General features: G+C 43.7%; 102 protein-coding genes, 6 tRNA genes and 4 pseudogenes (2 of these 112 running past the window's edge). 50 read left to right on the top strand and 62 right to left on the bottom strand.

Going from position 1 to position 115343, the window contains the following annotated elements:
* Positions 1–613 carry the 3' portion of a chorismate synthase gene (gene aroC, locus DWB79_RS05955; protein ID WP_016523136.1) on the top strand. It extends 503 nt beyond the left edge of the window, so the window shows 613 of its 1116 coding nt (coding positions 504–1116); the start codon falls outside the window, past its left edge; it ends in the stop codon at positions 611–613.
* Positions 614–683: 70 nt separating this feature from the next.
* Here aroC and DWB79_RS05950 read toward each other — a convergent pair.
* Positions 684–755, bottom strand: a tRNA-Val gene (locus DWB79_RS05950).
* 337 nt (positions 756–1092) lie between these two features.
* Between DWB79_RS05950 and sufC the strand changes: the two genes are divergently transcribed.
* Genes sufC through DWB79_RS05925 form a run of 5 tightly spaced genes read left to right on the top strand, consistent with a single transcriptional unit; the run spans position 1093 to position 6589 of the window.
* The gene (sufC, locus tag DWB79_RS05945; protein ID WP_016523135.1) at positions 1093–1824 is read left to right on the top strand and encodes a Fe-S cluster assembly ATPase SufC; all 732 of its coding nucleotides are present in this window, start codon (positions 1093–1095) and stop codon (positions 1822–1824) included.
* Between the two features lie 8 nt (positions 1825–1832).
* Complete coding sequence (gene sufB / locus DWB79_RS05940) at positions 1833–3281, top strand: Fe-S cluster assembly protein SufB (RefSeq protein ID WP_016523134.1); 1449 nt, start codon at positions 1833–1835, stop codon at positions 3279–3281.
* Complete coding sequence (gene sufD / locus DWB79_RS05935; protein WP_016523133.1) at positions 3281–4606, top strand: Fe-S cluster assembly protein SufD; 1326 nt, start codon at positions 3281–3283, stop codon at positions 4604–4606. The genes sufB and sufD overlap by 1 nt, the downstream gene beginning before the upstream one ends.
* On the top strand, positions 4599–5795 hold the full coding sequence (locus tag DWB79_RS05930; RefSeq protein ID WP_016523132.1) for a SufS family cysteine desulfurase: 1197 nt from the start codon (positions 4599–4601) through the stop codon (positions 5793–5795). Before sufD ends, DWB79_RS05930 begins: the two co-directional genes overlap by 8 nt.
* 8 nt (positions 5796–5803) lie before the next feature.
* Positions 5804–6589, top strand: coding sequence for a TIGR00282 family metallophosphoesterase (locus DWB79_RS05925; protein WP_016523131.1), 786 nt, complete (start codon positions 5804–5806; stop codon positions 6587–6589).
* A 183-nt stretch (positions 6590–6772) separates the two neighbouring features.
* Here DWB79_RS05925 and trxA read toward each other — a convergent pair whose 3' ends face one another.
* The 3 genes from trxA to DWB79_RS05910 form a co-directional block, all read right to left on the bottom strand.
* Positions 6773–7078: a thioredoxin gene (gene trxA / locus DWB79_RS05920; protein WP_016523130.1), complete on the bottom strand. Its 306-nt coding sequence runs from the start codon at positions 7076–7078 to the stop codon at positions 6773–6775.
* A 172-nt stretch (positions 7079–7250) separates the two neighbouring features.
* A complete protein-coding gene (locus tag DWB79_RS05915; protein ID WP_016523129.1) occupies positions 7251–9143 on the bottom strand; it encodes a hypothetical protein in 1893 nt (630 codons plus the stop codon).
* Positions 9144–9262: 119 nt separating this feature from the next.
* Positions 9263–10072 carry a class I SAM-dependent methyltransferase gene (locus tag DWB79_RS05910; protein WP_016523128.1) on the bottom strand — a complete coding sequence of 270 codons (810 nt, stop codon included), beginning with the start codon at positions 10070–10072 and terminating at the stop codon, positions 9263–9265.
* Positions 10073–10276: 204 nt separating this feature from the next.
* On the opposite strand from DWB79_RS05910, the gene glpK reads away from it, so the two are divergent.
* The 8 genes and pseudogenes from glpK to DWB79_RS05870 all read left to right on the top strand — a co-directional run bounded on the left by glpK (position 10277) and on the right by DWB79_RS05870 (position 18745).
* A complete protein-coding gene (gene glpK / locus DWB79_RS05905; RefSeq protein ID WP_016523127.1) occupies positions 10277–11770 on the top strand; it encodes a glycerol kinase GlpK in 1494 nt (497 codons plus the stop codon).
* A gap of 3 nt (positions 11771–11773) precedes the next feature.
* Entirely contained in the window at positions 11774–13327 is a 1554-nt protein-coding gene (locus DWB79_RS05900; RefSeq protein WP_016523126.1) for an NAD(P)/FAD-dependent oxidoreductase, read from the top strand.
* A 51-nt stretch (positions 13328–13378) separates the two neighbouring features.
* Positions 13379–14626, top strand: a complete 1248-nt coding sequence (locus DWB79_RS05895; protein WP_016523125.1) for an NAD(P)/FAD-dependent oxidoreductase — start codon at positions 13379–13381, stop codon at positions 14624–14626.
* A gap of 117 nt (positions 14627–14743) precedes the next feature.
* On the top strand, positions 14744–15325 hold the full coding sequence (locus DWB79_RS05890; protein ID WP_016523124.1) for an SAP domain-containing protein: 582 nt from the start codon (positions 14744–14746) through the stop codon (positions 15323–15325).
* Positions 15326–15411: 86 nt separating this feature from the next.
* Positions 15412–15711, top strand: a pseudogene (locus DWB79_RS12180) (tyrosine-type recombinase/integrase); the annotation flags it as partial.
* Between the two features lie 323 nt (positions 15712–16034).
* Positions 16035–16811 carry a hypothetical protein gene (locus DWB79_RS05880; RefSeq protein ID WP_016523123.1) on the top strand — a complete coding sequence of 259 codons (777 nt, stop codon included), beginning with the start codon at positions 16035–16037 and terminating at the stop codon, positions 16809–16811.
* A 131-nt stretch (positions 16812–16942) separates the two neighbouring features.
* The gene (locus DWB79_RS05875; RefSeq protein WP_016523122.1) at positions 16943–17968 is read left to right on the top strand and encodes a DUF4365 domain-containing protein; all 1026 of its coding nucleotides are present in this window, start codon (positions 16943–16945) and stop codon (positions 17966–17968) included.
* Positions 17969–18160: 192 nt separating this feature from the next.
* Complete coding sequence (locus tag DWB79_RS05870; protein WP_016523121.1) at positions 18161–18745, top strand: RipA family octameric membrane protein; 585 nt, start codon at positions 18161–18163, stop codon at positions 18743–18745.
* A gap of 285 nt (positions 18746–19030) precedes the next feature.
* On the opposite strand, the gene DWB79_RS05865 is transcribed toward DWB79_RS05870, so the two are convergent.
* Positions 19031–19375, bottom strand: coding sequence for a winged helix-turn-helix transcriptional regulator (locus tag DWB79_RS05865; RefSeq protein WP_016523120.1), 345 nt, complete (start codon positions 19373–19375; stop codon positions 19031–19033).
* A 132-nt stretch (positions 19376–19507) separates the two neighbouring features.
* On the opposite strand from DWB79_RS05865, the gene DWB79_RS05860 reads away from it, so the two are divergent.
* Positions 19508–19897, top strand: coding sequence for a nuclear transport factor 2 family protein (locus DWB79_RS05860; RefSeq protein ID WP_016523119.1), 390 nt, complete (start codon positions 19508–19510; stop codon positions 19895–19897).
* Between the two features lie 67 nt (positions 19898–19964).
* Here DWB79_RS05860 and recO read toward each other — a convergent pair whose 3' ends face one another.
* The 9 genes from recO to DWB79_RS05820 all read right to left on the bottom strand — a co-directional run bounded on the left by recO (position 19965) and on the right by DWB79_RS05820 (position 26229).
* A complete protein-coding gene (gene recO / locus DWB79_RS05855) occupies positions 19965–20753 on the bottom strand; it encodes a DNA repair protein RecO (protein WP_040859089.1) in 789 nt (262 codons plus the stop codon).
* A 123-nt stretch (positions 20754–20876) separates the two neighbouring features.
* Positions 20877–22298, bottom strand: a complete 1422-nt coding sequence (gene asnS, locus DWB79_RS05850) for an asparagine--tRNA ligase (RefSeq protein WP_016523117.1) — start codon at positions 22296–22298, stop codon at positions 20877–20879.
* A gap of 15 nt (positions 22299–22313) precedes the next feature.
* Entirely contained in the window at positions 22314–22844 is a 531-nt protein-coding gene (locus tag DWB79_RS05845) for an adenine phosphoribosyltransferase (protein WP_016523116.1), read from the bottom strand.
* Positions 22845–23128: 284 nt separating this feature from the next.
* Positions 23129–23470 carry an ISAs1 family transposase gene (locus tag DWB79_RS12055; RefSeq protein WP_252722503.1) on the bottom strand — a complete coding sequence of 114 codons (342 nt, stop codon included), beginning with the start codon at positions 23468–23470 and terminating at the stop codon, positions 23129–23131.
* Complete coding sequence (locus DWB79_RS12050; RefSeq protein ID WP_051125817.1) at positions 23445–23960, bottom strand: ISAs1 family transposase; 516 nt, start codon at positions 23958–23960, stop codon at positions 23445–23447. Before DWB79_RS12050 ends, DWB79_RS12055 begins: the two co-directional genes overlap by 26 nt.
* A gap of 251 nt (positions 23961–24211) precedes the next feature.
* Positions 24212–24376, bottom strand: a complete 165-nt coding sequence (locus tag DWB79_RS05835; protein WP_252722506.1) for a transposase family protein — start codon at positions 24374–24376, stop codon at positions 24212–24214.
* A 60-nt stretch (positions 24377–24436) separates the two neighbouring features.
* Complete coding sequence (locus DWB79_RS05830; RefSeq protein WP_016523113.1) at positions 24437–24688, bottom strand: hypothetical protein; 252 nt, start codon at positions 24686–24688, stop codon at positions 24437–24439.
* Between the two features lie 67 nt (positions 24689–24755).
* The gene (locus DWB79_RS05825) at positions 24756–25580 is read right to left on the bottom strand and encodes a hypothetical protein (RefSeq protein ID WP_016523112.1); all 825 of its coding nucleotides are present in this window, start codon (positions 25578–25580) and stop codon (positions 24756–24758) included.
* Between the two features lie 223 nt (positions 25581–25803).
* Positions 25804–26229: a hypothetical protein gene (locus tag DWB79_RS05820; protein ID WP_016523111.1), complete on the bottom strand. Its 426-nt coding sequence runs from the start codon at positions 26227–26229 to the stop codon at positions 25804–25806.
* Positions 26230–26457: 228 nt separating this feature from the next.
* Here DWB79_RS05820 and murD point away from each other — a divergent pair, with 228 nt between their 5' ends.
* Together murD and DWB79_RS05810 are read left to right on the top strand one after the other, a co-directional pair.
* Positions 26458–27891 (top strand): UDP-N-acetylmuramoyl-L-alanine--D-glutamate ligase, encoded by a 1434-nt coding sequence (murD, locus tag DWB79_RS05815; protein ID WP_016523110.1) that lies wholly within the window; start codon positions 26458–26460, stop codon positions 27889–27891.
* A gap of 385 nt (positions 27892–28276) precedes the next feature.
* On the top strand, positions 28277–28915 hold the full coding sequence (locus tag DWB79_RS05810; RefSeq protein WP_016523108.1) for a hypothetical protein: 639 nt from the start codon (positions 28277–28279) through the stop codon (positions 28913–28915).
* Between the two features lie 133 nt (positions 28916–29048).
* Here DWB79_RS05810 and DWB79_RS05805 read toward each other — a convergent pair whose 3' ends face one another.
* The 4 genes from DWB79_RS05805 to arcA form a co-directional block, all read right to left on the bottom strand.
* Entirely contained in the window at positions 29049–30470 is a 1422-nt protein-coding gene (locus tag DWB79_RS05805; protein ID WP_016523107.1) for a YfcC family protein, read from the bottom strand.
* A gap of 158 nt (positions 30471–30628) precedes the next feature.
* Positions 30629–31573 carry a carbamate kinase gene (gene arcC / locus DWB79_RS05800; protein ID WP_016523106.1) on the bottom strand — a complete coding sequence of 315 codons (945 nt, stop codon included), beginning with the start codon at positions 31571–31573 and terminating at the stop codon, positions 30629–30631.
* A gap of 19 nt (positions 31574–31592) precedes the next feature.
* Positions 31593–32585, bottom strand: coding sequence for an ornithine carbamoyltransferase (gene argF / locus DWB79_RS05795; protein WP_016523105.1), 993 nt, complete (start codon positions 32583–32585; stop codon positions 31593–31595).
* Positions 32586–32725: 140 nt separating this feature from the next.
* Positions 32726–33952, bottom strand: coding sequence for an arginine deiminase (arcA, locus tag DWB79_RS05790; protein ID WP_016523104.1), 1227 nt, complete (start codon positions 33950–33952; stop codon positions 32726–32728).
* A gap of 349 nt (positions 33953–34301) precedes the next feature.
* Here arcA and argS point away from each other — a divergent pair, with 349 nt between their 5' ends.
* The 4 genes and pseudogenes from argS to lepA all read left to right on the top strand — a co-directional run bounded on the left by argS (position 34302) and on the right by lepA (position 40007).
* On the top strand, positions 34302–36065 hold the full coding sequence (gene argS / locus DWB79_RS05785) for an arginine--tRNA ligase (protein ID WP_016523103.1): 1764 nt from the start codon (positions 34302–34304) through the stop codon (positions 36063–36065).
* 124 nt (positions 36066–36189) lie between these two features.
* Complete coding sequence (locus DWB79_RS05780) at positions 36190–37182, top strand: DUF58 domain-containing protein (RefSeq protein ID WP_016523102.1); 993 nt, start codon at positions 36190–36192, stop codon at positions 37180–37182.
* Positions 37179–38126, top strand: a complete 948-nt coding sequence (locus DWB79_RS05775) for a hypothetical protein (protein ID WP_016523101.1) — start codon at positions 37179–37181, stop codon at positions 38124–38126. Before DWB79_RS05780 ends, DWB79_RS05775 begins: the two co-directional genes overlap by 4 nt.
* A gap of 76 nt (positions 38127–38202) precedes the next feature.
* Positions 38203–40007 (top strand): annotated as a pseudogene (lepA, locus tag DWB79_RS05770) (translation elongation factor 4).
* 10 nt (positions 40008–40017) lie between these two features.
* Here lepA and DWB79_RS05765 read toward each other — a convergent pair.
* Positions 40018–40692 (bottom strand): B3/B4 domain-containing protein, encoded by a 675-nt coding sequence (locus DWB79_RS05765; RefSeq protein WP_016523098.1) that lies wholly within the window; start codon positions 40690–40692, stop codon positions 40018–40020.
* Between the two features lie 200 nt (positions 40693–40892).
* Between DWB79_RS05765 and DWB79_RS05760 the strand changes: the two genes are divergently transcribed.
* The 3 genes from DWB79_RS05760 to DWB79_RS05750 all read left to right on the top strand — a co-directional run bounded on the left by DWB79_RS05760 (position 40893) and on the right by DWB79_RS05750 (position 44617).
* Complete coding sequence (locus DWB79_RS05760; protein WP_016523097.1) at positions 40893–42836, top strand: beta-N-acetylhexosaminidase; 1944 nt, start codon at positions 40893–40895, stop codon at positions 42834–42836.
* Positions 42837–43010: 174 nt separating this feature from the next.
* The gene (locus DWB79_RS05755; RefSeq protein ID WP_016523096.1) at positions 43011–43940 is read left to right on the top strand and encodes an alpha/beta hydrolase; all 930 of its coding nucleotides are present in this window, start codon (positions 43011–43013) and stop codon (positions 43938–43940) included.
* 65 nt (positions 43941–44005) lie between these two features.
* Positions 44006–44617 (top strand): CPBP family intramembrane glutamic endopeptidase, encoded by a 612-nt coding sequence (locus DWB79_RS05750; protein ID WP_016523095.1) that lies wholly within the window; start codon positions 44006–44008, stop codon positions 44615–44617.
* Positions 44618–44683: 66 nt separating this feature from the next.
* On the opposite strand, the gene DWB79_RS05745 is transcribed toward DWB79_RS05750, so the two are convergent.
* Positions 44684–45502, bottom strand: coding sequence for a hypothetical protein (locus DWB79_RS05745; RefSeq protein ID WP_016523094.1), 819 nt, complete (start codon positions 45500–45502; stop codon positions 44684–44686).
* A 65-nt stretch (positions 45503–45567) separates the two neighbouring features.
* On the opposite strand from DWB79_RS05745, the gene DWB79_RS05740 reads away from it, so the two are divergent.
* Both DWB79_RS05740 and DWB79_RS05735 read left to right on the top strand, forming a co-directional pair.
* A complete protein-coding gene (locus DWB79_RS05740; RefSeq protein WP_016523093.1) occupies positions 45568–46287 on the top strand; it encodes a class I SAM-dependent methyltransferase in 720 nt (239 codons plus the stop codon).
* A gap of 66 nt (positions 46288–46353) precedes the next feature.
* Positions 46354–47175 (top strand): glycoside hydrolase family 191 protein, encoded by an 822-nt coding sequence (locus DWB79_RS05735; RefSeq protein ID WP_016523092.1) that lies wholly within the window; start codon positions 46354–46356, stop codon positions 47173–47175.
* A 198-nt stretch (positions 47176–47373) separates the two neighbouring features.
* Here DWB79_RS05735 and DWB79_RS05730 read toward each other — a convergent pair whose 3' ends face one another.
* The 6 genes from DWB79_RS05730 to DWB79_RS05705 form a co-directional block, all read right to left on the bottom strand.
* Positions 47374–48819 (bottom strand): ABC transporter ATP-binding protein, encoded by a 1446-nt coding sequence (locus DWB79_RS05730; protein WP_016523091.1) that lies wholly within the window; start codon positions 48817–48819, stop codon positions 47374–47376.
* Positions 48816–49496: an energy-coupling factor transporter transmembrane component T family protein gene (locus DWB79_RS05725; protein WP_040859086.1), complete on the bottom strand. Its 681-nt coding sequence runs from the start codon at positions 49494–49496 to the stop codon at positions 48816–48818. The genes DWB79_RS05730 and DWB79_RS05725 overlap by 4 nt, the downstream gene beginning before the upstream one ends.
* Positions 49496–50074: an MptD family putative ECF transporter S component gene (locus DWB79_RS05720; RefSeq protein ID WP_016523089.1), complete on the bottom strand. Its 579-nt coding sequence runs from the start codon at positions 50072–50074 to the stop codon at positions 49496–49498. The genes DWB79_RS05725 and DWB79_RS05720 overlap by 1 nt, the downstream gene beginning before the upstream one ends.
* Positions 50075–50334: 260 nt before the next feature.
* Positions 50335–50973 carry a TetR/AcrR family transcriptional regulator gene (locus tag DWB79_RS05715; protein WP_016523088.1) on the bottom strand — a complete coding sequence of 213 codons (639 nt, stop codon included), beginning with the start codon at positions 50971–50973 and terminating at the stop codon, positions 50335–50337.
* A gap of 161 nt (positions 50974–51134) precedes the next feature.
* Positions 51135–54011 (bottom strand): DEAD/DEAH box helicase, encoded by a 2877-nt coding sequence (locus DWB79_RS05710; RefSeq protein WP_016523087.1) that lies wholly within the window; start codon positions 54009–54011, stop codon positions 51135–51137.
* Positions 54012–54319: 308 nt separating this feature from the next.
* Positions 54320–55741, bottom strand: coding sequence for an alpha-L-fucosidase (locus tag DWB79_RS05705; protein ID WP_016523086.1), 1422 nt, complete (start codon positions 55739–55741; stop codon positions 54320–54322).
* A gap of 220 nt (positions 55742–55961) precedes the next feature.
* Between DWB79_RS05705 and DWB79_RS05700 the strand changes: the two genes are divergently transcribed.
* From DWB79_RS05700 to DWB79_RS05680, 5 genes are all read left to right on the top strand, one after another.
* Positions 55962–56876, top strand: a complete 915-nt coding sequence (locus DWB79_RS05700) for an ABC transporter permease (RefSeq protein WP_016523085.1) — start codon at positions 55962–55964, stop codon at positions 56874–56876.
* The gene (locus DWB79_RS05695) at positions 56870–57799 is read left to right on the top strand and encodes a carbohydrate ABC transporter permease (protein WP_016523084.1); all 930 of its coding nucleotides are present in this window, start codon (positions 56870–56872) and stop codon (positions 57797–57799) included. Before DWB79_RS05700 ends, DWB79_RS05695 begins: the two co-directional genes overlap by 7 nt.
* 71 nt (positions 57800–57870) lie before the next feature.
* Positions 57871–59556, top strand: coding sequence for an ABC transporter substrate-binding protein (locus DWB79_RS05690; RefSeq protein WP_016523083.1), 1686 nt, complete (start codon positions 57871–57873; stop codon positions 59554–59556).
* A 273-nt stretch (positions 59557–59829) separates the two neighbouring features.
* Positions 59830–60498, top strand: a complete 669-nt coding sequence (locus DWB79_RS05685) for a class I SAM-dependent methyltransferase (RefSeq protein ID WP_016523082.1) — start codon at positions 59830–59832, stop codon at positions 60496–60498.
* A 471-nt stretch (positions 60499–60969) separates the two neighbouring features.
* A complete protein-coding gene (locus DWB79_RS05680) occupies positions 60970–62322 on the top strand; it encodes a helix-turn-helix domain-containing protein (RefSeq protein WP_016523081.1) in 1353 nt (450 codons plus the stop codon).
* An 87-nt stretch (positions 62323–62409) separates the two neighbouring features.
* On the opposite strand, the gene DWB79_RS05675 is transcribed toward DWB79_RS05680, so the two are convergent.
* Entirely contained in the window at positions 62410–64005 is a 1596-nt protein-coding gene (locus DWB79_RS05675; RefSeq protein ID WP_016523080.1) for a UDP-N-acetylmuramoyl-L-alanyl-D-glutamate--2,6-diaminopimelate ligase, read from the bottom strand.
* 254 nt (positions 64006–64259) lie between these two features.
* On the opposite strand from DWB79_RS05675, the gene DWB79_RS05670 reads away from it, so the two are divergent.
* On the top strand, positions 64260–64679 hold the full coding sequence (locus DWB79_RS05670) for a hypothetical protein (RefSeq protein ID WP_016523079.1): 420 nt from the start codon (positions 64260–64262) through the stop codon (positions 64677–64679).
* A gap of 138 nt (positions 64680–64817) precedes the next feature.
* Here DWB79_RS05670 and clpX read toward each other — a convergent pair whose 3' ends face one another.
* The 11 genes and pseudogenes from clpX to DWB79_RS05620 form a co-directional block, all read right to left on the bottom strand.
* A complete protein-coding gene (gene clpX, locus DWB79_RS05665) occupies positions 64818–66062 on the bottom strand; it encodes an ATP-dependent Clp protease ATP-binding subunit ClpX (protein ID WP_016523078.1) in 1245 nt (414 codons plus the stop codon).
* A complete protein-coding gene (clpP, locus tag DWB79_RS05660) occupies positions 66055–66660 on the bottom strand; it encodes an ATP-dependent Clp endopeptidase proteolytic subunit ClpP (protein ID WP_016523077.1) in 606 nt (201 codons plus the stop codon). Before clpP ends, clpX begins: the two co-directional genes overlap by 8 nt.
* On the bottom strand, positions 66641–68032 hold the full coding sequence (gene tig / locus DWB79_RS05655) for a trigger factor (protein ID WP_016523076.1): 1392 nt from the start codon (positions 68030–68032) through the stop codon (positions 66641–66643). The genes clpP and tig overlap by 20 nt, the downstream gene beginning before the upstream one ends.
* 331 nt (positions 68033–68363) lie before the next feature.
* Positions 68364–68435: transfer RNA gene (locus tag DWB79_RS05650), tRNA-Gly, on the bottom strand.
* 35 nt (positions 68436–68470) lie between these two features.
* Positions 68471–68550: transfer RNA gene (locus tag DWB79_RS05645), tRNA-Leu, on the bottom strand.
* Between the two features lie 84 nt (positions 68551–68634).
* A tRNA-Lys gene (locus DWB79_RS05640) sits at positions 68635–68707 on the bottom strand.
* Between the two features lie 600 nt (positions 68708–69307).
* The gene (locus DWB79_RS05635) at positions 69308–70522 is read right to left on the bottom strand and encodes an SUMF1/EgtB/PvdO family nonheme iron enzyme (protein ID WP_051125842.1); all 1215 of its coding nucleotides are present in this window, start codon (positions 70520–70522) and stop codon (positions 69308–69310) included.
* Positions 70523–70615: 93 nt separating this feature from the next.
* Positions 70616–71386: pseudogene (locus DWB79_RS12045) on the bottom strand (Ig-like domain-containing protein); the annotation flags it as partial.
* Positions 71387–71657: 271 nt separating this feature from the next.
* Positions 71658–71990: a hypothetical protein gene (locus DWB79_RS05630; RefSeq protein WP_206181061.1), complete on the bottom strand. Its 333-nt coding sequence runs from the start codon at positions 71988–71990 to the stop codon at positions 71658–71660.
* A gap of 119 nt (positions 71991–72109) precedes the next feature.
* Entirely contained in the window at positions 72110–72523 is a 414-nt protein-coding gene (locus tag DWB79_RS05625) for a hemerythrin domain-containing protein (RefSeq protein ID WP_016523074.1), read from the bottom strand.
* 135 nt (positions 72524–72658) lie between these two features.
* A complete protein-coding gene (locus DWB79_RS05620; protein ID WP_016523073.1) occupies positions 72659–73237 on the bottom strand; it encodes a hypothetical protein in 579 nt (192 codons plus the stop codon).
* A gap of 24 nt (positions 73238–73261) precedes the next feature.
* On the opposite strand from DWB79_RS05620, the gene DWB79_RS05615 reads away from it, so the two are divergent.
* A complete protein-coding gene (locus DWB79_RS05615) occupies positions 73262–74032 on the top strand; it encodes a metallophosphoesterase family protein (protein ID WP_016523072.1) in 771 nt (256 codons plus the stop codon).
* Positions 74033–74083: 51 nt separating this feature from the next.
* Here the strand turns inward: DWB79_RS05615 and nth are convergent, their stop codons facing one another.
* On the bottom strand, positions 74084–74725 hold the full coding sequence (nth, locus tag DWB79_RS05610; protein ID WP_040859471.1) for an endonuclease III: 642 nt from the start codon (positions 74723–74725) through the stop codon (positions 74084–74086).
* 164 nt (positions 74726–74889) lie between these two features.
* Between nth and DWB79_RS05605 the strand changes: the two genes are divergently transcribed.
* Positions 74890–75657 carry a DUF1295 domain-containing protein gene (locus DWB79_RS05605; RefSeq protein WP_016523070.1) on the top strand — a complete coding sequence of 256 codons (768 nt, stop codon included), beginning with the start codon at positions 74890–74892 and terminating at the stop codon, positions 75655–75657.
* On the opposite strand, the gene DWB79_RS05600 is transcribed toward DWB79_RS05605, so the two are convergent.
* The 3 genes from DWB79_RS05600 to DWB79_RS05590 all read right to left on the bottom strand — a co-directional run bounded on the left by DWB79_RS05600 (position 75638) and on the right by DWB79_RS05590 (position 78783).
* Positions 75638–77221: an NAD-dependent epimerase/dehydratase family protein gene (locus tag DWB79_RS05600; protein WP_016523069.1), complete on the bottom strand. Its 1584-nt coding sequence runs from the start codon at positions 77219–77221 to the stop codon at positions 75638–75640. The genes DWB79_RS05605 and DWB79_RS05600 overlap by 20 nt on opposite strands.
* The gene (locus DWB79_RS05595) at positions 77218–78561 is read right to left on the bottom strand and encodes an MATE family efflux transporter (RefSeq protein WP_016523068.1); all 1344 of its coding nucleotides are present in this window, start codon (positions 78559–78561) and stop codon (positions 77218–77220) included. The genes DWB79_RS05600 and DWB79_RS05595 overlap by 4 nt, the downstream gene beginning before the upstream one ends.
* A gap of 148 nt (positions 78562–78709) precedes the next feature.
* Positions 78710–78783, bottom strand: a tRNA-Arg gene (locus tag DWB79_RS05590).
* A 759-nt stretch (positions 78784–79542) separates the two neighbouring features.
* Here DWB79_RS05590 and murC point away from each other — a divergent pair.
* Genes murC through DWB79_RS05570 form a run of 4 tightly spaced genes read left to right on the top strand, consistent with a single transcriptional unit; the run spans position 79543 to position 83349 of the window.
* Positions 79543–80994, top strand: coding sequence for a UDP-N-acetylmuramate--L-alanine ligase (gene murC / locus DWB79_RS05585; RefSeq protein WP_040859469.1), 1452 nt, complete (start codon positions 79543–79545; stop codon positions 80992–80994).
* Positions 80991–81857: a YicC/YloC family endoribonuclease gene (locus DWB79_RS05580; RefSeq protein WP_016523066.1), complete on the top strand. Its 867-nt coding sequence runs from the start codon at positions 80991–80993 to the stop codon at positions 81855–81857. The genes murC and DWB79_RS05580 overlap by 4 nt, the downstream gene beginning before the upstream one ends.
* A gap of 27 nt (positions 81858–81884) precedes the next feature.
* Entirely contained in the window at positions 81885–82460 is a 576-nt protein-coding gene (gene cmk / locus DWB79_RS05575; RefSeq protein ID WP_016523065.1) for a (d)CMP kinase, read from the top strand.
* A gap of 55 nt (positions 82461–82515) precedes the next feature.
* Positions 82516–83349, top strand: coding sequence for an HhH-GPD family protein (locus DWB79_RS05570; protein ID WP_016523064.1), 834 nt, complete (start codon positions 82516–82518; stop codon positions 83347–83349).
* Positions 83350–83549: 200 nt separating this feature from the next.
* Here DWB79_RS05570 and DWB79_RS05565 read toward each other — a convergent pair whose 3' ends face one another.
* Together DWB79_RS05565 and secA are read right to left on the bottom strand one after the other, a co-directional pair.
* Positions 83550–84266 (bottom strand): putative ABC transporter permease, encoded by a 717-nt coding sequence (locus DWB79_RS05565; protein ID WP_016523063.1) that lies wholly within the window; start codon positions 84264–84266, stop codon positions 83550–83552.
* Between the two features lie 183 nt (positions 84267–84449).
* Entirely contained in the window at positions 84450–87197 is a 2748-nt protein-coding gene (gene secA / locus DWB79_RS05560) for a preprotein translocase subunit SecA (protein ID WP_016523062.1), read from the bottom strand.
* Positions 87198–87415: 218 nt separating this feature from the next.
* Here secA and DWB79_RS05555 point away from each other — a divergent pair.
* The 6 genes from DWB79_RS05555 to DWB79_RS05530 all read left to right on the top strand — a co-directional run bounded on the left by DWB79_RS05555 (position 87416) and on the right by DWB79_RS05530 (position 90073).
* Positions 87416–87489, top strand: a tRNA-Arg gene (locus tag DWB79_RS05555).
* Between the two features lie 20 nt (positions 87490–87509).
* Positions 87510–87758: a hypothetical protein gene (locus DWB79_RS05550; protein WP_016523061.1), complete on the top strand. Its 249-nt coding sequence runs from the start codon at positions 87510–87512 to the stop codon at positions 87756–87758.
* A gap of 88 nt (positions 87759–87846) precedes the next feature.
* The gene (rplM, locus tag DWB79_RS05545; protein ID WP_016523060.1) at positions 87847–88275 is read left to right on the top strand and encodes a 50S ribosomal protein L13; all 429 of its coding nucleotides are present in this window, start codon (positions 87847–87849) and stop codon (positions 88273–88275) included.
* Positions 88276–88292: 17 nt separating this feature from the next.
* The gene (rpsI, locus tag DWB79_RS05540; RefSeq protein WP_016523059.1) at positions 88293–88682 is read left to right on the top strand and encodes a 30S ribosomal protein S9; all 390 of its coding nucleotides are present in this window, start codon (positions 88293–88295) and stop codon (positions 88680–88682) included.
* A complete protein-coding gene (locus tag DWB79_RS05535) occupies positions 88636–89298 on the top strand; it encodes a regulatory protein RecX (RefSeq protein ID WP_016523058.1) in 663 nt (220 codons plus the stop codon). Before rpsI ends, DWB79_RS05535 begins: the two co-directional genes overlap by 47 nt.
* Before the next feature lie 16 nt (positions 89299–89314).
* Positions 89315–90073: a TPM domain-containing protein gene (locus tag DWB79_RS05530; RefSeq protein WP_016523057.1), complete on the top strand. Its 759-nt coding sequence runs from the start codon at positions 89315–89317 to the stop codon at positions 90071–90073.
* 238 nt (positions 90074–90311) lie between these two features.
* On the opposite strand, the gene DWB79_RS05525 is transcribed toward DWB79_RS05530, so the two are convergent.
* From DWB79_RS05525 to DWB79_RS05480, 11 genes and pseudogenes are all read right to left on the bottom strand, one after another.
* Complete coding sequence (locus DWB79_RS05525; RefSeq protein ID WP_016523056.1) at positions 90312–90599, bottom strand: PG0541 family transporter-associated protein; 288 nt, start codon at positions 90597–90599, stop codon at positions 90312–90314.
* A gap of 158 nt (positions 90600–90757) precedes the next feature.
* On the bottom strand, positions 90758–92104 hold the full coding sequence (locus DWB79_RS12040; protein ID WP_252722502.1) for an efflux RND transporter permease subunit: 1347 nt from the start codon (positions 92102–92104) through the stop codon (positions 90758–90760).
* The gene (locus tag DWB79_RS12035) at positions 92028–93908 is read right to left on the bottom strand and encodes an efflux RND transporter permease subunit (protein ID WP_016523054.1); all 1881 of its coding nucleotides are present in this window, start codon (positions 93906–93908) and stop codon (positions 92028–92030) included. Before DWB79_RS12035 ends, DWB79_RS12040 begins: the two co-directional genes overlap by 77 nt.
* Before the next feature lie 8 nt (positions 93909–93916).
* The gene (locus tag DWB79_RS05515; RefSeq protein WP_016523053.1) at positions 93917–94663 is read right to left on the bottom strand and encodes an efflux RND transporter periplasmic adaptor subunit; all 747 of its coding nucleotides are present in this window, start codon (positions 94661–94663) and stop codon (positions 93917–93919) included.
* A gap of 15 nt (positions 94664–94678) precedes the next feature.
* Positions 94679–94897 (bottom strand): hypothetical protein, encoded by a 219-nt coding sequence (locus DWB79_RS05510; protein WP_016523052.1) that lies wholly within the window; start codon positions 94895–94897, stop codon positions 94679–94681.
* Between the two features lie 57 nt (positions 94898–94954).
* Positions 94955–96259: a TolC family protein gene (locus DWB79_RS05505; RefSeq protein ID WP_016523051.1), complete on the bottom strand. Its 1305-nt coding sequence runs from the start codon at positions 96257–96259 to the stop codon at positions 94955–94957.
* A gap of 233 nt (positions 96260–96492) precedes the next feature.
* Entirely contained in the window at positions 96493–96648 is a 156-nt protein-coding gene (locus DWB79_RS05500) for a hypothetical protein (RefSeq protein WP_156831506.1), read from the bottom strand.
* 680 nt (positions 96649–97328) lie between these two features.
* Entirely contained in the window at positions 97329–99239 is a 1911-nt protein-coding gene (locus tag DWB79_RS05495; RefSeq protein WP_040859467.1) for an ABC transporter ATP-binding protein, read from the bottom strand.
* A 1-nt stretch (position 99240) separates the two neighbouring features.
* The gene (locus DWB79_RS05490; RefSeq protein WP_016523049.1) at positions 99241–101124 is read right to left on the bottom strand and encodes an ABC transporter ATP-binding protein; all 1884 of its coding nucleotides are present in this window, start codon (positions 101122–101124) and stop codon (positions 99241–99243) included.
* Between the two features lie 69 nt (positions 101125–101193).
* Positions 101194–101796, bottom strand: coding sequence for an MptD family putative ECF transporter S component (locus tag DWB79_RS05485; protein ID WP_016523048.1), 603 nt, complete (start codon positions 101794–101796; stop codon positions 101194–101196).
* Positions 101797–101958: 162 nt separating this feature from the next.
* Positions 101959–102204: pseudogene (locus DWB79_RS05480) on the bottom strand (energy-coupling factor transporter transmembrane protein EcfT); the annotation flags it as partial.
* Between the two features lie 61 nt (positions 102205–102265).
* Between DWB79_RS05480 and DWB79_RS05475 the strand changes: the two are divergent.
* Both DWB79_RS05475 and DWB79_RS05470 read left to right on the top strand, forming a co-directional pair.
* The gene (locus tag DWB79_RS05475; protein WP_016523046.1) at positions 102266–102544 is read left to right on the top strand and encodes a hypothetical protein; all 279 of its coding nucleotides are present in this window, start codon (positions 102266–102268) and stop codon (positions 102542–102544) included.
* A 22-nt stretch (positions 102545–102566) separates the two neighbouring features.
* Complete coding sequence (locus tag DWB79_RS05470) at positions 102567–102875, top strand: hypothetical protein (RefSeq protein ID WP_156831505.1); 309 nt, start codon at positions 102567–102569, stop codon at positions 102873–102875.
* Positions 102876–103129: 254 nt separating this feature from the next.
* Here DWB79_RS05470 and DWB79_RS05465 read toward each other — a convergent pair whose 3' ends face one another.
* From DWB79_RS05465 to DWB79_RS05455, 3 genes are read right to left on the bottom strand one after another with little or no spacing between them, the layout of a single operon-like run.
* Complete coding sequence (locus DWB79_RS05465; protein ID WP_016523045.1) at positions 103130–103726, bottom strand: MptD family putative ECF transporter S component; 597 nt, start codon at positions 103724–103726, stop codon at positions 103130–103132.
* A gap of 4 nt (positions 103727–103730) precedes the next feature.
* The gene (locus tag DWB79_RS05460) at positions 103731–105206 is read right to left on the bottom strand and encodes an ABC transporter ATP-binding protein (protein WP_016523044.1); all 1476 of its coding nucleotides are present in this window, start codon (positions 105204–105206) and stop codon (positions 103731–103733) included.
* Positions 105207–105222: 16 nt separating this feature from the next.
* Positions 105223–105942 carry an energy-coupling factor transporter transmembrane component T gene (locus DWB79_RS05455; protein WP_016523043.1) on the bottom strand — a complete coding sequence of 240 codons (720 nt, stop codon included), beginning with the start codon at positions 105940–105942 and terminating at the stop codon, positions 105223–105225.
* Positions 105943–106421: 479 nt separating this feature from the next.
* On the opposite strand from DWB79_RS05455, the gene DWB79_RS05450 reads away from it, so the two are divergent.
* From DWB79_RS05450 to DWB79_RS05435, 4 genes are all read left to right on the top strand, one after another.
* Positions 106422–107156, top strand: coding sequence for a DUF6994 family protein (locus DWB79_RS05450; RefSeq protein WP_016523041.1), 735 nt, complete (start codon positions 106422–106424; stop codon positions 107154–107156).
* Positions 107157–107193: 37 nt separating this feature from the next.
* Positions 107194–108141 (top strand): helix-turn-helix domain-containing protein, encoded by a 948-nt coding sequence (locus tag DWB79_RS05445; protein ID WP_016523040.1) that lies wholly within the window; start codon positions 107194–107196, stop codon positions 108139–108141.
* A gap of 275 nt (positions 108142–108416) precedes the next feature.
* Entirely contained in the window at positions 108417–110162 is a 1746-nt protein-coding gene (locus DWB79_RS05440; RefSeq protein WP_016523039.1) for an ABC transporter ATP-binding protein, read from the top strand.
* Entirely contained in the window at positions 110156–111910 is a 1755-nt protein-coding gene (locus DWB79_RS05435; RefSeq protein ID WP_016523038.1) for an ABC transporter ATP-binding protein, read from the top strand. Before DWB79_RS05440 ends, DWB79_RS05435 begins: the two co-directional genes overlap by 7 nt.
* 95 nt (positions 111911–112005) lie before the next feature.
* On the opposite strand, the gene DWB79_RS05430 is transcribed toward DWB79_RS05435, so the two are convergent.
* From DWB79_RS05430 to DWB79_RS05415, 4 genes are all read right to left on the bottom strand, one after another.
* Positions 112006–112608, bottom strand: coding sequence for an MptD family putative ECF transporter S component (locus DWB79_RS05430; protein WP_016523037.1), 603 nt, complete (start codon positions 112606–112608; stop codon positions 112006–112008).
* A 172-nt stretch (positions 112609–112780) separates the two neighbouring features.
* Positions 112781–113491 carry an energy-coupling factor transporter transmembrane component T family protein gene (locus tag DWB79_RS05425; RefSeq protein WP_016523036.1) on the bottom strand — a complete coding sequence of 237 codons (711 nt, stop codon included), beginning with the start codon at positions 113489–113491 and terminating at the stop codon, positions 112781–112783.
* 1 nt (position 113492) lies between these two features.
* Complete coding sequence (locus DWB79_RS05420; RefSeq protein ID WP_016523035.1) at positions 113493–114968, bottom strand: ABC transporter ATP-binding protein; 1476 nt, start codon at positions 114966–114968, stop codon at positions 113493–113495.
* Positions 114956–115343, bottom strand: partial view of an ABC transporter ATP-binding protein gene (locus DWB79_RS05415; RefSeq protein ID WP_016523034.1) — the 3' end only. 1337 nt of this gene lie beyond the right edge of the window; 388 of the gene's 1725 nt are visible here — the last part of the coding sequence; its start codon lies beyond the right edge, outside the window; its stop codon occupies positions 114956–114958. The genes DWB79_RS05420 and DWB79_RS05415 overlap by 13 nt, the downstream gene beginning before the upstream one ends.

The following is a 115343-nucleotide window of genomic DNA, read 5'->3' as shown; positions in this document are numbered from 1 at the left end:
ATCCGCTGCCGGAGAAAACCGCCCGCAGCATGGCACCAGCCTCCCGATCACTATCCAAACCTCAGCAATAGAAATTGCAGGCATCCCCTGCGCCCCGATCTCTGCAACGGATGAACTCCCTTCGGAAATAAACAGTAAACTCGCTTCGATTAAGCAAGCAGGCGATTCTGCCGGTGCTATTGTGCAATGTATGGTACGGAATGTTCCCGCCGGTCTCGGCGAACCGGTCTTTGATAAGCTTGAAGCGGAACTCGCAAAGGCGGTGCTTTCCATCGGCAGCGTTAAGGGTATTGCATTCGGTGCAGGCTTTCAGCTGGCGCGTATGTCCGGTTCGGAGGCAAACGCTGTCGATAAAAATCATCACGGGGGAATTAGCGGCGGCATCTCCGACGGAAAAGACATTGTGTTTCAGGCAGTCATAAAACCGGTGCCTTCAATCGCTCAAGAACAGATAATGGAAACCGCAAGCGGAGATCGCATAACCCATGCTATTACGGGGCGGCATGATGTCTGCCTCTACCGGCGGGTTATGCCTGTTATCGAAGCAATGACTGCCATTGTGCTTGCGGATATGATGCTTCGGCAGGGCGCAGCGCAAATCTTAAAAGTTTAATTAAATCGACATCGGATTGTAGCAACACTGAATTGTAGTATTATTATAGTAAATAATGAGAAAGATAAAATGGACGATACTGGGTTTGAACCAGTGACTTCTACCGTGTGAAGGTAGCACTCTACCACTGAGTTAATCGTCCTTTACGAAACAACGGAGCGAATGTAGCATATTTTCGGGGTTTAGGCAAGCGTTTAAAATATTCCTGATTCGGTTGCCCTTTCCTATCAATGTGCCCACATAATGCTCGTTTCTTGCGAACTCTTGTAACGTATTTTGCATCTTGTTATAATACTCCACTAACATTTCACACAGAGGAGTGTACAATAAAAGCCGTACAAATGGTACGTCTTTTATTTACCCAAGTTTGCGGTGCGCAAACTTGTATATTGTATGCACGTTCTCACTTTGTTTCGAACGTGCTTAAAAAGTCAATCGAAAGTTGATACTTTCTTCTTGACTTTTTATAGGAGTTGCACATGGAACCGCTATTACATATAGAAAATTTACATCTGTCGGTGAATGAAAAGCCGATTTTGCATAATTTAAACCTGACCGTCAATGCGGGAGAAATACATGTCGTGATGGGGCCGAATGGCGCCGGAAAATCCACGCTTGCTGCTGCGATTGTCGGTAATCCCGTCTTTCAAGTTGACCAAGGCTCGATTTTTTTTGAAGGAGAATTGATCAACGATTTGCCTGTTTTTGAGCGAGCGCGGAAAGGTATCTTTCTTTCCTTCCAAAATCCCGAAGAAATCCCCGGCTTAAAGGTCGAAGAATTTCTTCGCGCGTCAAAGGAAGCCGTCGCCGGTAAAAAAATACCGGCGCTCACCTTCCACAAGGAGCTGCTTCGGCTGATGGAATCACTCAGTATCAATCCCGAGTATGCAGACCGCAGTTTGAACGTCGGCTTCTCCGGCGGCGAAAAGAAAAAGAACGAAATATTACAGCTCGCCGTGCTCCAACCCAAGCTCGCTATTCTGGACGAAACGGATTCAGGGCTGGATATCGATGCCACCAGAATTGTATTTGAGGGCGTTGCAAAACTGAAAACGCCGGACATGGGTATTTTAATTATCACTCACCACAGCAAGGTACTCGACTATCTTAAACCCGATCATGTACATGTCTTGATTAACGGTTCGCTGGCAAAAAGTGGCGGTATCGAGTTGGTTGAGCATATTCAAAAATATGGCTACGCAGGGATGTAGGAGCGGCTATGAGTAATGATTTTAGAGATTCCCGCTCGCCCCTGTTTCAAACGCGGAAGCGCACCTTCGTTTCCGATATTGAGCGGGGCATTTACGATATAAAGGACAAAATCGATTATCAGTATTCCACCGGTATGGGGCTGAATGAAGATGTGGTGCGGAAGATTTCTGCCCGCAAGCTGGAACCCAAGTGGATGCTCGACCTAAGGCTGCAATCTTTGCAGTATTTTTTTGAACGGCCGATGCCGGACTGGGGCGCGGATATTTCCGACCTCAATATCCAAGATATTATCCATTATATAGTTTCGGATGAAAAGCCGATGGCGACCGACTGGGATCAGGTACCGGAGGAGATTAAGCAGACTTTCGACCGGCTCGGTATTCCCAAGGCGGAGCAAACCTCGCTGGCGGGCGTCGGCGCGCAGTATGATTCCGAAGTGGTGTATCACAGCCTGCAGAAAAACCTTGCAGACCAAGGGGTTGTGTACCTTGATATGGAATCGGCGGTGCTGCAATACGGTGATCTTGTCCGCGAGCATTTTATGAAGCTGATAAAGCCGAACGATCATAAGTTTGCGGCGCTGCACGGTGCGGTATGGTCGGGCGGCTCGTTTGTGTATGTACCCAAGGGCGTCAAGGTCGAACTCCCGCTGCAATCCTATTTCAGACTGAATGCGAACCAGTCAGGGCAGTTTGAACACACGCTGATTATCGTCGATGAGGGCGCCTATCTGCACTTTATCGAAGGATGCAGCGCACCTAAGTATTATAAAAATGCGCTCCACGCAGGCGCCGTCGAGCTGTATGTCGGCAAAAAGGCGACTATGCGCTATTCCACAATCGAAAACTGGTCGCGGAACCTCTACAACCTGAATACCAAGCGGGCAATCGTAGAAGAAGACGGCGCTATCGAATGGGTGTCCGGTTCGTTCGGATCGCGTGTTACCATGCTCTATCCTATGAGTATTTTGAAAGGCGACCGCTCGCGCTCCGAGTTTACCGGCGTTACCTTCGCTTCCGCGGGGCAGTGTCTCGACACCGGTACTAAAACCGTCCATATCGGAAAGAACACCGTGTCCGAAATGCACTCGCGCTCGATTGCGAAAAACGGCGGCGAATCAAACTACCGCGGTTTGCTGGTTATCGGTAAGGATGCAACCGGCGCAAAGGCGCTCGCCGAATGCGAATCCCTGATGCTGGATAACGAGTCCCGCACCGACACCATCCCGATTATCGAAAACCATACCGACGATGCCGACATCGGACACGAAGCGAAGATCGGACGCATCAGCGATTCGATGATTCTGTACCTAATGCAGCGCGGCCTCGACGAAGCGACGGCTAAATCCTTGATTATCAAAGGCTTTGTCGAACCGATCTCCAAAGAGCTTCCGCTCGAATATGCCGTCGAGCTGAATAACCTTATTTCCATTGAGCTGGAGGGGACGATAGGCTGATGAGAAACGACAACTATTTTAAACGGCTCGATTATCATATACAGGATGTACCGACGGCTCCTTTTTCCGGTATTTTTTTTCATACGGAATCTAAAACCGCGCAGTATCTGCCGATTGAAGACTTCCTCAAAACATGCAGTGCGGAGCAGGTTGCAAAAATATTCAACACCGAAAAGTCTCCACGCGAAAAAAACTGCGGACTGGGAAAGCGTTTTACCGATGAGGTGCAGGCAAAGCGGAACAGCGGCTTTTATCTCAAAATTGAAGCTGATAAAGCTGAATACGATAGGATCGCCGCTGATACTGCTGCTCATGCAGCTTCGGGCAATAGTGATAGCTGTAAAACTGTGAGTGCAAGCTCCGGCGCTAATCACGCTAAGAACAGACCCGAAGCGATGCAGGATTTTTTCGTGCGCTTCACCGTTGACGCGGCTCATTCCGTGTTGTTTGACCGGAGCTATATCGATATAGCGGATAACGCTGCGGCGCGGCTCATCCTGTACTTCGATACCGATGAAAAGACCCCGGCGCTGCAATCATATCGGAACGGACTCATCAGTATTCATGTTGGGAAACAGGCTACAGTCGAGATTATCAAGATTCAAAACTTTGCAGACACCGCGCTCAATTTTGAAACGGTGCGGATGGATGTCGGCGAAAGAGCACGGGTAACCGTTCACGACATACAGCTCGGTTCGCAAAAAAGCGGCATCTCCTATTCTTCCTATATGCAGGAAGATTGGGCGGAAGTGTATATCTTCCCGCTGTACTTTGTCGATAAAACGCGCCGGATGGATCTTGAACATAATCTGATTATCAACGGCAAGAGTACGCTGTCGGAGATAAAAGCCCGCGGCGCGCTCAAAAACGAGGCGCATAAGGTTTTCCGCGGCAATATTTTCTTGAATAAGGGCTGCTCCGCCTCCGTCGCCCGCTTTGCGGATAATAGTATCATGCTTGATAAAAATGCCGTCGGTACGAGCATCCCGACCATCTTCTGCGATGAGGATGACGTTATCGGGGAGCATGCCGCGAGCTTTGCCGCCATCGATAAAGAAAAACTCTACTATTTAATGAGCCGCGGCTTCGACGAACTCAGCGCAAAAAAACTGATTATCGACGCTGCCTTCCGCCCCGTCTTTAACAGTATTCCTGATGAGGCAATACGGAACCGGCTGAACGCAGAATTTGATGCACGCCTATCAACGCAGATTCAACCTCAAGCGGATAAAACAGCCGCATCCAAAATCGGAACAGCAACATCCGGCACCGAAACAGCGGCGTCAGACAGTGCCCAAGGCAAAATGGGGGCGACACATGTATAAGCAATACTTCCCGTTACTGCAAAATCGGAATATTCACTATTTGGATGCTGCCGCAACTGCGCAGCGTCCGCAGGCAGTGCTCGACGGCGTACAGGCGTACTACACCCGCAGCAACGGAAACGCAGGGCGCGGCTCCCATACCCTTGCGATGGAATCCTCCGCACTGATTGAAGCTGCCCGCACTGCGGTAAGCGGTTTTATCGGCGCCGACGATTCCGGCGAGGTCATTTTTACCAAGAATGCGACCGAATCGCTCAATATTATTGCATACTGTTACGGATTAGAGCAGCTCCATGCCGGCGATGAAATAATCATTTCAATTGCCAACCATCACGCAAACCTTATTCCGTGGCAGTTCGTTGCACGGAAAACCGGCGCCGCGTTGCGGTATGTCTACCTCGATGAGCACGGCAACTTCGACATGGCGGGTTTTAAAGCCCTGCTCGGCAGCCGCACCAAAATTGTAGCGGTAACCGCCGCCGTAAACACTACCGGCGTTGTCTTTCCGGTACGGGAAATCATCACGGAGGCGCATAAGCACGGCGCCGTCGCCGTTATCGATGCAGCACAGTCCATTGCGCATTTTCCGCATGATGTTGCGGCATGGGATTGCGACTTTCTCGCGTTTTCGGGACACAAGCTCTATGCGGAGTTCGGCGCCGGAGTGCTGTATGCCAAGCGCACACTTATCGAAAAAATGCCGCCCTTCCTTTACGGCGGCAGCATGATTGAATTCGTCGGCGAACAAACCAGCGAGTTTAAAGCGGACGGTGCGAAGTACGAAGGCGGCACCTTAGATACCGCTGCGATTCATTCTTTACAGTTGAGTATCGACTTTTTGAAAAAGCTCGGGCTTGAAGAATTGCATAGCTATGTGGAAGGATTGCACCGCTCACTCTTAACCGCCTTAAAAAGCCTCGACTTTGTAGAAGCGTACTATACGGATGCACAGCGGCGGGTACCAACCGTCGCCTTTAACGTCAAAGACGTCCATTCGCACGACACTGCGTATATTCTGGATGAGCAAGGCGTTATGGTCAGAAGCGGACACCACTGCACGCAGCCGCTAATGGACTACATGGGCATCAACTCCTGCTGCCGCGCAAGCCTCGGCATCTACAACACGCAGGAAGACATCGACGCCCTCGCCGCCGCCCTCAAAAAAGTGTACGAAATCTTTAAGCGGTAGATTGCATAATGGGTGATGAACTGACTCTTTTTTTCGGCGGAGATATCTGCGGAACACTCGGCGTCGATATTGCAGTACGAGTGATACCGGAGCTGATTAAAGCTGAAAAACTTGATTTTATAATCGTAAACGGAGAAAATGCGGCGAAAGGCTCCGGCATAGAATTGGAACAAGCCGCGCGGTTATTTGCTGCCGGAGTTGATGTTATTACCGGCGGGAATCACAGTATGGAGCGGTTTGACTTGCGAGCCGGTTTCGGACAGGAACCACGGATACTGCGCCCTGCAAACTACCCGCTTGCGCCGGGCAGCGGTATCATCACCGTGCGTAAACCGCAGGGGACGTTGACGGTACTGAATATCCAAGGAAGAGAAAACATGCGCCCAATCGATTGTCCCTTCCAAACGGCTGACCGTTTATTAACGGAACAGGCTGACGGCATAGTTATGGTTGATTTTCATGCGGAATCGGTACAGGAAAAAGAGGCGCTCGCGTATTATCTTGACGGGCGTGTTTCCTGTGTATTCGGCTCTCATACCCATACGCAAACCGCCGATGAACGTATCCTCACAGGAGGTACCGGCTACATTACCGATGCAGGTATGATAGGAGCATTCCATTCAATCATCGGCAGCTCTATTGAGGCTGCTGTAGCTCGAAGCCTCACCCTTACCCCGCAAACCTTCAACATACCGGAAACCGGAGAAGCGCTATTCTGCGGCATTATTGCAAGGATATCATTGGAAACAAAAAAAACGCTTTCGTTAAAACGGGTATATAAGGCGGGAATCTAAAGACCGGCAGTTCGGCAGGACAAAACTGCTCGACCGGTCGGCATGTTCTAAAATATTTTCTTATTCGTGCGAGGGTCTAATATACCCATCGTTTCTCGGCAACACTCTGCGTCTGGGGTGTTGATTGATGTGGAGAGGAAAATACCCCGACTTTGCATCGGGGTATGGTGATTGCCTGCTTGGTTAGAGCAATGCCAGTATCTTGGCTTTATCAATAAATCCGAGAGAGCGTTTAACTTCTTTTCCCTTTTTGAAAAGGATGAGCGTCGGAATACTGGTAACACCGAATCTTACTGCAAGGTCTTGCTGTTCGTCTACATTGACCTTCGCAAGAACGGCTTTTCCATTAACTTCCTTTTCTGCTTCTTCAAAAACGGGACCAAGCATCTTACAAGGCCCGCACCACGGCGCCCAAAAATCTACCAATGCCGTTTCAGCATCATTGATTGTCTTATCAAAATTTTCCTGATTTAAGTGTAGTATAGCCATACCAATTTCCTCCATAAAATTCGAAACACGTTGTTTGCCGGCTAGCCGGTAATTATCTATTCAGATATTGTTAAGATACAAAAAAAGAACGCTATCGAATAGAGGATATGCATTTTTTTCCTGTTTAGGTAAATTCAACTACTGAAACGACATCAGACTTATGCATTTCTCATTACACAGAATGTAACACAAGCCATAAAATATAGTATTCCGTATAAAGCCTTAATGCTCCTTTATTTTTTACTTTTGCCAAACCGGGCGTACTGACAATTGCATCTGCCAGATTGCGAATACGATCGGAAGTTAATTTTAAGAAAGATTGCGTCCTGTGCGCTATCTTTACTTGATCTCTGATGAAGGAGTTAACATCCTCAGTATTTTGCTTTCTAATTACCGGATCGATGATCGTATTCCACAGATCGAGCTGTTCAATAATACAATCCTGTAGACTTTTATTTGCAGGAATAAATTCAGCCTGCAGTTCGCTCGCAATTTCCCGCGGTGAAACTTTTTTATTAGTGGTTCCCGGTTGCTGCGGCAAAGATCCGGTCTTAGAATTTCCTGTCCGAGTGGTATGACGCGACTTCCTTGGACGCATAAAGAAAGCAATAATAGAAGATATAATAGGAATCGTATACCAAAAAGGCAACAGAATTTTTGCATCCGTTAAAAGCTCTTGCCTATTCATCATAAATAAATCGGTATAGGATAATAACCGGTCACGGGAAAATATTCTCCGAATTTCCGCAGCTTGATGTTCCGTAATACGTTTATCGGCTGAAAGCATTGGAATAAACGGGGCGCCTAGTAAGGCATACAATATCGGTACGTATTCCGCACATAAGGTTTTGAGTAATTGGTTAAATGCCGAATCGGTGTGCATTGCTTCGGTTTGTTCAAAGCGTATCAGCTGTTGATACCATTTCTTTAAGCAAACATCTCGCAATTTTTTTCGGTTATCGTTTACCAGCGAGATAATCAACGGTACCGTTTTATCCAGCATGATGTAGTATCGCTCCCCATCGGGAGTTTTAAAACTGAGAAGATCAGGTAAATTACTATCACCGTCCGAACTGGTTTTTCCCCGTATATATTCTTCAAGATCCTCTTGACTATATTGCCCAAGCAGCGGCACTCCGCGAGAATCTTTAAAATTAACAATGGCAGCCTTATTAAAATAATATGGAGGTTTTTGGAGCGCCAAATCAAGATTCTTTAATGCAGTTTCCCGTTGAAGTGCTTGCTGTGTTTTATTCCGGTAATAGTTATTTAGGTATTCAATAATAAAGATAGCTTGCAAAATGGTGATTTCATCACTCAGTTTTTCAGTTTTCTTTGAAAATTCCTGTTTTACAACCGAGCAAAGATAGCTCCAATACAAATATACATCGCCTGATTTTTTCAATGTATACATGGCTTCGGAAGAATGGGCTTGAATCGTAAGAATAAATTTTCTAATTGAATACTCTTTTCCGGGGTTGGCCGTTATCAACTTCTTTTGAATAAAATCCCGTAATTCATCCTTCTGAAAGAAGAACCGTAATTTTGCAATCGCAAGATCAAGCATCTGATCGGTAGAAAAATTTCCCGGAAAGATAAGCGGAGGAGTGTCATCCGGGAACATAAGTTGATACAGAAAGGTATCGTTTTCTACTTCCGGCTGCAGTTCGGTGAAATCGGTATTGATCCTAATATAACGAAGAAAGCGTTTGGAAAAATTCTGGGGTATTGCACTGGCAAGCGGAAAAGGCAATTCCGGCTTTTCACGAATCGTCTCATATTGACGGGCTACCTTATCGAGGAAATAGAATGGAACAAAGACAACTTTACCCTTCCGTTTATCGTCAATGAGCTCTACTTTTCCTTCCGACTCAAGAGCTTCCAGTTCCGTTAACAATCTTGTTTCCGATATATCAATGAAAGAAGCAACATCCGGCTTTTCGGCTATATTTCTTTGAGCATACTTTCGTAAATAATCGGTTAATTCACTAATCCCAACAAATGGACTATTAAAACGCAGAGCATAAGTGCGCAAAATATCCGGGAGTCTTACACTAACAGCCATTTGCTTCTTATTATCTCATACTTTTTCTAATTGAACAAGAGGAAAGCTAAAGTTTATGGGCACCCCTAAAATGGCAAATTTATCGGCTTATTCTATAAGGAAATAATTACCGTATTCGCTCAATTCAATTTTAACTGCAAAATAATAGTTCTGCCACCATCATCGCACACTTTCATCGCGATACGGGTATACAGTTTTAATTTACGTTTCAGCATCTTGCGCGCGGTGGTATAAAAAGTCCGCTGCTCTATCAGCTCCATACCGCATTTTTGCGCAAAGGCAGAACCGTTATCAACATAAAAATACATCTGCGCCGACGTATTGCCTGTTTTTTGTACATATTTATTGGCATATTTTATACCGATTGCATTTGTCGCATCAAAAATTAATTCACCCTTCGGGAAGAACTCCTTAATCGCCGATAAAAAAGCCAGCACTTTTTCTTCGCGGAAATACTGAAAGACGCCGGATACAATCAGCAAAGACGGAATAGAAGTGTCAACACCATCCGTCCACTCCAGCTTAAAAATATCTGCATCGATCAGCGTTTCGTTTTCTCTTGTATTCAAAATATTTTTACGCAATGCTATTACTTCGGGTAAGTCAATTTCGTAAAACGGAGCTTTGATTTCAGGTAATCTAAACGCGGCAGTTTCCAATCCGGCTCCAAGATTAATGATATTACATTTTTCATGCTTGGCATAAAAATTTTTTATCATCTCGTCAAAATTATAATAGCGAGCCACCGAAGCCAGCATCGTATATTCGGACGACGATTTCCAAATCCGCTCAAATGTTCCTGCCGGAATTTTTGATTCCAACGACAAAGCTGTTTCATCATAAAAATATTCAGGAAAATGTTTAGACGCATAAATTCGCGCAGCCATCGGTATCAGCATTGTATCAGCTACGCCGTTAAATTCGTTCATAACAACCTCCATTCAGACTTGTACAGGAAATGCTAAAAAATCTAAAACCTTTGTTTTAACACTCCGAACGATCCATTCCTGTCTACTACATATACAAATTAAATTAAGGCTTTAAGTCAAGAGGGGGCAACATTTTTATCCGGTAAGGCTGGTATGCAACCTTGAACTTGCATAATTACCGAAACCGACTTATAGTATTATAGTATGAAAAAGTATATTTTATCATTCGATCAGGGAACAACCAGTTCCCGTGCTATTTTATTTGATAAAGCCGGTATGATTATCGCTACTGCACAACAGGAATTCACCCAGATTTTCCCCAAGTCCGGATGGGTGGAACACGATGCCATGGAAATTTGGGGAACACAGAGCGGTGTTGCCCGGCAAGTATTGGAAGAAACCGGAACGCGCCCCGATGAGGTTGCGGCAATCGGGATTACCAACCAGCGCGAAACCACCGTCGTGTGGGATAAGAATACCGGAAAGCCCGTGTACAATGCGATTGTGTGGCAATGCCGCCGTACCGCTTCCATCTGCGATGAACTTAAAACAAAGGGATGGACGGATACGATACGGAAAAAGACAGGCCTGATTGTCGACGCCTATTTTTCCGGCACGAAAATAAAATGGATACTCGATAATGTAGCGGGAGCACGCGAGCGGGCGGAACGGGGCGAGCTGTTATTCGGGAATATCGACACGTGGCTCATCTGGAATTTAACCCGCGGCAAGGTACACGTTACCGACTACAGCAATGCATCCCGCACCATGCTGTTCAATATCAACACCCTGCAATGGGATGATGAAATTCTGACGGAACTGAATATTCCGCGTTCGATGCTGCCGGAGGTAAAACCGTCGAGCTGCGTGTACGGCAAAACCGATGAACGCACCTTCGGCGGCGCTGATATCCCCATTGCAGGAGCTGCGGGAGATCAGCAGGCGGCGCTGTTCGGACAGGCGTGCTTTGAAGCGGGCATGGCGAAAAACACTTACGGTACCGGCTGCTTTATGCTGATGAACACCGGCACTGCGCCGATTATCTCGCAGAACGGACTGTTAACGACAATCGCATGGGGCATCGGGGACACGGTAACTTACGCGCTTGAAGGAAGCATCTTCGTAGCGGGAGCTGCCGTACAATGGCTGCGGGATCAACTCCGGCTGGTGTACGACGCTGCAGAAACGGAGTATTACGCAGAGCGGGTAGAAGATACCAACGGCGTATACGTTGTGCCCGCCTTTACCGGCCTCGGCGCTCCGTATTGGGATATGTATGCGCGGGGTGCGATTGTGGGTTTAAGCCGCGGTACCAAGCGTGAACACATTGTCCGCGCCACCCTTGAGTCGATTGCATACGGGACACGGGATGTCCTTTCCGCAATGGAAAAAGATTCCGGCATCACGCTCAAGGCGCTGAAAGTAGATGGAGGCGCGGCGGTCAATAATTTTTTGATGCAGTTCCAAGCCGATATTTTGAATGTACCGGTACATCGCCCTCAGGTGCTGGAAACAACCGCGCTTGGCGCCGCATACTTGGCGGGACTGGCAGTCGGCTTTTGGAAAGATATGGAAGAAATTAAACGCAACTGGGCAGTAGACCGCGTATTTAATGCTCAAATGGATGAAGCGGCGCGGACACAGCGCTATGCCGGTTGGCAAAAGGCGATAACACGCGCCATGGATTGGGAAGACTAACTCATGTATGATGTGATTATAATCGGAGGGGGTGTTGTCGGGTGTGCTATTGCGCGGGAACTGTCGCAGTACCGGCTGAGCGTTGCATTGCTCGAAAAGCATTCGGAGATTTGCGAAGGTTCCTCCAAGGCAAACAGCGCTATCGTGCACGGAGGCTTTGATGCAAAACCGGGCACATTAAAAGCCCGCCTCAATGTACGCGGAAACGAGTTGATCCGCCGCCTTGCGCCGCAGCTTCAGTTTCATTTTAAACAGATAGGTTCGTTGGTTGTCGCCTTTTCAGATGAAGATATGGAAGCAATCAAAATGCTCTATGAACGGGGCATTGCAAACGGCGTGCCGGAGCTTGAGATTTGGAATCGGGAAAAGACCTTAGCGGAAGAGCCGAACCTTTCCTCCGAAACGAAGGGGGCGCTGTTTTGCGGGACTGCCGGTATCGTGTGTCCCTTTGGAATGACGTATGCCTTTATCGAAAATGCGGTAGAAAACGGCGTTGAGCTGATATGCGATGCCGCGGTAACCGGCATACAAAAAATAGATGAGGATATTCAACACGCGCCAACACAGGATACCGCCGTTCACGCTGTAACTGCACAAACGTCGGCGCAAGAACATACCTTTTCCGTAACGACATCGCAGGGAGTTTTTACTACGCGATATGTTATCAACGCCGCAGGACTGTACGCGGATAAGATTGCCGCGATGATCGGCGATTACGATTACACTATCAATCCTCGCAAAGGTGAGTACCGTGTGTTGGATAAGGTATGCGGCGATCTGGTACATCACGTTATCTTTCAGGCGCCGACCAAAATGGGCAAGGGCGTTCTGGTAACCCCTACCTATGATAACAACCTTTTGGCAGGGCCGACGGCACAGGACGTTGACGACCGCGAGGATACTTCGACAACGCTTACCGGTCTGAACAAGATTGATAGTTCCGCAAAAAAATCGGTACCGGCGCTCGACTTCCGAAAAACCATCCGCACTTTTACCGGCGTGCGCGCCCGTCCGAGTACCGGCGACTTTATGATCTACGCTTCAAAGCATGCAAAGGGATTTATCCACGCCGGAGGCATCGAATCTCCCGGATTGAGCTCGGCGCCGGCAATTGCAGAATACGTTGCGGAGCTTTTGCAGTATGCAGGAGCGGAGCTAATAAAAAAACCGCACGTTGTTAGTGCACGGAAGGGTATCCGTCAGTTTTCTGCCCTTTCCAACGAAGAGCGGGCGACCCTGATTGCGGAAAATCCGCTCTACGGACGGATTATCTGCCGCTGCGAAACGGTAACGGAGGCGGAAATCGTTGAAGCGATCCGCCTTCCTGCCGGAGCGCGTACCGTTGACGGTGTTAAGCGGCGGGTACGTCCCGGAACCGGACGCTGTCAAGGAGGCTTTTGTACGCCGCGCGTTTTGGAAATCCTCAGCAGGGAATTACAGCTGCCGATGGAAGACATCGCCAAATCGGACAGGGGTACGGAGATCGTATTGGGAAGGTTAAAGAACACCGCAGAGAGTGAAATCCGCAGTGATAATTCCCCAAAGCATTCAAGATAACCTGTTCAGAAACGGAAGGTTCCGAACAGGTTGATTAAACGGAAAAAGAACATGATGAAATATGATGTTGTAGTGATCGGGGGCGGCCCCGCAGGTTTGGCAGCAGCCCTCGCCGCGCGGGAAACCGGCGTAAAAAAAATTCTGATTATCGAACGCGACCGTGAATTGGGCGGCATCCTCAATCAATGTATCCACGCCGGCTTCGGCTTGCATGAATTTAAAGAAGAACTGACCGGGCCGGAATATGCGCAGCGTTTTATTATGCAGACTGCGCAAACGGATATTCAGATAATGCTGAATACAATGGTACTCGATATTTCGCCGGAGCGGCTTATCACTGCGGCAGGGACGGACGGGCTTAAAACCATACAGGCCGGAGCCGTTGTGCTTGCGATGGGTTGCCGCGAACGCACTGCGGGCGCGATTGCCGTAAAAGGGTACCGTCCGGCGGGTGTATATACTGCGGGCATGGCGCAGCGGATGATGAACATGGAAGGCTGCCGCATGGGGCACGAGGTTGTCATTTACGGCTCCGGCGACATCGGATTGATTATGGCGCGGCGCATGACGCTCGAAGGTGCAAAGGTAAAAGCTGTCGTAGAGATTATGCCGTTTTCGAGCGGGCTCAACCGGAATATTGCCCAATGTTTGGAGGACTACGGTATCCCGCTTTTGTTAAGTCATAATATCAGCTTTATCCACGGAAAGAATCGGCTGGAAGGGGTTACCGTTTCGCAAATCAATTCGCACTTTAACGAAATCGAGGGCACGCAAACATATTATCCCTGCGACACGCTGCTCCTTTCGGTAGGTCTGATCCCCGAAAACGAACTTTCGGTAAAAGCCGGTGTCACACTCGACCCGATTACCAACGGGCCAATGGTTGACAGCGCGATGCAAACAGAGATACCGGGAATATTCGCCTGCGGTAATGTGCTGCATGTACACGACATCGTCGATTTTGTAACACGGGAAAGCAGAATCGCCGGTAAACACGCAGGGCTATACGCGCTCGGTGCGCTGACCGATTCGGCTTCCGTTCCCTGTACGCCCGGCAAAGGTATCCGCTATGTGATGCCGCGCAAGGTGTTGACGCAAATGTCCGACGGAGTGAATCTCTTTATGCGGGTGGATGCCATCTACCAAAACTCAATCGTATCGGTAAAATCGGGAAACACGGTGCTTGCAACAAAACGGATTGCCCGCATGATTCCCTCCGAAATGATCAACATACCGTTGACCGCCGAAAAGATACGTTCCTTGACGGAACCGATCACCGCAGAAGTTACAGCGCAGTAATGGAGTGTTAGTCGGACGCGATGCGCACAGAAATCAGGATATCAGTATTGATGATAGTATGATAACCGTTAATGCATATAGTCATACAATAATCACGCCACATAAGCAAAAGACTCTATGACAATACAAGAATTCGAGAATAAATATTGGTACATGAGTGAACTCAAAGCATTAGCAAAATCGCTTGAAATTCCTTTTGATTTAAAAATACGAAAGGATCAGCTTGAAAAGATGATTATTCATTTTTTGGAAACCGGAACAGTAAATAAAAAGAATAGTTATCGGAGAAAAAGCCGGAATAGAGACATATTGAATAGTCATACTTATGTTGAAAATTTTAGCAACAAAAAAGCAACATGGGAATTCATACATAGTGAGATGGATAAACGGATGCCGGGATTACAACCGAAATCAGGGGCAAAATATTGGCTTAATCGATGGATTGAAAATAAACTGTCCCATGGTGAAAAAATAACGTATAATGATGTCATTTGTGAATATATTCGGCTAAACAAAACAGAAGAAAAGCTACCCCAAATTCCATCCTGTAAATTTAATAACTTTATAAGTGATTATCTGGCAAATGAAAAAAATGCAACAAGAGAAGATGCTTTAGACGCATGGAATAAGCTAAAAGCTATGAAGGTCAAAAAAGATTATATAACGTGGAAAAAGAATAAACATATCTCCGACGCATAAATAAACATATAAAGAAAATGTAATCTTCCCTCTTCCCTTGCGAAAAAAAATATCCTAATGCCGGTAAAACTTAGAGATGACTGTGAGTGTTTCCTCAAGAACGTCGATGGCAGAATAAAGAGACAGGTGTGCAGGGGCGGCATCATATCGATCCTTCGATTATTCAACGCACCTTGCACGAAGCTGTTTTATGATCGAGAATTCCAAAACCAATCGGCTACCATATGTTCCGCTATTCATTTGCAACACATCTACTGGAATTTGGTTACGATATCCGTACTATCCAAGAACTTCTCGGTCACAGCGATGTTTCAACCACTATGGTTTACACCCATGTCCTCAACCGCAGCGGTCAAGGCGTTCAAAGCCCTATCGACCGAATGTGATTTGTTTTAGCTTGTTTAGTGAAGATAGGCCTAATCTGGTTGTTGATAATTTGTTCCGATTGATATTATGGAAGAAAGATGAAGCTGCTTGGAGAGGTGTCAGTTTAGATTGAAAATGCGTAGTTTTTATGATATTATGAGGAAAGGTCGAAAGGGTGTTGAACGGATGCTGCGCGCCCGTTCAACGGAGCGGCGGACGCCTTCGGCGCCTAGAAGAGAAAGAAAAATTTTGTTCATACTGAGAAAAAATAAAATTCTAGTAAAGACAAAAAACGATAGTTATTTTGTCCGTTACCGCGAAAATAATAAGGAGATAAATGAAGATGAAGGTAAAAAAATCTTATAAACTAAATACAATTGTTTTTGCTTTGATATTAATTATTGTAAGTGCGATCTTATTATATATTACCTATAATTATATACAGGATCCAATTGCTATTGAGATATGCAAATCAATTGCTTATTCTATAATTACGGCTGCTTTGTTCACAATTATAATAAGTATTTTTGAAAGAAATCATTTTGAGGAAACATTACGGACTTTGCTTGAGAAAAATCTTCCTTTTTTGGATAGACTTGAAAAAAAAGGATTAGAAGGTTTTGAATCAGGGTTTCCACTAAAAAACGATACTTATGAAGAGAATTTTATCGAAAGCGAAACCGTTACAGTAGTAATGAATGACGGTAAAAGATTTTTTGCTAATAATGTTGAATTATTCAGAAAAAGATTTAATCAAAGTTATAAAACGACAAGATTTATTTTATTGGACCCCGATGCGGCGGACTCAATTTCTGTGTTAACAAGGAAAAATGATCATGAAGGAGATTATTACATAAATAAAATTAATGATTTTATTAAGGAACTGAAGAAAGAGTCTATAAATAGGTATCATAAATTAGAAATTTACACACAAAATTTATATACAACTATGGCTGTTATTTTAATGGATGATTATGCAATGATAAGTTTATACAGAATATCACCGGGACAAGACGAGGTTCCCCATTTAGTATTTAAAAAGAACGAATATGATAATTGTGACTATGAAAAAATAAGAAAGGATGTCGAAAGATTATTGAAATATGGAAAAATTCGATAATCTAAAAAGTGTTATGAATAACTATAGTTTTTCATAACAAAAAAAAACGTCTAATACCCGCTTCAACCTGACATTGCTATGCAATCCAGATTAAGTGGATGTTAGACCGGCGCCTTTGACAGGAGAAAATAATGCCAAAATTAAAAAAAACTTCAATTACAGCAAAAAAGGGTATTAATTTCTTAAAAGGAATAGTTGAAGATAATGGCTCAATTTTTCATAAAATTGAACAAGAAAATGATTTTGGAATTGACTGTATTATTGAGTTTTTCAAAGATGAAGAACCAATAAATATTAGCATTGCCTTTCAAATTAAGTCTGGATCTTCTTATATAAATAAAAAAAATAGAACCGCAAACATACCTGTTGAAAATCATTACGAGTACTGGTCTAAGTACTCATTGCCTGTTTATGGTTTAGTATATAATGTTGAAAAAAAAGAGGCTTATTGGATTAATATCAAGGAATATCTAAAATTAAATCCTACTCATAAAAATATTGCATTTAGTATTAATAGAAGTAATACATTATTAGAAGAAAATTATCAGGACTTATTTTTCCCGTTAATGATTGGAAAAACACCAAAACTAACAGCCACTGATAGTATAAGCTTTTTTCAATCAAATTATGTTGATGAACATTTTATTGGAATGTGCTCGTTATTTAGGAATTATATAAATAATAAAGAAACTTGGGACAACTTTATTGATTATTTAAAGAATAAATCTATAGAGTTCATTTCTGATCAACTAATCTATTATATTGCACATATTCCATGGCATGGTGATATTTTTTATGTTGGAGAAAAGATCTTACCTACAACTTCTGAATACGCAAAATTACAAATTTCAGAATTTGATGAAGAAATGACAGTTAAGTTGTTATCACTTATTGATGAAGATACTGGAATAATAAGAGGTAGTCTTGGTGAATCTATTGAAGCAATAATAAGTTGTATAAAAAATAAATCAGATATATTGAAAAGTATAATTAGTAATACCAAGCATACCGAAATGATTAGATATTTTGCTTCTATGATCTTAATCTACTATGATAAAACGGAAGTATGTTTCCTTAGAAAATATAAAGACATTGAAATAATAAATACAATAATTGAGTTTGTCGAAAAGTTTGGAGAGTTTGATTTCTATATGTAGAAATTCGGTCTAACACCCGCTTCAACCTGACATTGCAGACGGAGCCGCAAATGCGGTTTAAAACAATGTTAAATTCTCCCGCCTAAAAGCGGGCAAGAGAAAATATTTATTCAGATAATATGCATATTGATGTAATTAAAATTATAAGTATTAGTTTGTAAATATTGTTATTATATCGAGAGGAGTAAAAATATGGACAATGAAAAACAATATCATTTATTAATCAAAGCGAGAAATTTTCATTATGATAATTTCAATAAATGGATGACTTTTTTTTATGTTGCAGTTGGGGCGATTTTTGTTGGATACTACAGCATTGTGGAAAAAACAGAATTAAATTTCGAAAAAATAATAATTCTATCTATCGGATTACTTGTGTCTATATTCTGGTATTGGTCATGTAAAGGATATTACTACTGGATTACCAATTTCATACAATTAATTCAATTATATGAGGAAAAGATGCCTCCGATGAATCGTGTGTATTTTTGTATGGTAAATAAAGCGAGTAACAATAACTATTGTAACCCAGTATCAGGTGCAAATATTTCAACATCGAAAATAACATTATTATTTTCTTTTATTGTGACATTTTCATGGAGCTTATTATTAACTAATAAAATAATACACATTAATAAACTAAATATAATCTGGGGTAAAATTAGCATTCTATTTTATTGTATTTCTTTTGTTATAACCTATATAATATTAGTATTAATACCTTACTTGTTCTTGCAAAGTGATATATCAAATTATCCAGAATTAAAAAACAGATAACCTAACACCCGCTTTAACCTGACATTGCTATGGAAATTGCTTATGGCGCCTCGCCCCTTGAGCAGCTCCGCTTTTTTATGCAACTTTCGCGCCAACTTGCCGCCGCTATATGCGACGGCAAAGCCACAAATGCAGGTTAAGCGAATATCAGGTTGACAACCAAGGCCACTTATAAACAATTATCAAAAGACCTATCTGCGGGAATTTGATATTTCAACCTTCTATAGATTGAAAATGATTCCATAAATAGATTTCACTATAAAAAATAATATATCGAGAAAAATTCTACTCGCTTTTTCCTTTTTGTATTTTATTTAATTCGGCGATATAATTCAAACCAAAAATCTCAATCTCGTCTAATACTTTTCGAAACTGAGTTCCCAATTTACTCAAAGAGTATTCAACATGAGGCGGAACTTCGGCAAAGACTTTGCGGTCGATTAGTTTATCTTTTTCAAGCTGACGGAGCTGTCTTGTTAAAACAGTTCGAGTTGTTGTGGGCATTAATCTTTCGAGTTCATTAAACCTTTTTGTGCCCGTACTCAGATGATACAAAATTATAATCGCCCATTTTCCTTGCAATACTCTTTGAGTAGTAGCGAAGGGACACTTATCATACATCGACATCATGAAAAATCCTTCATCAGTATTATTTTTGATACTATGTATTATAAATGTTCGTACTTACAAAATCAAGACTAAAGACTATAATGATACTTAAAGAAGTGAGAACCACTTCTAAATATTTACTGGAGGAATGTTATGAAACATGAAGTAATGAAGGTCTTTGATGCTTATCGAGATGCACTGGAAAAGGGCGATTTTGCGGGAGCTTTTGCAACAATGGCCGACACTGTTGTATGGCACATGGGAGGCGAAAGTTCGCTTTCAGGTACGATCATAGGGAAACAAGCATTGGGTGAGCGTTTAGGAGAATTTGCAAAAAGGAGCGGCAGTACATTTAAAGTTATTACCAATTGGGCTGCGAGTAACGAGTGTTTTGTTGCTGCAAGTGTTGTTTCCCTAGCGGAGAGAGGTGCGGATAAGCTAAATGATCCTGGTATCGATTTATTCAAAATAGAAAATGGCAAGATACAAGAAGTATGGACTTTTGCCGAACAACAATCGGCAGAAGACAAATTCTGGGGCTAAGATAGCGGTTTTCTGTGTTATAGATCATACATCATAGCGCACCGGCAAATCAAGCGAGTGTTTATGATTACACATACCCCATCTGAAAGGTTTTGAGCGGTGCCCCTGCCATCTTTTCGGTTAAGAAGAAGAGGAACCGCTTGAGCTCCCCATAGGCGGCGGGGCTGAGCGGCAAGTGCCGTGAATAGCCGGGAGCTTTTTCCGTTACGGCATACAGATACCTGAAAGCCTCTGCTGAAAGCGGAAACGTATGGGCATCGAACCGGCGGCAGGAACTGCAAAAGCACTCATCCTCTGCGGGACTATACACAGCGCAGCACGTTTCCGCCGGGGATGACGCAGCGTTCGCTGGAATTTCAGCGTCGGCTGCAATCTCGATGCCGCACGTGCCGCAGTGGAATATATCGGGGGCAACGCCTGCGGTCTGCAATAGCCGCCATAAAAAGCGCAGGAGCCCCCGCTCGCATCCTTCATCGTCGGACACGCACAGCCCATCCAAAAAAGCGTTTACCAGCTGCCAGTTCACCGTGCCGCAGGTCTTTATCGTGATTTCGCTGCACACAGCAGCGCACCAGCTGCGGGCTAAACTTTCGCGCAGCTCCATCCGGTAGGCGCTCACTGAAAAATCGGTAATTTTGTTTGAATTTTTTATCGGGTTTGAATAGAGCCAGACCTGCCCGCTCTGATAGGTAGAAACCATCCCCCGCAGTTTACTCCGTGCGCCGCCGAACAGGGTTGCCGGTACAATGGTACACCCGTGCTCCTGCGGCACAAGGAGCGACACGTTCCGATGGTCGCTGCTAAAAGAAGAAACCGACAGCACAAGCGCCTCGGTATTCCAAGAACGGTTACTCATACTGCCGGTTTTATGGTCGGAGCGTGTAAGTACGGTACATACAAACGCATCATGTACCGGTACGCTGCATACCGGTACATCCTGTATAAATACGCTGCGTTGCGGTACAACACGCTGCCGGGGTTAAAATTCCGCAGATTTCGGTGTCCGCGGATACGGAATAACATCGCGGATATTCGCCATACCGGTAACATAGAGGAGCAGCCGGTCAAATCCAAGCCCAAATCCCGAATGCGGTACGGTTCCGTAGCGGCGCAAATCCAAATACCACCAGTAGTTTTTGGCATCAAGGCCGAGATCGGTCATACGGGTTTCCAGCGCGGCAAGGTTGTCTTCCCGTTCGGAACCGCCGATAATCTCGCCGAGTCCCGGCACCAGCACATCCATCGCCCGTACCGTTTTACCGTCATCGTTTTGCTTCATATAGAAGGCTTTTATTTCCTTGGGATAATCCGTTACGATAACGGGGCCTTTAAAAACCTGCTCGGTTAAATATTTTTCGTGCTCGCTTTGAAGATCACAACCCCAGAACGGTTTAAACTCAAACTCGGAAGCGTGCTTTTCAAGTTCTTTCACCGCATCGGTATAGGTGATGCGGGTAAACTTAGACTCGACCACGTGTTCCAGCGTTTCGATAAGCCCCGGTTTAATCTGTGCGTTAAAAAATTCAAGGTCAGCTCTGCAATGAGTTAACGCCCATTTAAGGAGATAGACAACAAATTTCTCCGCTAAATCCATGTTGTCCTCAAGCCGGAAAAACGACATCTCCGGTTCTATCATCCAAAATTCGGAGAGGTGCCGCGTCGTATTTGAGTTTTCCGCGCGGAAGGTCGGGCCAAAGGTATAGACCCGTGAAAGCGCCGTTGCATACGTTTCTATTTCCAGCTGACCGGAAACCGTCAGATAGGCCTCCCGCTCAAAGAAATCCTGTTTGTAATCAACCGCGAAGGTGGCAGGATCAACTTTATCTTTTAAGGCTTTGCGGACAATCTCCTGCATATTGAGCGTGGTTACCTGAAACATCTCGCCGGCGCCTTCACAATCGGAGGCGGTAATCAGCGGCGTATGCACATATTGAAAACCGTGCTCTTGAAAGAAGTTATGCACAGCAAAAGCCATTTGATTCCGCACACGGGCAACTGCTCCAAATGTATTGGTACGGGCGCGTAAGTGAGCTATGTCGCGTAAAAACTCAAACGTATGCCGTTTTTTTTGCAGCGGATAGGTTTCGCCGGAAGCCTCGCCGTACACAAAAATCGTTTTTGCAGCAACCTCTACGGCCTGTCCCGATGCGGGAGATTCAATCAATGCACCGACCGCTTTAATTGAAGCGCCGGTCGTAATCCTGCTTAATTTTTCTTCGGTTTGCGCATCAATCCCCTTATCTCGGTCAAAGGTGAGCTGAATCGAGGCAAAGCAGGAACCGTCGTTTACCTGAATAAAAATGAGGTTTTTTGTTTCGCGTTTGGTACGCACCCATCCGTAGACGGCAACCTCCTGCCCGTCCGGTTTTTGTGTCAGTATATCTTTAATTAAAGTAATCATTTTAAAATCTTATCCCTATTCGCTGTCGTATTCGATCAGTGTTTTAATCGGTAAATCACCGATAATCTTGTCATAGTGCAAAAACGGCAATCCGATAACACCGCAAAAACCGACCACCTCGGCACCGCCCTGATTCAACATTTTCCGCGCCGCATTCAGCGTGCCGCCGGTTGCAATCAAGTCGTCGAGCAGCAATATCCGCTGGCCTTTTTGTATATCGGAGGTGTGCACTTCGATCGTTGCTTGCCCGTATTCGAGGTCATAAGAACAGGAATAGGTTTCACCCGGCAGCTTTCCCTTCTTTCTGATAAGAATCAACGGAATACCGAGCCTATCAGCAAAGGGAGCCGCAAAAATAAAACCGCGCGATTCGATCGCTGCAACCGCATCGATTTTTTCATCCTTATAAAAGCCCGTAAGCTTATCCAAACAATAGTGAAACGCTTCAGGATTTATCAGAAGCCCCGTAATATCATAAAACAAAATTCCCTTCTTAGGAAAATCCGGAATCTTGCGGACGGCACTATCTATCAATGTATCTTTCATATTAACATTTTAACTTTACAGGGTATAATAGTCAAGGTAAGCAGAACAGGGATTCCGCATTATAACGAGAGCAATACTCTATCGAGGCAATCTTCTCGTTTGTTGCATAGGTGCTGCTTATGGAGAAGCGCTATTACAATAAGCCGCCCAGATGGTACGGCTTATTGTAATGCCGAGTTTGCCATTTGGCAAACATCGTCTATTGATTGCACTTTTTCATTTCATTGCAAAAGTGCGGCAATTCGCCAATCCTCGCCTTTTAATAAAGGCTGCGGTTGTCGAATTTATAGGAGCATTTTCTTTGCTTTTACGATATCCGAAAAATCAACCTGTTTGAGTATATTCAAGACAATTTTTCGTAAGACGCTTAAGTTTGCTGCCGCATTGTCTTTCCGCACAAGACAATAATCCTCATCGAGAATTGCATCGAGAACCCAATGCAGGTTATTTTCTATCCCCCAATGAGCCCTCATCGCAAATGCTGCCTTGTGCACATCTGTCAGTGAGGTCAAAAAATATCTTTGTTCAACGGATTTCTTCCCAGTCTTCTTTACCGTTCTTTCGCACACGAGCATTCCAACGCCATTGAGATTCTTCCATTCATCTTTTTGAAGAAAGCCAATCAATATTCCCGCAAAGATAACAGGTGCGTTTTTCAATTCGTCCGTGTCCAATTTCAAGGCTATATTCTCCACGCTGAATATTGTAATACTGACAATAAGCGTCATCACAAGGGTGCTCAAAAAACTCTTTTACATCCCGATGGATCGATTGCTGATTTCCTTTCAGAGAAATGACATACTCCGCTTCCTTTTCTGCTATTTTCTCAACGATTTTTTTCTGGCAACCCATCGCATCTATAGTAATAATCATCCCTTTTAAGTCTAACAGATCCAGAAGTTCAGGAATGGCGGTGATTTCATTTGATTTTTCTTCTGTTTTCACCTGCCCAAAACACACACCCAGAGAGTACGCCCTGAGCCGAAACAACATGAGCAGCTTTATGCGGTTTTTTATCTTCGCCTGTCGGTGCATATTCAGAGCGCCGGATGGTTTTCCCATCAATCGCCAATACTTCATTTTGTGCAATATGCTTGCCGAATGTCTCTCGTGCATATTCTATGAATACTTTTTCAAGCTGCTTTGCATCAATTCTTGCAAGTACGCGCAGAATCGTGTCGCTGCTGGGGATGCCATTTTTCAGTTTCAGATATTTTTTGAGGGTTTGTTCGCTTAATGTCGCATAAAATTGTATTTGTTCCTTAAAATTCAGCAGCCGAATAAAATATACATTTTAGAGGATGCTGAATTAGTACGCGATAGCGTACCTATAATCTGTGATGTTTACCGAAAGGCAAACTCATCGGTTAACGAGGCAGACTTATTGCGGCTGCCGAAGTTATACCTTCTATACTTTTATACCCGCACAATACTCCCACAAACACAAGCATTAATATATCGACGAGATTGTGTTTCTTGCATCTTTCGATTCTTTCGTCTTTAATGTTCTCAAATGATTCTTGTAATGTCATTGTTCCACCCCAAGAACATTTTACCATCTTTTATACCGTGTGAGCTACTGTTTTTTGACACTATTTATAATGCGGAATCCCTGGTAAGCAGAACCACGCAATTGCATCGGAATAGCGAGTATAGCTTATTTTCCCATTGCTATTGTATTCCGAAAGACTTGCAAACTCCATCCATTTTCCGACTGTTTCGCCGTCAATTTCTATTTTGATATATTCTTTATCATCTGCATTTAACGGGTATGACATTAAAGCGATAATGAACAGCAGCAGCACAAGTTTGCTCAAATGAAACAGTTTCATTTGAGCAATCATAGCAACTTCTCCTTATTTATTTTAGCGGCGGGTGTATTATCTACCGGCCATGCACAGCAATCTATTTCTAATATTTATTCGGAAAGACTTCCTTACCGACTTGCCATAAATATCTGTCAATTTCTTTCCAATTATATTTTTGTAATTTGTAAAATGCTTTGAATTGAGATAGTATCTCATAAAATTTGCCATAATTTTTTAAATCTTTGTTTTCAAATTCAGAAAAATGATCTATTTGTTTTAAATAAATCAAAACTTTTTCTACATAACGATCAAAAATAGGATATGCTTTATCAAAATGATGGCTGCAATATTTTGTCGCAAATGAATAAAATTTTTTCTTTTCTCCTTTTATATGGATTATAGCAATATCATTTATTAAATCGATATCTCCACGTTCAAGTCTTTTATCTATTTGTAATGAAACAATATGCTGCGCCATGTCTGTCGGAGAGAAAATATTTGTACTGTAAAAAATATTTAAAGTGCATACTTTTATTAGCACATCGTCCAGTTCTCGATTTTGCGGATAAGTTTTATGAAATAATTTATCTAAACTGCTTTCTTGTAATACATATTTCTCTAATGATTTCCATTGGTTCAAATATTTTGTAATTTCAGATTCCGTAGGGAATGGTATTTTTCTCTTTTGACTAATAGCTCCTATTTTTCTTACATAAGATTTTCCGATTTTTTTAGACACCAATTTATTTTTTAAACAAAAGCTGCATATACCTTTTTCCTTCCATATTTTATTTTCTGAATACAAAATTCTGGTAATATTGTTTATTTGCTGCCTTGGAAAAATCTTACATTGCTCCGACAAACAATCATCGCACACGGAAGAATATTTTTCTAAAAAATTCATTACTACATCAGCACGTTTCATCATTTTGTCAATTCCTTATCTGAGAAATATTTTCCAAACAATATTCGATCATCTCAAATTGTAAATGTCTTTTATTACGACTCTTGCGCATGTGCATCCGTTCTTAAAGCCAAAAACCTTAAATGTTTTCCACACAAATACTGCACCATAGTATATGAGTTTAAGGCGATTCCACACTCTTCTACAAGCGTATGATAATACGAATATTGCAGTATGGTATATACGTCTAAGGCGTTTCCGCACTCTTCGACAAACGTATGATAGTCTCGGGGCGACAAACGGATAGAAAAGGGCGAGGCATAGTATGAACCCTAGTTTTTTCATCAAATACTCCAGTAAAAGGCAGATATGTCAATACTGTCTTTCCGGAAGCCGTAAAGCTTCCATCAGATTTTATAGTACCGGTGCAGTTGGACTGTGCGCTGGTTAGCACTTGGAACCAACCGGTCAAATTGCCTTTAGTATCAATGGTGAACTCCCAAGCGCCCAGTCCTGAATCTTCTTCTCCTATCCCTGCATAAGTACCGGTATATGATATACCGCCACTACCACCACCTCCGCCGGCAGGATTGGAACAAGCCAAAACAGCAAGCATCATAGCGCTTGCCATGCTGAATACTACAATCGCAGTAATCGTTTTCTTGAGTTTCATATATATCCTCCTTCTGATGTTATTCCCTTGCTACGTTTCTATAACGAATAAGCGATTAAAAAGCTATACCATATAAAAACAATACAAGAGACAGTTCAAATGAAACCTTTCTTCCATACCCCCCCCCCTTCAAAAGTCAAGAACGCTTTTCCAAAAAATAAGCTTGGCAGGTGCGAACCAAAGAAGTGCATTCTTTTCTAAACGCTTTTTTTTTGATACTATTGCCGAATGATGATACGGAATTTGAACGATATTGCAGGTCTTTCGGTAACGATTATGGGCCTCGGATTAAACGGCGGAGGGCTTGCTTCTGCGCGTTTTTTTGCAGAGAATGGCGCAAAAGAGGTTATCGTAACCGACATGAAAACCGAGGAGGAGCTTGCCCCCTCCGTTGCAGAGCTGCGGCACTATCCTAATGTGCGTTTTGCGCTCGGCGGCCATAACATTGAAGATTTCCGTACCGCTGATATGGTAATTAAAAATCCCGGCGTAAAATCGGAAGGAAATCCATACCTCGCCGCTGCGCAGTGCATCGAAACCGATATCTCGATTTTTTTACAACTGAGTTCCGCACCGATACTCGCCGTAACCGGCAGTAAAGGAAAATCCTCAACCGTCAGTGCGCTGCACTACGGACTGCAGCAATGCGGCATACGGACATTCCTCGGCGGCAACATCACGGTAAGTCCGCTCACCTTCTTAACTGAAACAAACTCCGATACTCCGGTTGTGCTGGAGCTTTCCAGCTGGCAGCTCGGCGACCTTGCGCAAAGTCCGCAGTTAAAACCTAAAATAGCAATTATTACCCACATTATGCCCGATCATCAAAACTGGTACGGTTCGATGGAACGCTATGTAGCCGACAAAAAAATTATCTATCGTAATCAGGATAAAACCGATTACACCATTTGCAATTATGACGACGACTGGGGAAAGATTTTTGCACAGGAAACTGCCGGACAGGTTTTTTGGTACAGCGCACATCCGCTGCCGCCATATCTGCTCGGTGCATGGATAGCTCCCGATGGATCCGCACGGATACGGTTAAAACCGGATGATGACCAACTGTTGCTGCCTTCACGGATCGCAGTTCCCGGCACAGCGCTCAAGCAAAATGTTATGGCAGCCTCGCTTGCTCTTGCGTTATACGGCGCCGATCTGCTGCAGATCCCTGCCGTTATGAAAAACTACGGCGGAATTCCCCACCGGCTCGAATTTTTTTACGAAACGGAGCAATTCAAATTTTATAATGATTCCGCAGCAACGATTCCCGAAGCGGCAGCAGCAGCCGTGAATGCTTTTGAAAAACCGGTTATCCTTATCACCGGCGGCACCGACAAAAAACTCGACTTTACTACGCTTGCACCGGAGCTTAAAAAGGCAAAAGCAATATTTTTACTTGCAGGGACGGGTACCGATAAATTAACACCGCTGCTGCAAGCTCAGCACACTCCGTATTTCGGCTCCTTTCAAGACCTTTCTACATTGCTTGAGGCAGTCCGCAGAGAATACGAACCGACACAGCAAAATACGACTGCTGCAGAACAAGAAATCGTCGTATTTTCTCCCGGCGCTACGAGCTTCGGTATGTTTAAAAACGAGTTCGACCGCGGCCTCCACTTTAAAGAAGCCGTACGACAATGCTGGCCTTCAGGGTTTTGATTAGGGCAACCGCATTACAAATATTTTTAGCGGTTGCCTTCCTTCTGTGCGAAATTTTGCTTAAAATTTCGCACATTTTTCCAGCAAATGGGTAAACGCATCAGGCAGAGTAGATAAAAATCGCGGAAAAATTGAGACTGGGAGACCATTTGAACCATCTTCAACTGTTGTACATCCATGTACATCAGTTGAAGGCGAGTTTTGCGTGTGCGCAAAACATCGCTACTGTATGAAACCACTGCCATCCTTGGCAGGTCTGGTTGAATAGTCTCAATTTTTCCGCGGGGGTGGTAAAAAAATGCCTGATGCGTTTTACCCTGACAACCCTGGAATTTTGATTGACATACCATTTAGCTCCTTATACAATCATAGAAAGGAGTTTTATATGAAAAAAATAGGATTAGGTATTTGTATCGGGTTGTGTTGTTTAAGTTTAACGGGTTGTATCGACATCGTACAGCATATTACCCGTAAAAGTGATGGGACGGATCAGAATACCATCAGCCTTACTATTGCAAAAGCGATGCTGGAGATGGCGGCGAGTATGCAGGGTAATTCCTCCGTCAATTACGATGAGCTTTTTACCGAATTCAACGCATCGGATATGAAAGAATACGAACAATTCGGTGCAAAAATAACAAAAATAAACGATCAGGTTAATGTCGGATACCTTATCGACATGAATATCAACTACAAAGATAAAGACATACTTAAAGCCATCAATGCCGAGGATATTGACTTTATACCGAAATATACAAAAAAGAAAATGACCATTTACGTCGGTTCGCTGCAGGACGATGATTCTTCACAAACCGGTAATGAAATGGCTCAATTATTTTTAGCAACCAGTAAATATCGGTTGCTCATAAGCAAATCCTGTATGCCGTCTATTAGTAAAGTTATTCTTAAAGAGTCAAAAAAATCTACGGAAATAAGTTATCTTGATTTATACGATGAATATCTGATTGAGATACCGATTATGCGTCTTTTAAAAAACAAGATTACGGTAGAAATTCATCAATAGTGGCAGGTAAAACGAAAAAAACAGCCTATTAACCCGCTTGGGTTAATAGGCTGTTTTCGTTAAATTAATAGGTGCAGAAAAACCGAAATTTTTAAGCACCAATACATCAGGCTTTTACGCCTAAAGATTATTTTTAAAGAACCATCATTCCTACAGTCAGAACGATAAGGTTGACCACAAACAGCACGGCAAGTACTTTACCGACGAACTTGAGCCATGTGCTGTATTGGATACGAGCACTCGCAAGACCGCCCATAACAACACCACTCGTGGGGGTAAAGAGGTTCAGAATACCGGATGCTGCGGAGAAAATCATAACCATAACAGCGGGGTTATAACCTAAGTTCTGCGCAAGCGGTCCCATAATCGGCATGGATACGGTTGCCAAACCGGAGGTTGACGGGATAACAAAGGAGAGCAATGCATACAGGATGTATGAAAGCGGTGCAAATGCAAATGCCGGCAGACCTTCCAATGCTTGTGACGCATGTTCAAGAACATACTTATCCAAACCGGTTTCACCCATCAATACGGAAGCGCCGCGTGCAACAGCGATAACGAGAACAACGCTCATAATATCCTTTGCGCCTTCCATAAATGCGGAAACAATTTCGTTTTCAGTAAATTTATTGATAAACGCAATGATCAAACCGATGATAAAGAACCACATACCAAGTTCGCCAAACCACCATTCACCGATTGCAGCGCCTGTTAAGAATGACGACCAGCCTTCGAATATGGTAACATTGAATTTATCCCACGGAATAACGGAAATAATCATCACGAAGAAACCGAATGCGAAGACACCCATCGTAAACTTCATTTTTCCGGTATAAGTAACTTCAACATCTGTGTCTTTCTTTGCAAATTCCGCATTCATAATCTCTTGTTCTTGTAAAGACAGGATCGTAGAACCCTTATCTCTCTTTACTTTCTTTGCATAAGACATGACAAATGCACACGCAATGATAAGAGAAGAAAGCCAAAGAACAATACCCAATGCAATAACAATACCGTTATTTACACTGCTCTGAATACCAAGTTCTTCAAAACTCTTGTTAACACTGTCAATAGCGATACCGGTCGCAAAGGGGTTTACCGTTGAACCGAGAACGCCAACGCCTGCACCGAGCAATACCGTAGCGGCACCGACCACCGAATCAAAACCGGCGGCAACCATCGTTGCAGCAAGCAATCCGTAGAACGCAACCGTCTCTTCAGCCATACCATACGTAGTACCGCCGATTGAGAACAATGTCATCAGGATCGGAATAAGGATAAGTTCATTGCCCTTTAATTTTTTTACAAGGTGCGTAATACCTGCGTTAAGAGCGCCGGTTTTTGTTACAATGCCCAAGAAACCGCCGAGAACCAATACGAAGAAACAAACGTCAAGCGCATTGGCAAATCCGTTGTAGGACGCCATAACGATTGTTCCGAGCGTCGCATTTTGTACATCGGGGATAATCCATGTGATTACTGCCAACACGAGCAGAATAATGTACAAGATAGAGAATGCAGAGAGAGAAGACCTCTTTTTTTTATCTTTTCCCATTTTTTTCCTCCAATTTATTTAAAAACCGGTTTGCATGATATATACAATCTTTATACGATGCAAGTTCCAGTTAAAAGACAACGTCCTTCCAACCGGAATACCGGAAATAACCGGAAGCGCTGCGGTAAATAGCGTGTATTTATCCGCAGCACCGTAGATTAGTTAGCGGTAATAACCGTACTGTTACCGCCTTTCAGCGCATTGCCAGCATTTGCCAGCGAGGTAATAACCGCTTGTCCGTCTTTGTAGTTGCGAACAAACTGTAAACATGCTTCTACTTTGGGGAGCATACTACCCTTTGCAAAATGCCCTTCGGCAATGTATTTTTCTGCCTCGGCAATGTTCAGTTTGCTTAAAGCCTGCTGATTGGGTTTGTTGAAATTGATACAAACCTGCTCAACCGCCGTTAAAATGACCAATTTATCGGCCTTAACATCTGCAGCGAGCTTTGCACAGGATTTATCTTTGTCGATAACCGCATCAACGCCGTGTAACCCGTCTGCTTTCTGCAGTACCGGAATACCGCCGCCTCCGACAGTAATAACGATATGCCCTGCAGCAACTAATTCTTCGATAACGGGACGTTCGATAATTGCAACCGGCTGCGGTGACGGAACAACGCGGCGGTAGCCCCTACCTGCATCTTCAACAAATGTCTGATCCGGTTTTTCAGCCTTAATTTTATCAGCCTGTTCTTTTGTATAGAACATACCGATGGGCTTACTGGGATTTGTGAACGCGGGGTCATCTTCCGATACCAAAACCTGCGTGATAACGCATACAACTTCGCGCTTGACATTCCGGCGTTTCAGTTCGTCGCCGATTGCCTGCTGCAGATGATAGCCGATGTAACCTTGACTCATGGCGCCACATTCAGCAAACGGCATAGCGGGCGTACCTGCGGTTCCGTTCGCTGCATAGTCCATTGCCAAGTTGATCATACCAACCTGAGGACCGTTACCGTGTCCGATAACGATTTCATAGCCGCTTTCTGCCAATGCGACAATCGATTTTGCCGTTTCTTTTACTAAAGCAAGCTGCTCCTGCGGATTGTTTCCCAGTGCATTTCCGCCAAGCGCTACAACAATTCTTTCTTTCTTCATATTCGTAGTAACGCTCGCTTTATTTTAAGGTTGCATACATAACCGCTTTAATAGTATGCATGCGGTTTTCGGCCTGATCGAATACCTTTGACTGTACCGATTCAAAGACTTCGTTGGTTACTTCCATTTCGGGAATACCGAATTTCTCGTTCACTTCGCGTCCGACTTTCGTATTCAGATCGTGGAACGAGGGCAAGCAGTGCAGGAAGATTGCGTTGTGGTTGGCAAGAGCCATCATCTTCTTGTTCACCTGATATTTGCTCAACAGCTTAATGCGGGATTCCCATACGCTGTCGGGCTCGCCCATCGATACCCAAATGTCGGTATACAATACGTCTGCATCTTTGCAGCCTTTTTCTACATCATCGGTAAGCGTGATGGTTGCGCCGGTTTCTTTTGCAATTGCTTCAGCGGTTTTTACCAAATCGGCGGAGGGGAACAAGTCCTTGGGGCCGCATGCGGTAAAGTGCATACCCATCTTTGCACATACGACCATCAATGAATTAGCAACATTGTTGCGTGCATCGCCGACAAAGGTCAGCTTGATGCCTTTTAAATGACCGAAGTGCTCTTCAACGGTGAGTACGTCTGCAAGCATCTGAGTGGGATGGAATTCATTGGTTAAGCCGTTCCAAACCGGAACGCCGGAATGTTTTGCCAGTTTTTCAACGATTTCTTGGCTAAATCCGCGATATTCGATACCATCATACATACGACCTAAAACCCGTGCGGTATCTTCGATGCTTTCTTTATGCCCCATCTGAGAGCTGACCGGATCAAGGAAGGTTGAACCCATACCTAAATCCATTGCGGCAACTTCAAAAGAACAGCGTGTGCGCGTTGAGGTTTTTTCAAACAGTAATACGATGTTTTTTCCTTTTAAGTGATCGTGCGGGGTATGTGTCATCTTCAATTTTTTTAATTCTTTTGAAAGATCCAACAAATACCTGATTTCTGCTGAGCTGAAATCCAACAACTTTAAGAAGCTGCGTCCTAAAAGATTCACACCCATAAAAACTCCTTGCTATTGTTATAGCGCTTAAAATTCATACCCGCTTATATGCAGGCAATAATAAAATTTGCCGATGCCGCTTTCCTTATTATTCAAGTTAATTAAAAAAACAGCATCGGCACTATAAAGCAATGTATGATTTAGTTGTCGCGTACGAGCGGCATACTCATACAGCGGGGACCGCCGCGTCCGCGTGAAAGCTCAGCGCTCGGCATCGTCAAAACTTTCAGTCCATGCTTCGCGAGAAGCTCATTGGTAACATCGTTTCTTTCGTATACAACGATTGTTCCGGGGCTGATACACAGTGTGTTTGAACCGTCGTTCCACTGCTCGCGTGCTGCCGCAATCCTGTCGCCGCCTGCACACTGAATAAGCTCTGCATGGCCGGTACCGGTGTACTGAGCAAGCGTTTTTTCGAGCGTTGTATCATTTTGTACAATCTTCAACTCGCCTTTCGAAGCACCTTTGGTGATGGTGAATACGCGGAGCGGGCCAAGAATACCGGGGTGGATGGTAAATTTATCGTGATCGATTTGAGTAAATACCGTATCCAAGTGCATAAATGCGCGGCTTACCGGAATATCAAACGCAAGGATTGTTTCAATCTTCGAATCGCTGTTAAAGAAAATCTTTTTTGCAATAACGTCGATAGCATTTGCACTGGTGCGCTGAGAAATACCGATAGCCAAAACTTTTTCATTTATATTGAGGATATCACCGCCTTCAATGTGGGGCGGATCATAGCGATCATAGAACTTGGGTACTTTACCGGCATAATCGGGATGGTGATTAAAAATGTATTCGGCATAGATTGTTTCGCGGTTACGAGTAACAGAGAACATTCTATTCAAGCTTACACCGTTTCCAATCGTAGCAAAAGGATCGCGGGTAAAATACAGGTTAGGCATAGGATTGACAACCATTGACGAATCGGAATCGGCAACGAAGTCTACCAATGAGGCATTACCCTTGATATTAAGTTCTTTAATATCAATACCTTCCATCGTTTTTAAAATCAATTGTTTATTATCTTTGATGTTGTTCAGCAGCTCGCGGATACTTTCCTTGTGTTTTTCGGAATAAACATCGCTTTCGTTGATAAACTGCTCAATAAATTGAGTTCTAATTTCCGGTTTTTTAATTGCTTCTGCGGCAAGGTCTTCGAGGTACAGAACTTCGGCTCCGTTATCCCTCAAAATCTTGGCAAAGGCGTCGTGTTCTGCCTGAGCGACTTTAAGGAACGGAATGTCGTCAAACAGCAGTTCGCCTAAGGTGTCGGGAGTTAAGTGAAGTAGTTCGGCACCAGGCCTATGAAGCAATACTTTACGCAGTGTTTTAATTTCACTGGTAACACTCAATACGGACATATAAGCCTCCTATAACTTATAGTGCAGGATGCGGTAACCATACCGCCAAAAGGCTGCTTCGCGTAAAAAAACACTATCAGCCGTGTCTCCCTGCAAAAGATAGGAATAATTATAACACAGTTTTTTTTAAATGCAAGCAAAATTTATAATAAAATTAGAGTAAATTCATCAATTTATAATTTCATAATCAATTCATAATTATAAATACTCTCTTGCACTAAGCCACGGAATTTTCTATACTGAAAAGAGCCTCTTACAATTAGTCGTTCCGGAGGTTTTTCCTAAATCAGAAACAAAAAGGCATCTCTAAAAACGAAAGCTTTTAGCGGTTCCTATAAGTGAGGTAATTATGAACGATATACGGTTATTATGGAAAGAAAGTATTGCACGCGCACTCACATCGATGCAGCCTGAAGGAGCTGATGCCGTTACTGCAGAACGGGTTGCAATGGAAACCCCACCCGATCCGAATCTAGGAGATTTAGGTTTTCCACTTTTCAGTTTTGCAAAGACGTTACGCTCCGCCCCTGCTAAAATCGCAACAGAACTGTTACCTAAGCTACAAGCCGATCCTGCCCTCAAAGGGAAAGGAGAAGTGAAAGCGGTGGGGCCGTATATCAATGTCTTTTTACCTAAGGGTGAAACGGCTGCTCAGATTCTCAACGCCATTATTAACGGGAATGAAAACTACGGAAAAACAACTACCCTTGCCGGTAAGAAAATCATGGTCGAGTTTTCAAGCCCCAATACCAATAAACCGCTGCACCTCGGACACCTGCGCAATGACGCTATCGGAGAAAGCCTTTCCCGTATTCTCCAGTTCAGCGGAGCGGACGTCTACAAAACGAACATCATCAATGACCGCGGCGTACACATCTGTAAATCGATGCTTGCATATAAACTCTTCGGAAACGGTATCGATCCCGTAAAAGAAGGTATAAAGCCGGATAAGTTCGTCGGCGATATGTATGTTCAGTTCCACAAATACAGCAAAGATCATCCCGAAGCCGAAGATGAAGCGCAGGAAATGCTGCGAAAATGGGAAGCAGGCGATCCTGAAACGATGCAGCTGTGGAAGACGATGAACGGCTGGGCACTGCAGGGTATTCAACAAACATATAACCGCACGGGTGTTTCATTCGATAAGCTTTTCTTTGAAAGCGATGTGTTCCGCAAAGGACGCGCCGAAATTATGGAAGGCTTAAAAAAAGGTATCTTCTATAAAGACGAAGACGGTTCCATTTGGGTTGACCTTAAAGCGCTCGGATTTGAAAAGAAACTGTTACTGCGTGGAGACGGAACGTCGGTATACATCACACAGGATATCGGACTTGCGATAACCCGTCATGGCGAGTGGCCGTTTGACAAGCTTATCTACGTCGTAGGTAACGAACAAATTTACCATTTTAAAGTGCTTTTCTATATTATGAAGCTGCTCGGCTATGACTGGTATACCGGTTTGTATCACCTCGCTTATGGTATGGTAAATTTGCCGGAAGGCAAAATGAAGAGCCGTGAAGGCACGGTTGTCGATGCGGACGATCTTATTACAGAACTCAAGAACAGCGCGTTAAAGGAGATTGCCTCCAAGGGACGTGAGGACGCAGTAGGAAATCCTGAAGAAGTCGCAGAAAAAGTTGCATTAGGTGCATTGCACTACTTCTTGCTCCAAGTAGATACGATAAAAGATATGCTGTTCAATGCTTCCGAGTCTCTTTCATTCAACGGGAATACGGGTCCCTATATCCAATATATGGGTGCACGTATTTCTTCTATTTTACGTAAGGCCGATACGGAAGAAGGCAAAAAAGCCAAGTCAGGTGTTTGCAAACCGGAATTGCTCAGTTCCGATATAGAATGGGAATTACTGAAAAAACTGGAAGAATTCCCCGCTCAAGTGGATAAAGCAGCCGCTCAGTATGCACCGATGTTCATAACAAGCTATCTTTATGACCTCTGCAAGCTGTTCAGCCGCTTCTACCATGACTGCCCCATCCTCGGTGCAGAAAATGCCGATGTCGCAGCGACCCGGCTTGCACTTGCAAAAGCAGTATACATCGTACTGAAAAATGCAACAGGACTTGTGATTGTTCCTTTCCTTGAGGTTATGTAAGCGGTCAGAGGCTTAAAACAACTGTCAAAACCTCTAAAAACGCTTGTTTTTAGAGGTTTTCTGTATATTCTGTATATAAGAAAGTTTTTAAACGTAACAGTTTTTAGGAACTTTCCTTAGATTTATGTGCGAGAATCGGACGTCTGCACAGGCATTCACAAAGCAGCGGTCGATTCCGGATACGAGGCAGATGAAAACCGGTTATTTAGCGGAACGGTCAAAACAGTTACAGCTGGCGGCGCTCTCCATCGCGCAGGGAATGCAAGCCGGAAGCTTCCGTAGTCATTTCCGTGGCAGAGGCATTGAGTTTGATTCGCTGCGGGAATACGAAGCGGGGGATGATATCCGCAGTATCGACTGGAACTTGATGGCACGGAGCGGCAAAACCTTTGTGAAACTGTACCGTGAAGAACGCGACCTGCGGCTTTTTTTGATTGTCGACGTTTCTGCTTCGATGGAAGCAGGCTGTACCGTTAATGCACCGCAAGAAAAAGCTTTGGAAGCAGCCGCGCTGATCACCTTTGCAGCAGAACACTTACATAGCTATACGGGACTTCTCGCTTTTGACGGAAAGGTTGCGCGGGTATTCCAGCTCCGACGCGGCAGAGAACCAAGCTTGCATATACTAAGCGCTCTGGAACGGCTTGCCGTTTCGGGCAGCAAAAGCAAAGGAACCGCTTTAGCCCCTGCGCTTGAAGCGGCGGGAAAACTGCTGCGACAACGGGCGCTCATTATTATTCTATCCGATTTTAAAGTAGAAAATTTTGAAAAAGAGTTGGGACTATTGGCACGCCGCCATGACGTTGCCGCAATCCGCATCACCGCTCCTTATGATGAAGCGCTGCCCGCCGCAGGGATATTGCGCTTTACCGACCCCGAAACGGGACTGGAGCGGCTCTTGCCGACCAATTCGCATCAGTTCCGGCAGGATCGTATCCGCCGTATAACCGAAGATACCCAACAATGGGAAAACACCTGTATACGCTGCGGAGCATACCCGCTCGTGCTACCGTACGACGGCAATACAGTAAAGCTCTTGAATCAATTTTTTTTGACCGGCAAATACGGCATTCAGCCCTTTAGCCGATACCGGCCTCAGGCGGATACGACATTATGAACGGCGTACTCATCCCTCAGCGTATCTTTGTCGGCGATACGGCACAGTTCCTTTTTCCGCTGTCTGAAAAAGAATACAAAACTTTAACCGCTCGTGGCTTTACCGTTGACATACCTATTCCGCTCAAAAACCTGACGCAAAGCGACGTAATGACAATCAACGAAATCAGGATTGTTTCACGGGAATCAGGGTACTATCTCGCTATTACATTCGTCCCATGGGAAACAGGCGAAATTGAGTTTCCTGCTCTTACTTTCTTACAATTATATAGTAAACTTCCGGCAATCTCCGTTTCTTCACTTTTGGGAACCGGTGAACGGGTAAGCCTCCAGCCGCCGAAGCCGCCGCTGTTGCCGCCGGGAACCGACTTTCTATTATATGGCGCAGCGATTGTAGGCGTCGGTCTGCTTGTAGTGTTAGGTACCGGAGTATGGCTGCTGTTTAGGAAGCTGCGTAGACGAACACTTGGAACGGCGAAACACCGGCTTGCCGCACTGCGTAAGCAGCTAAAACGGCTCTATAAAGCAGCACGGAAAATTCAAAAACACTTACCGTCGCCTGTTGCAGCCTCAAGTCTTACAAATGAAATCTCAAAAAATACGAAAACCGCCATAGAAAGCTGGTATGCGAACATTGACCGCTGCCTCCGCGAATATATACAGGCTTTGTATATGGACAACACCATTGAAGCCTCAACAAAGGATGAAGCATATTTTTTAAGTGCGACATACACGGAGTTGACGGAAACTCTTACAGAACTATTTGCACCCAAGCGGAACATTGCCGATCTATTTTGCATCTTTTATGCTATGCTGGAACAACAGCGCTTTGCGAGTACCGCCTCTGATCTAATCCGCAACTATACTGCCGTGTCGCAAGATATGCTTAAACAAGTCCCGCGTATTGCCGAAAAAGCAGAAGCTGAATACGCCCTACTCACCTAAATAATTCATAATCAATTCATAATTATAAATACACACTCTGGACAGCCGCCCGTATTTCCAATAGTATAGAGAACCTATGTATTCAATCGACCATATCCGCAATTTTTGTATTGTTGCTCATATCGATCATGGGAAGTCAACACTTGCCGACCGTCTTATAGAAAAAGCCAAGGTTATCGACGAACGCTATTATCGGGCGCAGATGACCGACAACATGGATATTGAACGGGAACGAGGCATCACCATTAAAAGCCAAGCTGTTACCATTCCCTACCGCGCCGCCGACGGACAGGATTATCTTTTAAACTTTGTTGATACCCCCGGGCACGTAGACTTTACCTATGAGGTTTCCCGCGCCATTGCGTCCTGTGAAGGTGCAATATTGATTGTGGATGCGACGCAGGGGGTGGAATCTCAGACGCTTTCCAATATGTACCTTGCGCTTGAGCATAACCTCGAAATTCTGCCGGTAATCAATAAGATCGACCTACCGGCGGCGGATATTCCGGCGGTGTCTGCTCAGATAGATCACGATTTAGGGCTTGATTCCGATATTGCCGTTGCGGTTTCGGCAAAAACCGGCAAAAATATCGATGCACTTTTTGAAGCCATCGTAAAGCACTTTCCGCCGCCAACCGGTTCCGCAGAAGCCCCCTTGCAGGCGCTCATCTTTGACTGCCACTATGACGCATACCGCGGCGTCATCATACACCTGCGGGTGTTTGAGGGGACGGTAACGCCCGGCATGACCATCCGCTTTATGCACAGCAATGCGGAATACCGTGTAGAAGAAACCGGTGTTTTTATCCTCGACCTTGTGCAGCGGGATTCCCTGCGCGCAGGAGAGGTCGGCTATATCATTGCCGGTATTAAAACCGTCTCCGATGTGCAAGTCGGCGACACGCTCACCGATGCAGCCCGTCCCTGTGCGGAACCCCGTGCCGGATTCAAAACGGTTAAGCCCGTGGTGTTCTCCTCCGTATATCCCGTCGATACCAACGACTACGAGCAGCTGCGCGATGCCTTTGACAAACTCAAGCTCAATGACGCAAGCCTCACCTACGAAAAAGATTCTTCGGTGGCGCTTGGACACGGGTTCCGCTGCGGCTTTTTGGGGCTGCTCCATCTGGAGATTGTACAGGAACGGCTGGAACGGGAATTCGACCAAGCGGTTATCTTTACGGCGCCGTCTGTGCGGTACCGTCTCCATCTACGGAGCGGCGAAACCATGATCTGCGACAACCCGGCAGAATATCCCGACGAGGGGAAAATCGCTTCCGCGGATGAGCCGTATATCAAAGCGAATATCATCACCCCAACGGAATACCTCGGCAATATCATCTCCCTCTGCATCGAAAAACGGGGCGTGCAAACCAATATGAATTACCTCGACCAAAAACGGGTAGAAGTTACCTACGAAATGCCGCTTGCGGAAGTGCTGTTTGAGTTTTACGATCGGCTCAAAAGCATCAGCCGCGGCTATGCGTCGTTTGAGTATGAAGTAATCGAAATGCGCCCGACGGAGCTGGTGAAAATCGATATTTTGCTGAACGGCAAGCCGGTGGATGCCCTTGCGCGCTTTCGTATAAGCCGAATGCGTACAACAAGGCGCGCCACGTGTGCGAGCAGTTAAAGGAAGAAATTACACGCCAGCAGTTCAAAATCGCCATTCAGGGGGCAATCGGCAGCCAAGTTATCGCACGAGAAACCGTTAATCCGGTGCGCAAGGACGTATTGGCAAAGTGCTACGGCGGCGACATCACCCGCAAACGGAAACTCCTTGAAAAGCAGAAAGAGGGAAAAAAGCGCATGAAGATGGTCGGCGATGTCGAGCTGCCGCAATCAGCCTTCCTTTCGGTGCTTAAAACCAAGAGCGAATAACAGTTGAGCGCTACCCCTCGATAACTTGTATTTCAAACTCCAACTGGGGCATACACTCCGCTAAATCGCTTTGAATCCGCTTGAGCGCTTCTACACGTATTTCAACAGAGGTATTGGCATTCCCTTGAATAATAAAGATTGCGTTTTTTGTTCCGTCATCAAATTTATAATTTTCACCATCGCGGACACCAAGCCATGCGATAATGCCTTTAGGGTCGCGGTATACGTAATCGGTTTCGGCAACGTGCTTCTCCGTCGATGAAATTGGAAGGAAAACTCCCGCTTCTTTATTGACGGTAAACGTTATCTGCCCGTCTATTTTATCAAGGTCATGTCCGCCAATCGCTAAAAGCGAATGTAATGACTCGACATTATAGATATCGATAACACTATTGATGTGCGGCATAGAACCGCGGCGCTGAATATTCCGAATAAATGCGGGAACGGTCGGCGGATACTTTTTGATACTGCGCCCGACACTTTGCAGCAAATCCGCATACCCTTGAGTAATCGGATTATTCAAAACCTCATCAACATCACACTGCAATGCCCAATCTTCCATCTTTTTTTGTTTTTTTAAGAATGACTCGGATAATTTCGCATGCGGGTCTATATTTTTCGCAACACCAATTACAACGCTTGTAATCCCAAGCGCAACGATACTTTTATCGATAATACATTTCATAGCAGCCTGCCTCCAGATTTTTATATTGAGTGTAGTGGGTTGATTATACCTTCGTTAGTAAATTTTTTAAAGCCTACCTTTTGTGCGAAATTTACGCTACCATTTCTTTATATCTGTGATATAATGACATTTACTATTTAGAAACTCTAAAACCTAAAATTTTTAGAGGGTTTCTTTAATTATTTTTGGTGGATAAAATAATGTGTACGGCAATAAAACCATTGAAACCTTTAAAACTCGATCTATCCGATCTTGACGAGAAAATGACACTCGCAGTTGCAGAACTGCGAAAAAGTCATCCGCTCAGAATTAGTGAAGACGGTATCCCCGTTACATTCAAAAAAGTGAAGGGATCTGAAATTTCCGCAACATTTAGGAACGGCGTATGCGAAATTGAAACGGACTCTGCGCCGCACTTTTATTTTGCGCTGTCGATGTTACTGCTTAAAAGTCAAACAATTGAAGATTCTCTGCTCTACTCAAGGCGGGATGCCCAGCGTTTATTGGAATTCCGCATGGATCATGTTTTTACAAAAAACGGCTTAATGCTCGATCTTTCCCGTAATGCTGTTGCACATATCGATATGCTAAAGCAATTCATTCGCGAAATGGCCTTTATGGGACATTCGTGGTTTATGCTGTATATGGAAGATGTGTACGAAGTCGAAGGCGCTCCCTATTTCGGTGCATTACGCGGACGATACTCTATAAAAGATTTGCAGGAAGTTGATCGCTATGCACAGATTTTCGGCGTACAGTTGGTACCGTGTGTCCAGACACTTGCCCACATGGATCAATATTTTATGTGGGAAGATATAGAATACAAGTATAAAGATATCGATAATATCTTTAACATCGGTAATGCTGAAGTACGGGTTATGCTTACCCGGATGATTGCGTCGTTACGGAAAGCATTTTCTTCGGATATTATCCATATCGGAATGGACGAAGCCCATAATCTGGGGCGCGGGCGTTATTTGGACGAAAACGGACTCAAAAAAAAGAGGGATATTATGCAGGAGCATCTTGCTTTTATGAAAACCCTCTGCACGACATACGGCTTTAAACCTATCGTGTGGGATGATATGTTCTTTGGACGCTATTCCAATAACAAAGAGGATGTTGAGCCGGTTATCCCCAATCAGGTAGGATTGATGTATTGGGATTACTATAGCTGCATAACCAACCATTACCGCAACCACCTTCAAGCATGCCGAGCGCTTACGAAAAAGACTCTGTTTGCCGGCGGAGCATGGCGCTGGATGGGATATATACCGCATCATAAAAGAACGCTCGAAGCAACACTTGCTGCTATTGAAGCTTGCCGAAAGGAAAAAATCAAAGAAGTCATCGTTACTTCATGGAGTGATGACGGCAGCGAAGCGCCGCTCTACACCTGTATGTTCGGATTGGTGCTTTTTGCCTACCTTGATTACCATGCTAAATATCAAGAAGCGGAATTTGCGCAGTATCTAAAACTCTATACCGGTATGGGGCTTGACGAATGGATGCGGCAGGGCGAGCCGGATTTGTTTGAAGGAACAACCGGTAACAACTATGATATAACGCCGTCGAAGTACCTGTTATATCAAGACCCGCTCGGTTTAAAATTTCTGTATTACATACGGACGTTGACAACCGATATGGATGCCGTCTATAAGAAACTCGAACAAGCCTTTACTGAAGACGCAGCAAATACGGATAATCCCTTGCAACGCAGCATTGCCGAATTTTATGCACTGATGATGAAGACGCTTTACTATAAGTGGCGGCTTCCCTTGGATATTTGGGAGGCATATAAGGAATCGGATAAAAGAGCATTGCAGGTATTAATCGAAAAGAAGATAAAGCCGCTCAAAACGGCGCTCGCCGAAACGGCGAAGGCACGGCGGCGGGTATGGATGGAAGAATGCCGCGGGTTCGGTTCAGAGGTGTTGGATCACCGCTTCGGCGCAATGCTGATGCGGCTTGAAGTTACACAGGAAGTACTGACCGATTACATACAAGGTAAAATTACGCAAATTGATGAGCTTGAAGAAGAACGGCTCGACCCATGCCCCGGATCGGATAAAATACTTGAACCGCAAGCGGTGCGCTACAACCGCGCCCTACGCATTATGACCGCCTGCCGAGAAACGTGGTAAGGTAAAAAGGAGTGTAAAATAAAAGCCGTACAAATGGCACGGCTTTTATTTACTCAAGTTTGCGGTGTGCAAACTTGTATATCATAAGCACGTTCTCACTTCGTTGCGAACGTGCGTAAAAAGTCAATCGAAAGTTGATACTTTCTTCTTGACTTTTTATGGGAGACAAAGACGATGCAAACTGTATTTCAGACAATGAGCGACGGCGCTTCCCTCGCCGTTTATACATGGCTTCCGGAACAACAACCGAAAGCTGTGCTGCATATCGTGCATGGAATGGCGGAACACGCTCTCCGGTATGATGATTTTGCAAAGTCGGCATGTAAAAGAGGCTTTGCGGTAGTTGCCTCCGACCACCGCGGTCACGGAAAGACCGGTTTAAAAAGCGGCTTAATGGGGTACCTTGCCGACGGAGATGGATTCAGACGTGTTGTCGAAGATCAAAAAGGAATCAATGCGGAAATACAAAAACAGTACCCTGCGCTTCCGGTTGTCATCGTCGGGCATTCATTCGGTTCCTTTGTAACACAGGAATACATCGAACGGTACGGTACAACGGTAAAAGCGGCAGTTCTCATCGGTTCGGCAGGCCCCAACCCAAGCGTATCCGTTGCCTCGCTGCTAGCAAGCCTTAACTGCGCATTTAAAGGGAGAAAATCCGTCGCCAAGTTTATGAATGCATTGGTGTTCGGCTCGTATAACAACAAAATCAAAAATCCGCACACAGCCTTTGATTGGCTTTCGAGGGATGAAAGCGAAGTAAAAAAATATATCGATGATGAATACTGCGGATTTGTCTGTACCGCAGGCTTTTTTCAGGATTTTATACGCGGGCTTAAAAGACTGCATACGCAGGAGGCTTTAAAAGGTATACCGGCTAATCTCCCTGTTTTAATTACCGCCGGTTCGGAAGATCCCGTTTCAAACGGAGGCAAAACGCTAAAAAACCTTTACCGTATCTATCAGAACATCGGAATGCAGGACGTAACGTTAAAACTATACGAGAACGGCCGGCACGAAATTTTGAATGAAACAAATAAAGAGGAAGTAAAAGCCGATATCTTGGGATGGATAGAGAATAGAGCATCGCTCAAAACTCGATGAGATTTTTAGAGGTTCGCGATAGGCGGTAACCTAATTTTAAGAAAAAATAACGATAAAATAACGGGATGAAATGGAACGGCTTTAATAAAAACGATGCACTCCTCTTTATCGAATTTGCAGCGGTGTTTGCTTTTTTACTGGTGCCTCCGTTGTTTTCAGCGGTACCGTTTACCCTTCCGCCCAAGCCGGCCGGACTATATACGCAGTGTGTATTCTGCTTTTATACGGTGTGTGCAGCCGCCTATGAAGAAATACTATATCGGCTCTATACTCCGAATCGGCTGCACCGCATTTACAACGATTATATTAAACCGCGGCTGCAAAAAAATCCGCCCGCAGCGAAATGCTGCTCGGAAAACGCCGTAGATTTGCCGCAGTCGTCTGGAGCGCATCAGCAATGCCGATATAAAAAATCCGCTGCATTTCACACTACTGCAGCTTTTGAGTTGCTCCTCACCGAATTTCCCGCCATCCTCCTCTTCACATTGGCGCACCGTTACCTCGGATTTTCTTCCATGCTCTTCGCTGCCGGAGCAGGCATAGTATTCCGCGCTGCTTATCTCAAGCTCAAACGGGTATTTCATCCGGCGGTAAGTATCGCGCTGGTAGCTGTAGTCCACGGTCTTTGGAATATCGGGGTGTATTATTATCTGTGGGGAAACAGCATTGCAGCTTAACTTTCTGCCGTAGATTTATTCCTTACAATCACCCCGTATCTGTTATCTGTATAACTGCAAATTGGATTATAAGCCTGCTTCATCCTTTAACAGAGCCAGCACTTCTGCAGGATTTTTAAACAATTCATAGCCTTCTTTTGATAGTGTACATTCCGCCCAATCGGGGAATGAACCTGATAAAACCATTGTGTCAGTATTGCTGTAAACGTATATCCGTATCGTTTCTGATTTGCCATTATCCCAAACGGTATAGCGGTACAGCAGCTGCTTTCCTTCATGTACGCTTCTTTCCGATACAAACCTTCCAGAAAACTGATGCCCCTTTATATCATCAGCATAGTCTTCCAGTATTTCACCGAACAATTCTTCAACCGATGGAATGCGCGCTGAAGCAGCCAGAAAACCTTTTGCATCGTAGACAAAAATATTTTTCCTACTATTTTTATACCGAGAAATTGCTTTTTTTAACGAAGCCGGCTGCGACAGTATCTTGTAAGCTTCTCCAAACAGCTCCCATGCGAACACCTCCGGCATATCATCGTCTTTTGGGGTATTGGGTATGTATGCTGTTTTTCTATCGGTATAGATAAGAAGACGTATAGCGGTAGATGAATTATCGAACATTTCATACCGGTATGCTATTTTAGCATTCTTCGGTGCTTGCGTAAAAGCTGCATTATCGGCAGCCACCGCTATACTTTCCATCAACAGGGCATTAAACGCTGCACGATCTTTGTCTCTTTTTAGTTCACATACTAGCGTATCATTTGCGTCGTACACTCTAATGGCAGATATATCTTCTTTACTGTTATCCACAGCAAAAGCCAATACAGCGCACAGTAAAAAAGCTGCATAAAAAAATAGACGTTTCGTTATTTTGATCATACCGTTCTCCCATAGTATATTATATTGATATAGTATACCATAATCACAGCGATGGAGAAAAGCGAATGAATGTATACGATTTGATTGCAGAGCATTACAGCGAACTCTTCCCGCTTGAGGCGGAAAAGCTTGATTTTATCCGGCACCTTTGTCCATTGCCGGGCAGATTGTGTGATGCAGGCTGCGCAACCGGCGACCTTGCGGTGGGTTTGTACAAAGAAGGATACAGCGTATACGGGCTCGACTTAAATGCAAAGATGATTGGAATCGCAAAAGAGAAAGCTTCGGGTATTCGCACATCCGGAGAATTAGCATTTCATCAAGCGGACATCGCCGATATTCTGCAATTCGGTATATGTAACGGCGTACTGTGTTTCGGCAATACGCTCCCGCATCTACCTGATGAAACGGCACTCCGCCGTTTTTTCAGCGCTGTGTATCAGTCTTTACAAGCGCACGGTATTTTTATTGTTGAAGTCCTCAATTACGACCGCATCCTTGCTGAGAAAAAAATGGACTTTAAAGATAAAGAAACGGACGCCTTTATTTTTAAGCGACGTTATGATTTTTTACCGGACGAAAATATCAAGTTTACCATAGAGTTTATCGACAAGCAGCGCAATACCGTAGGTTCGGACTTTACGGTGTTACATCCGTTACAGCGCAAAACACTGTTAACTTTATTTGAACAGGCAGGATTTCAATCCGTTGCCTCTTATTCGGATTACAGCTTTACCGAAAGCTGTGCAGAAGATTATGCCGTAGTGTACACAGCAAAGAAATAATCAGAATAATTCCGTATCATCATTTTGATAATGATAATTTCGTAATTCTCAATATAAGGTTTGTTTATGAGAAATCAAAAGCTCACTTGCTTGTTTGTAATTTTTTTCGCGATTATCGCGGTAAATGGTATATCCGCAGAAAGCACCAAAGATTATAAAGTGCTGATAGGCATGGATCATAAAAAAGTGATGCAGCTTAAAGAAATTAAAACGCTGGTAATTGATGCGGAGTTTTTTTCTCAAGAAGATATCGCGCAGCTTCACAAAAACGGAAACGTTCACATATTTTCTTATTTAAACATCGGCTCTATCGAAACATTCCGCGATGACTATGCCGCATTTGCGGATATCGCTTTAGGACACTACGAAAATTGGGACGAAGAAGAATGGGTAAATGTTGCAGATAAAAGATGGCAAAAAAGGATAAAACACAAAGCGCAGCTTTTGTCTCAAAAAGGCATAGACGGTTTTTTTCTTGATAACGCTGACGTTTATTATCATTATCACACACCCGAAATATATCAGGGACTCATGGCTCTCTTACGCGAAATACATACGGAGAATAAACCCATTATCATTAACGGCGGAGATACGTTTATCACCGAAGCGATGCAGCAAAATTCCATTAAAGGAATGGTACACGGGGTCAATCAAGAAAGCGTATTTACCGAAATACATTTTAAGAATAATACGTTTGGAGCAAAACCGGTAGAAGACAGAGCATATTTTATGGAATATCTGGCTCAATGTAAAACGTATGGACTCACCGTCTATTTACTCGAATACGGCGCAACGAAAAAACTGACAAAAGAAATAAAAGTGTATTGCGAGCGCAACGGATTTATCTACGACATATCCTATTCAGTAGAGCTGGATAAGCTGTTTTGAATTTAAGGGGGCTTCGATCCGTGAACTTGGTGAGATATAACATTGCATAAAATTTTTCCGATGATGCATAAGGTGATTACAGCTATTACACTGAGACATCTCTAAAAACTCGGTTAGATTTGCTTCACATCCTTCGGAATAGACATGTCCAGACAACAAAATATATACTTAGTTATAACCAAAAGAAAATGCCCACTTTTAAAAAACCGGGCTAGTGAGAAATTCCCGAATTTCTCTTTCATTTCCGTTTACCGGAATTTTCTTGTATGCGTTTTCACCGAGCAGGAGGGCGGTGTTGCAGACTTTGAATAAGAGTTCCAAGTCGTGGGTGATGATGAGCACAGGAACTTCTTGAGCGCAGTGTAAGATGAGCTTTGCGATTTCGTCCATACGCTTGTAGTCGAGACCGCTGGTCGGTTCGTCTAAGATGATGATGCGCCTGCCGCTCAAAAATGCCGTTGCAAGAGCGAGCCGCTGCTTTTGTCCGCCTGAAAGTTCCTGCGGATGGTCAAGCCTTTTTTCCCAAAGGTCAATTATGTGCAGGTACTCAGCCGCTTGTTGCAAATAGGATTCATCCTTCCGTTTTGAAGAAGGGATAAGCTCGTTTTCTACCGTGTCAAAAAAAATCTGATAGTCAACATCCTGCATCATATAATATGCGGTCTTTAAGCGCTGCCGCTGCCGCTTACCGTAACCGATATGCCCCTTGCAAGACAAAAGCCCGCCTAAGACTTTGCCAAGCGTAGTCTTTCCTATACCGTTTTTTCCGATAACGGCGGTAATCTCTCCTGTGTGTACATCAAACGAAAGATTTTTGATAAGTTCCTGCCTGCCGATAGAAACGCTCAAGTCCTCGATATGCGTAACCGCTTGTTTCGGGACCGAAGGGTTTTCGCAGACAAGACTGTCATACCGTATTGCCCTCAGTCCGTACCGCCTGCAATCCTCTGTTGTCAATTCACCCTTCAAAAAGATTTTTTCGATAGTGCCGTCCTTCATGTAAATGAGCCTATCGTACAATTCATTTAAGAAAAATAAACGGTGCTCGGCAATGATAATCGTTTTTCCCATCGCCTTTAAATCCCGTATCATCGCTTGAAACTGCACAATACCTTCATAGTCGAGATTGGAAGAAGGCTCATCGAAAAACAGCAGCTTTGTGTCATAGATGAGTGTGGAAGCGATGGCAACCTTTTGTTTTTGCCCGCCTGAAAGCTCTGAAAGTTTTGCGCCTTTAAGCGATTCTATCTGCATCGTTTGAAAAGCAGCATCGGTTTTTTCGCACAGGGTTTGAAAATCCATACCGAGGTTTTCTCCGGCAAAGGCAACCTCTTCCTCTGCAATGGTAGCAAAAAACTGATCACTCGGATTTTGAAACACATTGCCGATGTACTTTGCCAATTCGCCCTTTTTATAATCCAAAATGTTCTTCCCTAAAATGCGCACCTCACCATCAAGTATTCCGCCGTAATGATAGGGAATTAAGCCGTTTAATATCCGCGTTAAGGTAGTCTTCCCGCAGCCGGAAAGTCCTGTAAGCACAACAAGCTCGCCTTCTTCAATATTTAAATCAATGGCGTGGAGCGTGGGGTTTTCATCATTTTCATACGTAAAATTTTTTATCCGCGCTTCTATTATGCTCATACGGACATCCATACTAAAAATACAGCCGCCGATAAACCCAGCGTATCGTACCAGCCGAAGCGCACCGGTTTATAACTCGTCTTTTTTCCTTCGTACTCAATCCCCTTTGCGATTATCGATGAGGTCAAGGTTTCACTTACATGAAGGCATTTATAAATGAGGGGAATAAGATAGAGTTCAAACGAGCGAAGAGGATGTAACAGGCTCAAACGCAAACCCCGAACCTTCATGCCGTTTCTTATTTCTTTTAGCCGCGCCGTCATCTCGTCCAAAAAGCGTAAGGCGGTAACCAGTCCTATCGAAAGAGATTGCGGCGCTTTTACCGCACGCAATGCGCTCATAATTTTTAAGGGACTGGTTAAAATCAATATCCTTCCGATGTTAAAGATAGGATAGAGCCTTAAAAATAAAGCAATCAAGCCTATCAATGCTCCGGTTGTCATTCCCAAATCGATATATGCCAAGAGCTTTATCAGCAAAAATAAACCGATATAGACTACAGCCCTTTTTATGCCTTCCGAGTATGAAAATAAAATCAAAAAGAGAAAGCTCATACCGAGCAGCACATAATACATCGTTTGATCGACAAGAAACACCAAGAATGACGTGAGCAGTATGAGAATAAAAAGCGTTATCGGATTCATTGACCATCCTTGAGTGTTTCTTGCCGGCTTCATTATAATACGCTCTTTTTACTGCTCTTTTCAAAGAACTTTTTGTTGATATAAGTACCGAATAAACCTGCCAAAGATTCCAAGATGATATTGCACGCTACCGCTATTGCGATGGCTTTTCCCGTGTAAAATTGAATCATCCACTGAGCCTGTTCATTTGAAATAGACGGAGCGAACTTCGTAATTCCTTCCGCACCTAATACTTTGACAAATATAATCGGGTGCATTGCGACGACAAACATTGCAGCCGAAAAAGCGATTGAAACTTTTACATTGCTTGAATAATCGCCGATGATGATTTCGGCAAGCGCTGCCGAAACCAAACAAATCGGTATCATTATCCAATAGCCCATAAGGGTATATAACAATCCGTAGATAACCCAAAACAAAACCGCCGTCCAGCGATGCTTTATTTTTTTAGCCGTTATCACAAAAACAGGACCGACTGCAAAAGCGGCAAATCCTGCGGAAGCGTATAAGGCTATGGCTCCCAGTGTTCCCGTCAGCATCGAAATTGCCATTCCGATTGCGAACCCAATAACTGTCAACACAGCTATTTGCACGATGTCTTTTAGTTTCATAAAAACCTCCATATTTCAGGGGAAGGGACACACCCCCGTTCAGAGCGGTGGTTTTTCCCTTCCCCTATAACCCTATTCTTTTTCCGCGCACTGCCAAAGGGTGCTCCCTTTGGAAACCCCAACCAATGCCCCCGACGCAGAGCTTCGGAGTATGTTACTCGCATAAGTATATTTTCAATTATAACATTGTTATATTTAAATCTAAAAAAATTCACTTTCCTCATTCATAATTATAAATGAGTTTTAATTCATAATTACAATTAAACCGTGCGCATTTTTTTCCAGCCTTCATTAAAGAAGTCCGCAATTAAATAGGCGTTGCGTTCGGCTTCTTCTTTTGTTTCACAATGAACGGCAACTTCCGATAGCGCATACAGGTACGCATGGTTCAGTAAGTGAATGCCTTTTTTGGTGATTACTTGGGCTGCTTTCTTTTTTCCGTGAATCATCTCTAAGATTTTCAGGTGATTTTCATCTTCTTTTTCTATTATTTCATCTAAAAAATGCTCATGTTTTGTTCCATAAGAACAAAACGCCAAGAGCTCGAAAATATCTTTGTTATCAAAAAAATAGGACACCATACCAATGGCTCCCTTTAGTTTTAAATCAAGGATGGATTCGATTGTTTGTTTTGTGATTACCGTTTCTTTTTTGTACATTGTAAAGCTTTGTCGTTTGATTAAGCTATAATGGTATTCAACATCGGTAATAACCGGCTGCACCAATTCGGAAAAAAGAGCTTCTTTGTCTTCAAAATGACCGTAAAAAGCTCCAGTCGTAACGCCTGCCTGCGCACAGATTTCCCGCAGATTGGCTTTTTCAAAGCCCTTTTCTTTGAAAATCTTTTTCCCGCATTCCAGTATTTTCTTATGTGTAAAGTCGAAATCTCCGTTTGCCATTATGTAAACCTATTAAATATAACTTAGTTATATTTAATAGGTTTTTTAGTTTTTTGTCAATGAGGATGGGAATTTAATTATTGTTTTCATCTTATAAAATGTACTCTTACTAGTTTTTAAACAATCTTTTATAAAAAGCTTATTATTTTATTCTCCATCCATTATTCGCTTCCAATTACCAATAGGTCTTTGATCTTACCTGTATTTTTAATAAACGATGTTGCAGCCGAAAGTATAGTACCAATTTTATCTGGAATCTCAGCAGACTTGCTAATGGCAGGCTGTACAATATAAACTTTTACCTGTAAAACTTTTGAACTTTGCAATATTTCTTTTAAGGTTTTAAATTCTCCTCTTACAAATTTATCATTGTTAGCACTCAACACTCTATCATTAATTTTCTTAAGCAGCATTGCTTTAGATCTAACCCATATAGAGCTTTTTATAGCCTGCTGAGTTACTTCATATACATCATTAACTGATGAATTGTATGCTCGACCTTTCTTTGCTTTGCAATGATACATCTCCACATATACAAAATTACTTTTTTCTTCAACAGTAATAAAATCCGCAATCTCACCCGTTCCATGATCAAATATAATATGCGAAAATTTTGATTTTTCTTCTAAATATTTTTTAAGTCCGTCTTGAATGGAAATCATCCCATCAATCCCAATTCCACACTCCAAGCTTGTGTTAACCTTCATATCAGCCCATTTCAATGCACAAATACAGCTCGGGTCATATTTTTCCAATTCCAGACTACCTTTTAATACTTCTTGTCCGCAATAAACTGTATCATCGGCCGTCTTGAACGAAAGAGGATTATTAGAAAAATACTCAGCCAATGAACATTCTTCTTTTCCATTTTTGCAAATGAATTCTTCCTTTTCTGAATTATATTTTCCCGTCAAATCACAAGTTAGAACTTCAGTTACACCAAATAACTGAACTTCAAATTTAATATTATTTTTCTTTACCTCTATAATTTTAAATATAACATCTGTAATTAATGCTTTCTCATCTAAATTTTCTCTATATACTATAGTACAAGGTGATATAAATGCTTTACTATTAAAAAAACAAAACAGTATATCTCTTTCATATTCTATAATTCTAACAGGTATTGGCAATTTATCATAATTTGTATTTGTTTTTACTCTTAATTTATTATTAGAAATTTTTACCCCGAAAAAATCACACCATTTAATATATTCAGGAATAGTTACATAGGAACTACTCCAAAATTTTGACCCACTACTATAACCAATAGTACTTTCTAAACTATCTTTTTTAACCTTACAAAATGCATGCCCTGCAGATAACATTTTACCTGTTGTTTCATCAATTGATGCAGCTGTATTTGAGCCAGCATAAATTCTATAGGATTCTCCACTTTCCGAATACCTATTCTGCATTCCAGTGTTAAAAAACTCATAATCAGAAAAATCTGCCAGTACTCTATTCATTTCATCTCGCGGAATCTTATCGTAATGTTCTGCAAAAGATGCTACTATTGATTCATATACCACTTCTGTTTTATTCTGTGAATATATAAAAAGCAGATTCGTATTTGGTTGATAGTGAACAATATACAATCCAAACTCATTATTGAATACACAATCTCCATCTAGCCATAATGGTTTACTACTTATCTTTGAAATTCCAACAATTGAATTGGTTCCTTCGCTTCTATAGACATTCTCCCCAATTTGTAGATTTTCTGGAAAAGCTCCATGTATATTGAAATTTGAAACTTTATAAACTTTTGCATGACAATTAGGTTTAATGCTATTCAACGGTATTATTTCTTCTTGATCTTCAGGTTTTGTGAACTGACTAAGCATCTCACTAACTTCCAAATCTCCTTCGATTTTTTCTTCTGACATAGTGATTATCATATCTTGCCATGCAGCATCACTTGCATATAATTTATGATTTTCAATTTTTAGATTATCGTCATTCATTGCTATAAACTTTGCAGTTCCAATTCTTTCAGCATTAGTTCTTGCAAAACGACCTATGAATTGTAAAGTACTAGCAAGAGATTTATGCGGTTCATGTATAGCAGCAATTTTCAAATTAGGGAAATCAAAACCTTCTCCCAACATATCTACACAAATAATACCGTCAAGTTCTTTTCTTCTAAGTAAATCTATAGTCTTTTCTACCCTCCTTATAGGCATTGTACTATCAATACGTTTCAATTTTAATTTTGTAAGTTCTTTATATAGGTCTTCTAAATCTCTTGCCTTATTTTTTGTATCTGTTCTGACCATTAAAAAATGTTCATATCCACTTTCCCTGTCATTAAATAAAATTCTTTCTGCCTCCAAAGCAATCCGCTTATCCTTTTCTGGTCCTTCTTCTACCGGATTGAATAATATTTCACCAAAAATACCGTCTTTATAGGCTCTTGATAGAGGATAGTTATAAACAGTTTTCCCTTTTATTTCTTTTTTGTCCAATCTAAAAGGAGTTGCTGTAACTAATAAAAATGGAATATTAATCATGTTTTTTACTATTCGTTGCCACGTTGGAGCAGGAACATGATGTGCTTCATCAATAATGACATAATCAAAAGTAGTTCGAATTTGTTCTTCAGAAATCGAAGCCGCTACTTGAGGGGTAGCTATTATTACATCTGCTCCCAATATATTCGATTCATCATTTTTATCATACAAATGCTTAGCTTCGTATATACAGGGTGTTTTTGTTTCTTTTGATAAAACACCAATATATTTTAAAGTGTGTAAATTTTCATAATCATTTGCAATTTGACTTCTTACCATACTACTAGGAGTTACAATTAATACTTTATTCTTTTTCAAAAGGTATGGCATCATCATAATAACAGTTGTTTTCCCTGACCCTGTTGGCATAACAATAACTGCTGCCCCTTTTGAATCCAATGTTGAATAAGAAGCAACAGCATATATTGCCCCAATTTGGGCATTTCTTAACCCTGTTTTATTCCCAATTGCGATCGGAAATCTTAATTCATCATATAAATCGCCAAAATAGCTAATAAAAATCACCTCCTTAATTCACTTTTATTATATCACAAAAAACTCTTTTTTTATAGTTTTACTAAATAAAAAGCCAGTTGTTCCATATAGCTCAGCAATTTTAAATATTATTACACATTTGTCCAAGATAAAGTAAGACGTATTAAAAGTCTGTATTCAATCAATGAACTTGGAGAGGTATAACATTGCATAAAGATTTTTCCATTAAAAATACGATTCGGCTGTTATTGATGTATCAGAAAAAATTCTTTTTGATACACTGCCTGTTGAAAAATCGAATTTATTATAAGGATGGAATAATAAAAAGGAAGCGCGATTTACTCGGCTTTTTCCAAGGTCAGCACCATGCTGTCAGGGATGAGTTCCCCGCGGCAGTGGGGTGCCCCAACGGTGGAAAGCTCCAGTGTGCATATACGGCGGTTTTGCGGTAAGCGGTAGCAGGAGCTGATAAGACCGCATGTTTTTCCCTTGCGAAGCGAAAAATACAGCCGTGTATCGTCATCTTCAAAGCAGAGCTTTATATCTTCTTTTAGAGGAGCGACACACTTCCAGCCCAACAGAAAGACCGTTTGGGTAGATTCAGGTGGAACAGCCAATCTCCAGCGTTTTCCCGTTATAATCGGCCGCAGGGTATAGTATTCACCGCCCGTATAGCGAAAGAGGTTTGTACAAACGGTCAACCGGAAAGAACCGTCTTTTTCTGCTTGAATAGGGGGAACATGAAACGCTGCGGTTTGACCTTCATCCCTACCGAAACTGTGCGCGGGCGGAAGAGGGGTTTCGCGTAAATTGCGGCCGATCCCCTCTAAGACTTCTTTTTCAAAAGGAATAACCTTACCGGTATTATCCGGCCCGATATTCAGAAGGTAGTTACCGCCGCCGGATACGACACGGCGTAAACTTCCGGTTAATTCGGCAATTTTTTCATCAATGCTGCCGCGTTCCTGCCAGCTTTTATACCCCCATGTTTCTTTATAAATAGAAGCCGGTGTTTGCCATGGGATGTTTAATTCGTATTCATTCACCGGCAATTCGGGCATTGCATTATCAGGGAGTGTAGCAAAGTCGCCCATATCGTTCCATATACGCCCGTTAATCATAATGTGTTTTTGAAGTGAATGCACAAGCGCATACATATCTTGTGATTGTTCGGCAGTCGGGTATCCCATATCGAGCCATAATTCGCAAATCTCGCCGTAGTTTGTCAGCAGTTCGGTTAACTGAGCACAGTTATATTCATGGTGTTTTGGCGAAATATGGTCGGAATTATGAGCGCTTATCGGAAGAGCATCAGGGCAATGCCAGTCGATGAGTGAAAAATATACTCCGAACGCAAGCCCTTCTTTTTTACAAGCCGCACTGAGTTCGGCAACGATATCCCGCTTACAAGCCGCATTCATACTATTATAAGATGTAGTTTTTGTATTAAAAAGACAAAAGCCGTCATGATGCTTCGAGGTAACCACTACATAACGCATTCCGGCAGCTTTGGCGAGGCGAACAATCGCTTCCGCATTGAAATCGGGTATGAGAAATTCATGCAGTAAAGCTTCATAGTCGGCTTGCGGCAGCTCCCCGTGCGAAAGTATTTGTTCACAATACCCCCTTCTGACGGGCTGTCCCTTCCAGCAGCCTCCCGCAAGCGAGTAGAGGCCGAAGTGGATAAACATACCGAATTGCAGGTTTTGCCACCTCTGTATTGTCTGTAATTGATGTTCCGTATATAAACTTGTTTTCATATATCCTCCGAACAGCGTCGGGGTATTCAAACCCTCCACACGAATAACGGTACGTCTGTGCAACTATTGTACTTGATATGCCGGCAAAATAAAGGGGTATTTCGATGATGTTCAAAAAATGACCTTTTTTACATAAAATACCTCTTTTTTTTATATCAGCATACCTGATTTTTAAATATCAACACTTTCAAATCGGAAAAACCGATGTAATACTATATATATGTTAAGTAAAAACGCGAAACGTCAAATATGTGCGCATTGGCAGTTTTATGTCATTATTGCCTTACCGATGCTGTATTTTATCATATTTAAGTACGTGCCGATGTACGGTATCCTGCTTGCGTTCAAAAAATACCGTATTTCGAAAGGTATTTGGGGAAGTCCGTGGGTAGGTTTGGCGCAGTTTGTCAAATTCTTCAGTAATCCTTCTGCACTGCAGATTATGTGGAATACATTCATCCTGAGTATGTATGCGCTGTTTGCTTCAATTCCTATTGCGGTCATTATGGCGCTTGCCTTGAACGAAACGCAAAATAAGCTCTGGCGTAAATCCGTTCAAATGGTAACGTATGCGCCGTATTTTATTTCGACGGTGGTTATGGTCTCAATTTTAATGCAGTTTATGGATCCTGCGTTGGGACTGTTCAATGTGATACGGGCGGAATTCGGGCTTGAGCCCTTAAATTTTATGGGGGAGCCGAAACTTTTCCGGCATATCTATGTATGGTCGGCCTTGTGGCAGAATACCGGTTATAATGCCATTATTTATCTTGCAGCGCTTACCTCCGTCGACCCCGGATTATATGAAGCCGCGCGTGTAGACGGCGTAAATAAATTTCAGAAAATTTGGTATATCGATTTACCCTGTATCAGAAACACGATCGTTATCATGTTTATTTTGAACATGGGCTTTGTTATGAGCTTAGGTTTTGAAAAGGCGTTTTTGATGCAAAATCCGCTCAACCTTGAAACCGCCGAAATCATGTCGACATACGTGTATAAGATGGGGTTGGTCAATAACGATTTCAGCTATTCGACCGCTATCGGCGTTATCAATTCTATTATCAACGTAGCGCTTATTCTGCTCTTCAATTATCTTGCAAAGCTGCGACAAAAGGACGGCGGGTTATGGTAAAAACTCAGCATTTTATATGGAAGAAACAACAATCGTCGAAAATTCGGGAAACGCCTTTTGATAATTTATTCAACGGGATCAATAATGTCTTTTTAGCGCTCTGCTTTATCATCGTTTTGTATCCGCTATTGTATATTATTGCCTGTTCTTTAAGCGACCCTAAGGCGGTGATTGAGCATCGGGTTACGCTCTTTCCGGTCAATTTCGATTTAACGGCATATAAGGCGGTTTTTGCAAACAAAGATATCGGACTGGGATACCTCAACTCCATCATCTATGTAGCGCTCGGAACTTTTATTAGCGTGTCTCTTTCGATGCTGCTGGCATATCCGCTTTCGCGCAAAGAATTTTATGGAAGAAAATTCGTAACTAAGTTTATTATGGCGACGATGCTCTTTTCCGGCGGACTGATACCGCTGTATTTTGTCGTAAAAGGGATCGGACTTTACAATACCCGCTGGGCGCTTGTGCTCCCCAATGCGGTCAATGTTTGGAACGTTATCATCGCGCGCACGTTTTTGCAGGAAACCATCACCAATGAGCTGTATGATGCGGCGCAAATAGACGGATGTTCCGATCTGCGCTTCTTCTTTACCGTGGTGCTTCCGTTGTCGGGAGCTATTATCGCGGTCCTGTCGCTCTTTTATGCGGTGGTGCTTTGGAACAGCTATTTTGACGCCTTAGTGTTCTTGCAGGATAAAAAGCTCTATCCGCTGCAGATTGTGCTGCGCAATATTTTAATCGTGAATAAAACGAACCCGACTATGCTGTCTGATGTAAGCGCTGCCGTCCGTGTACAGGGACTTGCGGAAACCGTTAAGTATGCGCTTATCGTGGTGGCCAGTCTGCCGCTGTTGGTTATCTATCCGTTTGTACAAAAATATTTTGTAAAAGGTGTGATGATCGGCTCCGTAAAGGGCTAAAAATAGTGAAAATCAGGCTATAAGCCGATTTTAGATATCGATATTAGATATCAAACTAGATAGGAGGGAATATGAAAAAGATTATCAGTGTTGTGTGTGTTGCAGCGCTCGCTGCCTGTCTGTTTGCGATGGGCGGAGAAGAGCAATCTGCGGCGGCGGCAAAGGTAAAGTACACCCCTAAGGGAACGTACCCCATCGTTACCGAGCCTATTACCGTGAATATCATGGTAGCTCAGCCGCCTTGCGTTGAGGACTTTAACACAAACGAATTTTCCAAATTTATGGAAAAAAAGACCGGCGTTAAAGTAAACTGGATTATGGTGCCGGAGCAAGCGGCATCGGAAAAATTACCGCTTACGCTTGCAGGCGGCGATTTGCCTGACGCTTTTCTCGGTATGGGGATCGGTTTTAAAGAAGAAACTACCTACGGTGCCGAAGAAAAATTGTTTATGCCGCTCAATAAATTCTACTCTGACGGTACCTTGCCTAATTTAACCAAGGCTTTAGAAGATTTTCCGGGAGCAATGGGCTTTATGACTATGACCGACGGCAACATCTACTCGCTGCCTCGTCTGGAAGTATGCTATCATTGTACGAATGCCGCGAAGATGTTTGTGTACAAACCCTTCCTCGATAAGCTCGGTCTTAAAGTGCCGGAAACCATCGACGAATTCTATAAAACGCTCGTTGCCATCCGCGATAACGATCCCAACGGTAACGGTAAAAAAGATGAAATCCCGCTTGCCGGTTCCATTATCGGCTGGAATGATCAGGTTGAACGCTTTATCATCAACTCGTTTATCTACTGCGATCTTGATACCAATATCTCTGCGGGAGCGGAAGGGAATACCGGTTATTTGATGAATGGCAAAAAAATCGATACTGCAGTGAATAAGCCCGCCTACCGCGAAGCATTGAAATTTATCAATAAGCTCTATAAAGAAGGGCTTATTTATAACGGTTCCTTTACGCAAGATTCAAGTCAGCTGACACAGCTGGTAGAAAGTTCCGCACAACCGGTAGTCGGTTTTGTCGCCGGCGGCTGGAGAGGTCAATTCTCATCATTAAGCGGCGAACGTTTCCTGCACTTCCAAGCTATTGCGCCGTTAAAGGGGCCGAAGGGCGTACGCGAAGCGGTAAACTTTTTATCCGTACCGGGAACCGGCGCGCTTGTACTTTCATCAAAAACGCCGTATGCCGAGGCAATTCTCCGCTACTTTGACTATATGTACAGCACCGAAGGTACGCTCAAGCAGAAATACGGTAATGAAGGAGACGCATGGGCATGGGCTTCCGCCTCTGACGTCGGCTTAGACGGTAAAAAGGCAATTTGGAAGCAGCTGAAAGCGTGGAACGATAAAGACCCGCAGAATGTAACCTTCATTCAAGGACAGACGATCGCGGAAACTTCGGCGTTCCGGCTCGGACAGGCTGTTGACGTCAGCGGCGACTACTACGCACCGAAAAACCTTGAAAAAGTCCTTTACGACGAAACCCATAACCTGTACAAGCCGTATGCGGATGTTAAAAAAGAAGTTCCACCGCTAAAGTACACATCCGAAGAAATTGAAAAATTCTCCACGATTAAGCAGGAACTTGCCAACTATATCCGCCAGAGCGCCGTTAAATTTATGGTCGGCACTATGGATATCAACAGCGATACGGAATGGAACAACTATCTAAAGAATTTGGATAAGCTCCAGCTCCCCGCCGTTTTGGCGAATATGCAGGGGGCGTATAATCGACAATACAAGTAAACTTTTGAAAATATACAACGCATCTGCGTTGTCGCTACGCCGAAATAAATGCTCGACGTACAACAAGTACGCCTCCGCTTTATTTCGGCTAGGCTCCTAGCATCTGCGATGTCTATTTTCAAAAGCGCTGGAAAGGCAGAAGCGGCACGGATGCCGCTGGTTCCAAGCAGAAGCAAGTTTGCTCCTGCAAACTTGTAGCCCAAGAATGTGCAAGGACGCACATTCTTGAGCGAGGACGGGCGTGGTTCTATGCAGCTGCAAGGTGGTATATATATGGTAGAACATAAAGCATGGGATTGGGAGAAAATAGAAACGGATATATGGTGCCGGCCGGCAGAAATTGCGTATTATTTGTCGGAGCGATGGAAGCAAAAGGGGTATTCGCATTTTCTTGATCTGGGTTGCGGATTGGGGCGGCATTCGCTGTTTTTTGCAAGGAAAGGTTTTACCGTTCAGTCAATCGATTTATCGGAGAGTGCTGTTGAGGGGCTGCGTGCAACCGCTGCGGAACAAAATTTACCGATTACCGCTCAATGCGGCGATATGAGCGCTTTGCCGTATCAGGATGATGCATTCGATTGCCTTCTTGCATACCATGTGATTTCTCATACGGATACTGCCGGTATTAAAAAAATACTTTCCGAGATAAGGCGGGTCGTAAAAAACGGCGGCGAAGTGTATCTTACGCTGTGCTCAAAAAATGCGTGGAGCTATAAGGAGGCAGGATTTCCCGTTGTTGATGAAAATACCGTCATTAAAGTTGAAGACGGGCCGGAAAACGGTATTCCTCACTTTTTTACCGATGCGGAAACCATTCCGGCGCTTTTGCAGGACATACATATTATCAGTATGCAGCACACGCAAGATGTTATCATTAATGGGAAGCCCTACGGTTCTTGGCATTTCTTTATATTGGGGAAAAACCGGAAACCTCGTTTTTAGCGATGCCCTATAGCTTCAGTTTTTTAGGAGCATCCTAACCTAACAGGGCAACCGCATTATAAAATATTTTCAGAGGTTGTCCTCCTTCTGTACGAAATTTTACTTAAAATTTCGTACATTTTTCCAACAGACAGGTAAATGCATCAGGCAGAGTAGATAAAAATCGCGGAAAAGTTGAGACTGTGAGACCATTTGAACCGCGAAGAGGTTCAACTCTGGTCGAATAGTCTCAACTTTTCCGCGGGGTTGTTAAAAAAACGGTCTGATGCGTTTACCTTGCCTAAACTAATCTAAATTTTTGCATTTTTACTCTAAACATGGTATACTTTTTTTATTGTGCCGATTCGATCGCTACGCCGAAACATACAGAAAATTTCCGCTTCCCGTTCTTTATTTGCACTATGCTGTGTTGCCTGTGTCGTAATAGCTGTTACTGAATGCAGATTTTTCCGCCGTGCAATAAAAAAACAAATGGATACTTGTAAAAACACTTTGATTAAAACGGCCGACACCCTGCATTTAACAATGAGTGAAATACAGCGGTTCTCTTATATGCTGATGATCAATACCGATGTACAAGCCTTTGTAATGCAGAATACGATTGCACAAGGTTCCGCCGATATACAAATACTTATCAATGCACAACGTCAGCTATCCTATGTCAAATCAGTACATCCGGCAATCGATTCGCTGTATCTTTATTCTAAAAAAAGCGACTATTTACTAGAAGCGGACAATGCTTTTTTCGATATAGATGCCATGTATGCAGCTCTTTTTACATTCCAAGATTTAAACAGCAGGCAATGGCGGGAATACTATCTACGGCCTGTGTATGTCAATGCATGGATGCCCGAATCTTCGGTAGTTTCTAAAGGAATACGGAGAAAGGTTCTTGTATTTGAACAAACCTTTCCTTTGCAAAATACTGCGGCAAATGCGGGAAAGCTCATAATACTTTTAAAAACAAGCTATTTTGAAGGGCTTTTTTCCACTCTTCCGGCTTTTACCAAAGCCGTCTTTTGGCTTATCGACAGCAAAGGTAAGCCGCTGCTTATCCGTCCGGAAGGGGCAGTAAAAGAAACTGAACCTGTACAATCTGAAATACAAACAATACTATCGGCCTTGCCAAAATCGATACAAAACGCAAACGAAAGAAACGAGCCGATAATCATCACGCAACAGCGTATACACGGCAAATCTTATTTTCTCTTTGCTCAACCGATACGAGGTACCGATACTATCCTCCTTGTAAGCATTCCGCGATTTACATTTGTTCAGCACATATTAACCGGACGTTTTGCCGTATCCGCCATGTTTATAATTTGTCTCTTATCTTATATCGGATATACAGCTGTATTATTGCTCCGCTTACCGCGAAAAAGTTCTTCGCAGCCTCCTCTTTGCTCATTTCAGGAATCTCAACCCGAAGCAATCAACGACAACAAACATACGGTACCGGCAGATATATGTCAAGAAAAAGATATAACCCTTATAAATCATATTGCCGAATATATAGAACAATCTTATGCAAATCCGCTTTTAAATCTTTCTCAAATGGCACAGGATTTCGGTATGACGGAGAATTTTCTATACTATTTCTTTCGTACCAGAATGCAAAAAAGTTTTGCTCAATATTTGGAAGATAAACGGCTCGAAAAAGCTCAAGCGCTGATTGAGGAGAACACGAAGGAATCGCTTACCGTTTTGGCGGAACGCTGCGGTTATGCAAATATACAAACGTTCCGCCGTGCTTTTAAAAAGCGATACGGACTTACGCCTTCGGAATTTAAACGCCAAGTATTTGCAAAAAAACCGACACAGTGATTATAGGGCTTCTGTAAAAGCTCCAGTCAACAGAAAAATTATTCTGTACAAGAAGTGAATACTATCACGCAGCAAAATAATGACTTATTAAAAACTCCGCAACTCCCGCAGGGCATTGTGCGCTTCGGTGTACTCATTATATGGTACGGCGCCGTTTTTCCCGATAATCGAATTTTCGTGTCCCTTTCCAAGCAACAATACCGCATCATTCGGTTGCGCAAGAGAAAATGCTTTACGGACGGCAGTCGGCCGGTCGGGAATAATAAACAGCTCTTCGCCGCGCTTCTTGTTAGGACAGCCGGCGGCAATCATCTCCAAAAGCTCGACAGGGTCTTCGCCGCGGGGGTCTTCATCGGTGAGGATGATCGTATCGCAGTATTCTCCGGCAATTCTTCCCTGTTCCGGCCTCTTAACGGTATCGCGCTCTCCGCCCGAACCGAATACGGCAATGATGCGACCGCCTTTCGCTTTAACACGATCACGGACAGACGGCATAATCGCTTGGAATGATGAGGGCGTATGCGCATAGTCGATAAGCACCTCAAAGCCCTGCCCCGCTTCAACACGGCACATCCTCCCCCTTACCGGCATAAGTCGATTGAGCAACGGCACGAGCATATCAAACGACAGTCCTGTTAAGTTATGAACGGCAATAAGCGTGGCAAGGATATTGTACACATTAAAAAAGCCGGTTACCGGAGCAGCGGCCTCATACGTTTTCTGCACACCGTCCAACGATGCGTGAATTGTAAAGGTTAAACCGTTCTCCCCTTCATGAATGTTATCAGCCGATAAGCCGCCTGCAAAGTTTGAGAACGAAACAGCCGCAGCAGCGCCGATATGTTTCTGCACGGAAAATCCGAATACGGGGTACTTTGTCGCCTGTGCAAAATAAGCGGCAGACGGGTCTTCAAGATTGACAATGCCGAAGGCCGCAACCGTTCCGTTTTTTTTCTTATGATCATGGGTATCTAATGACCGAAATAAATTCGCTTTATCATAGCGGTATTGTTCAAAGGTGCCGTGAAATTCCAAATGTTCCTGCGTAACATTCATAAATACGCCTGCATCAAAATGCACATGCAATAGCCGTGCCGTTCGGGGAGAAAGCCCGTGAGAAGATGCTTCCACGACTGCATATTCGCAGCCGTTATCCCGCATACGGGCAAGCCGTTCCTGTACTGTAACCGATTCAGGTGTAGTCTGATGCGCCGGATTGGCAACAGGTTCATCTCCAAAGGAAAAAGATACGGTCGAAGAAAACCCTGCCTTTTTTCCGGCAAGTCGCAGCAGCTGCCAGATAAAATTGACGGTGCTGGTTTTTCCTTCCGTACCGGTTACTCCGATTGTTACCAAGTCTTTGGAAGGTTCGTCAAAGAAAACGGCTGCAGCAGCAGCCATTGCGGCACGGACGTCCGGCACTTGAACATAACAAATATGCTCTTGATATAATGGAAGTGTTTTTTCATGAATAACCGCAACGGCGCCCTTCGCAATAGCCGCATCGATAAACTTTGAACCGTCAGTATGCACGCCGGGCAAGGCAAAAAAAGCGGCGCCTATCCGTACCTCACGCGAATCATACGAAAGCGAATACACCGTAACATCAGCCCCGTGTACTGCTATCGGCTCTATAGAAAAAAGACATTGAAGAATTGACTTTGCATAGTGGTTATTACACATAGGATCCTCTAAAAACCTCAGTCTTTAGAGGTTTTCCTTAGATTTTATTGCGGGAAGTATAAACGGTAGGACATAATCCGACAAGAGGGAGAAGTAATTCATAAATCATTTGAAATCCGAATTGAGTAAACAATTTCCACAATTTTCAATTACGAATACCGTAAAAATCTGACGCTATCCGCCGATATTATACAGGACATCTTTAAAAATAGAAGTTTTAGGATGTCTCTTACAGAAGATACTTGGAGGTTCTTATGAGACGAAGTATGGGTATCACCATCTTACAAATTGCACTTGTTTTTTTCTTACTGGTCAGCGGAGTAACGGGGCTTATGCAATCCAGCGCCGGTAATCTAAACCCAGTAGTTACCTTTCTTACGCAGTTGGTAAAAAGCTCAACAATAAGCACAATCATCATCATCGCGATTGCCGTATGTGAACTTATCGCCGGTTTTTTCCTGCTGATGGGGCTATTTACGCTCTCCCCTCAAATTTTAAATGTAATCTTAATTATTTTTATCGTTTTATGGATCATCAATATTATTTTGATTGATTTTATCGGAACATTTAACAGCGGCATACATGGTGTGCACGGTTTACTAACCTACCTGCAGCAGCTGTCAGCTCACCTGATGGTACTGGGCGCTCTTATCTGCGTACAATATCGTAACTAATTTTTTAAACTAAAACAGTACGGATACGAAAAGAGCCGGGATTAACGGTTAATCTTCAACCCGTTTAATGCACCGGCTCTTTTTTATGGCATTTGATGTTATCTAAAAAATCAACTAACTAAAATACAATTCGACAACCTATGCTGTTTTTTCCGAAATCAGCTTTAACTCAGGCTTCTCCGTTTCTTCAATAACCTTCTTTGTGATATGCAAGGCCTTTTGACCTTTCATTGACGGAGCCTCGAACATCGCATCTAGCATCAGTTTTTCTACGATAGAGCGAAGCCCTCGTGCACCGGTATTTTGATCCAGTGCTTGCTGAGAAATAGCGTCAAGGGCGGCATCATCAAATGTCAATTTAACATTGTCGAGCTTAAACGATTCTTGGAACTGTTTGATAATGGCATTTTTCGGTTCAACAAGTATACGGCGCAAGTCTTCGAGCTTTAAATCGCTGAGCGAAACACTGATGGGAAGGCGCCCGATCAATTCGGGGATAATACCGAATTTTACCAAATCATCAGGGATCAGTTTGTCGTACAACTCTTGCAAATCTTTTTCTTTTGCAGACCGTACATCTGCCCCGAATCCCATCGGATTTTCCGCAACCCGTGTCTGAATAATCGTATCAAGTCCGACAAAAGCGCCACCGCAGATAAACAGGATATTAGACGTATCGATCTTCAGCATATCTTGATTCGGATGTTTACGCCCTCCCTGCGGAGGCACCGAAGCGACCGTTCCTTCAACAATTTTTAACAGAGCCTGCTGAACGCCTTCGCCCGAAACATCACGGGTAATCGAAACGTTTTCGCTTTTCCGCGCAATTTTATCAATTTCGTCAATAAAAATGATACCGCGTTCCGCACGGGCAATATCGCCATCGGCATTCTGGATAAGTTTTAAAAGGATATTTTCAACGTCCTCTCCGACATATCCCGCTTCGGTTAAAGTAGTTGCATCGGCAATGGCGAAAGGAACCTTCATCTTTTGTGCAAGCGTCCGTGCTAACAGCGTTTTTCCCGAACCGGTCGGACCTATCAGTAAGACATTCGATTTTTCAATAATAACAGCATTCCGGTCTGTCGGTGGATGCATAATCCGCTTGTAATGATTATAGACGGCAACCGATAAAACTCGTTTCGCTTTCTCTTGCCCGATAACATATTCATCAAGGTAGGTTTTTAGCTCCATCGGCGTCGGAATATCTCCTGAAAGCTGCAAAGGCGTAACCATCTTGTAAGCGGTCAAGTATTCTTTACAAAGCTGGATACAATGATCGCAGATGGCGACCCCCGGCCCGGGTACGATTTTACGATTTGCATCTTCACGCTTACCGCAAAAAGAGCAGATTAAAGAAGAATCACTTCTTAATTTAGGCATTTTTTCTCCTATCCATGACCATATCAACGATGCCGTATTCGCAGGCCTCCTGCGCAGACATAAAAAAATCCCGCTCCATATCCTCGGCAACCGTCTTTTCCGTTTTTCCAGTGTGATGAGCGCAGTATTGTATAATCAGCTTTTTTAAGCGGAGTATTTCCCGTGCCTGTATAGTAATATCGCTAGCTTGTCCCTGTGCACCGCCCCATGGCTGATGTATCATCACGCGGGAAGAAGGCAACGCAAAGCGTTTTCCTTTGCTTCCCCCTGCCAAAAGCACGGCAGCCATACTTGCAGCCTGCCCCAGACAGATAGTCTGCACATGAGGATGAATATGCTGCATCGTATCGTAAACGGCAAGTCCAGCCGTTACCGAGCCGCCGGGGCTATTAATATAAAGACTGATGTCTTTGTCGGGGTTCTGCGACTCCAGAAAAAGCAGCTGCGCAACCACCAAATCGGCGGTTGCATCGGTTATTTCACCATCAACAAAGATAATACGGTCTTTTAACAGGCGCGAAAAAATATCGTAGCTGCGTTCGCCGTTTCCCGTCTGTTCAATAACATAAGGAACAAGGCTATGCATCTGTTCCGACATCAGCAGCTCCCTCTCCAAGTAATTGTTCTACTGTCAGCTTCTCGCCCGGTTTTACCGTCGATTTTTCAAAAAGCTGGGCATAAAGCTTCTTTTCTTTTATATCATCGAGTAAATATTCTTTTTCGCGGGGCTTTCCGTCATAATGCTTTTTAACATCTTCCGCAGATGCTCCCGTACGCTCGGCTATTGCTACATATTCCGCTTCAACATCTTCCGGCGAAGCGGTAATCCCCCGTTCTTCCAGCAGTTTTTCGACAATGATACGGGTCTTAAGCCGCAACTCTGCCTCTGCCCGCCATTCAGTCATCGCGGACGCTTTGGATAATTTACCGTTGATATCGATTGTCAGTTTTTCCAAAGCTTCGGACGACATACCCAACCGCTGTGCCAACATAGCCCACCGACCTTCGAGTTCCGCCTTAATCATGGACTCAGGCAGTTCGATAGGATTGGCTTCCGCCATCTGTTTAAGCAGATTGTCAGTCTTTTTCCGCTCCAGGACATCTTCTACCTGACGTGTAAGATTTTTTGAGATGTCAGCTTTTAAGTCAGCAAGTGTCTTGTATTTTTCGCTTACGTCCTGCGCGAGCTCATCATCGATAGCAGGCAAATCTTTACGCTTTAGTGCAGTTACGACAACCTTTAACTTGATTGTCTTTCCGGCGAGCTGTTTGTCGATATGTTCGGCAGGATATGTTTTGACGATAACCTTTTCCTCGCCCTTCTTCATACCGATAAGCTCATCATCTACGCCGTAATGGAATTGCCCTTTACCGATGGTAAATACAAAATCATCCCGTTTTGAACTTTCGATTTCCGCATCGGCATCATCAAGCTGTACATAGTTAATGGTTACGATATTATCATTTTTTACGGTATCGCCCTCGCCGCAATCGATGACAAGCGCGTTGCGTTCCTGTATCAACACTAATTCTTTTTCGATATCGGCGTCGGTAACGGATACCTCAGGTACGGATACGGTAAAGCCTTCCGTCTTTGCTATTTCCACTTTGGGAAGCACATCATAGAGAACGGTAAACACCAAGTCGGAGTCAAGCTTGAAATCGGGTGTACCATCAAGTTCAGGCTGCGAATACGGCAATGGTCGCGAGTATTTATCAGCAGATTCAAATACTTCTTCCAATACGTTCTGTATTACTTCATCATAGGTTTCAGCGCGCAACGTATCACCGAATTTCTGTTCAAGGACTTTTACCGGTACTTTGCCTTTACGAAAACCCGGTATCTGGAGCTGTTTCGCATATTTTTTCGTTAAAAGTGCATATCGGTTTTGCACCTCATCCTGTTTAACGGTAATCGAAAGTTTCATCCGAGACTTTTCGATAGGGGTAAATTCTTTCGTAAAATTCATTGGCATATCCTTATGGTACTAAAAGGGTTTCTCGCAAGAGAACTTTATTCGTGCAGAGGGTTTAATACCTACCGTTTCTCTACCGCCACGGATGGCAGTAGTTCCACGCAGTAGCAATGGTGTAAACTCTGTCACACCATTGCAGTCAAAACTATACACGGATGTATAGTTTTGACGAACGCTCAGCGTCGTAACAAAGGGTATTAAAGCCGACTGCAACCACCTTATGAGAACAACATACCCCGACGCTCGCATCGGGGTTATTGATTCTTCACCGGTAACATCCGGTTAAAAAAAAAGCGATTCGGGTGTACCGAATCGCTTCTGTAAGAGCGGGAAACGGGGATTGAACCCGCGACATCCACCTTGGCAAGGTGGCGCTCTACCACTGAGCTATTCCCGCAAAATATATCGCTCGGTATGTACTGTGTGGAATCCTGCGAGAGGAGGGACTTGAACCCTCACGCCGAGGCACCAGATCCTAAGTCTGGCGTGTCTGCCAATTCCACCACTCTCGCTCACAAAGTGAGTCGAAACAATATACCGATGATTTTTAGGAATGTCAAGTCCTAGCCTTTAGGCTACTTAACACCCTATTCATCTGAGCCATGCAGGCTTCGAACCTGCGACCCACAGATTAAGAGTCTGTTGCTCTACCAGCTGAGCTAATGGCCCGTTGCTTAAATGTCTTAGCAAGACTGAACGAGTATTCCATAATTTCAAAAGAAAGTCAAGCCCCGTGCAAACGCATCAGGCTATTTCTTAGCATCCCCGCAGAATAATTGAGGTCGTTCAACCAGAGTTGAACCTCTTCGCGGTTCAAATGGTCTCACGGCCTCAATTATTCTGCGTTTTTATCTACTCTACATGGTGCGTTTGCACTCCTGCCAAATCAACATACCGCAGTACCGCCACGGATGGCGGTAGTTTTATGCAGAAACGAGTTCGTATTGCGAACTCGTAGCCCAAGAATGTGCAAGGACGCACATTCTTGGGCGGGGCTCTGCCCTAAGAACCCGCATTGATTCCAAAGCATAGTTCTGAAAATAAAAGCTAAGAAGTGATGACTTTCACACTAACTCGTTTCAGTACCGCCACGAAGGGTGGTGGTTCCACGCAATAGCGACGTTTTGACAGGCGGAGCCTACCAAAACTCGCCGTCAATACGGACACGGATGTCCGTGGTTCCGCACAAAAGCGATGTTTTTTGCTTGAGCAAAAAACTCGACGCCCAACAAAATACACGGATGTATTTTGTTGGGCAGGACAAGGACGTCAATTCTTGGACATAGCCACACGAAAACCAAGATCGACGCTGCTGATGACGGGGTTGGCGTAGCCCCGCCTACCGACGACGCAGCGCCCCGCGCCAAAGATCCAACCGCCTCCGCGCCGGACGCGGTGACCGCCAAACGCGCCACCCTGCGGGTCAACTACAAATCCGCCGGATGTATAAGCAGCATCATTTACTGTAGGATCAATATCATACCAATCAAAACACCATTCCCATACGTTCCCGCTCATATCGTGTAAGCCTAGTGCATTCGCTTTCTTTGTTCCAACTGGATGCGTTTTACTATCTGCATTACCGCTATACCATGCAACTTCTCCCGTTTTCTCCGCATCTTCCCAGTTGCCTTTCGCTCCGCTCGCGCTGTTCAGTTTGGTAAGCCATACATCCCCGTATTGTTCAGCATTGGTGTTGTCGCTTCCCTGCCACCGAGCTGCATATTCCCATTCCGCTTCCGTCGGAAGGCGATACCCTTTCTTACTCATATCGGCATACGCGAAATCGCAAGCAGCTGTATCAGTCGCGTCTTTTAATACCGTAGTATCGGTTTTACTTTTGCGGTATACGCATTCCGCCTCCCCTTTGATTTTCTGGGTATACGCATTGCACCATACAATACAGTCTCGCCAGCTTACCTCCGTTACCGGATGTTTCTTGTTTAATTCGGTAGGAGCAGCTCCTGCACTCCCATACCTACCTTCACGGCCTTTGTTTGCAAACGCATATCCATTGCTTTCTGCCCATGTCCTCACCTCATACCATACTTCATACGGCACTTCCGTTTTGCCAAGCTTATAAGAGCTCAATTTCACCTTCCGCCCTTCGCGGAATACCCCTTTCCAATAATTATCTGTTCCCGGCAAAGAATATGTCGGATCTTTACCGGTAATCCCCGCTGCAAGCGGGGTTATCTCTACAAAATCGTAAGGACCAGATGCAGGCGGTGTCGGCGGGACGCTGTTGCTTTCAAAGCTCACCTTAACCTCGACGCCTTTTGTAACGGTGTGGGTATAAGTGGTTGATGCGTTGCCGGTAACAACTGCGTCATCTACCTTCCAGCCCTTTACCCTGTAGCCCGAATTAGGCGTTGCAGTAAAGGTTATGATTTTATCCTGTTCAACCTTGTCGCCCGTATGGATTTCGCTGCCGTCGACCATTGCTTTGAGCGTGCCGTTCCCACCTTCTACGCTGAAGGTTATCTTGTATGTTGTCGGAGGCTTGGCTGTTACCCTTACCTTACAGCTCGCCGTTTTACCGCCGTCTTCGCTCGTTACCATAATAACTGCTTCACCGGCTTTGTGTGCCGTTACCTTTCCGGTCGCATCAACGCTTGCAATATCCGGCTTATCAGAACTCCACGTTATGTTTTTGTTTGTCGCATTTGCTGGTGCAATCGTTGCAGTCAGTTGTTCGGTCTTTTCTTCCTCAAGCGTCAGCTCAGTTTTATCAAGCATTACGTCTATTACCGCTACAGCGGAAGCCTTGAATAGTACCTTTACGTCCGTTTTTGCCGTTACTTTTACCTTTGCGGCGCTGTTGCCGTCTGTTCCGGTACTGCTTTCAAAGCTGCCGCCTTGAATTGTCCACTTGTCTACAACAAAGTTTTCTGCGGGTATTGCGGTAAAGGTTACGGTTTTGTCCTTTTCGACGCTTATGGGGCTTTTATCCGTTTCCGCTATGCCGTCCGACTTTGCTTTGAGCGTGCCGCCTATGCCGTCTACACTAAAGGTTACCTTATATGTCGTCGGAGGCTTGGCTGTTACCTTTACCGTACAGCTCGCCGTTTTACCGCCGTCTTCGCTCGTTACCATAATAACTGCTTCACCGGCTTTGTTGGCCGTTACCTTTCCGGTCGCATCAACGCTTGCAATATCCTGCTTGTCCGAACTCCAGCTGACTTTTTTGTTCGTAGCATTTGTAGGAGCAACCGTTGCGGTAAGCTGTTCACTCTTGCCTGCCTCAAGCGTTAGTTCGCTTTTATTCAGCGTTACCCCCGTTACCGCTACCGTTGATGTTTCACTACTTACATTTGTCTTACAGCCAATTACCAACGCGCCAAGCATCAGCACCGCTGCTAAACCTAAGAGCACACCGCTCTTTTTATTTACATTTATTTTCATACGAATTCCTCCCCTACAACCTCTCCTTTCTTCAAAATATCCGCTTAGGGGTTTTACCCCTAAGAACCCCACCTAAAAGCCGTATATCCTTATCCACGCCTAAGAACGCACATTCTTACAGCTATTCTTCGACGGTAAGTTTATACGATATATTTCCTCTCTATTTATTTTCCCTACTCTTGCAATAAACCGTAGAGCATACTGTTTTTACAAGCTACCCGCTATCAAACCATACTGCCGGACGGCTTCGACGATAAAATGCTATGTTGATGATGTGTTTATTATGAAGACGTTTTTGCATACCTAACGCACACAATATGCCCAAGGCAGCAAAGTACCGTTTTTGTGCAAAATTAAAAACACTAACAGCACGTTTGCCGTCTGCAAAAATTGATGAGAAAAAATAATGACGTTGTCTGACTGAAAAGGCTGCCCGTTTTTCAGGGATGTCAACTACCTTTTGAAAATATGCCGCTACTGAAAATAGCAACTGCACTTTGGAAAGAGGCGGTTGGTGCTGCAAGAATCCGTTACGTTGACTCAGCATACTCGTAATTATAGGAGCAAAAAGAGGGAATTGCAAGTCCGCGCATTGCCTTTTCAGGAAACTTTTAAACAGTAGGGCACCTCTATTCCGAAGGATGCGAAGCAAATCTAACCGAGTTTTTAGAGGTGCCCAGTAAATGTATACAGTTCTTTTTCTTCGCGATCTATGCGCAGTAAAAGCGCATCCCGTACCTGTTTAAAAGTTTTTTTAAATTCGTCGGTATCTGCAAGTATTTTTGACGGCGTATTAAAATTTTTATGAAAGGCGAGATACGAATCCGCTATTTTCGTCATTTCATTCATATATGATCGGGTAATCGATCGAATTTTCTCATCGCTGCTCTCCAATAACTTCGGGTAAACAAAATGATCCTCGGAGGCAAGGTGCATATTCAATACACCCGTTGTTTTATTAATAAGCTCTGCAATTAATGGAGCATTTGCCTTGTCTATAGTACCGTTTACAAGGTTGGTTAGCTGGCGAAGGTAATCTTGCATGACCCGATGCTTTGTTATGTATAAATCCATGTCCATATCATATCTCCTAACGGTTTATAAACGAAGTATCTATCTGTACAGAAAACTCAATTCCCCTGTACTCCTTATCAAAGCATGTTAATTACGGATGAAGGTACTAAAATAACAGCAAAAAGACAAGTAAAACTGATCCTACAACGCTTTAAGATAGCGCAATACTTTTTGCGGGTTTGCTTGAGCGCGTGTTTGCAGACGCTCAAAAGCTTCTTTTGTTTCGGTTGCGGAACCGCTTAACAGCAAGGCATCCCGCTTCCACAGGAACCAAAGATAATGCATTTCAGGATGAACATACAGCCGCTTACGTTCCAACTCGACCTGTAGATCACTGCCAAGTTCAAGGTGATTAGCTTCCCCCGACAGCCAAAACAGCCCCGCATCACAAAAGCAGATCACAACCCGCCGGAAACCGCGAGCCGCCGCATCATCGTTGACAAAGTCTTTTACAATAAGCTGAATTGCTCCGAGAGATAAATCATACCCTTCCAAACGCAGCGCTTTCCTCAATGCGATAAGGTCTTCCCGTACCGATGCGCGTACCGCATCATTTTTCCCTGTTTGCAGCCGTTTACGCCATACGGCAAATTGCTGTTCATAGTTCTGTTGCAAAGGGGTAGACGCAAGAAAATGCTCCGTTTCGGAAAGCAATTTCCAATCGGATTGAAAGCTATCCCGAAGGTTATTCAAAAGTCTTGTTGTAAGTTTTTCCGGCATACGGTATGATATATTCCTCTCAATATGAAAATAGTGGTAACGGCAGATATCCATGCAAACATGGAAGCACTCAACGCTGTACTGGATTCCGTCAAGGGACAGTACGACGGCTTTATCTCGCTTGGCGATATGGTCGGCTACGGTCCCGATCCCGAGGGATGCATTCAGCAAGTAAAAGGATTAAAAAAACATATCCGTCCGTGCATTCTTCTGACAGGTAATCACGAAGAAGGATTGCTTAAAAGGCTTCCGTCCGACTGGTTCAGCGAGAATGCCCGCCGTTCGCTCAAAAAGACTGCATCGCTTATCTCGTGGAAAAGCCGATTCTTTTTAGCACGATTACGTCCTCTCTATTTTTTATCCGAAAAGACACTGCTTGTGCATGGGTCGCCGTTGGAACCCGTCACCGAATATCTGCACGGCGGACAAGAAACAGCGGTATCGCTCCGGTACCTGTGTGCAGAAGGCTTTAAACTCTGCTTTTGCGGACACACGCACCAAGCTGCCGTTTTCTACATCGATCGGGGATACTACAATGCATTATACCCCGAACCGGAGCAAACGGTAACACTCGATAAAGATTGCTGTATCGTCAATCCGGGCAGCGTAGGCTTTCCGCGCGTATTAGGCGCAGCTGAGGACAGGGCGAAATCGCTTGCCGATAAAACGCATTTCCCTGCATATTTTGCGCTATGGGATACCACCGCCCGCACGGTTACCTTCAAAGCAGCGTATTACGATGTCCGCCCTACCAATGAAAAAATAAGCCAACGGCTGGGAACGGCTCTATTATAAACGAGATCGTAAAACCAATCAGCCTACCCAACTTTCCCCTTTTTTATGGTTCTAGTCCCCTACCCCGTTTTTTAAGCATATATCATTAAGATTACATCCGGCACAATCAGGATTTCGAGCTTTACAGACATATCTACCGTGCAACAAAATCCAATGATGAGCGTCCAGCAAAAATTCTTCGGGTGTTATGCGCAGTAAATCCTGCTCAACCTCAAGCGGGGTTGTCCCCTGCGACAGTCCGATACGAGGGGCAGTACGCAGAATATGTGTATCAACCGCTATTGCAGGTTCTCCGAATCCTACATTCAGCACAACATTGGCTGTTTTCCGCCCGACCCCCGGAAGGCTTTCCAATGCAGTACGGTCATGCGGCACCTCCGAATGATATTGGTCTATCAGAATCTTACTGAGCGCGATAATCCGCTTTGCCTTTGTCGGGTATAAATTGATGGAATTGATATAGCTTTTCAGTCCCTCTTCGCCGAGGTCAAGCATTTGCGCCGGTGTTTCAACCTTTTCAAAAAGAGGTGCGGTTGCCTTGTTTACCCCGACATCGGTTGCCTGCGCCGAAAGCACCACGGCAACCAGCAATGTATAGACATTTTTCCAATGCAGCTCGCTCCGCGGGTTGGGATTTTCCTGCCGCAGCCGTTCATACACCGTGTACACTGCATCGGCGGGAAGCAATCGTATCGTAGGATCCATATCATTCAGCCTTTTTTAAGTAAGCTACGAGTATTTATGCAGCCTGTCAACCCTTCCTACCGGCGCTTGATCCGTGCGGAAAGTTGCATTCCCCAACACTCCGCATCGAGGGATAGTTGATTAAAAGAAGAAAAGCGGTGATACTGTTACGCATGTTGTATTCTGTATATTGCACCGTTGAAATTGTCATGCTCGTTTTGGGATTGATATGCTTTTTTGCCTTATATTTTATCCCGGCAGGGTACGGAAAGCTAATCAATAAAAAATGGGGCTTCAGTTTTAACAATAAAGCTGCATGGATGCTGATGGAGTGTCCAACTCTTATCGTTATGATTTCTTTACTGTCCGTACTCGACTATGCACACAAACCGGTGCGGATAGTGCTTGTGTCTTTCTTCCTTGCCCACTATATTCAACGCACGCTGATTTTCCCGATGCTGCTCAAGGGAAACAGTAAAATGCCGCTCAGCATAGTATCAATGGGGATGCTCTTTAATACGATCAATGCGTTTTTAATCGGTTTATGGATTTTTTATTTTTCTCCTGCAGAAATGTATAACGTGCGCTGGTTTGCCGATCCCCGTTTTATCCTCGGCGCAATTTTATTTTGTGCCGGTATGTTTATCAATATACAATCCGATTCCTATATCCGTTCGCTGAGATCAAATGGAGACAGCAAGCACTACTATCCGTGTAAGGGAATGTACCGCTACGTTACCAGCGCAAACTACTTCGGTGAATTGGTGGAATGGCTCGGCTTCGCCGTTTTAACATGGTCATCCGCCGGTTTCCTGTTTTTATTTTGGACGGCTTGCAACTTGGTACCGCGCTCTCATGCCTTGTATAAAAAATATGCGCAAGACTTCCCCGATGAATTTGCCCGCTATAGACCGAAGCGTATCATCCCCTTTGTATATTAGAGGAACCTGCTTCGTAGGCGGATATATCGCGGGCATCCTCTGCCGAATATGATTCCGTTTCATCACTCGTATGGTCGTCGTACCATACCTGTGCATAAAACGGAATGTGTTTTGCAAGCTCTCCGAAATTCCACGACGGTACGCTACAGCATTCCGGACACCAATGCCCTGTTTTAAGCACTAAATACGGAGTCGCCGAAAAATGATGTCCGTTATGGCACTGCCATTGCAGCGGACGGTACATATCGCCACGGGTCATCGTTGTACTGTTGCACTTGCCGCCCCGGAAAGCCGCTGCCTGCTGCATATCTTCAATATCAAGTTCATCCGGCTTCTTTGTTTCATCATAGCCGTGATTTAAAAGCATATTGTTTGCCGCAAGCAATGCTTCGTCTTTTAATGCCGCGTAATCTAACTCAGCACCGGTTTCAGGGTTTTGATTTTTGCACAATAACGGAAATTTTTTCCAGCTGCGCGGGATTGCATTATATGCATCCAGCGATCCGAAAAAGGCATCAACTCTTTTTTTGAGGTTGTGCGTAACCCAAAAGACCGGAGCATTATTTGTTTTCAGTAGCGGCATAATGGAAAAACGCTGAACAAGGCGCGGGAACGGTTTTCCCAATTTAAAATACCATAATTTTTTTTCAAGCTTTGAAAAAAACGCTTCAAACCCTTCATGCTGGAAATCCAGATAGCTGTTTAATATATGAGAATCGGCAAACCACATACAATGGAAATTGCGGCTTGCATTCCATTCGGGGCGGAAAATTTCCTCGGCGCTCCGTCCCATCATTTTAAAACCGCGGTCAAGTGTTTCAAAGCCGGTAACACGGGCATCCTTGCCGTTTCCGATATTGTATACCTTTTTCCAAAAATCAGACCTGAGCGTTCCGTTTGTATCTTTTTCAACGAGATTTTTCAAAAGCAAACCGGAAGTACGCGCCGTTGCCCATTCTATCGGCGTATTCCAGCACGTATGAAACATCAACCCATCATTCATATTATTGAAAAGCACTTCGTCATATAAGATACCGCTTTGCCGAAGCGAAACCCAGCATAAAGGGGATTCAATAACCGCACGCTCAGCCTTTACTTTGCTTGCCGCATACAGATCAAACGCACTCGGCAGAAGCGGATCGCCGGCTCTTCCCCACGGGTGTTTGAATGTTCTGTTACCGTATTCCGCAACGGTGCCTATGTAAACGAATTTGGTCTTTTCGATTTGTCCGTTTTCTACCACAGCATTAAGCAGATTTTGAGTTCCCAGCCAATTTGTACGGAATGCAGCATCATGATTGTGGTCGGCTGCCGGAGGAATAATCGCTGCGCAGTGAAGCACATAGTCTGCATCTTTTACGCCGGCAAGACAGTCTTCGTAGTTTTGTATGTCACCGAACAGCACTTCAATGTTTTCGTTTTTCTGAAGCTTTTTTGCCAGCTTTATATTCGCCTTTTTAGGTCGTAATAGAACACGGCACCGGAATGCTCCCGTTTGAGCAATCTGTTTTAATGCTTCGGATCCCATCGTTCCGGACACACCGGTAATAAAAATAATTTTCATATATTTCTCCGCAATCGCAGATATGCAACAATAAATGCGACGGTAGTTAAACTCCAAGATACAGGAAACGCCCACACGATTACTTCAATCGAAGGATACAGCGGTACGACACACCATATCCACAGAATACGGAACACACATATTCCAAGCAAGGTAATAATCATCGGTTTAAATGTTTCGCCGATTCCGTACATTGCTGCAGACAAAATCTCCGAAAATACGAATACCGTATAAAAGGGAGCCATCAGATGCATTAACCGTTCAGCAATGGTAAGAATACCATAATCTTCAGCGCTGATAAAGAGCTTTCCCAATGGCACACACCATAAATACAAGATCGCACTCAATATTCCGATAATGGCAGTACTCATCAATAAACCGGTACGAACCCCCGTACTTACCCTGTCATATTTTTTCGCACCATAGTTTTGTGCAACAAACGTAGAAACAGAGATTACCATTGCTTCAAGTGAAATCCAAATCAGAAAATCCAATTTACCACATAACGCCCATGCCGCAATGTTTTCCGTACCGGTAGCATTTACCCGCGCTTGAATGATCATATTTGCAACTGGAAAAAGTATTGACTGCAACCCTATCGGAATACCCAGTTTTGTGATAGCTGCAACTACAGTACCGTATACTTTAAACTTTGAAATATACAACGGACACAAGCTACTTTTTTTTGAAAGTGTAACAAAAAGAATTGATGCACTGCATAATTGTGCAAGCACGGTTGCGAAAGCTGCCCCGCCGATCCCCCACTTGAACACACCGATAAATACAATGTCGAGTATAACATTTATTCCGCTTGAAATCACCAATGCATAAAACGGCGTTTGCGCATTTCCCATTGCCCGTAAAATTCCTGCAGCAATATTATAAAAGAGCGAGATTAACATCCCGCCGAAGTATATCCTGGCATAGATTAGTGTTGCATTAAAAATATCGGAAGGAACGCCCATCATTACCAATAATGCAGGAGCCAATAAAACACCGATAGTAGATAAAACCGTTCCGACAATAAACGTGAGTACTAATGCCGTATGCATTGTCTTTGACAGATCATTGTACTTTTTTGCTCCATAGAGCTGTGAAATTAAAATTGAAGAACCGGCTGATAGTCCGCTGAACAAATTAACGGGTAATCTTAATAGGCTAAAAATAGAATCGATTGCGGCAAGACCTTCTTTGCCGGTAAAACGCCCGACAATCACCGCATCAGCTGTCGTATATAAATGCTGAAAAAAATTCCCCACCAAAATCGGTACGGTAAATATAATCAGTGCTTTCCAGATAATTCCTTCCGTCAGATCACTATTTCTTTGTTCGACTATCATTTTATTTCCTTAAAAAAATATAATGGTCAACAGACCGGTTAAAATAGACCTAACGAGGCTGGCATGAAATACGGGAAACAACAGGGCATCTTTAAAAAACTGAGGTTTTTAGAGGTTCCTAACAAGAAGTTAAATATTATAAAAAGAATGAGACTAGGCGGATTCGAACCGCCGACCTTCAGATCCGGAATCTGACGCTCTATCCAGCTGAGCTATAGTCCCAAAGGCTGTTTTATAGTACACAAGACAGTAGTGGGTGTCAAGCCCTTGTTCCAGGGCAATCGCATTAAAAAATTTTAACGATTGTCTTCCTTCTGTGCGAAATTCCATAGGTATAAGGTGAGCGTCTACAATGATGCCTTCATCAACTGATGAACATCCCTGTCCATCAGTTGATAACGAATTTTGGCAAAGCCAAAATATCGCTTCTGCTCTAACCACCGCCGTCCGTGGCGGATGTATTAACCGTCAAGTTTTCTTTCGAAAACTTGCGTATTGATGTGTGCGCTTTTCGCGCACGAATGCAACAGTTTCCAAAATTCATATTTTGTTCAACTGTTGCATTTTAAGGAAATAAAATTTCGCACATTTTTCCAGTAGATGGGTAAATGCATCAGACGAATAGAATATAGATCGCAAAATCAGGAGGGTGGGCAAGCATTTGAACCATCTTCAACTGTTGTACATCCGTGTACAACAGTTGAAGGCGAGTTTTGTGTGTGCACAAAACATCGCTGCTGTATGGAACTACTGCCATCCTTGGCAGTTCTGGTCGAATAGTTTCAATTTTTCCGTGGGTAACACGAACATTGTACTTCCTTGTACAATGTTTATGTCAAGTTTTTCTAGCGAAAAACTTGCTTCTGATTAATATCACCGCCGTCCGTGGCGGATATGAAAAAACGGCCTGATGCGTTTACCCTGCCCTCGTTCAATTTCTTCTTGTTTAAAATGAGATTTTTCATTATTATGTGTTCACTTATGATTGTAACACGTTTACCTGAAAACCTCTCCGGTTATCATATACACATGATTGGTATAAAAGGCACCGGCATGGCGGCCTTAGCGGAACTGCTCGTTTCGCGCGGCGCAAAGCTAACCGGCAGCGATGTCAGCGATGAATTTTATACTGATGCACTGCTGCGTAAGCTGAATATACCGGTCAGCAGTCCTTTTGATCCGTCAAATATTCCCGCTTCTACCAAGCTTATCATATATTCAACGGCTTACACGCCCGATAAAAATCCGGAGCTGCATGCCGCTGTAGAACAAAATATCCCGCGCATGAGCTATCCCGAAGCGCTCGGCGCTTTTTCTCAACACAGCTATTCGGCAGGTATTGCAGGCGTACACGGCAAAACAACGACTACCGGTATCGCAGGTACTCTTTTAAAGGGTTTAAATTTAAATGCCTCCGTATTGGCGGGCAGCGCCGTGTCCAACTTCGGCGGCGGATGCACGGTTATCAACGGTTCAAAATATTTTGTCGCCGAAACCTGTGAATATAAACGTAACTTTTTATTTTTCCATCCGCAAAAAATCGTACTTACCAGTATCGAAAGCGACCATCAGGATTACTATCCACAATACGAAGACATATTGACCGCCTTTTTGCAATACATCGACCGCTTGCCCCAGTTCACCGAACTGATCTATTGCTCCGACGATGCAGGAGCGCGGGAGGCGGCAAAATTGACATTTTCTTCCCGTCCTGATCTTGTCTTAACGCCTTATGGAAAAACGGCACACGGCGATTACGGGATTAAAACCCTCGGCATCCAAAACGGACAGTCTGTTTTTTCCCTGCGCGGCTTTGACGGAGAATTCCGTATCGGTATTCCGGGAGAGCACAGCGTCCTCAATGCCGCCGCCGCTATCGCGCTTGTAATCGGACTTATCAAGCAGGAACGGAAAGAAGTTACCGCCGCCGATCTCACCACAATCAGAAACAGTCTCGCCTCGTTTAAGGGAGCAAAGCGGCGTAGTGAAATTTTGGGAGAAGTAAACGGCATTCTATTTATGGATGATTACGGGCATCATCCCACCGCAATTTATAAAACGCTCAAAGGCATACATGACTTTTATCCCAACCGGCGTATCATCGCGGACTTTATGTCGCATACCTATTCGCGTACTGCAGCGCTGCTCCCCGAATTTGCCGACGCTTTTTCCTACGCCGATACGGTTATCCTGCATAAGATTTATGCTTCCGCACGGGAAAAATACAGCGGTTCAACAAACGGCAAAACCTTGTATGAACAAATGAAGAAGCGGCACAAACGAGTTCATTATTTTGAAGAGATTATGGACGCAAAGGATTTTGTAGAGCGTGAGTTGCGCCCAAACGATTTATTCATCACCGTCGGTGCAGGCGACAATTGGAAGCTCGGCCGCGCCGTTTATAACGACTTACTCGAAAAGGCCCACGTATGAAAAGCATGACAAGCTATGCCTATCTTGACGGCATTGTGAACGGTACCGATATTTCCTGCGAATTGAAGAGCTATAACTCCCGATTTTTGGATCTCAACATCAATATTCCCTCTACGATTACTCAACTTGAGCCATTTTTACGCAAATATTTTTCCAAGCGCATCATACGAGGCAAGGTCGATTTTTATCTGCGTTTAAAGAAATTGCACAACGATCAGCCCATCCTGCCCAATATACCTCTCGCACAGTCATACTATAAATCCATCGCCGATATTGCTCATGCACTCGGAATGGAAAATCAAATCACACTCGACCTAATTTTACGGCAAGAGGGCGTATTACAAATCGATAAAAATTTTGATGAGGAACTTTGGCAAAAAGCCCTTGCTCCCCTTCTCGATGAGTTGACTGAAAAATTCAATGCCTGCAGGATTGAAGAAGGAAAGGCATTGTCCGCAGACATACGGAAAATGCTTGCCGTACTTTCCAATTCGGTTGCGGAGATTGAAAAGAATGCTGCGAGAATGGAGCAACTTTTTTCTGCAATGCTGAAAAAAAAATTTTCAGAACTGATGGAACGTGAACCGGATCCGCAGCGTGTTATGCAGGAGACTGCGGTATTGCTCGTTAAGTATACAATCAACGAAGAAATCATACGGACAAAAGCTCATATCACTGCTCTCAAAAAAGAAATCGCAGAAAACGAAGCTCCCGGCCGAAGAATTGATTTTTTATGTCAGGAAATCAATCGGGAGATTAACACCATCGGCTCCAAAAATCAGCTGACGGAAATCGGACAGGCGGTAATCTCCGCTAAGGATGCTCTGGAAAATATCCGCGAGCAGGCTCACAATATCGAATAAGAGTTATACATAAGAGAGATGCTATTGATGAAACACAAGTACGCCATTCCTGCAAAAAAAGAGCTGCGCATTGCAATCTCAGGCGCTTCCGGCTGCGGCAACACGACGGTCTCTACCTTGCTTGCCGACACATTGGGTATTCCGTGCATCAATTATACCTTTAGGAATCTTGCAAAAGAATTGGATATGCCGTTAAAGAAAGTCATCGAGCAAGCGAAGACTGATTTCAGTTTTGACCGCATTGTCGATAGCCGTCAAGTTGAGCAGGCGCTGAAATCATCGTGTGTACTGGGATCCCGCCTTGCAATTTGGATGCTGAAAGAGGCAGATTTAAAAGTGTATCTCTATGCCTCTGAAGAAGTACGCGCGGGACGTATTTTTCAACGGGAGGGGGGGAGCCTTGAGCATATCAAAGAGTTTACCGCGATGCGTGACAGCGACGATACCCGCCGGTACAAAGAACTGTATAATATCGACAATACCGATTATGCCTTTGCCGATATGCTGATCGATACGGAGCATTATACCCCTGATCTCATAGTAGAGCTTATCATAGACGAACTTTTACGGCGTTCGCTCATTGTTCCGAAAGCAGACACATAACAAAGGTTCGGAACACCAAGCCTTGAAGAACAAACAGCTTATCCATAGTAAACAAATGAGTATTCTTGAAGCACCACCTCATCTCAATTACACCGATTTTCAAAAAGCGATTTTAGATTACTATGCTGCACACGGCAGGTCTTTTCCGTGGCGCACGACGAACGATCCGTACTCCATCCTCGTGTCTGAATTTATGCTGCAGCAAACGCAGACTGAGCGGGTGGTGGAAAAATACAACCGCTGGTTGGAAGTGTTCCCCACGGTGCAAGACCTTGCGGCAGCCTCCTTCGTACAGGTGCTTGAGCAATGGGTAGGTCTTGGGTATAACCGCCGCGCGCGTTTTTTACATCAGTGCGCTCAAACCATTGTAAGCGAATACGGTGGCGTTGTTCCCGACTCTCCCGAAACGCTTAAAACGCTTTCGGGTATTGGCCCCTACACGGCTGCTGCGATTTCGACATTCGCCTACAATAAACCCAACGCATTTATCGAAACAAATATCCGCGCGGTGTTTATCTTTTTCTTTTTTAAAGACAGAACCGATATCAGCGATAAAGAATTATTCCCTCATATCGAAGCCTCGCTGTATAAAGAAAATCCGCGGCTTTGGTATTACGCGCTGATGGATTACGGCGCAGAATTAAAAAAGAAGACCGTCAATCCGAACAGAAAAAGCAGGCATTATACCAAACAGTCCAAGTTTGAAGGGTCGGTACGGCAAGCGCGCGGCGCAGTAATCAGAACACTGACGGCACACAATAACCAAGGATATGCAGAGCTGTACGGCAATACTCAAACGGAAAAGCTCCTCTTCGATAAAGCGCTTGAAGGTCTCATCCGCGAAGGTTTTGTTGCAGAAGAAGGCGGCTGTTATTGCATTAAGCAGTAAGGGAATTGGGAATCGTTAAAAACTAATTTGTAATTCGCGAAAACAGATACGATAATCGTTTTCTTATGTTCTTCACGTTCTCTTCAGGAATGTGCAAAAATTGCTTAAAATTCGTTGTAGTACCTTTATTTATGACGTTAAATGATGTCACTGAAAACTTGATATTATTTCTCCATTTCAAACAATCTAATAACATCATATTATTTTACTCTTTTTGAATCACGCATTGCCTTTATTATTCTTTCGGCAATCTTATTATGTGATTCACTCATCTTAAAAGAAGCAATTCGGCTTAATGTTTTACCGTATAATTTACTTCGTCTTTCAAAAATCTTATCAACTGTTAGAGTCATTTTATCTTGGAACATGCTTTCCATCTCGTCAATATTGCTTTGGAAATTCGTTAGGCGAGAAACAGTAAGTGTAAAATCCGAAGAATGCACCGCTACCAAAACAACCGAAAGAGTAATGATGATAGTATCAGGTATTATAACAAAAATTCGTTCATAAAGAGGAATCAAATATTTCATAATGATAATTGCCCCTATACCAAATCCGATAGAAGTAATTACACTCGTCCTGCCATTTAGATTTAGTGGTAAATTACTATAATCCCACCATCTTGCATGAAACTTTTTTTCAAGTATATATGATGTTGGGTACTCTAATATCATACTAACGAAAAACCCAATAATAAGTATCATCCACCATGAAAGTTGATGAACTATTCCAAGCGAAATAAGATCATAAAATACTAATCCTATGGTTACTCCAAAACCATATATGGGGCATAAGGGGCCGTACAAAAAGCCTCGATTTTGCCATTTCCTTTCTTTCGCTGTGCAATATATACTTTCCCATATCCAGCCTAAACCACTAAAAACAAAATATGCTATTAAATATCTATTTAATTCCATTAATCTCCTTCCCAAACCTAAAGTAATTTATAAATAGATAATTTAATATTAACGGCGGGTATTAACCCCTTCGCACGAATTAAGCTCGACTACAATCGGTAGCAAAACTTCCTAGCCCGCCTTTAACCGGAACACCCAAAAGAGTGTTCCAGTCATATCATATAGGTTCGGTGTTATGCCGTTTTACCTGCCACAGCAGTGCTTGTATTTTTTACCGGAGCCGCAGGGGCAGGGATCGTTTCTGCCGACTTTAGGCGCGGTACGTACTACTTGGACGTTTTCCGGTTTGCTGCTTGACCCCATCGGGGAGCTGCTCTGATGGAAAGAAGCCATGGAGCTGTGGTGCGCGGAGCCTTGCGGAATACGGTGCCCCTGAGTGCGCGAAGCGGGTTCTTCGGTGCTAATCCGTACCAATACCAGTAAGGAGGCAATGGAGAAGCGAATTTCGTCGAGCATCGCGTAGAAGATGTCGAAACCTTCAAGCTTGTATTCCGTAAGCGGGTTTTTTTGACCGTAAGAACGAAGATAAACAGCTTCGCGTAAGGCTTCCAGATTTTCCAAGTGATCGAGCCATTTACGGTCTATCGCCTGTAAATACTGATAACGAATGAACATATTGAGGTTTTCGTTACCGGCAAGCGCGATTTTTTCTTCGATATTTGCTTTGAGCGCGGCGTAGATTTTCTGTTGCAGTGCGGCGGTATCACCAGCTTGAGCCAGCTTCGTATCCTCATCACTAAAGATGTAGCCGAATTTTGCCTTGAGATTTGCTTGCAGTTCCTTGAGTTCTTCCGGTTTTTCCTTGCGGGAACCGTGCTTGAACTGCTCGAATGCATCATCGAGGTACTCTTCTATCGTGGTATAAATGCGCTCAACGAGGTGCTCATCCTGCAAAATCTTATCGCGCTGTTCATAGATAAAGCCGCGCTGTTCGTTCAGCACGTCGTCGTATTCAAGGAGGTGCTTACGGATATCGAAGTTGCGCTCTTCAACCTTGGTTTGCGCCTTTTCGATACTCTTGTTGAGCCATGGGTGTTCAATCGGCTCGCCGGGTTCCATACCGACCTTTGCCATCACCCGCTTGAGGTTTTCACCGCCAAACAGACGCATCAGGTCGTCATCGAGGGAAAGGAAGAATTTTGAACGCCCCGGATCGCCCTGCCGTCCGGAACGGCCACGCAGCTGATTGTCAATACGGCGGCTTTCGTGCCGTTCGGTACCGATAACATACAACCCGCCGAGCGATTTAACTTCCTTGTAGTCTTCCTGCCACTTCTTGTATTCTTCGTCGTATATTTTTTGATACACTTCCGGCTCGGCTTCGGTTCCTGCCCGTCTGCGTGCCCTAAATTCGGGACTGCCGCCGAGCTTGATGTCGGTACCGCGTCCCGCCATGTTTGTTGCAATCGTAACCGAGCCTTTTGCGCCCGCTTCCGCGATGATGAGCGCTTCCCGTGCGTGGTTCTTGGCGTTCAATACCTCGTGCCGGACACCTTTTCGGGTAAGCAGCGCCGAAAGCTTTTCGGACTTTTCGATCGACACCGTACCGACCAGTACCGGCTGTCCGCGTTTATGCGCTTCGGCAATCTCGTTACAGAGCGCTTCCCATTTTTCCGCTTCGTTCAGGTAGACAACATCGTGTTCGTCCTTGCGGATAACCGGCAGGTTGGTTGGGATAACCACAACATCGAGCGAATAAATCTTGTTGAATTCAACCGCTTCGGTGTCCGCCGTACCGGTCATACCGGACAGCTTGTCGTACATACGGAAGAAGTTCTGAAAAGTGATAGTCGCCATCGTGCGGTTGCGTTGAGCAATACGGATATGCTCTTTCGCTTCGATAGCCTGATGCAAGCCGTCCGAATAGCGGCGTCCTTCAAGAATACGCCCGGTGAACTCATCGACAATCTGCACCTGTCCTTCTTTTACAACATAATCAACATCGATGTGATAGAGGATGTGGGCGCGTACTGCCTGCGTAAAGTAGTGGATATATTCAAAGTTTTCTTCTTCAAAGAGGCTGCCGTTAATCAGTCCTTGTTTTTGCAGGATATCCTGAATGTGCAACATACCGGAGTCGGTAAAGGACACACGGCGGCTCTTTTCGTCGAGCGTGTAGTCGCCGATAATCTCTTCCCCTTCCAGCTCGTTGGGATATTCACCGGTTTCGGGATTTTTCTTGACCTCTTCAAGCTGATCGACGAACTTATCGACATCAAAATACCGCTTGGTGTCATCCTCGGCGGAACCGGAGATAATGAGCGGGGTACGCGCCTCGTCGATGAGGATGGAGTCTATTTCGTCCACGACCGCGAAGGAAAAGCCGCGCTGCACTTTTTCTTCTATTGTAAGCTGCATATTATCGCGCAGATAGTCAAAGCCGAATTCGTTGTTGGTACCGTAAGTGATATCCGCATTGTAGGCAGCTTTCCGCGCGGCGTTGTCCATGTTGGAAAGGATTGCGCCGACACTGACTCCGAGGTATGCGTAGACGGGACGCATCCAATCGGCGTCGCGTTCTGCAAGGTAGTCGTTGACGGTTACAATGTGTACACCCTTCCCGGAAAGGCTGTTGAGGTATGAAGCGGCGATACTCATCAAGGTTTTACCTTCACCGGTCTTCATTTCGACGATGCGTCCCGAATGGAGAACCAGCGAACCTAAAAGCTGCACGTCGTACATACGCTCGTGCAAAATACGCCGCGCCGCCTCCCGTGCAAGCGCAAAAGCTTCGGGGATAAAGGCATCGAGGGATTCGCCTTTTGCAAACCGCTCCTTAAACTCAGCGGTCTTTTGCTTAAAATCTTCGGGAGCAAGCGCAAGCGCCCATGCTTCTTTTTCATTTATTTGATGAAGAACGGGAAGGAGTGCTTTAATATCCCGTTCATGTTGTGAACCGAAAACGGCTTTAATTATTTTATCTGCAATCATTGTATCAATGTACTGCGATTTAGCTGAAATGTCAATTTTCGGAGAAAAGACCGATAAAGTATCTCTAAAAAATCGCTTAGATTTTGAGAGGTTCCTGATGCTTAAAAAAAGGAACAATGCGAGGGCTTGTAAAAGGCCGTTTTTTTTTTTATACTCACTAAGATATAGGCTGTTTAAGAAGCATGGTCAATATGCCGATATAGGCAGCATAATCTTTTGATCCGTTAGCTCAGGTGGATAGAGCGGTTGCCTCCTAAGCAACAGGTCGCACGTTCGAATCGTGTACGGGTCATTCTTTAATAGGAGGTTGGTATGATTGCGCTTATTATTGGGGCAGCAATGATTCTCTTTACGGTTTTTGCAGCGCTTCCGCCGGAGACTGCCGGTTTTGGACTTGGCTGGGGAAAAGATATTCTACTCTTTTTGCGCGGCGGCTTACCGATTTTTACAGCCTTTGTCGGATTAATTGCTGTGTTCATTGGTATTGCGGACATTAAAGACAAGCAGGATGCGAGAAAAGAAGAAGCAGCGATGAAAGCAGGAGAAAATAAAAACGAATAAAGTTCTGTGGGTTGACTGTATAGCTTCTTTTTTGCTATAGTATTCTACCCACATTATCTGCAATAAAAATATATAAGGTACACAAAAGATGAAGACAATTTTTTATAAAGAGCGCGAAATACCGCGGAGCTGGTATGTTATCGACGCTGCAGGGAAGCCGCTCGGACGTGTTGCAGCAAAAGTTGCTGCAATGGCGCGAGGAAAGCACAAAGCTTTCTACGCACCTCATCAGGAATCGGGTGATTATATTATCGTTATCAATGCCGATAAGGTTGCCGTTACAGGGAATAAAGACAAGGATAAGATGTATTACCATCATACAGGTTTCCCCGGAGGGCTTAAATCTGTCAATTTTAACACCCTTATCGGGAAAAAGCCGACCGAACCGCTGTATATCGCGGTAAAAGGTATGCTGCCCAAGGGTCCGCTCGGGCGTAAACTGCTTAAAAATGTAAAAATTTATGCAGGTAGCGAACATCCGCATGCAGCACAAAATCCTGTTGCGGTAGCGTTATAATTTTAGGAGAAATGGTTGTGAAAAATATCGGAATAGGAACAGGACGAAGAAAAACCTCGGTAGCACGAGTTTATATCCGCGAAGGAAAAGGTTCGGTAACCATCAATAATAAGAATATGGATGACTACTTTGCGACTCCCGAGCAAGTTCAAATGGCAAAACGGCCTTTGTTCGTTACCGGCAGCGATACCCGCTATGATATCATCATTACCGTATATGGCGGCGGTTTAAATGGACAAGCGGGCGCTTGTTCGCACGGTATTGCCCGTGCGCTTGCACAGGTAGACGCCTCTAACCACAGCTCACTTAAAGCGAATGGCTTATTAACTCGTGATTCCAGAATGGTTGAACGCAAAAAGTATGGCCAACGCGGTGCTCGCCGACGCTTCCAGTTCAGTAAGCGTTAATCCTACCCTTATTGCGGCGGAGTATACATCCTCGGATACCATCAAACTGGTACTCTCCGAGGATATTTCTATCGTAAGCCGGTTTTGTTACTTTGATGAACCGCTTGCGATAGATGCCCTTCCGATTCTCCTTACAGAATCTCAAACAGAACATCTCTATCAGGCTGGTCGGCGTTTCTTAGCCGAAAAACAAGCTGCCGCTTATCTTAACCGTGCCGAACATTCTTCTTATCAGCTGACAATCAAATTGCAAAAAAAAGGCTATATAAAAAATGAATATCAGCCTGCGTTGGATTATTTACGCACCGAAGGTACGCTTGACGATTCCCGCTTTGCCGGTGCATATTTACATACGAGGAGCCTTTCAAAAAAAGAGGGATATGCGCGCCTTTTTTCGGAATTGCGTAAACGCGGAATCGCTGCGGACACGGCAAAACAAGCGCTAAACGATTTTTTTTCGGAGATTGACGAAGCAGAAGTATGCGAAGGAGCAGCACGCAGCCTTATCCGTAAAGGCTATACCGACCAAAAACTCTATAGCGCACTTCAACGGAAAGGTTTCCCATTCTCTATGATCAAACGGTGTATTGCATGCCTTTCCTCCGCCGCATCATAAAACTAAAGGGGAGACTATGAAATTTTCAAAATATCCTTTCCGGTTTATCATTATTGCCTGCCTTTGTATGCAAAGCGCCTTTCTGTTTGCGCTTAACGTTCCGCCGCTAAACGGTCCGGTCAATGATTACGCACATATATTCACAGCAAGCGAAACACAGGAATTAAATGCATATTTATATAGTATCGACCGTCAAAGCGATTTACAGATAGCGGTATTGACCATTCCTTCGTTGGAAGGCGAAAGTCTTGAAGATTATTCCATCCGCGTTGCGGAAAAATGGCAGATTGGGCAAAAAGGCAAAGACACCGGTGTTATCTTAGTAATTGCTGCCCAAGATCGAAAGCTGCGTATCGAAGTGGGATACGGCCTCGAAGATCGCATCACCGATGCACAAAGCAGCAGGATTATCCGTTCGGTCATTGCCCCGCTGTTTAAACAACAGGAATACGGAAAAGGCGTCCTTTTAGGGGTAAAAAATATTGCAGGACTTGCACTTCAAGACGAAAGCCTCATCAGCGAGGCTGCAAAAGAAGCCGACCGGCAGGATGACGATTCTATTCCGTTGCCGCTCATCATTTTTCTGATTATTATCTTTCTGTTCGGTTCCCGTTTTATGCCCGGCGGTTTATTCTGGCCGTTGCTATTCCTTTCGTCAGGACGGAGAGGCGGTTATTCAGGACGCGGCGGAGGGTTCGGCAGTGGGGGCTTTGGCGGCGGTTTTAGCGGAGGCGGTGGACGCTTTGGCGGCGGCGGTTCTTCCGGCTCGTGGTAACATTTCCGTTATCGCACGTTATCACAGCGGGGGATTAAGTCAACCCCGCGGATAAAATAGGGTACCTGTTAACTATCTAACTATCGTGAAAGGATTTTAGCAGGTACCCGAATCAACAACCCCGACGCAAGCGTCGGGGTTGTTGTTCTCATAAGGTGGTTGCAGTCGGCTTTAATACCCTTTGTTACGACGCAAGCGTCGGGGTATTAAACCCTCCGCACGAATAACAGGAAGCTCTTTACGCATCCTTATCATGCAGTACAAACAGTTTTATTCCCTCCGTTGGAAATTTTAACTTTATATACCGGACAATTTGCGCAACTTTTTGTTCGACGGCATCATCTGCGTAGGCAATTAACACAAAGTTAGTCTCCGGCCACGTACTGTCGCCAAGTTTATACGAATCTCTCCCCCTCCCGTAAGCCAACGGAATAGACGTATAGAGAAAATCCGGCAAACAGGCTTCAAGGTTTGCAATGAGTTCCGGATAAACGGACTGGTTTGCTATTATCTCAATTCTAATCATTGTTGGTTTCTCCCATAAAAAGTCAAGAAGAAAGTATCAACTTTCGATTGACTTTTTACGCGCGTTCGCAACGAAGTGAGAACGTGCATAAGATATACAAGTTTGCGCTTGAGCAAACTTGAGTAAATACAAGCCGTGCTATTTGTACGGCTTGTATTTTACACTTCTCCCTGTGTTTCTGTTGCAAGATATTCAGCCCTAATTGCAGCAAGATCGGGCGGAAGGGGCATCGTCGCTTTTGCATTTGTCTTTCCGTTAAATAAAGAGTAAATCACCGGAATAATAAACAGGGTAACTAAGGTACTGGAAAACAAGCCGCCGATTATACACAAGCCGATCGGTTGCGTCACGCTCGCGCTGTCTCCGCCGAAGAAAGCCATCGGGATCATTCCCAAAATAGTGGTGAGTGTCGTCATCAAAACAGGACGCAACCGGCTCGCTCCCGCTTCCTCACATGCTTGCAGCACAGGACGGCCTCGCCGTACTAAGAGGTTTGTCTGGTCTACCAAGATGATACCGTTATTGACGACAATTCCCAGCAGCATAACCACTCCGATTAACGACACCATACTGAACGCCTGTCCCGTTATCAGATGAATAAGGACAACACCGACAACGAGGAAGGGCATCGTAAAGAGGTTGATAAAGGGATTTTTAAAATCTTCATACGTCCCTGCCATAACACCGAATACGAGGATAATCGCCAAGATAATAATAGAAAGAAACACATTCGAGGTATTTCTGGTATTTTTCCATGAACCTTCATAGGTCAGGGTTATAGTATCCGGAACAACCAGATTATCGCTTATCAGCTGCTTTATTTGCTCTTCTACTTCCCTCGCACTGCTGCTTGAATCTTTGAGCCCCGCAGTCAGGTGAATAATGCGGGATTGATTTTCGCGATTGATGGAAACCGGTCCCGTACCGCGGATAATTTCTGCAAAGTTTGCTACGGAATAAAGGCCGGATCGCCCTGCAACATAAATCTTTTCCAAATCCGGAATTTCATCTCTATCCTCTTTCATAAGCAACACAACGACATCGTAACTATCGCCGTTTTTATGATAGGTGGTAGCTGTCATCCCGTTGATGCAATAGTTAATTTCATTTGCAATCGACATGATAGAAATTCCAAAACTATATGCCCGTTCTCGGTCAACCTTAATTTCTACTTGGGGTAATCCATCTTGCATATCAATCTGAGGCTCGGTAACTGAAGGAAGCTGCTCTTTTATCAGCGTTTGAATTTTCTTTGCGAGGGCAACACTTGCATCCAAATCATTTGAACGGAAAACAATATTAACATCGTTTCCGCTCATTTGCTGCATCATCCCTTCATTAAAGGTAAGCGTTGCCGCAGGATAAGAATCAAAATATGCTCTGAGTTTCTCTTTTACCGTTTGGGCATTATCAATCTGTTTGGAAACATCAGGTAAGTAGACGGTTAAAGACCCTCGACATTGCACCCCCGCCGCCGGAGCCGATACTGACAACGATATTATCATAGCCTTTAATTTCATCCTGCGCAAACTGATAGAAGTCATCGAGGATTGCCTGTGTCTCTTCAAGTTTTGTGCCTAAGGGTAAGGTAACATTTAAGGAAACCGAAGAATCGTTAAAATTGGACATAAAACTTATATTCAGCCTGCCGATAAGTACAAGCGATGCTGCAAAAATCCCGAAGGCAATGACAACCGTTGCAAAACGGCGGTGCAAAACAAAGTGTAAACCTTTCTGATACAGAGCTGTAAGCCGATCCAACGCCTTTTCAATACTCTTATCACATTTTGCAAGAAATTTATTTTTGATAGGATGCTCTTTTCTATTGCTGACCGGTAAAAACTTTCCTGCTAAGACCGGTACTAAAAACACGGCAACAAAAAGCGAGGACAAGATTGCAATTAAAATAACGGACATCAAGCTGCTGAACATTTGTCCAAGCATTTCAAGCTTATTTTTAAAGACAAAGAAAGGTATAAATACGCAGATAGTCGTAAGGTTGCCGGCAGCTACGGAAGCCATTACTTCTTGAGTGCCGATAACAGCGGCGGTCAAAGCCTGCGTTCCTCTATTCCGATAGACATAAATATTTTCCAATACGACAACGGAAGCGTCTACAACCATACCGAGTCCTAAAATTAAACCGGTCATGGTAATCATATTCATGGTTATCCCGGCAAACGACATAGCCGTAAGCGTGATTAAAATACAGAACGGGATGGAAATAGCCATAATAAAGGTACTTCGTCCGCTGCGCAGGAAAAGGAACAGAACTACAACCGAAAGAATAAAACCTTGCACAATCGATTTAATAAGCTCGGTCAAGGTATCACTGACTGACGTAGAATCATCACTGATAATTTCTATTTTTATATCGGCAGGCAGTGTTTTTTCAATTTCCTTTATTTTTTCTTTTACCGCTTTTGCAACATTAACCGTGTTTGAACCGCTTTGCTTTTGAACGGAAACATAGACACCGGGTTTTCCGTTTATGTAAATTTTACTTGTTGCGTCGGAGTAGCCCATAAAGGCAGTCCCGATATCTTCAAGCTTTACATCATACCCGTTATATGTTCCGACAACACTATGGTTAATGTCATCAATGGACTCAAATTCGCCGGTTGTTCTAACCGTATATTTTTTTGTTCCTTCACTGACGCTGCCGCCGCCTACTTCGATATTTTGAGAAGAAAGACCTCTGGCAATAGAAGACAAAGTCAGACCGTACGCTTCCAGCCGATTTTGATCAAGCTCAATTCTTACGATGGCACTGCGTCCGCCGCGGACTGAGGCTTGCGCAACACCGTCCGCTTGCTCTAATAAACTGGAAATCTGTTCATCGGCTATTTTCTTTAGCGACTCTTCCGAACGGTTACCATTGACAGCAAGCGAGATAATAGGCATGGAAGACGTATCAAATTGAAAAATAGAAGGGGTACTTGCGTTAGTCGGCAATGCCTGCTTTACCTTATCGATCTTATCTCGTAACTCATTTACCGCAACATCCATATCCGTACCGTAGTTAAATTGAAGCGAGATTGAAGACATTCCTTCCGATGAAGTCGAGGTCATCTTCTTGAGATTCGTTACACTGATAAGACTTCCCTCCAGCACTTGTGTAACCGACTTTTCAACCGTTTCAGGGCCGGCATTGGGATACGAGGTACTGACCATGGCTACCGGCATATCCATATCCGGCATCAAAGCGATAGTTATATTCCCCAGCGTAAACGCTGATACAATCGCAATCAATACGAAAGTACAAAGCATTAATACCGGATGTTCGAGTATTTTCTTCGATATGCTCATACGTACTCCTATAAAGCGCTTGCCGTATTTGCGGCTGCTTCCCTTATCTGCGCTCCTTCGCTTAAGTTTTGGGTTCCGTCTACAACTATTTTATCCCCTTCTGAAAGTCCGTTCACAATTTCCACAATACCGTCTACATTCACACCGATCTCTACAGTGCGTACCGTTACCGTTGAATCTGATTGAACTACATACACAAAATTTTTATCGTCCAGAGTTTGAATTGCATCGATAGGAAGGCAGAGCGCATCTTTATGCAGTACGGTTAAAAGCTTAATTTTTGCATACATTCCGGCGTTTATCTTAGGGTCGATGGTATCGAATGCCAGATATATTTCTTTGGTTCGTGAAACCTCATCTACAATTGGAGATACCCGGATAACATGAGCATCGAAAATCTGATTTTTATAGGCAACAAGAGAGACTTGAGCTTTCAGATCTTGTTTTAGTACCGAAACATCCCGCTCCGGCACCTTTGCTTTAATCTGGAGTTCACGGATATTTCCAATCTGAGCTACAGCGGTATTTGTGTTGACAGAGGTTCCTACCGTTAACGGCAGCGCCGTAATGGTACCTGAAATCGGTGCATAGACAGGGCTTATTTCATAATACATTCCGGGAGTTGAAGGATCGATTTCGGCAAGTTTATCTCCCCGTTTTACTATTGAGCCGAGTGTTACATACACCCGAGTGATTTTTCCTCCAATTTCGGGATAAACGGAAATGGTACTGTTAGCTTGGACATTTCCGTTCATGGTTAAATATTCCTGTCACTCTGTTTTTTCTAACACTTGTGTTGTTACAGAATAAACAGTTGCAGCAGTATTTGCAGACGCTCCGTCTTCGGGCATTCCACCTTTGCTGTCCGGCATACTGCCGTTACCGCCCTGCATACCGCCTTTATTTTTGGGTAATACCGCAATAATCGCAATCACCGCAATGACACCGGCTACTAATAAAATGCGCCGCATAATTTTTTTTGATTTCATATTGTTCTCCATCATTTCTCACTAAGTTAAGAAAGTTCTTTAGAGAGCTTCTCAAGGTTATTTGCCGATAAGACTTTTCAGCGTTAGTCTGCTGTTTATTAAAGTCAGTTGTTGATTTTTATACTGGAGCTTGGCATTGCTATAAGCATTATGAATAGATTGCAAGCTATTCAAATCTTTTGTCCCGTTCTTATAAGCAACTTCTGCCATTTCGTAAGTTTTCCTTGCCAAATCAATATTTAAACGGCAGTTTTCCAACCCCTCTTTTGCAATCTCGATTTCATTCAGTATTTCGATAATATTCGTTTTTATCTGCTGTCTTTTTTTATCGAGCTGCACTTCGAGCGTTTTGATTGAATCATCCATATCTGCAATATTATCCCTCACGGCAGAACCCGGAATATAATTATCTAATGCGAACGAGAGACCTGCAGAAACAGACCAACTGTCCCTTTTGGTTCCTATTTTATTAGGCAAATTATAGGAATACGAATAGGGGCTGATATTGGCGCTGAGCATTATATTGGGAAGATATGCCGATAGTGCAAGTTGAGAACGAGATATCTTATTTTTATTCAAGGTATTCTTTATAGTACGGATAGCGGGACTATTTTCTATCAGTTCATCCGAGTTTTCTTGCGAAAGTTCAAAATCATTCGCATTTACATAATCATCAAAACTTCCCTCAAAAGAAACGCGCTGACCCGGCTCCACATTGATACCGATCTCATTTAAGAATTTAAACGTTGCAGTAAAGTATGCCTTTTCGGTATTCCGTAAATTGATTTTTGCCGATTCATAGTTTACTTGACTGGTCAGTAAATCAAGCTCTGTAACAAGGCCTTGGCTCTTCTTAATCTTCGTTTGATTATATTGTGCTTCGTTAGCGTTTACCGATGACCTACTGATGTCTACCTGTCCTTGCATATATAAAAGCGAATAAAAGCTCTTACGGATTTCCGTTTCAATTTCGCGGACGGTATCTTCATAATCTTTTTGTCCGCTTTCGTATGCTGCTTTTAAAGCGGCAATCTTTTTACCAACGCCGAGACTGATATTCAAATTTGCATTGATTCCGGTAGAAAACGTAAGCGCATTGGTTGCCGTAGAGGTCAAGCCACCATTTGCCCCGCCGCTTATGTTTGCCGAAAGAGACGGCAAAAAATTATTCCACGCATGTGCATACTTTCTTTTAGCTTGCTCAAGCTGTATTTCACTTTGCCTAACCGAAAGATGTGTTTGTAACGCTGACTGTACGGCAGTTTCCACATCAATAGTTTTATCAGGAATTTGTGTTTCTTCTCCAAAACTATTGAGCGCAAATAGGATCGACAGCACAATGATGATGAGTTTCTGCTCCATATTTCCCGCCAATATGGGACAAGACAGGCGTTTACGGACTTATAAGTCATAAGCCGATTACATAATAATAGTAAAACATTTCATATAAATACAAGTTACCGAAGGAATGAATCAGCGTAACATCGCTACTGCGGAGAATCACGGACATCCCTGCCCGTTCTGAACATACAAGGCGCTAAATAAACAACACCCGCAGGCACGGTAGCAAATGTACATCCCTGTACATTTGCTACCTACGTGTTTGCAGCGCAAACACGCTGCTGATTAGCACCACGGACATCCCTGTCCGTTCTGATACGTTGAGGATCTTCAGAAGCGGCATGGACGCCATTGTTCGGGAATGTACATCCTTGTACATTCCCGAACAGCGAGTTTGCTTTCGCAAACATCGCTTTTGCTTAGAACCACTGACATCCTGTCAGAAAAGCGGTGTTTCGCGGTGACGCGAAACTCGTAGCCAAAACTATACATGGATGTATAGTTTTGACGGCAGATGCCCTGCCCTTAACCAGCGCTTTGACAAATAGCCTGTTGAACAGTGTACGTCCGTGTACACTGTTCAACGACGAGATTTATGCATAGCCTAAATCTCGCTACTGCTTGGAACCACCGCCCTCCATGGCGGTTTTGCATAGCCAGTGCTGTTGAAAAAACTATCCGTAAGCCTTTTGAAAATAGTGGTGCCGGATACAAGGCGCTGAATAAACAACACCCGCAGGCACGGTAGCAAATGTACATCCCTGTACATTTGCTACCTACGTGTTTGCAGCGCAAACACGCTGCTGATTAGAACCACGGACATCCTCGCCCAAAAATGGACATCCTTGCCCATTTTTGGGCTGCAAGTTTGCAATGCAAACTTGTTACTGTATGGAACCAGCGACATCCGTGTCGCTTCTGAGATACGTCGAGGACTGTTTTTTGTTAAGCGACAACGCAGATGCCCGCCCTTAACCAACGCTTTGACAAATAGGCGAGGTAGATGCGAGGCGCGAGCATAAATTAACCGCAGGCGTATCTTTGATACGTTGAGGATTAATTTATGCGCAGCAACGAAGTAGATGCCCGCCTATTTGTCAAAGTCTAAGGCTCCCGTATAAAGTTGATAATACATACCCTTTTTGGCAATAAGGCTTTCGTGTGTGCCGCGTTCGATAATTTCGCCGTGATCCAAGACCATAATAACGTCGGAGTTCATGATGGTGGAAAGGCGGTGGGCGATGACGAAAACAGTTCTGCCTTCCATCAGCCTATCCATACCTTTTTGGATGAGCGCTTCGGTTCTTGTGTCGATTGAAGAGGTTGCTTCATCCAATATCATAACGGGCGGGTCGGAGACTGCGGCGCGGGCGATGGATAAGAGCTGCCGCTGTCCTTGCGAAAGGGAGTTTTTGTTGCCTTCAATAACCGTGTCATATCCGTGGGGCTGCATCGTAATAAAGTTGTGCGCATTGGCAAGTTTTGCCGCTGCGATACACTGTTCGTCGGTTGCATCCAAGTTGCCGAAGCGGATGTTTTCCATAATAGTGCCGGTAAATAAATTCACCTCTTGCAATACGATACCGAGCGAGCGCCGCAGGTCTTCTTTCTTAATACGGGTAATCGGTATGCCGTCGTAGGTAATAGTCCCGCTGTTAATATCGTAGAAGCGGTTGATCAAATTGGTAATCGTTGTTTTGCCTGCACCGGTCGCCCCGACGAATGCCACCTTTTGTCCGCGCTCTGCAAAGAGGTTGATGTCCTTCAGCACTGTTTTCTCAAGGCTATAACCGAAATCGACATGTTCAAAAATCACCTTGCCCGTCAGTCGGGTTAAAGAAACCGCGCCGTCTTCATGTGTTTCCTTCCACGCCCATACACCCGTGTGTTCCGCCGCTTCTGACAAGGAGCCTGCTTCTTCCCGTGCGTTGACAAGCGTAACGGTACCGGCATCTTCCTCCGGAGCTTCGTCCATCAGCGCAAAAATCCGCGAGGTTCCTGCAACTGCATTGATTACCGAATTGAGCTGATTGGATAACTGAGAAATGGGATTGGTAAAGCTCCGCGATAGCGTTAAAAATGAAGCGATGGTGCCGAGCGTCAGCGTGTTGATACCGGCGATAGTCGGATTGGGGATTTTTGCAATGGCAAACCACGCACCGACAAGCGCGACAATCACATACTGAAAATATCCCAGCGCATTCATAAAGGGCATGATGATATTTGCATACGCGTTTGCTTTTGCGGCGCTTTCCTGCCATGCGGCGTTCTTTTCTTTAAACTCAGTTTTTACCGTTTCTTCCCGGCAGAACACTTTAATCACTTTCTGTCCGTTTATCATCTCTTCAACATAGCCGTTGAGCTGCCCGAGTGTCTCCTGCTGGCGGACAAAATAAAAGCCGCTCTTTTTTGCGACAAACTTAATCACTTTCAAAATAGAAAAGATGGAAGCGACAACGATGACCGTCAAGTACACACTCTGATACAGCATTGCAAAGAACACGGCGATAATCGTACACACGGAAGAAACAAACTGCGGCATTGACTGCGTAATCATCTGCCGGAGTGTGTCGGTGTCGTTGGTGTAGCGGCTCATAATATCGCCGTGCGTGTGCGTGTCGAAATACCGGATCGGCAGGCGCTGCATCTTTGCGAACATCTCATCACGGATTCGCTTGAGTGTCCGCTGCGCAACATTGATCATCAAACGGCTGTAAATCCATGAACAGAGGACACCGGCGCCGTAAACCGCCGCCATAACGATGAGCGCCCGTAGCAGTCCGGTAAACACCGGAGTACTTTGCGCAAGCAGCGGCAGAATATACTGATCAATCAATACTTGCAGGAAAAGAGAGGCGGCGGCGGTTGCGCTTGCACTTACGACAATACAGACTGTAACAACCGCAAGGACAGCCTTGTACGGGTTAAGGTAAGAAAGCAGCCGTTTGACGGCAGGCATGGAAAGTTTCATTTCCGGTTTTGCACCGTGAGCAGGTTTCATATTATGCATCGGAACCTCCGATTTTTGTTGCACTGTTGAGCAGTGTACCTCCGTGTACACTGCTCAACGTCGAGTTTTTCTGACGAAAAACTCGCTGCTGCATGGAACCACCGCCCTCCGAGGCGGTTCTGATAGTCATTATGTCGTCAGTTCCTTTTTGTTGCGTTTCAAAGACTTCTTTATAGATAGCGCTTGTATGCAGCAATTCATCATGTGTGCCGACCGCAGTAATTGCGCCGTTATCAAACACGAGGATTTTATCTGCGTGCTGCACGGAAGAAATCCGCTGCGCAATAATGATCTTTGTTGTGTCCGGCAGAAAGTCTTTAAATGATTTTTGAATCAGTGCATCCGTTTTCGTGTCTACCGCACTGGTTGAATCATCGAGGATTAAAATCTTAGGTTTTTTGAGCAGCGCCCGCGCAATACAGAGCCGCTGTTTTTGTCCGCCGGAAACATTGGCGCCTCCCTGCTCGATACGGGAGTTATACCCATCCGGCATTGCCTCGACAAATTCGGCAGCGCAGGCGAGGCGGCACGCTTCGGCAATTTCCTTATCACTTGCGTGTTCATTCCCCCACTGCAAATTAGTCTTTACCGTACCGGCGAACAATTCATTTTTCTGCAAGACCATTGCCACCGCATCCCGCAGCGTTTTGACATCGTAGTCTTTTACGTTCACCCCGCCGACACTCACCGAACCGGCGGTAACATCGTATAAGCGGGGAATGAGCTGGACAAAAGAAGTTTTGGAAGAACCCGTGCCGCCGATAATCCCCACCGTTTCTCCCGACCGGATAACAAGGTTCGCATTGTCGATTACTTTTTTATCGGCATCCGCAGTATACATAAAATCGGCATTGCTAAAGCGTATCTCACCGTTTTTTACCTCCATCACGGGATGCTCAGGATTGGTGATGTCCGGCTGCTCATTCAAAATTTCTGCAATGCGGTCTGCGGAAGAACGGGAAATGGTGATCATCACAAAGACCATCGAAAACATCATCAAGCTCATCATAATTTGAGAGGCATACGAAAACAGCGCCATCAGCGATCCGGTGGTGAGCCCCTGTGCAGCATTGTTCCCGCTTGCAACAATCTCCTTTGCACCGAACCACGAAATCAAAATCATACAGGTATAAATACACAGCTGCGCCATCGGCATCATCAGCGTAATGTACCGCTCCCCTTTTGAAAAGCCCTTGTAAATCGATTCGGAAATGTTTTCAAACTTGGTAATTTCGTACTGCTGCCGGTTAAAGGATTTTACCGCCCGGACACCGCGTATGTTTTCCTGCACCACATTGTTGAGCTTATCGTAGGTTTTAAAAACAGTTCTGAATATCGGATGCACCTTCCGGATAATCGAAAAGATACCGAGTCCCAACAGCGGAATCATACCGAGAAAGATGAGGGAAATGTTCGTACTGATTCTAAACGATGCAATCATCGCAAAGATCATCATTCCGGGGGCGCGCACGGCAAGTTTTACCAGCATCTGATAGGAGTTAAGCACATTTGTTACATCGGTGGTAAGCCGCGTTATAATGGAAGAAGGTGAAAATTTGTCAATGTTGGAAAAAGAAAAAGTCTGCACGTTGTCGTACATATCCTGTCGCAGATTTGCCGCAAAACCCGCCGATGCCTTTGCTGCGGTAACCGACGAAAATACACCCGTCAGTAATTGAATAAGCGCAAAGACCAAAAGCGCCGCCCCGTACTTGAACACCGTTTGCATTGCACCGGCTTCAATTCCAAAATCAATGAGATACGCCATACAGGAGGGGATGATAATTTCAAACACCACCTCCGTAATTGTCAGCAGCACTGCGATAACAGATGTCCGTTTATATTCCCGCAGGCTTTTGGATAACGTCTTCAGCATAGAGGCTTATCGTAGCACAGTCTGAACAAAATGAATATACAGGCGGGTAGGATATAAATTGAAATGCCCCTATATCACTCCCGCTTTTTCAAAATGTTTTTTCAATATCCGCATAGAAAGCCACGCTCCCGCGAAACTTGTTATAACCGTCAATGCAATCATAGAACCGTACATCTGCCATGAGCCTACAACGTGCAAATACTGTTGTAAAGCTTCATCCGTTAAATGTAAAATCTCCTTTCTTTGCACAAAGTATTCTCCATGCGAAAGATACATAGGCATGGTGAACAAGGATGTCTGCAACGTGGAGCCCAGCACATAGGGCAATATGATTGCTTTTTTATCTTTGTACTTCATCATTGATGCAAGAGCTTCCGCAATAAACCAGCCGATAATTGAAAGACCGACACCTATTCCGTTTGCCGCCATAAATCCCGGTAAAACGATAATTATCCCCATAATAAAAAAGATGCCCGTTTTTCTTACCTTTAATGCCGCCAGCATGAATGCTATCGATACAAAAAACAGCGTAATCGGGATATTGGCTATCGTTCCGAAAAGCGTTAATGCAGCTAGTGCTCCCGTAATAAAAAAAATCAATAGTGCAACCGCAGCGAAGATTCCGATAAAAATAAAATCTCGTGCATTCAATTTGTTTGTCTTTGTTTCCATGACATTCTCCTTACATTTATATTTGCTTTGAATATTTTGTTTTATCATATTATATTTTTAGGGCGACTTTTTGCGACACATCGCAAAAAACAGGCTTTTCGGGGTTCCGCTATCGCTCCATTCCTGCGGAACGGCAAAGCCGCCCCTTCAATCCTTGTCGCATTAAAACATAAACTCAACCCTATTACTAAACTGTAAGTACGATACCGTACCCACAGCAATAGCCGTACATAATCCGTATACAAAATCCGTTTTCGTAAATTTGAGCGGATAGATATTTGTTCTGTTTTTATAATTTTCAATTCCTCTCAGCAAAACCGATGTGGAAAGTTCCTCAGCTATGCGAAGACTTCTAAATAAAATCGGAACAATTATAAACTCCAGTGAGCGGATAGGATGAATAAAAAACTGCACTCCTGTCGTAAGACGCATCGTCGGTTACTATCGCTTTGAGGGAGAAGCTGCACGTATGATCATGGATGACCTTTATGAACAGTACAATGCACTCGTCAATTTCTTTTTTCCCTCAATGAAGATCATTGCAAAAAAACGGATAGACGCAAAGGTCATAAAAAAATATGATACGGCAAAGACACCGTATTGCAGGCTGATGGAAAGCTCTGATGTAAGCGAGGCGGCAAAAGCTGAGCTGTGCCGCAGGAAGAACAACTTGGATTTACAACAGCTGCTTGAAACAACGCAATATTTGCAGAGTAAACTTATCTCTATGGCTCAGCCTTGGTCATAGATAGCTACGGTTAGATTTTTACATGAGTAAATACGGCGGGCGGTGGAAGTCTCCCCGAATAAAAGCTTGTGCCATGGACGGCACAAAAGAGATTATGCGCGATGTTTTTATGCAACAAAAACTCGTGCTCATCATTTTACACGGACGTAAAATGATGGACAGCGCTTCAAAAAAACGGTGTACTTCTGAATTATTACCAGTTGCGTTTTCAGTTCCCTCAACCGCAACTACTTCTTTTTTACGTACGCCATTTGTTTTTCCGCTCCCCCTCGTCTCACCGATGCAAGCGATGGTATATTTTGTGTATTTTCATACACTTTATTACGCTTGATAAGAATATTTCATTTCAACAGCTTGTAAAAACGGAAGGAATCAACAACCCCGACGCAAGCGTCGGGGTATTAAACCCTCACGAATAAGTTACACGATTTTTCAAAAATTGTTCAGACAAATATACTGCGACAGTCCGTACTGCTATCTAAAAAAATATAAACTAACAACGGGAGCGTTTTATATTTCTTCTACAAACAAAAAAATAGCGGAGATAGCGGCTCTACATCCTTAAATCGCATAATTGGCAATCCTCTACTTCATATCCTTAAAGTGCCGTTTTAAAATGAGCTTACCGATATAAATACCGGCGATTCCGAAGATGAGGGCGGATACGATGCCGATGACAGCGAAAGTTCCGGTAAAATAGCGTACATATTCAAGTATCTCTTCCCGGCTCATTCCCATTTCCTGCCACTTTGCTAATTCCCGTTCCAAAAAGAAAAGGAAGGGAAACGCGCCTCCGGTAAAATAGGCAGCCTGCGTCAGTCCGTGACCGATACCGATTGAAAGTGTTTTGAATCCTGTTTTTGTGATAATTACATCAGCTATCAAGCCTATAATGACAACAAAAATTAAACAGTTGATACTTCCCATCCCGGTCAGCGTAAAAAGTGTAACGCCCAAACCGGCAAGCAGCGTCAATACACCGAATCGCCGAACAGTCTTTACAACAAAAAGCACGATAGGCCCCATCAAAATTCCCGTCATACTGGGCGCAAACACGTGCATAACGGGAATAGTAACGGCTGTCAACATCCCGACTCCATAAATAACAGCTGCATAAATCGCCGCCATTAAACCGATTAAAACAAAGTGACTGATCTTCCAGTGATTGTTTTTTGTGTTCATACCTTTATAACCTCTCTTTAAAAATATGTTCGAGCTGCATCGTGCCGTTCAATTGAAAATCTTCCTTTATTTGTCCGTCTTCCAAAAGAACCGCTCTGTTGCAAACGTTCACAATGAACTCATAATCATGCGTGATAATCACGGAGGCGTTTGAATCCCCCGTTATCAAATCGATAAGTGTGCAGACATTTTTCATACTGCCGTAGTCCAGTCCACTGGTCGGTTCGTCAAAAATAGTGAGCCGCTTCTTTTGCAAAAATGATGCGGCGACCACTAAACGCTGTTTTTGTCCCATCGACAGTGTTGTCGGGTGTTGTTCTTGTAAGTCCGATAGACCGAGCTTTGCAAGCACTGCTTGTATCCGGTTTTCCCTGTCGGGCGTCGCTTCGTTACCGAGTAATAAATCGTCATATACACTGCACCCGAAAAGCTGAAAGTCTACATTCTGCATCACATACCCGACCGCCTTACTGCGTACCTTTGCAGGGAATACGCTTCCGTCAAATAAGAGATTGCCGCTTTTCTCTCGTTTTAATCCGCAAAGGATTTTTCCAAGCGTTGTTTTTCCGCATCCGTTTTTACCGATTAAAGCGATCTTGTCTCCGGGATATATTGAAAGATGTATTCCTTTTAAAACCTCAGCATTTTTTTGATAGGAAAAATGAATATCGTGCAGCACCAATAACGGTTTGTCCGTATGTTGCCGCTGCGGAGAGATCAGTGTATTGCAGTTATTTTGAAATAAATGCAAGCTGCGAAGTCCTTGTTTGTGCAACTCATCATTACCGATAGTGCGTAACGAAGCTTTTTCATATTCCCGTACTATAGACCCGTTTTTCATTACGATGAGCCGATCGCAGAGTTCCGCCAAATAATGCAGCCGATGTTCGATGATGAGTATCGTGTAATCTTTTAATTTTAGCTGTGCAAGTATTTGTGTAAGCAATTCAACAGATCTATAGTCAAGATTGGAAGACGGCTCATCCATCAATACAACGCGCGTATCCAACATTAAAACAGAAGCGATTGCAATCTTTTGTTTTTCACCTCCGGAGAGTTCCGAAAGCTTTCTGTTCAAAAGCGGTTCCAGCGATAACAGTTTTTTAACACGGTGCAGCCGCTCTTGTATTTCCTCTTTTTCTATACCGTAATTTTCGCATGGGTACACAAGATCGGAAAGCACATCGGTAGTAAAAAACTGGCTTTCGGAATTTTGAAAAACGGATGCCACAATGTTTGATATATCGCATATATGCATCGATGAAAGAGCATTGCCGTTTAGCGTAAGGCTGCCGGTTATTTCTCCTTCATAAAAATGAGGACACAGCCCATTCATACAGCGAAACAGTGTTGTTTTTCCGCAGCCACTTTTTCCGGTAATAGCAACCAATTCACCTTTTTTTACGGACAAGGATATGTGTCGAATTGCCTGTGCCGTAGCATCGTTATATTTGTAGCTTACATCATTCAGATTGATCATACGCGCGGACTCTCATTCAAAACAATTTTACGCTTGTACTTGCCGTTAGAATTGCGAGTGCGGCGAACGAAAATATAAGGTCAACTGATCTAAGCTTGACATCAAAATACGATGTTTTCTTACCGGTGTTTTCAATGCCCTTGATCAGTGCTGCGCAGGAAAGTTCTTCGGCAGTTCGCAGACTTTTAAACAGCATCGGCACAATTATAAATTCCATCGTCCTTATCGGATGAAGCAGAGCCGAACGTTTTGAGGTGTACAAACCTTTCAGCTTCATCGAATCGATGATGATAAAAAAGTCATCTTTTATTGACGGAAAATAGCGAAACATTACCGCTATGCTGAGGATAATTCCTCTCGGTAGCCGCATACGTTCGAGCGCCATCGTAATTTCCGAAATATTTTTTTGCTTTTTAATTACCGTCCCCAGGAGCATGAAGGGAATAATCCGCTGCACGATAAAAGCGAGTATTCCGATAACGGAAAAAAACGCAGAGTGAAACACCGGCAGCTTCAAATGAAAAATCAGTTGGTAATAGGAAAAAAGCGCTGCAAACAAAATAGCGTAGCACACTAAGGCGCCGTATAACCCCGTTATGATCGGCACTGCCGCTGCAACGATAAAAGAGCTGAGCGTTACCTCCGACTTTCCGGAAATCAGCATAAATATCATAATCAATATATCTAACAAAAGAAGCGTTCTCACATCAAATACGGTCGTTTTGTTTTCTTTCATAGTAATCTTTTACCACATACCAAAATCTTTTATGCTATCATAGCCATATAAGTTAGCTGCGGCTATCAAAACATCGAAAGATTATCTTTTTGCCATATCTTTTGGCTGGGAGCGAAAGCGAGGAGGGTATGGAAGAAAATTTATTTTACCGGCATTATACAGGTTAGTAGAAAAGTGACAAATATTTCTAAAATAAAATAATGTTCCATAACATAGCATTATTCGGCTATTTATTGTATAGTATAGGCTGTAGGAGCTTATTATGAGCCGTAAAAGTTTTTGTGAAAAAGATGGAATTATAATTACCGATAACGATGTATGTTTTGAAGATTCTAAAACAGCCGAAGCTATTTTGTGATAACTGAATTCCGCAATCTTGATGCACTGGAGAGTACCTGATACCCATAGCGTAGAAGTACAGTTTTATAATTGATTATATACAATGAGACACATAACTTTTAATTAAAGAAGAGTTCATAATGAAATATGATACAACTATAGATGTACGCGTAGATTCTAATTTGAAAGACCCTGATGGTTACAGTAAGATATTAAATGATGTGCATAAAATATTATGGAGTAAGAAGCTACCGAATGGGGTCTTCTTCAATTTAGAAAGTAAAACAGATGATGATGGTCGTTATATTCTGATTGCGGATATCAATTCTCATCACATTGTCTTATCAAGTGATATTATCGTTACAACATACACTGAATGTTGGACGAGGCATCAAATTGGAAAAGAAATTATTCCATATATAGCTGGTGATAAAAAGATAGAATTCGAAAAGTTCGCTCATACATTCGGGGCGTTTATGATTTTTCCTAAGAGGATGAAAGATGGAAGAACCATTAATCAAAATAGAGGCACTCATCCCAAATTATATGATCGTTTTGATCTTACATTGGAATGTTTAAGAAGATATTTTGAAGGAAAAAATAATCCCTTATTTGATACTTTTAAAAGATACGATGAGTATCTAAAGCTATTTGTTAGTTTTAAAGAATTTTGTACGTTTTTTTTATTACAGGACCTTGTTACGGATGATTTTAATACGATTAAATATTTTATTCCATTTGTAGATTTTAATGATGATCCTTTACCTAAATCAATTGACGAATACTATAAATTCATGGATAATTGTATTTCATTTATTAAAAAAAGAAATAACAGAATTGAAGCGTTTTTAAAAAATACGGAGCTAAAAATGTAAACGAAGCTATATAACTACATATAAGGAACTTTCAAAATTGACCAACAGTTATCAAAGTTTTATAGACCATACCGGCAGCACACTTACAAAAAAAGGCGCGTTGCTGAACGAGTGTTTTGACACCTATCAATTTTCATCCGACTACGGCAAAGGATACACTGCTCTATATCAACTCGATTCCTATGCGAGTATATGCATTGCAGAGCATTCATATATCAGGGATTTTGAATATTCCGTGCCGGCAGAGGACTCCATCAGCATACAGCAGTATGATTCCATCGATTCTGATCGGCGTTATCCGCAGGGGAATGTATCGGCAGGAATGCAGTATATCGCTTATGCACCGGATAACCGAACCTATCGATATGTCATCAAAAAAAATGTTCCGGCAAAGGTGATTGGTATTCAGCTGCTGCCGGATTATTACGAAACATATCTCAAAAAAGAGTTCGGTATAAAAGGAATTGATTTAAAAAAATATCTACAGGTGTTTCCGCATGGTGTTGTAATTCCTGAAATTGCAGCGATATTTAGCAAGATACGCAGCTTTAACGGGAGTGAACTTAGTTCACGGCTCTTTTTCAAAAGCAAGATCGATGAGCTGACTGCAATCATCATGCAGAAAGCGGAAGAGTTCCGCTCTATGCATGATCTAAAACTTGCAGCTTCCGACAAGCGTGCCGTTGCAAGGATCACAGAATATGCGAACAATCATTTATCTCAAAACTTTTTGTTATCCGAACTGGCAGCCGAAGCATATATGAGTGTTTCAAAATTTAAATATGTGTTTAAGGCGGTAACGGGGCAAACATTTTCCGGCTATATAACGCAAAAAAAGATGGAAAAAGCCTGTGAACTTTTAACGCATAGTAATCTCTATGTTGCGGAAATTGCTTACCGGCTCGGCTACAAAAATGCGGGAAGTTTTTCAGTTCAATTTAAAAATTATACAGGTGTTCTGCCGTCGGAGTACCGCACTCATTGATAGGTATCGTGCAGTTACCTCCCTACATAATACATGGCTATTCATAAAAAGATTCAATAGAGCACTTCTAAAAACTTCTGTTTTTAGAGGTGCTCCTTAGATTCATACTTCCGTACTATCCGCTTGTTATCAGATAAACTTTCAAGCATTTTACGAATATCCCCTTAGAAAATGCTATTCCTCCTCGCTTTCGCTTGCAGCCAAAATATATCGCCATCAGACAAACTTTTACCGGTTTTGCGGACAGCTTATTCAAAAAGACGTATAAACAAACTATGCGATTTAAGGATTTTGTAAAAGAACATATTCCGGTTTATAGTGTTTCTGTGGCCTTGGCGATTGCTTCCGTGTTTTTCGGGTTGTTGCCGTATTATGCGGTATATCGGCTGCTGCTGCATATTGTGCAGGGGGGCAATGGGCGGACGGTGTTATGGTATGCGCTGTTGATTTTGCTGTCGCTTGCGCTCGAAATACTGATGCACTGTCTTTCAACCGCTCTTTCGCATAAGACGGCGTTTTCTATTTTGAAAAAAGTGCGGCTTTCCATTACGGAAAAAATGATGCGTATGCCGCTGGGCTACATGCAAGCAAAAGGGAGCGGCTACTTTCACAGTCTCTTGATTGACAGCCTCGAACACCTCGAATATCCGCTTGCGCACGCGATCCCCGAAACGACTTCAAACGTCCTGCTGCCTGTCAGTGTTATCGCGCTGCTTTTCAGCTTCGACTGGCGGATGGGACTTTCGGTATTGATTCCCGCCACGCTGACGCTGCTGTTTTATCTTCCGATGTATATCGGCATTATGAATGAATTTGCTGACACCTATTATACCATGCTCGAAAATATGAATGGGAGAGTTATCGAATATATCCGCGGAAATAAGGAAATCAAAATTTTCGGGAGAGAGGATGCTGCGCTTTCTCAATATGAAACTTCCATTGACAAATACAAAACGGCGACACTCCGGCTTTATAATCGAATGTATGTTGCAGCGTCCCCTTCGATTGTTTTGCTCTCCTCGCTTTTGGCAAGCGTACTGAGTGTCGGCGGCTTTTTATATTGCACCGACAGTTTAAGTGCACAGTTGTATTTGTTTTCCGTGTTGGTGTCCGTCGGGATCGGGACTTCGCTTTTAAAGTTCACGGAATTTATGGATAACTTTTATTACATTAAAAACGGTGAACGTCTCATCAACGAAGTTCTCTCTGCTCCTGAATTACAAGAACCAGATACAGCCGCCGGTGAAATACCGAATAACGAAATTGCGCTGCATCATGTTTCTTTTGCGTATGACGATGTCCATGTGCTGCATGATATTTCACTTGTGTTCCCTGAAAAAACAAAGACGGCGATTGTCGGGCATTCAGGTTCCGGTAAAACAACCGTCGCTAATCTTATTGCACGCTTTTGGGATGTACAGGAAGGAAGTATAACAATAGGCGGTGTTGCCTATCGAGATTTATCTTTGGATCAGTTGATGCAGCGGGTCAACTATGTAACGCAGGACACCTTTTTATTCAACATGACGATTATGGAAAACATACGGCTTGGTAAGCCCGATGCGTCCGATGAGGAAGTCATTGAAGCGGCGAAAAAAGCATATTGCCATGAGTTTATCATTGCGTTTGAAAATGGCTACAACACAAGTGCGGGAGATGATGGTGCAAAATTGTCGGGAGGTCAGCGGCAGCGGATTATTATTGCACGTGCTCTGTTGCGAAACGCACCGATACTGATTCTTGACGAAGCAACCGCTTATGCTGATATGGAAAATCAGCACAAAATTCAAAAGTCGCTTGAAGAATTGTGCAAAGACAAAACGCTCATTGTAATTGTACACCGGTTATCAACAGTTACCGGCTGTGATCAAATTATCGTGATGAATAACGGAACGGTTGCTGCAACGGGAACACACGGCGAACTGTTGAAGCAATCACCGCTGTATGCAAAGCTGTGGAGTACGCAGGTGCAGAGCCGGAACTGGAAGCTGGAAAGGGTAATGGGGGAGTCGGTATGTTAAAAACGGTGCGGGATTTTATCAAGTTGATGAGCGGGCAAAAAAGAGAGCTGTATGCTTCGCTTGTGTTGAGCTTTTTTGACGGCTGGCTGATTGTGGTTCCTTTGCTGGCAGCGTTTCATATTACTGCGCGGATGCCGGAATTTAATCCTGATGTTGCGGAGGCTTTGACGATGCCGGTAATGATCCGGTATTCGCTGATTATGTTGGCGAGTATTCTTGCTCGCATCATATTGCGTTACCTTGTTTCGTGTCTGCGGTCGGGCGCGGGGTATAAGTGTATGGCGGAAGAGCGCAAAACGTTGGGGAAGGAATTGCGGAAGGTGCCGCTCGGTTTTTTTAACGAAAAGAATTTGGGCGATGTGGTTTCGACGATTACCTCGGACGCAGCGTTTTTGGAAATAGAAGGCATAGGTGTCATTGAAAAAGTTGCAGTCGGCATTCCGGTATTTATCATCGCGCTTATGATCTGCCTCTCATTTGATTACCGTATTTTTTTGCTCGTGCTTGTCTTGCTCATCCCGACATGGTTTGCCTACCGATATCTTGCAACACGGCAGGATGCGCTCAAGCTAAACCGACAAAAATTGATCGGGCAGGTAACGGAAGATACGATTGAATTTATCAAGGGACTTCCTGTATTGAAATCCTACAATATGACGGAAAAACAATTTTCTAAAACACAAGACGCTTATGAAAGATTGCGCGCATTTTCCGTACGAGGAGAATTTGTTCATATCCCACCGATGGGCATGTATCAATTATGTTTTCGGCTGATTACGACGGGAATTGTATTTCTTTCCGGACTGTTTCTATTGCACAAGGACTTCATATTTCCGCAAGCCTTTTTATTGATGCTTGCCTCGTTCAGTCTTTTTACCGGCGCCGAAGCGATGGGGATATTCAGTATCTTTGCAAAGATGACGCAGCAGTCCATCGACCGGATGAATCAAATTAAGACGATTCCTAAATTAGAAGATATTTCCGGCACGGAAAAACTTGAGCGGTACGATATTTGTTTTGAGCATGTGAATTTTGCATACAATAAAACGCCGGTATTGCGGGACGTTAGTTTTTGCGTACCGAAGGGAACGACGACGGCTCTTGTCGGACTTTCGGGGAGCGGCAAAACAACGATTACGAATTTGATTGCGCGCTTTTGGGATATCCTGCCCGGGCATGGGGAGATCAGCATCGGCGGCAAGGCGGTAAAAACGCTCTCGTACGAACACTTGTTAAAGAATATCAGTTTTGTATTTCAGGATGTATTTTTGTTTAATGATACCGTGCTGAACAATATCCGTATCGGACGGCTTGATGCAACAATTGAAGAAGTCTGTGAAGCAGCACGGCGTGCAGGATGTGCGGAATTTATTGAAGCGATGGAAGATGGCTACAACACGGTTATCGGTGAGGCGGGGGCACGGCTTTCCGGCGGAGAAAAGCAGCGTATTTCCATTGCACGGGCGCTTCTCAAGGATGCACCGATTATCCTCTTGGATGAGGTAACGGCAAATGTCGATGCGGAAAATGAGCAGTTGATTCAGACGGCTTTACAGGAACTTTTAAAAAACAAAACGGTGATTATGATTGCGCACAAACTTTCTAGTATACAAAACGCCGATCAGATTCTCGTGCTGGAAAATGGAACAATCAGTCAGCGCGGCTCTCATACAGAGCTGATTGCTCAAGAGGGACTATACCGGCGGCTGTGGGATATTCAAGGAACCTCTAAAAACTTCGTTTTTTAGAGGTTGCCTATAATAATCATTCCTTACAGAACAAGCAAATGGGGGTTGCGGTTTTTTAGAGATTACTCATACCTAAACAATTAAAATATTACTTTTTAAATAACCCCCGCTTTTTCAAAATGCTTTTTTAATATCCGCATAGAGATACATGCCCCCAGCAGACTTGTTATAATCGTTAAAGCTACCATCGCACCATACATCTCCCAGGAACCTACCACTTGTAAATAGTGCTGTAATGTCTCATCTGTTAAATGTAAAATTTCTTTCCTCTGCACAAAGTATTCTCCATGCGAAAGATACATAGGCAGGGTGAACAAGGCTGTCTGCAATGTGGAGCCAAGCACATAGGGCAGTATGATTGCTTTTTTATCCTTGTACTTCATCATTGACGCAAGAGTCTCCGCAATGAACCAGCCGATAATTGAAAGGCCGACACCTATTCCGTTTGCCGCCATAAATCCCGGTAAAACGATAATTATCCCCATAATAAAAAAGACGCCCGTTTTTCTTACCTTTGATGCCGCCAGCATAAATGCTATCGATACAAAAAACAGCGTAATCGGGATATTGGCTATCGTTCCGAAAAGCGTTAATGCAGCGAGTGCTCCCGTAATAAAGAAAATTAATAGTGCAACCGCAGCGAAGATTCCGATAAAAATAAAATCCCGTGCATTCAATTTGTTTGTCTTTGTTTCCATAGTTTATATTCTCCTATAAAAACTTTTTGCAGCAAATATTAATTTGCGAAAAAAGTTTTTTCAAGCAGCTTTGCACATGCAAAGCTGCATACAATAATACGATGTTTGCCTTTGGCAAACTCGAAGATAAACAGCGAAACAGAATTTCTGTTGAGCTGTTTATCATATCTCCTTAAAAAATATTACTAAACTGTAAGTACGATACCGTACCCACAGCAATAGCCGTACATAATCCGTATACAAAATCCGTTTTCGTAAATTTGAGCGGATAGATATTTGTTCTGTTTTTATAATTTTCAATTCCTCTCAGCAAAACCGATGTGGAAAGTTCCTCAGCTATGCGAAGACTTCTAAATAAAATCGGAACAATTATAAGTTCTAAAGAACGAATGGGATGAATTAAAAACCGTAAGCCCGAAATAGAAATTCCTCTTATTTTTAAACTGTCTTTTAAACAGCCGTAATCTTCTTTTAAGGACGGGAGATACCTAAATACAACGATTAAGGGAATTGCTATTACGTTTGGAAATTTCATCGTCTGCATAGCCGATATAATAGAGGGCATAGAAGTTTTCTTTTTCAAGAATATAATCATCATAACCGCAATAACGAATTTTTGAATAAAATAACTTAAAGATACAATCATGAGAGCAATTGTCGAATTCGGAATATAATGAATATAAAACATCGACACGGCAATGATACTATACATTCCGCTATATAAAACGGACTCACGATAAGCGCGTACATCCCATAAATAGAAATTACAAATAATAAGTAAAACATGTGAGGGGAGAGGCTTATTGACGGCAAGACCAAACGAGATAAAAATAAATACAATGCCGAGTACCGTCCTCGGATCCGCTTTTCTTTTTGTATTCACTTCACATTTCCTCTTTTTTACTTAAAAACTCCCAGAGTATTTTCTTGGTATCATTATTTAAATTGAAATCAGCGTGAACCATTCCGCTTTTTAAATAAATAATTCTGTTGCAGACAGACAGTAAAAATTCATAATCATGCGATATTACAAATATAAGCCTACCTGCATTTGCCGCAGTGAGAATACTTTTAGAAACCAAATCCATAGAATGTTTATCCAAACCGCTTGTCGGTTCATCCAAAAAAAGTATCTTACTGTTATTGCAAAAAGCTGCTGCAATGGTGAGCCGTTGCTTTTGACCTCTTGAGAGGGCAAGAGGATGCCGTTCTTTTAAATCAAGAATTTCAAAATCCGATAAAACGGTTTCTTTTTCCGTACCGCTCAAACCGCCGCCTTTTTTTCCTATATCCAATTCATCCTCTACGGTATTACCGAAAAGTTGATAGTCGGAGTCCTGCATGACAAAATATATACTTCCCGTCCTTTTCTTATAGCTCGACTTTTCTCCTTTAATCAAAACGCTTCCGCTTTTTTCTTTTAATAAGCCTGTGCACAATTTAGCGAGAGTTGTTTTACCCGCTCCGTTTTCACCGATAATGCCGATAACTTCTTTTTCATAAGCTCTTATCGATATGTCTTTAAGCACATCCGTTTTTTCCTGTTTTGAATGTGAATATGAAATGTTTTTTATTTCAAACAATGGGGTGGTTTTATCGATAATACTTTTAGAATGAACCGTATCGAGATTTCCCAAATATATGGGGCGAATATTTTTATTGTTTTTTTGCAGCTCAAGAAATTCATCTTTTGAGTATTCGCCCGTAATTCTTCCCTTATCCATAACGAGCATACGGCTGCATAAGGCTGAAAGATAAAATAATCTGTGCTCAAAAACGATAATGGTTTTTCCTTCTTCTTTTAAGCTCCGTAATATGTTTTCCAAATCAAAGATGGAATGAATATCCAGATTAGCCGTAGGTTCATCGAACAAAAAAATGTCAGGCGACATCGCATAGCATGACGCGATAGCCAGTTTTTGTTTTTCACCGCTTGAAAGTTTAAAGATACTCTTCTCTTTTAGATGATTTATTCCAAGCAGCTTCAAACTGCTGTCTACCCTTTTCAGTATTTCTTCCCTGTTCAAAAGCATATTGCTGCAACCGAATGCCGCTTCACTAAAAGGATCGGTCATAAAAAACTGACTTCGCGGGTCTTGGAATACACAGCCTACTATGCAGCCTATTTGTGAAAGCTCCATAGTGCGTATATCTTTTCCGTTTAGATAAGCTTCGCCCGTTAATACTCCGTCATAGTAATGCGAGATAAGGCCGTTGATAACAGAGCCGAGTGTGCTCTTCCCGCTTCCGCTTTTTCCGGTAATGACAACAAATTCTCCTTTTTTTATTTCGAGGTTTATATTGTCGAGAATGAGAAGACCTGTCCTTGTTTTATACGAAATATCTTTTAGCGAGAGCACATTCCGCTCCCGTATTGTGCTTTCCAAAGCCGAGCATAGTAAGCGTCCTTTTCCAAAAGTTCATCGTGTTTTCCTTTTTCGATAAGACAGCCTTTTTGAAACACAAGGATTTGATCTGCTTGTTGAATAGTTTTTAGATGATGCGCAATGACCAGAACCGTTCTGTTTTTTGCAAGTTCTGTAATGGCATCCTGTATTAAAGACTCATTTACGGGATCGACATTACTGGTCATTTCATCAAGGATTAAAATCGGAGCGTCTTTTAAAAATGCTCGTGCAATGGAAATCCGCTGTCTTTGTCCGCCGGATAAGAGACCACCGTTTTCTCCAATATCCGTTTCATAGCCTTTCGGCAAGCTCATAATAAAATCATGT

It is taken from the genome of Treponema medium, assembly GCF_017161265.1.
Lineage (GTDB): Bacteria > Spirochaetota > Spirochaetia > Treponematales > Treponemataceae > Treponema > Treponema medium.
This window is presented reverse-complemented; position numbering and strand designations above follow the sequence as displayed.

Excerpts from the sequence above, each read along its gene's own strand:
- sufC (WP_016523135.1), top strand. The coding sequence starts at position 1,093 with ATGGAACCGCTATTACATATAGAAAATTTACATCTGTCGGTGAATGAA.
- sufB (WP_016523134.1), top strand. The coding sequence starts at position 1,833 with ATGAGTAATGATTTTAGAGATTCCCGCTCGCCCCTGTTTCAAACGCGG.
- sufD (WP_016523133.1), top strand. The coding sequence starts at position 3,281 with ATGAGAAACGACAACTATTTTAAACGGCTCGATTATCATATACAGGAT.
- DWB79_RS05930 (WP_016523132.1), top strand. The coding sequence starts at position 4,599 with ATGTATAAGCAATACTTCCCGTTACTGCAAAATCGGAATATTCACTAT.
- DWB79_RS05925 (WP_016523131.1), top strand. The coding sequence starts at position 5,804 with ATGGGTGATGAACTGACTCTTTTTTTCGGCGGAGATATCTGCGGAACA.
- trxA (WP_016523130.1), bottom strand. The coding sequence starts at position 7,078 with ATGGCTATACTACACTTAAATCAGGAAAATTTTGATAAGACAATCAAT.
- DWB79_RS05915 (WP_016523129.1), bottom strand. The coding sequence starts at position 9,143 with ATGGCTGTTAGTGTAAGACTCCCGGATATTTTGCGCACTTATGCTCTG.
- DWB79_RS05910 (WP_016523128.1), bottom strand. The coding sequence starts at position 10,072 with ATGAACGAATTTAACGGCGTAGCTGATACAATGCTGATACCGATGGCT.
- glpK (WP_016523127.1), top strand. The coding sequence starts at position 10,277 with ATGAAAAAGTATATTTTATCATTCGATCAGGGAACAACCAGTTCCCGT.
- DWB79_RS05900 (WP_016523126.1), top strand. The coding sequence starts at position 11,774 with ATGTATGATGTGATTATAATCGGAGGGGGTGTTGTCGGGTGTGCTATT.
- DWB79_RS05895 (WP_016523125.1), top strand. The coding sequence starts at position 13,379 with ATGATGAAATATGATGTTGTAGTGATCGGGGGCGGCCCCGCAGGTTTG.
- DWB79_RS05890 (WP_016523124.1), top strand. The coding sequence starts at position 14,744 with ATGACAATACAAGAATTCGAGAATAAATATTGGTACATGAGTGAACTC.
- DWB79_RS05880 (WP_016523123.1), top strand. The coding sequence starts at position 16,035 with ATGAAGGTAAAAAAATCTTATAAACTAAATACAATTGTTTTTGCTTTG.
- DWB79_RS05875 (WP_016523122.1), top strand. The coding sequence starts at position 16,943 with ATGCCAAAATTAAAAAAAACTTCAATTACAGCAAAAAAGGGTATTAAT.
- DWB79_RS05870 (WP_016523121.1), top strand. The coding sequence starts at position 18,161 with ATGGACAATGAAAAACAATATCATTTATTAATCAAAGCGAGAAATTTT.
- DWB79_RS05865 (WP_016523120.1), bottom strand. The coding sequence starts at position 19,375 with ATGATGTCGATGTATGATAAGTGTCCCTTCGCTACTACTCAAAGAGTA.
- DWB79_RS05860 (WP_016523119.1), top strand. The coding sequence starts at position 19,508 with ATGAAACATGAAGTAATGAAGGTCTTTGATGCTTATCGAGATGCACTG.
- recO (WP_040859089.1), bottom strand. The coding sequence starts at position 20,753 with ATGAGTAACCGTTCTTGGAATACCGAGGCGCTTGTGCTGTCGGTTTCT.
- asnS (WP_016523117.1), bottom strand. The coding sequence starts at position 22,298 with ATGATTACTTTAATTAAAGATATACTGACACAAAAACCGGACGGGCAG.
- DWB79_RS05845 (WP_016523116.1), bottom strand. The coding sequence starts at position 22,844 with ATGAAAGATACATTGATAGATAGTGCCGTCCGCAAGATTCCGGATTTT.
- DWB79_RS12050 (WP_051125817.1), bottom strand. The coding sequence starts at position 23,960 with ATGCACGAGAGACATTCGGCAAGCATATTGCACAAAATGAAGTATTGG.
- DWB79_RS05835 (WP_252722506.1), bottom strand. The coding sequence starts at position 24,376 with ATGACATTACAAGAATCATTTGAGAACATTAAAGACGAAAGAATCGAA.
- DWB79_RS05830 (WP_016523113.1), bottom strand. The coding sequence starts at position 24,688 with ATGATTGCTCAAATGAAACTGTTTCATTTGAGCAAACTTGTGCTGCTG.
- DWB79_RS05825 (WP_016523112.1), bottom strand. The coding sequence starts at position 25,580 with ATGATGAAACGTGCTGATGTAGTAATGAATTTTTTAGAAAAATATTCT.
- DWB79_RS05820 (WP_016523111.1), bottom strand. The coding sequence starts at position 26,229 with ATGAAACTCAAGAAAACGATTACTGCGATTGTAGTATTCAGCATGGCA.
- murD (WP_016523110.1), top strand. The coding sequence starts at position 26,458 with ATGATGATACGGAATTTGAACGATATTGCAGGTCTTTCGGTAACGATT.
- DWB79_RS05810 (WP_016523108.1), top strand. The coding sequence starts at position 28,277 with ATGAAAAAAATAGGATTAGGTATTTGTATCGGGTTGTGTTGTTTAAGT.
- DWB79_RS05805 (WP_016523107.1), bottom strand. The coding sequence starts at position 30,470 with ATGGGAAAAGATAAAAAAAAGAGGTCTTCTCTCTCTGCATTCTCTATC.
- arcC (WP_016523106.1), bottom strand. The coding sequence starts at position 31,573 with ATGAAGAAAGAAAGAATTGTTGTAGCGCTTGGCGGAAATGCACTGGGA.
- argF (WP_016523105.1), bottom strand. The coding sequence starts at position 32,585 with ATGGGTGTGAATCTTTTAGGACGCAGCTTCTTAAAGTTGTTGGATTTC.
- arcA (WP_016523104.1), bottom strand. The coding sequence starts at position 33,952 with ATGTCCGTATTGAGTGTTACCAGTGAAATTAAAACACTGCGTAAAGTA.
- argS (WP_016523103.1), top strand. The coding sequence starts at position 34,302 with ATGAACGATATACGGTTATTATGGAAAGAAAGTATTGCACGCGCACTC.
- DWB79_RS05780 (WP_016523102.1), top strand. The coding sequence starts at position 36,190 with ATGTGCGAGAATCGGACGTCTGCACAGGCATTCACAAAGCAGCGGTCG.
- DWB79_RS05775 (WP_016523101.1), top strand. The coding sequence starts at position 37,179 with ATGAACGGCGTACTCATCCCTCAGCGTATCTTTGTCGGCGATACGGCA.
- DWB79_RS05765 (WP_016523098.1), bottom strand. The coding sequence starts at position 40,692 with ATGAAATGTATTATCGATAAAAGTATCGTTGCGCTTGGGATTACAAGC.
- DWB79_RS05760 (WP_016523097.1), top strand. The coding sequence starts at position 40,893 with ATGTGTACGGCAATAAAACCATTGAAACCTTTAAAACTCGATCTATCC.
- DWB79_RS05755 (WP_016523096.1), top strand. The coding sequence starts at position 43,011 with ATGCAAACTGTATTTCAGACAATGAGCGACGGCGCTTCCCTCGCCGTT.
- DWB79_RS05750 (WP_016523095.1), top strand. The coding sequence starts at position 44,006 with ATGAAATGGAACGGCTTTAATAAAAACGATGCACTCCTCTTTATCGAA.
- DWB79_RS05745 (WP_016523094.1), bottom strand. The coding sequence starts at position 45,502 with ATGATCAAAATAACGAAACGTCTATTTTTTTATGCAGCTTTTTTACTG.
- DWB79_RS05740 (WP_016523093.1), top strand. The coding sequence starts at position 45,568 with ATGAATGTATACGATTTGATTGCAGAGCATTACAGCGAACTCTTCCCG.
- DWB79_RS05735 (WP_016523092.1), top strand. The coding sequence starts at position 46,354 with ATGAGAAATCAAAAGCTCACTTGCTTGTTTGTAATTTTTTTCGCGATT.
- DWB79_RS05730 (WP_016523091.1), bottom strand. The coding sequence starts at position 48,819 with ATGAGCATAATAGAAGCGCGGATAAAAAATTTTACGTATGAAAATGAT.
- DWB79_RS05725 (WP_040859086.1), bottom strand. The coding sequence starts at position 49,496 with ATGAAGCCGGCAAGAAACACTCAAGGATGGTCAATGAATCCGATAACG.
- DWB79_RS05720 (WP_016523089.1), bottom strand. The coding sequence starts at position 50,074 with ATGAAACTAAAAGACATCGTGCAAATAGCTGTGTTGACAGTTATTGGG.
- DWB79_RS05715 (WP_016523088.1), bottom strand. The coding sequence starts at position 50,973 with ATGGCAAACGGAGATTTCGACTTTACACATAAGAAAATACTGGAATGC.
- DWB79_RS05705 (WP_016523086.1), bottom strand. The coding sequence starts at position 55,741 with ATGAAAACAAGTTTATATACGGAACATCAATTACAGACAATACAGAGG.
- DWB79_RS05700 (WP_016523085.1), top strand. The coding sequence starts at position 55,962 with ATGTTAAGTAAAAACGCGAAACGTCAAATATGTGCGCATTGGCAGTTT.
- DWB79_RS05695 (WP_016523084.1), top strand. The coding sequence starts at position 56,870 with ATGGTAAAAACTCAGCATTTTATATGGAAGAAACAACAATCGTCGAAA.
- DWB79_RS05690 (WP_016523083.1), top strand. The coding sequence starts at position 57,871 with ATGAAAAAGATTATCAGTGTTGTGTGTGTTGCAGCGCTCGCTGCCTGT.
- DWB79_RS05685 (WP_016523082.1), top strand. The coding sequence starts at position 59,830 with ATGGTAGAACATAAAGCATGGGATTGGGAGAAAATAGAAACGGATATA.
- DWB79_RS05680 (WP_016523081.1), top strand. The coding sequence starts at position 60,970 with ATGGATACTTGTAAAAACACTTTGATTAAAACGGCCGACACCCTGCAT.
- DWB79_RS05675 (WP_016523080.1), bottom strand. The coding sequence starts at position 64,005 with ATGTGTAATAACCACTATGCAAAGTCAATTCTTCAATGTCTTTTTTCT.
- DWB79_RS05670 (WP_016523079.1), top strand. The coding sequence starts at position 64,260 with ATGAGACGAAGTATGGGTATCACCATCTTACAAATTGCACTTGTTTTT.
- clpX (WP_016523078.1), bottom strand. The coding sequence starts at position 66,062 with ATGCCTAAATTAAGAAGTGATTCTTCTTTAATCTGCTCTTTTTGCGGT.
- clpP (WP_016523077.1), bottom strand. The coding sequence starts at position 66,660 with ATGTCGGAACAGATGCATAGCCTTGTTCCTTATGTTATTGAACAGACG.
- tig (WP_016523076.1), bottom strand. The coding sequence starts at position 68,032 with ATGAATTTTACGAAAGAATTTACCCCTATCGAAAAGTCTCGGATGAAA.
- DWB79_RS05630 (WP_206181061.1), bottom strand. The coding sequence starts at position 71,990 with ATGCTGAGTCAACGTAACGGATTCTTGCAGCACCAACCGCCTCTTTCC.
- DWB79_RS05625 (WP_016523074.1), bottom strand. The coding sequence starts at position 72,523 with ATGGACATGGATTTATACATAACAAAGCATCGGGTCATGCAAGATTAC.
- DWB79_RS05620 (WP_016523073.1), bottom strand. The coding sequence starts at position 73,237 with ATGCCGGAAAAACTTACAACAAGACTTTTGAATAACCTTCGGGATAGC.
- DWB79_RS05615 (WP_016523072.1), top strand. The coding sequence starts at position 73,262 with ATGAAAATAGTGGTAACGGCAGATATCCATGCAAACATGGAAGCACTC.
- DWB79_RS05605 (WP_016523070.1), top strand. The coding sequence starts at position 74,890 with ATGTTGTATTCTGTATATTGCACCGTTGAAATTGTCATGCTCGTTTTG.
- DWB79_RS05600 (WP_016523069.1), bottom strand. The coding sequence starts at position 77,221 with ATGAAAATTATTTTTATTACCGGTGTGTCCGGAACGATGGGATCCGAA.
- DWB79_RS05595 (WP_016523068.1), bottom strand. The coding sequence starts at position 78,561 with ATGATAGTCGAACAAAGAAATAGTGATCTGACGGAAGGAATTATCTGG.
- murC (WP_040859469.1), top strand. The coding sequence starts at position 79,543 with ATGATTGTAACACGTTTACCTGAAAACCTCTCCGGTTATCATATACAC.
- DWB79_RS05580 (WP_016523066.1), top strand. The coding sequence starts at position 80,991 with ATGAAAAGCATGACAAGCTATGCCTATCTTGACGGCATTGTGAACGGT.
- cmk (WP_016523065.1), top strand. The coding sequence starts at position 81,885 with ATGAAACACAAGTACGCCATTCCTGCAAAAAAAGAGCTGCGCATTGCA.
- DWB79_RS05570 (WP_016523064.1), top strand. The coding sequence starts at position 82,516 with ATGAGTATTCTTGAAGCACCACCTCATCTCAATTACACCGATTTTCAA.
- DWB79_RS05565 (WP_016523063.1), bottom strand. The coding sequence starts at position 84,266 with ATGGAATTAAATAGATATTTAATAGCATATTTTGTTTTTAGTGGTTTA.
- secA (WP_016523062.1), bottom strand. The coding sequence starts at position 87,197 with ATGATTGCAGATAAAATAATTAAAGCCGTTTTCGGTTCACAACATGAA.
- DWB79_RS05550 (WP_016523061.1), top strand. The coding sequence starts at position 87,510 with ATGATTGCGCTTATTATTGGGGCAGCAATGATTCTCTTTACGGTTTTT.
- rplM (WP_016523060.1), top strand. The coding sequence starts at position 87,847 with ATGAAGACAATTTTTTATAAAGAGCGCGAAATACCGCGGAGCTGGTAT.
- DWB79_RS05535 (WP_016523058.1), top strand. The coding sequence starts at position 88,636 with ATGGCCAACGCGGTGCTCGCCGACGCTTCCAGTTCAGTAAGCGTTAAT.
- DWB79_RS05530 (WP_016523057.1), top strand. The coding sequence starts at position 89,315 with ATGAAATTTTCAAAATATCCTTTCCGGTTTATCATTATTGCCTGCCTT.
- DWB79_RS05525 (WP_016523056.1), bottom strand. The coding sequence starts at position 90,599 with ATGATTAGAATTGAGATAATAGCAAACCAGTCCGTTTATCCGGAACTC.
- DWB79_RS12040 (WP_252722502.1), bottom strand. The coding sequence starts at position 92,104 with ATGATAATATCGTTGTCAGTATCGGCTCCGGCGGCGGGGGTGCAATGT.
- DWB79_RS12035 (WP_016523054.1), bottom strand. The coding sequence starts at position 93,908 with ATGAGCATATCGAAGAAAATACTCGAACATCCGGTATTAATGCTTTGT.
- DWB79_RS05515 (WP_016523053.1), bottom strand. The coding sequence starts at position 94,663 with ATGAACGGAAATGTCCAAGCTAACAGTACCATTTCCGTTTATCCCGAA.
- DWB79_RS05510 (WP_016523052.1), bottom strand. The coding sequence starts at position 94,897 with ATGAAATCAAAAAAAATTATGCGGCGCATTTTATTAGTAGCCGGTGTC.
- DWB79_RS05505 (WP_016523051.1), bottom strand. The coding sequence starts at position 96,259 with ATGGAGCAGAAACTCATCATCATTGTGCTGTCGATCCTATTTGCGCTC.
- DWB79_RS05500 (WP_156831506.1), bottom strand. The coding sequence starts at position 96,648 with ATGTTTGCGAAAGCAAACTCGCTGTTCGGGAATGTACAAGGATGTACA.
- DWB79_RS05495 (WP_040859467.1), bottom strand. The coding sequence starts at position 99,239 with ATGAAACCTGCTCACGGTGCAAAACCGGAAATGAAACTTTCCATGCCT.
- DWB79_RS05490 (WP_016523049.1), bottom strand. The coding sequence starts at position 101,124 with ATGCTGAAGACGTTATCCAAAAGCCTGCGGGAATATAAACGGACATCT.
- DWB79_RS05485 (WP_016523048.1), bottom strand. The coding sequence starts at position 101,796 with ATGGAAACAAAGACAAACAAATTGAATGCACGAGATTTTATTTTTATC.
- DWB79_RS05475 (WP_016523046.1), top strand. The coding sequence starts at position 102,266 with ATGATCATGGATGACCTTTATGAACAGTACAATGCACTCGTCAATTTC.
- DWB79_RS05470 (WP_156831505.1), top strand. The coding sequence starts at position 102,567 with ATGAGTAAATACGGCGGGCGGTGGAAGTCTCCCCGAATAAAAGCTTGT.
- DWB79_RS05465 (WP_016523045.1), bottom strand. The coding sequence starts at position 103,726 with ATGAACACAAAAAACAATCACTGGAAGATCAGTCACTTTGTTTTAATC.
- DWB79_RS05460 (WP_016523044.1), bottom strand. The coding sequence starts at position 105,206 with ATGATCAATCTGAATGATGTAAGCTACAAATATAACGATGCTACGGCA.
- DWB79_RS05455 (WP_016523043.1), bottom strand. The coding sequence starts at position 105,942 with ATGAAAGAAAACAAAACGACCGTATTTGATGTGAGAACGCTTCTTTTG.
- DWB79_RS05450 (WP_016523041.1), top strand. The coding sequence starts at position 106,422 with ATGAAATATGATACAACTATAGATGTACGCGTAGATTCTAATTTGAAA.
- DWB79_RS05440 (WP_016523039.1), top strand. The coding sequence starts at position 108,417 with ATGCGATTTAAGGATTTTGTAAAAGAACATATTCCGGTTTATAGTGTT.
- DWB79_RS05435 (WP_016523038.1), top strand. The coding sequence starts at position 110,156 with ATGTTAAAAACGGTGCGGGATTTTATCAAGTTGATGAGCGGGCAAAAA.
- DWB79_RS05430 (WP_016523037.1), bottom strand. The coding sequence starts at position 112,608 with ATGGAAACAAAGACAAACAAATTGAATGCACGGGATTTTATTTTTATC.